Source organism: Agrobacterium pusense (genome assembly GCF_900102105.1).
In the GTDB taxonomy this organism is placed as follows: domain Bacteria; phylum Pseudomonadota; class Alphaproteobacteria; order Rhizobiales; family Rhizobiaceae; genus Agrobacterium; species Agrobacterium pusense.
On record NZ_FNBB01000007.1, the window covers coordinates 56895 to 170745 of the forward strand.

At 59.6% G+C, this 113851-nt stretch carries 111 protein-coding genes and 1 pseudogene (2 of these 112 only partly in view); 43 read left to right on the plus strand and 69 right to left on the minus strand.

The window, feature by feature from the left end:
• A protein-coding gene (locus tag BLU28_RS16340; protein WP_004441631.1) for a P-loop NTPase family protein crosses the window boundary here: on the minus strand, window positions 1-377 show its 5' portion. The gene continues 193 nt to the left of window position 1, outside the view; the window shows 377 of its 570 coding nt (coding positions 1-377); its start codon is at window positions 375-377; its stop codon lies beyond the left edge, outside the window.
• Between the two features lie 249 nt (window positions 378-626).
• Between BLU28_RS16340 and BLU28_RS26355 the strand changes: the two genes are divergently transcribed.
• The 3 genes from BLU28_RS26355 to BLU28_RS16355 all read left to right on the plus strand — a co-directional run bounded on the left by BLU28_RS26355 (window position 627) and on the right by BLU28_RS16355 (window position 2682).
• Window positions 627-803 carry a hypothetical protein gene (locus tag BLU28_RS26355; RefSeq protein ID WP_003496171.1) on the plus strand — a complete coding sequence of 59 codons (177 nt, stop codon included), beginning with the start codon at window positions 627-629 and terminating at the stop codon, window positions 801-803.
• Window positions 804-927: 124 nt separating this feature from the next.
• A complete protein-coding gene (locus BLU28_RS16350) occupies window positions 928-1662 on the plus strand; it encodes a helix-turn-helix transcriptional regulator (protein ID WP_077987099.1) in 735 nt (244 codons plus the stop codon).
• Between the two features lie 90 nt (window positions 1663-1752).
• Window positions 1753-2682 carry a DMT family transporter gene (locus tag BLU28_RS16355; protein ID WP_077987121.1) on the plus strand — a complete coding sequence of 310 codons (930 nt, stop codon included), beginning with the start codon at window positions 1753-1755 and terminating at the stop codon, window positions 2680-2682.
• Between the two features lie 204 nt (window positions 2683-2886).
• Here BLU28_RS16355 and lipA read toward each other — a convergent pair whose 3' ends face one another.
• From lipA to BLU28_RS26790, 12 genes are all read right to left on the minus strand, one after another.
• Window positions 2887-3858 carry a lipoyl synthase gene (gene lipA, locus BLU28_RS16360; protein ID WP_004441621.1) on the minus strand — a complete coding sequence of 324 codons (972 nt, stop codon included), beginning with the start codon at window positions 3856-3858 and terminating at the stop codon, window positions 2887-2889.
• 102 nt (window positions 3859-3960) lie between these two features.
• Window positions 3961-4209, minus strand: a complete 249-nt coding sequence (locus tag BLU28_RS16365; protein WP_004441618.1) for a GlsB/YeaQ/YmgE family stress response membrane protein — start codon at window positions 4207-4209, stop codon at window positions 3961-3963.
• A gap of 95 nt (window positions 4210-4304) precedes the next feature.
• A complete protein-coding gene (gene lpdA / locus BLU28_RS16370) occupies window positions 4305-5750 on the minus strand; it encodes a dihydrolipoyl dehydrogenase (protein WP_022556103.1) in 1446 nt (481 codons plus the stop codon).
• A gap of 57 nt (window positions 5751-5807) precedes the next feature.
• Window positions 5808-6452: an SGNH/GDSL hydrolase family protein gene (locus BLU28_RS16375; protein WP_006697549.1), complete on the minus strand. Its 645-nt coding sequence runs from the start codon at window positions 6450-6452 to the stop codon at window positions 5808-5810.
• Window positions 6453-6464: 12 nt separating this feature from the next.
• Window positions 6465-7835: a pyruvate dehydrogenase complex dihydrolipoamide acetyltransferase gene (locus BLU28_RS16380; protein WP_077987098.1), complete on the minus strand. Its 1371-nt coding sequence runs from the start codon at window positions 7833-7835 to the stop codon at window positions 6465-6467.
• 14 nt (window positions 7836-7849) lie between these two features.
• Window positions 7850-9271: a pyruvate dehydrogenase complex E1 component subunit beta gene (locus BLU28_RS16385; protein WP_035208868.1), complete on the minus strand. Its 1422-nt coding sequence runs from the start codon at window positions 9269-9271 to the stop codon at window positions 7850-7852.
• Window positions 9272-9288: 17 nt separating this feature from the next.
• Entirely contained in the window at window positions 9289-10332 is a 1044-nt protein-coding gene (gene pdhA / locus BLU28_RS16390; RefSeq protein ID WP_004441604.1) for a pyruvate dehydrogenase (acetyl-transferring) E1 component subunit alpha, read from the minus strand.
• Window positions 10333-10485: 153 nt separating this feature from the next.
• Window positions 10486-10803, minus strand: coding sequence for an FtsB family cell division protein (locus tag BLU28_RS16395; protein WP_004441601.1), 318 nt, complete (start codon window positions 10801-10803; stop codon window positions 10486-10488).
• 293 nt (window positions 10804-11096) lie between these two features.
• Window positions 11097-12371, minus strand: coding sequence for a phosphopyruvate hydratase (gene eno / locus BLU28_RS16400; protein WP_022556098.1), 1275 nt, complete (start codon window positions 12369-12371; stop codon window positions 11097-11099).
• A 137-nt stretch (window positions 12372-12508) separates the two neighbouring features.
• The gene (gene kdsA, locus BLU28_RS16405; RefSeq protein WP_035208869.1) at window positions 12509-13354 is read right to left on the minus strand and encodes a 3-deoxy-8-phosphooctulonate synthase; all 846 of its coding nucleotides are present in this window, start codon (window positions 13352-13354) and stop codon (window positions 12509-12511) included.
• Window positions 13351-14232 carry a VOC family protein gene (locus BLU28_RS16410; protein ID WP_035208870.1) on the minus strand — a complete coding sequence of 294 codons (882 nt, stop codon included), beginning with the start codon at window positions 14230-14232 and terminating at the stop codon, window positions 13351-13353. Before BLU28_RS16410 ends, kdsA begins: the two co-directional genes overlap by 4 nt.
• Window positions 14233-14403: 171 nt before the next feature.
• Window positions 14404-14532 carry a hypothetical protein gene (locus BLU28_RS26790; RefSeq protein ID WP_267889672.1) on the minus strand — a complete coding sequence of 43 codons (129 nt, stop codon included), beginning with the start codon at window positions 14530-14532 and terminating at the stop codon, window positions 14404-14406.
• Here BLU28_RS26790 and BLU28_RS16415 point away from each other — a divergent pair.
• Both BLU28_RS16415 and BLU28_RS16420 read left to right on the plus strand, forming a co-directional pair.
• A complete protein-coding gene (locus BLU28_RS16415; protein ID WP_035208871.1) occupies window positions 14520-14996 on the plus strand; it encodes an RHS repeat-associated core domain-containing protein in 477 nt (158 codons plus the stop codon). The two genes, BLU28_RS26790 and BLU28_RS16415, sit on opposite strands and share 13 nt — an antisense overlap.
• Before the next feature lie 212 nt (window positions 14997-15208).
• A complete protein-coding gene (locus BLU28_RS16420; RefSeq protein WP_112635286.1) occupies window positions 15209-15610 on the plus strand; it encodes a hypothetical protein in 402 nt (133 codons plus the stop codon).
• 261 nt (window positions 15611-15871) lie between these two features.
• Here BLU28_RS16420 and BLU28_RS16425 read toward each other — a convergent pair whose 3' ends face one another.
• Window positions 15872-16195: a hypothetical protein gene (locus tag BLU28_RS16425; protein ID WP_135856492.1), complete on the minus strand. Its 324-nt coding sequence runs from the start codon at window positions 16193-16195 to the stop codon at window positions 15872-15874.
• On the minus strand, window positions 16161-16805 hold the full coding sequence (locus BLU28_RS16430) for an RHS repeat-associated core domain-containing protein (RefSeq protein WP_210184477.1): 645 nt from the start codon (window positions 16803-16805) through the stop codon (window positions 16161-16163). Before BLU28_RS16430 ends, BLU28_RS16425 begins: the two co-directional genes overlap by 35 nt.
• Before the next feature lie 332 nt (window positions 16806-17137).
• Between BLU28_RS16430 and lexA the strand changes: the two genes are divergently transcribed.
• Window positions 17138-17860: a transcriptional repressor LexA gene (gene lexA / locus BLU28_RS16435; protein ID WP_022556092.1), complete on the plus strand. Its 723-nt coding sequence runs from the start codon at window positions 17138-17140 to the stop codon at window positions 17858-17860.
• Window positions 17861-18112: 252 nt separating this feature from the next.
• Window positions 18113-18790: a glutathione S-transferase family protein gene (locus tag BLU28_RS16440; RefSeq protein ID WP_035208873.1), complete on the plus strand. Its 678-nt coding sequence runs from the start codon at window positions 18113-18115 to the stop codon at window positions 18788-18790.
• Between the two features lie 19 nt (window positions 18791-18809).
• Here BLU28_RS16440 and BLU28_RS16445 read toward each other — a convergent pair whose 3' ends face one another.
• Window positions 18810-21284, minus strand: coding sequence for a ComEC/Rec2 family competence protein (locus BLU28_RS16445; RefSeq protein ID WP_223215379.1), 2475 nt, complete (start codon window positions 21282-21284; stop codon window positions 18810-18812).
• Window positions 21285-21546: 262 nt separating this feature from the next.
• Between BLU28_RS16445 and gltA the strand changes: the two genes are divergently transcribed.
• On the plus strand, window positions 21547-22836 hold the full coding sequence (gene gltA, locus BLU28_RS16450; RefSeq protein ID WP_006697561.1) for a citrate synthase: 1290 nt from the start codon (window positions 21547-21549) through the stop codon (window positions 22834-22836).
• Between the two features lie 123 nt (window positions 22837-22959).
• Here the strand turns inward: gltA and lpxB are convergent, their stop codons facing one another.
• The 14 genes from lpxB to BLU28_RS16520 form a co-directional block, all read right to left on the minus strand.
• On the minus strand, window positions 22960-24141 hold the full coding sequence (gene lpxB / locus BLU28_RS16455) for a lipid-A-disaccharide synthase (protein WP_077987096.1): 1182 nt from the start codon (window positions 24139-24141) through the stop codon (window positions 22960-22962).
• The gene (locus tag BLU28_RS16460) at window positions 24138-25004 is read right to left on the minus strand and encodes an LpxI family protein (RefSeq protein WP_004441575.1); all 867 of its coding nucleotides are present in this window, start codon (window positions 25002-25004) and stop codon (window positions 24138-24140) included. Before BLU28_RS16460 ends, lpxB begins: the two co-directional genes overlap by 4 nt.
• Before the next feature lie 3 nt (window positions 25005-25007).
• Entirely contained in the window at window positions 25008-25823 is an 816-nt protein-coding gene (gene lpxA / locus BLU28_RS16465) for an acyl-ACP--UDP-N-acetylglucosamine O-acyltransferase (protein ID WP_006697564.1), read from the minus strand.
• Window positions 25820-26287 carry a 3-hydroxyacyl-ACP dehydratase FabZ gene (fabZ, locus tag BLU28_RS16470; RefSeq protein WP_004441570.1) on the minus strand — a complete coding sequence of 156 codons (468 nt, stop codon included), beginning with the start codon at window positions 26285-26287 and terminating at the stop codon, window positions 25820-25822. The genes lpxA and fabZ overlap by 4 nt, the downstream gene beginning before the upstream one ends.
• The gene (gene lpxD / locus BLU28_RS16475) at window positions 26280-27347 is read right to left on the minus strand and encodes a UDP-3-O-(3-hydroxymyristoyl)glucosamine N-acyltransferase (RefSeq protein ID WP_006697565.1); all 1068 of its coding nucleotides are present in this window, start codon (window positions 27345-27347) and stop codon (window positions 26280-26282) included. The genes fabZ and lpxD overlap by 8 nt, the downstream gene beginning before the upstream one ends.
• A gap of 49 nt (window positions 27348-27396) precedes the next feature.
• Entirely contained in the window at window positions 27397-29721 is a 2325-nt protein-coding gene (gene bamA / locus BLU28_RS16480; protein ID WP_077987095.1) for an outer membrane protein assembly factor BamA, read from the minus strand.
• A gap of 199 nt (window positions 29722-29920) precedes the next feature.
• Window positions 29921-31042: an RIP metalloprotease RseP gene (gene rseP / locus BLU28_RS16485; protein WP_162702013.1), complete on the minus strand. Its 1122-nt coding sequence runs from the start codon at window positions 31040-31042 to the stop codon at window positions 29921-29923.
• Window positions 31043-31091: 49 nt separating this feature from the next.
• Window positions 31092-31925, minus strand: a complete 834-nt coding sequence (locus tag BLU28_RS16490; RefSeq protein ID WP_004441563.1) for a phosphatidate cytidylyltransferase — start codon at window positions 31923-31925, stop codon at window positions 31092-31094.
• Window positions 31925-32668 (minus strand): isoprenyl transferase, encoded by a 744-nt coding sequence (locus BLU28_RS16495; protein ID WP_004441561.1) that lies wholly within the window; start codon window positions 32666-32668, stop codon window positions 31925-31927. The genes BLU28_RS16490 and BLU28_RS16495 overlap by 1 nt, the downstream gene beginning before the upstream one ends.
• Before the next feature lie 62 nt (window positions 32669-32730).
• Window positions 32731-33288, minus strand: coding sequence for a ribosome recycling factor (frr, locus tag BLU28_RS16500; RefSeq protein WP_004441558.1), 558 nt, complete (start codon window positions 33286-33288; stop codon window positions 32731-32733).
• A 61-nt stretch (window positions 33289-33349) separates the two neighbouring features.
• Window positions 33350-34072, minus strand: a complete 723-nt coding sequence (gene pyrH / locus BLU28_RS16505) for a UMP kinase (RefSeq protein WP_003502561.1) — start codon at window positions 34070-34072, stop codon at window positions 33350-33352.
• A gap of 97 nt (window positions 34073-34169) precedes the next feature.
• Window positions 34170-35096 (minus strand): translation elongation factor Ts, encoded by a 927-nt coding sequence (tsf, locus tag BLU28_RS16510; RefSeq protein WP_004441554.1) that lies wholly within the window; start codon window positions 35094-35096, stop codon window positions 34170-34172.
• Window positions 35097-35453: 357 nt separating this feature from the next.
• Window positions 35454-36221, minus strand: coding sequence for a 30S ribosomal protein S2 (rpsB, locus tag BLU28_RS16515; protein ID WP_003502558.1), 768 nt, complete (start codon window positions 36219-36221; stop codon window positions 35454-35456).
• A 192-nt stretch (window positions 36222-36413) separates the two neighbouring features.
• Window positions 36414-37256: a cell envelope integrity EipB family protein gene (locus tag BLU28_RS16520; RefSeq protein WP_004441545.1), complete on the minus strand. Its 843-nt coding sequence runs from the start codon at window positions 37254-37256 to the stop codon at window positions 36414-36416.
• A gap of 116 nt (window positions 37257-37372) precedes the next feature.
• Between BLU28_RS16520 and BLU28_RS16525 the strand changes: the two genes are divergently transcribed.
• Genes BLU28_RS16525 through BLU28_RS16540 form a run of 4 tightly spaced genes read left to right on the plus strand, consistent with a single transcriptional unit; the run spans window position 37373 to window position 40224 of the window.
• A complete protein-coding gene (locus BLU28_RS16525; RefSeq protein WP_004441543.1) occupies window positions 37373-37843 on the plus strand; it encodes a RidA family protein in 471 nt (156 codons plus the stop codon).
• Window positions 37840-38580, plus strand: coding sequence for a glycerophosphodiester phosphodiesterase (locus BLU28_RS16530; protein ID WP_045534114.1), 741 nt, complete (start codon window positions 37840-37842; stop codon window positions 38578-38580). The genes BLU28_RS16525 and BLU28_RS16530 overlap by 4 nt, the downstream gene beginning before the upstream one ends.
• Window positions 38577-39770 carry a GNAT family N-acetyltransferase gene (locus tag BLU28_RS16535; RefSeq protein WP_077987094.1) on the plus strand — a complete coding sequence of 398 codons (1194 nt, stop codon included), beginning with the start codon at window positions 38577-38579 and terminating at the stop codon, window positions 39768-39770. Before BLU28_RS16530 ends, BLU28_RS16535 begins: the two co-directional genes overlap by 4 nt.
• Before the next feature lie 22 nt (window positions 39771-39792).
• On the plus strand, window positions 39793-40224 hold the full coding sequence (locus tag BLU28_RS16540; protein ID WP_077987093.1) for an HIT family protein: 432 nt from the start codon (window positions 39793-39795) through the stop codon (window positions 40222-40224).
• A gap of 176 nt (window positions 40225-40400) precedes the next feature.
• On the opposite strand, the pseudogene BLU28_RS16545 reads toward BLU28_RS16540, so the two are convergent.
• Window positions 40401-41243 (minus strand): annotated as a pseudogene (locus BLU28_RS16545) (urea carboxylase-associated family protein).
• Between the two features lie 118 nt (window positions 41244-41361).
• On the opposite strand from BLU28_RS16545, the gene BLU28_RS16550 reads away from it, so the two are divergent.
• Entirely contained in the window at window positions 41362-42240 is an 879-nt protein-coding gene (locus BLU28_RS16550; protein ID WP_077987092.1) for a LysR family transcriptional regulator, read from the plus strand.
• Here BLU28_RS16550 and BLU28_RS16555 read toward each other — a convergent pair.
• The 6 genes from BLU28_RS16555 to cckA all read right to left on the minus strand — a co-directional run bounded on the left by BLU28_RS16555 (window position 42224) and on the right by cckA (window position 50242).
• Complete coding sequence (locus tag BLU28_RS16555; protein ID WP_077987091.1) at window positions 42224-43174, minus strand: phosphatase PAP2 family protein; 951 nt, start codon at window positions 43172-43174, stop codon at window positions 42224-42226. The two genes, BLU28_RS16550 and BLU28_RS16555, sit on opposite strands and share 17 nt — an antisense overlap.
• A 55-nt stretch (window positions 43175-43229) precedes the next feature.
• Entirely contained in the window at window positions 43230-43574 is a 345-nt protein-coding gene (locus BLU28_RS16560; protein ID WP_167497135.1) for an AzlD domain-containing protein, read from the minus strand.
• Entirely contained in the window at window positions 43571-44329 is a 759-nt protein-coding gene (locus BLU28_RS16565) for an AzlC family ABC transporter permease (protein WP_077987090.1), read from the minus strand. The genes BLU28_RS16560 and BLU28_RS16565 overlap by 4 nt, the downstream gene beginning before the upstream one ends.
• Before the next feature lie 165 nt (window positions 44330-44494).
• On the minus strand, window positions 44495-47002 hold the full coding sequence (clpA, locus tag BLU28_RS16570; RefSeq protein ID WP_004441518.1) for an ATP-dependent Clp protease ATP-binding subunit ClpA: 2508 nt from the start codon (window positions 47000-47002) through the stop codon (window positions 44495-44497).
• Window positions 47003-47012: 10 nt separating this feature from the next.
• Window positions 47013-47369 (minus strand): ATP-dependent Clp protease adapter ClpS, encoded by a 357-nt coding sequence (gene clpS / locus BLU28_RS16575; RefSeq protein WP_003502541.1) that lies wholly within the window; start codon window positions 47367-47369, stop codon window positions 47013-47015.
• Window positions 47370-47653: 284 nt separating this feature from the next.
• A complete protein-coding gene (cckA, locus tag BLU28_RS16580; RefSeq protein ID WP_077987089.1) occupies window positions 47654-50242 on the minus strand; it encodes a cell cycle histidine kinase CckA in 2589 nt (862 codons plus the stop codon).
• Window positions 50243-50901: 659 nt separating this feature from the next.
• Here cckA and BLU28_RS16590 point away from each other — a divergent pair.
• A complete protein-coding gene (locus BLU28_RS16590; RefSeq protein ID WP_168247125.1) occupies window positions 50902-52149 on the plus strand; it encodes a flagellar biosynthetic protein FliO in 1248 nt (415 codons plus the stop codon).
• A gap of 103 nt (window positions 52150-52252) precedes the next feature.
• Here the strand turns inward: BLU28_RS16590 and dksA are convergent, their stop codons facing one another.
• Window positions 52253-52672, minus strand: a complete 420-nt coding sequence (gene dksA, locus BLU28_RS16595; protein WP_004441503.1) for an RNA polymerase-binding protein DksA — start codon at window positions 52670-52672, stop codon at window positions 52253-52255.
• 302 nt (window positions 52673-52974) lie between these two features.
• On the opposite strand from dksA, the gene BLU28_RS16600 reads away from it, so the two are divergent.
• The 4 genes from BLU28_RS16600 to BLU28_RS16615 all read left to right on the plus strand — a co-directional run bounded on the left by BLU28_RS16600 (window position 52975) and on the right by BLU28_RS16615 (window position 56823).
• On the plus strand, window positions 52975-53451 hold the full coding sequence (locus BLU28_RS16600; protein WP_044458792.1) for a SixA phosphatase family protein: 477 nt from the start codon (window positions 52975-52977) through the stop codon (window positions 53449-53451).
• A gap of 127 nt (window positions 53452-53578) precedes the next feature.
• Window positions 53579-55057: a YcjX family GTP-binding protein gene (locus BLU28_RS16605; protein ID WP_004441498.1), complete on the plus strand. Its 1479-nt coding sequence runs from the start codon at window positions 53579-53581 to the stop codon at window positions 55055-55057.
• A complete protein-coding gene (locus BLU28_RS16610) occupies window positions 55054-56133 on the plus strand; it encodes a YcjF family protein (protein ID WP_004441496.1) in 1080 nt (359 codons plus the stop codon). Before BLU28_RS16605 ends, BLU28_RS16610 begins: the two co-directional genes overlap by 4 nt.
• Window positions 56134-56262: 129 nt before the next feature.
• Window positions 56263-56823 carry a hypothetical protein gene (locus BLU28_RS16615; RefSeq protein WP_004441493.1) on the plus strand — a complete coding sequence of 187 codons (561 nt, stop codon included), beginning with the start codon at window positions 56263-56265 and terminating at the stop codon, window positions 56821-56823.
• 13 nt (window positions 56824-56836) lie between these two features.
• On the opposite strand, the gene folK is transcribed toward BLU28_RS16615, so the two are convergent.
• The 3 genes from folK to folP all read right to left on the minus strand — a co-directional run bounded on the left by folK (window position 56837) and on the right by folP (window position 58586).
• The gene (gene folK, locus BLU28_RS16620) at window positions 56837-57352 is read right to left on the minus strand and encodes a 2-amino-4-hydroxy-6-hydroxymethyldihydropteridine diphosphokinase (protein WP_004441490.1); all 516 of its coding nucleotides are present in this window, start codon (window positions 57350-57352) and stop codon (window positions 56837-56839) included.
• Window positions 57353-57356: 4 nt separating this feature from the next.
• On the minus strand, window positions 57357-57722 hold the full coding sequence (gene folB, locus BLU28_RS16625; RefSeq protein ID WP_003502532.1) for a dihydroneopterin aldolase: 366 nt from the start codon (window positions 57720-57722) through the stop codon (window positions 57357-57359).
• Between the two features lie 78 nt (window positions 57723-57800).
• On the minus strand, window positions 57801-58586 hold the full coding sequence (gene folP / locus BLU28_RS16630) for a dihydropteroate synthase (protein ID WP_077987087.1): 786 nt from the start codon (window positions 58584-58586) through the stop codon (window positions 57801-57803).
• Between the two features lie 178 nt (window positions 58587-58764).
• On the opposite strand from folP, the gene BLU28_RS16635 reads away from it, so the two are divergent.
• Window positions 58765-59391: a DUF922 domain-containing Zn-dependent protease gene (locus BLU28_RS16635; protein WP_004441483.1), complete on the plus strand. Its 627-nt coding sequence runs from the start codon at window positions 58765-58767 to the stop codon at window positions 59389-59391.
• A 302-nt stretch (window positions 59392-59693) separates the two neighbouring features.
• Here BLU28_RS16635 and BLU28_RS16640 read toward each other — a convergent pair whose 3' ends face one another.
• Window positions 59694-60014, minus strand: a complete 321-nt coding sequence (locus BLU28_RS16640) for a 2Fe-2S iron-sulfur cluster-binding protein (protein ID WP_006697584.1) — start codon at window positions 60012-60014, stop codon at window positions 59694-59696.
• 131 nt (window positions 60015-60145) lie between these two features.
• Complete coding sequence (locus BLU28_RS16645; protein ID WP_035211905.1) at window positions 60146-60514, minus strand: Hpt domain-containing protein; 369 nt, start codon at window positions 60512-60514, stop codon at window positions 60146-60148.
• Window positions 60515-60991: 477 nt separating this feature from the next.
• On the opposite strand from BLU28_RS16645, the gene BLU28_RS16650 reads away from it, so the two are divergent.
• The gene (locus BLU28_RS16650; protein WP_077987086.1) at window positions 60992-67357 is read left to right on the plus strand and encodes an apolipoprotein A-IV repeat region-like domain-containing protein; all 6366 of its coding nucleotides are present in this window, start codon (window positions 60992-60994) and stop codon (window positions 67355-67357) included.
• A 110-nt stretch (window positions 67358-67467) separates the two neighbouring features.
• Here BLU28_RS16650 and BLU28_RS16655 read toward each other — a convergent pair whose 3' ends face one another.
• On the minus strand, window positions 67468-68385 hold the full coding sequence (locus BLU28_RS16655; RefSeq protein ID WP_006698029.1) for a PhzF family phenazine biosynthesis protein: 918 nt from the start codon (window positions 68383-68385) through the stop codon (window positions 67468-67470).
• Window positions 68386-68692: 307 nt separating this feature from the next.
• Here BLU28_RS16655 and BLU28_RS16660 point away from each other — a divergent pair, with 307 nt between their 5' ends.
• Window positions 68693-69466, plus strand: a complete 774-nt coding sequence (locus tag BLU28_RS16660) for an NAD kinase (RefSeq protein ID WP_004441471.1) — start codon at window positions 68693-68695, stop codon at window positions 69464-69466.
• A 20-nt stretch (window positions 69467-69486) separates the two neighbouring features.
• Window positions 69487-69987 (plus strand): hypothetical protein, encoded by a 501-nt coding sequence (locus tag BLU28_RS16665; protein WP_035211860.1) that lies wholly within the window; start codon window positions 69487-69489, stop codon window positions 69985-69987.
• 25 nt (window positions 69988-70012) lie between these two features.
• On the opposite strand, the gene BLU28_RS16670 is transcribed toward BLU28_RS16665, so the two are convergent.
• From BLU28_RS16670 to BLU28_RS16690, 4 genes are all read right to left on the minus strand, one after another.
• Entirely contained in the window at window positions 70013-70495 is a 483-nt protein-coding gene (locus BLU28_RS16670; RefSeq protein ID WP_006698028.1) for a cysteine hydrolase family protein, read from the minus strand.
• A 75-nt stretch (window positions 70496-70570) separates the two neighbouring features.
• Window positions 70571-71702 (minus strand): peptide chain release factor 2 gene (gene prfB / locus BLU28_RS16675; protein ID WP_004441463.1). Its coding sequence is split into 2 segments (ribosomal slippage): window positions 70571-71632 and window positions 71634-71702, totalling 1131 coding nucleotides; the frame shifts between segments, so codons are not numbered across the junction.
• Window positions 71703-71800: 98 nt separating this feature from the next.
• Window positions 71801-74248, minus strand: coding sequence for a penicillin-binding protein 1A (locus tag BLU28_RS16685; protein ID WP_004441461.1), 2448 nt, complete (start codon window positions 74246-74248; stop codon window positions 71801-71803).
• 325 nt (window positions 74249-74573) lie between these two features.
• Window positions 74574-75833, minus strand: a complete 1260-nt coding sequence (locus BLU28_RS16690) for an N-acetylmuramoyl-L-alanine amidase (protein WP_035211863.1) — start codon at window positions 75831-75833, stop codon at window positions 74574-74576.
• 645 nt (window positions 75834-76478) lie between these two features.
• Between BLU28_RS16690 and BLU28_RS16700 the strand changes: the two genes are divergently transcribed.
• Window positions 76479-79373, plus strand: a complete 2895-nt coding sequence (locus tag BLU28_RS16700; RefSeq protein ID WP_077987084.1) for an Rne/Rng family ribonuclease — start codon at window positions 76479-76481, stop codon at window positions 79371-79373.
• Between the two features lie 228 nt (window positions 79374-79601).
• Here the strand turns inward: BLU28_RS16700 and BLU28_RS16705 are convergent, their stop codons facing one another.
• The 3 genes from BLU28_RS16705 to BLU28_RS16715 form a co-directional block, all read right to left on the minus strand.
• On the minus strand, window positions 79602-80306 hold the full coding sequence (locus BLU28_RS16705; protein WP_077987083.1) for an SDR family oxidoreductase: 705 nt from the start codon (window positions 80304-80306) through the stop codon (window positions 79602-79604).
• 144 nt (window positions 80307-80450) lie between these two features.
• Window positions 80451-80813 carry an antibiotic biosynthesis monooxygenase family protein gene (locus tag BLU28_RS16710; RefSeq protein WP_077987082.1) on the minus strand — a complete coding sequence of 121 codons (363 nt, stop codon included), beginning with the start codon at window positions 80811-80813 and terminating at the stop codon, window positions 80451-80453.
• Entirely contained in the window at window positions 80810-81136 is a 327-nt protein-coding gene (locus tag BLU28_RS16715; protein WP_004441442.1) for an NIPSNAP family protein, read from the minus strand. Before BLU28_RS16715 ends, BLU28_RS16710 begins: the two co-directional genes overlap by 4 nt.
• Window positions 81137-81210: 74 nt before the next feature.
• Between BLU28_RS16715 and BLU28_RS16720 the strand changes: the two genes are divergently transcribed.
• Entirely contained in the window at window positions 81211-81894 is a 684-nt protein-coding gene (locus tag BLU28_RS16720) for an ArsR/SmtB family transcription factor (protein ID WP_042935937.1), read from the plus strand.
• 23 nt (window positions 81895-81917) lie between these two features.
• On the opposite strand, the gene BLU28_RS16725 is transcribed toward BLU28_RS16720, so the two are convergent.
• Window positions 81918-83075 (minus strand): pyridoxal phosphate-dependent aminotransferase, encoded by a 1158-nt coding sequence (locus BLU28_RS16725; RefSeq protein WP_006698022.1) that lies wholly within the window; start codon window positions 83073-83075, stop codon window positions 81918-81920.
• A 173-nt stretch (window positions 83076-83248) separates the two neighbouring features.
• Between BLU28_RS16725 and BLU28_RS16730 the strand changes: the two genes are divergently transcribed.
• The 5 genes from BLU28_RS16730 to aat all read left to right on the plus strand — a co-directional run bounded on the left by BLU28_RS16730 (window position 83249) and on the right by aat (window position 87073).
• Window positions 83249-84016, plus strand: a complete 768-nt coding sequence (locus tag BLU28_RS16730; RefSeq protein WP_037089103.1) for a DsbA family protein — start codon at window positions 83249-83251, stop codon at window positions 84014-84016.
• 125 nt (window positions 84017-84141) lie between these two features.
• The gene (gene aroQ, locus BLU28_RS16735; RefSeq protein WP_004441429.1) at window positions 84142-84579 is read left to right on the plus strand and encodes a type II 3-dehydroquinate dehydratase; all 438 of its coding nucleotides are present in this window, start codon (window positions 84142-84144) and stop codon (window positions 84577-84579) included.
• A 25-nt stretch (window positions 84580-84604) separates the two neighbouring features.
• Complete coding sequence (gene accB, locus BLU28_RS16740) at window positions 84605-85093, plus strand: acetyl-CoA carboxylase biotin carboxyl carrier protein (RefSeq protein ID WP_004441427.1); 489 nt, start codon at window positions 84605-84607, stop codon at window positions 85091-85093.
• 12 nt (window positions 85094-85105) lie between these two features.
• The gene (gene accC / locus BLU28_RS16745; RefSeq protein ID WP_077987081.1) at window positions 85106-86452 is read left to right on the plus strand and encodes an acetyl-CoA carboxylase biotin carboxylase subunit; all 1347 of its coding nucleotides are present in this window, start codon (window positions 85106-85108) and stop codon (window positions 86450-86452) included.
• A gap of 6 nt (window positions 86453-86458) precedes the next feature.
• Window positions 86459-87073, plus strand: a complete 615-nt coding sequence (aat, locus tag BLU28_RS16750) for a leucyl/phenylalanyl-tRNA--protein transferase (RefSeq protein WP_077987080.1) — start codon at window positions 86459-86461, stop codon at window positions 87071-87073.
• 13 nt (window positions 87074-87086) lie between these two features.
• Here aat and BLU28_RS16755 read toward each other — a convergent pair whose 3' ends face one another.
• The 5 genes from BLU28_RS16755 to gatB form a co-directional block, all read right to left on the minus strand.
• On the minus strand, window positions 87087-87524 hold the full coding sequence (locus BLU28_RS16755; protein WP_004441417.1) for a DUF2155 domain-containing protein: 438 nt from the start codon (window positions 87522-87524) through the stop codon (window positions 87087-87089).
• Between the two features lie 130 nt (window positions 87525-87654).
• Window positions 87655-88053, minus strand: coding sequence for an NADH:ubiquinone oxidoreductase subunit NDUFA12 (locus BLU28_RS16760; protein WP_004441414.1), 399 nt, complete (start codon window positions 88051-88053; stop codon window positions 87655-87657).
• A gap of 109 nt (window positions 88054-88162) precedes the next feature.
• Entirely contained in the window at window positions 88163-88636 is a 474-nt protein-coding gene (locus BLU28_RS16765) for a GNAT family N-acetyltransferase (protein WP_077987079.1), read from the minus strand.
• Window positions 88633-89130 (minus strand): GNAT family N-acetyltransferase, encoded by a 498-nt coding sequence (locus BLU28_RS16770; RefSeq protein WP_060942349.1) that lies wholly within the window; start codon window positions 89128-89130, stop codon window positions 88633-88635. The genes BLU28_RS16765 and BLU28_RS16770 overlap by 4 nt, the downstream gene beginning before the upstream one ends.
• Before the next feature lie 218 nt (window positions 89131-89348).
• Entirely contained in the window at window positions 89349-90854 is a 1506-nt protein-coding gene (gatB, locus tag BLU28_RS16775) for an Asp-tRNA(Asn)/Glu-tRNA(Gln) amidotransferase subunit GatB (RefSeq protein WP_077987078.1), read from the minus strand.
• A 151-nt stretch (window positions 90855-91005) separates the two neighbouring features.
• Here gatB and BLU28_RS16780 point away from each other — a divergent pair, with 151 nt between their 5' ends.
• Window positions 91006-91338 carry a DUF1294 domain-containing protein gene (locus BLU28_RS16780; RefSeq protein ID WP_034496217.1) on the plus strand — a complete coding sequence of 111 codons (333 nt, stop codon included), beginning with the start codon at window positions 91006-91008 and terminating at the stop codon, window positions 91336-91338.
• On the opposite strand, the gene BLU28_RS16785 is transcribed toward BLU28_RS16780, so the two are convergent.
• Window positions 91320-91829, minus strand: coding sequence for a GNAT family N-acetyltransferase (locus BLU28_RS16785; RefSeq protein WP_035207864.1), 510 nt, complete (start codon window positions 91827-91829; stop codon window positions 91320-91322). The genes BLU28_RS16780 and BLU28_RS16785 overlap by 19 nt on opposite strands.
• Before the next feature lie 273 nt (window positions 91830-92102).
• On the opposite strand from BLU28_RS16785, the gene BLU28_RS16790 reads away from it, so the two are divergent.
• Window positions 92103-92360: a YjhX family toxin gene (locus BLU28_RS16790; RefSeq protein ID WP_035207863.1), complete on the plus strand. Its 258-nt coding sequence runs from the start codon at window positions 92103-92105 to the stop codon at window positions 92358-92360.
• A 65-nt stretch (window positions 92361-92425) separates the two neighbouring features.
• On the opposite strand, the gene BLU28_RS16795 is transcribed toward BLU28_RS16790, so the two are convergent.
• The 4 genes from BLU28_RS16795 to BLU28_RS16810 all read right to left on the minus strand — a co-directional run bounded on the left by BLU28_RS16795 (window position 92426) and on the right by BLU28_RS16810 (window position 95563).
• Window positions 92426-92890 (minus strand): GNAT family N-acetyltransferase, encoded by a 465-nt coding sequence (locus BLU28_RS16795; protein WP_035207862.1) that lies wholly within the window; start codon window positions 92888-92890, stop codon window positions 92426-92428.
• Window positions 92891-92910: 20 nt separating this feature from the next.
• Window positions 92911-94392, minus strand: coding sequence for an Asp-tRNA(Asn)/Glu-tRNA(Gln) amidotransferase subunit GatA (gene gatA, locus BLU28_RS16800; protein ID WP_004441402.1), 1482 nt, complete (start codon window positions 94390-94392; stop codon window positions 92911-92913).
• A gap of 54 nt (window positions 94393-94446) precedes the next feature.
• Window positions 94447-94734, minus strand: coding sequence for an Asp-tRNA(Asn)/Glu-tRNA(Gln) amidotransferase subunit GatC (gene gatC, locus BLU28_RS16805; protein WP_004441400.1), 288 nt, complete (start codon window positions 94732-94734; stop codon window positions 94447-94449).
• A gap of 124 nt (window positions 94735-94858) precedes the next feature.
• Window positions 94859-95563, minus strand: a complete 705-nt coding sequence (locus tag BLU28_RS16810; protein ID WP_077987077.1) for a metal-dependent hydrolase — start codon at window positions 95561-95563, stop codon at window positions 94859-94861.
• 84 nt (window positions 95564-95647) lie between these two features.
• On the opposite strand from BLU28_RS16810, the gene BLU28_RS16815 reads away from it, so the two are divergent.
• Together BLU28_RS16815 and ruvX are read left to right on the plus strand one after the other, a co-directional pair.
• On the plus strand, window positions 95648-95950 hold the full coding sequence (locus BLU28_RS16815) for an alkylphosphonate utilization protein (RefSeq protein WP_006698012.1): 303 nt from the start codon (window positions 95648-95650) through the stop codon (window positions 95948-95950).
• Between the two features lie 14 nt (window positions 95951-95964).
• Window positions 95965-96444 (plus strand): Holliday junction resolvase RuvX, encoded by a 480-nt coding sequence (gene ruvX / locus BLU28_RS16820; protein ID WP_006698011.1) that lies wholly within the window; start codon window positions 95965-95967, stop codon window positions 96442-96444.
• Here ruvX and BLU28_RS16825 read toward each other — a convergent pair.
• The 5 genes from BLU28_RS16825 to BLU28_RS16840 all read right to left on the minus strand — a co-directional run bounded on the left by BLU28_RS16825 (window position 96396) and on the right by BLU28_RS16840 (window position 100317).
• Window positions 96396-96713 carry a DUF6105 family protein gene (locus tag BLU28_RS16825; protein WP_004441389.1) on the minus strand — a complete coding sequence of 106 codons (318 nt, stop codon included), beginning with the start codon at window positions 96711-96713 and terminating at the stop codon, window positions 96396-96398. The two genes, ruvX and BLU28_RS16825, sit on opposite strands and share 49 nt — an antisense overlap.
• On the minus strand, window positions 96710-96871 hold the full coding sequence (locus BLU28_RS26360) for a hypothetical protein (RefSeq protein ID WP_004441388.1): 162 nt from the start codon (window positions 96869-96871) through the stop codon (window positions 96710-96712). The genes BLU28_RS16825 and BLU28_RS26360 overlap by 4 nt, the downstream gene beginning before the upstream one ends.
• 250 nt (window positions 96872-97121) lie before the next feature.
• A complete protein-coding gene (locus BLU28_RS16830; protein ID WP_077987076.1) occupies window positions 97122-97766 on the minus strand; it encodes a TetR/AcrR family transcriptional regulator in 645 nt (214 codons plus the stop codon).
• A 149-nt stretch (window positions 97767-97915) separates the two neighbouring features.
• The gene (locus tag BLU28_RS16835) at window positions 97916-98527 is read right to left on the minus strand and encodes a GNAT family N-acetyltransferase (protein WP_004441384.1); all 612 of its coding nucleotides are present in this window, start codon (window positions 98525-98527) and stop codon (window positions 97916-97918) included.
• Window positions 98528-98664: 137 nt separating this feature from the next.
• Entirely contained in the window at window positions 98665-100317 is a 1653-nt protein-coding gene (locus tag BLU28_RS16840) for an acyl-CoA dehydrogenase family protein (RefSeq protein ID WP_004441382.1), read from the minus strand.
• A 129-nt stretch (window positions 100318-100446) separates the two neighbouring features.
• On the opposite strand from BLU28_RS16840, the gene BLU28_RS16845 reads away from it, so the two are divergent.
• Genes BLU28_RS16845 through dprA form a run of 4 tightly spaced genes read left to right on the plus strand, consistent with a single transcriptional unit; the run spans window position 100447 to window position 104504 of the window.
• Window positions 100447-101388 carry an aspartate carbamoyltransferase catalytic subunit gene (locus tag BLU28_RS16845; RefSeq protein ID WP_003502441.1) on the plus strand — a complete coding sequence of 314 codons (942 nt, stop codon included), beginning with the start codon at window positions 100447-100449 and terminating at the stop codon, window positions 101386-101388.
• A complete protein-coding gene (locus BLU28_RS16850; protein ID WP_004441379.1) occupies window positions 101385-102677 on the plus strand; it encodes a dihydroorotase in 1293 nt (430 codons plus the stop codon). The genes BLU28_RS16845 and BLU28_RS16850 overlap by 4 nt, the downstream gene beginning before the upstream one ends.
• 45 nt (window positions 102678-102722) lie before the next feature.
• Window positions 102723-103340, plus strand: coding sequence for a glycerol-3-phosphate 1-O-acyltransferase PlsY (plsY, locus tag BLU28_RS16855; protein WP_004441376.1), 618 nt, complete (start codon window positions 102723-102725; stop codon window positions 103338-103340).
• A gap of 21 nt (window positions 103341-103361) precedes the next feature.
• A complete protein-coding gene (gene dprA, locus BLU28_RS16860; RefSeq protein ID WP_060942348.1) occupies window positions 103362-104504 on the plus strand; it encodes a DNA-processing protein DprA in 1143 nt (380 codons plus the stop codon).
• Here dprA and BLU28_RS16865 read toward each other — a convergent pair.
• Window positions 104457-104690 carry a hypothetical protein gene (locus tag BLU28_RS16865; protein WP_077987075.1) on the minus strand — a complete coding sequence of 78 codons (234 nt, stop codon included), beginning with the start codon at window positions 104688-104690 and terminating at the stop codon, window positions 104457-104459. The genes dprA and BLU28_RS16865 overlap by 48 nt on opposite strands.
• 260 nt (window positions 104691-104950) lie before the next feature.
• Between BLU28_RS16865 and topA the strand changes: the two genes are divergently transcribed.
• From topA to rpmG, 6 genes are all read left to right on the plus strand, one after another.
• Entirely contained in the window at window positions 104951-107635 is a 2685-nt protein-coding gene (gene topA, locus BLU28_RS16870; RefSeq protein ID WP_034495748.1) for a type I DNA topoisomerase, read from the plus strand.
• The gene (gene rnr, locus BLU28_RS16875; RefSeq protein WP_077987074.1) at window positions 107632-109986 is read left to right on the plus strand and encodes a ribonuclease R; all 2355 of its coding nucleotides are present in this window, start codon (window positions 107632-107634) and stop codon (window positions 109984-109986) included. Before topA ends, rnr begins: the two co-directional genes overlap by 4 nt.
• Before the next feature lie 42 nt (window positions 109987-110028).
• The gene (locus tag BLU28_RS16880; RefSeq protein WP_004441365.1) at window positions 110029-110472 is read left to right on the plus strand and encodes a DUF983 domain-containing protein; all 444 of its coding nucleotides are present in this window, start codon (window positions 110029-110031) and stop codon (window positions 110470-110472) included.
• Window positions 110473-110490: 18 nt separating this feature from the next.
• On the plus strand, window positions 110491-111159 hold the full coding sequence (locus BLU28_RS16885; protein WP_077987073.1) for an NUDIX hydrolase: 669 nt from the start codon (window positions 110491-110493) through the stop codon (window positions 111157-111159).
• A gap of 17 nt (window positions 111160-111176) precedes the next feature.
• Complete coding sequence (locus BLU28_RS16890) at window positions 111177-112343, plus strand: MFS transporter (protein ID WP_006698003.1); 1167 nt, start codon at window positions 111177-111179, stop codon at window positions 112341-112343.
• An 89-nt stretch (window positions 112344-112432) separates the two neighbouring features.
• Window positions 112433-112600, plus strand: coding sequence for a 50S ribosomal protein L33 (rpmG, locus tag BLU28_RS16895; RefSeq protein ID WP_003496403.1), 168 nt, complete (start codon window positions 112433-112435; stop codon window positions 112598-112600).
• A gap of 889 nt (window positions 112601-113489) precedes the next feature.
• Here rpmG and BLU28_RS16900 read toward each other — a convergent pair.
• Window positions 113490-113851 carry the 3' end of a PleD family two-component system response regulator gene (locus BLU28_RS16900; RefSeq protein WP_004441356.1) on the minus strand. 1009 nt of this gene lie beyond the right edge of the window, so the window shows 362 of its 1371 coding nt (coding positions 1010-1371); its start codon lies off the right edge, out of view; the stop codon is at window positions 113490-113492.

Below are 113851 nucleotides of genomic sequence, written 5' to 3' on the forward strand. Positions count from 1 at the left end.
CGCGCCTTGCCGTAGCCTTTCACGATTCGGCTGGTGGCACCCCAGAGACAGAGCCAGCGCGGCATGCGAACCCAGATCACGATATCGGTTCTCGGCAGACGCAGATCAAACGACGAGGGATTGCTGCCATCCATCAACCACCGCTCGCCCGCAACGAAGTCCGCGATCCTTTCACGCTGTTCCGCACGCGGGCGCAGTTGCCAGCCCGGCAGCCAGAAAATTTCCCGGTCCATCGAGATATATTCCAGTCCAAAGCGCCGCACGAGCTTGCGCGAGAGCGTGGACTTGCCGCCGCCGGAACAGCCGACGATCATGATGCGTTGCGCGCCAGCGATGATGGCGGCCGCATCATCCGCCTTTTCGAGGTAGTTCGGCATATTCTGAGCCCCATTCGAGCGCTGCGCGTCCCTCTACCGTCTGGCGATCGCTTTCAATCGATATCCGGGCGGCGCATGGCAGTTACGGAAAATTGACTATTGCAACCCCTTGCGGGGGATTGCTATTTATTTGCGACTAATATTACACCCATTGGATGCAACGGCGCTGGAAGCTCCCTATTTCGCCCAGCCTATTCATCCTTGGGTTCAGACCCGATACATAACCGCTTTGAGCCACTGAGTGAGCCGATGGACGATTTTTCCAACATCATCAACCTTCTCGAATCCGCCAAACAGCTTGCATCGATGAACGGCATGCCTGTGCTCGCCTATCTGATCGACGTCGCCAAATGCGAGGCGAGAGAAAACAAGCCGGTTCTGCGCAAGCGCAAGCGCGGCGAATCGACCGCCAAGGAAGACTGTTAATTGCCGGCGTCTGGCCGACCGATAAAGCCGGCTGGCCCAATCTTCAAGACAATGTCATAATCACCAATGAAACCGGCCGCTTTTCCAGGCGGCCGTTTCTTTGCCCAATGGAAACGACAGCGTCATGACAGCCGCATCAGCCGACATCAGAACCTACAGACAGGAAAGACCGAAGGAGCGACACGCATTCGTTCAGATCGTTCTGCCGTTCTCGGGTTGCCTGCGTATCGATGTGGCAGGACGGCAAGATGAGTTGTCCATCGGGCGCGGCGTCTTTATCCACCGCGATCTTCCGCATACCCAGGAAGCCACGGCCATCAATCATTCGCTGGTGGTGGATATCGATGAATGCGTGATCCCCGAACAGACACTTGAAAAATTCGCTCACGCGCCCTTCCTCGATATTGGGCCTGAGACACGTCAATTGATAGCCTATATGCGCAGCCTGGTTCGAACGGATGGACGCCGCGACGATATTGCCGCCATTTGGGCGCCGCTGCTGGTTGACAGTCTTGCCAACAACAAGCGCGATATGCGCCAGCGCATGCGAAAGCTGAGCGAAGTCGTGAGGGCCGAGCCCTTCTTTCCGTGGACGATCGAGATGCTGGCCTCTTGCGTGACGCTCAGCGACAGCCGCCTGCATGCGCTGTTTCTCGAAGAATTTGGTCTTCCCCCGCATCGGTGGCTTTCCGGGTTGCGCATGGAGAAGGTGTGCGTCCTGCTCAGCAACTCCGTCATGCCGATTTGCGAAATCGCGCTCAGGGCCGGTTTTTCCGACCAGACGGCACTGACACGGGCCATGCGCCTTGCGGTGGGAGAGACCCCCGCCGCGTATCGCCGCCGCCACGGCATTCATTAGAACCGCTCACATTCGTCAGGAGTTTTTGTCAAGACAGCCGCAACCGCCTGTGGCACATCGCTGACAAATGTGAATGCGGATGTGATGGACATGAACAGGACTGGTCTCGGTGTTTTTTACGGCATAATGGCGGGTGCGCTCTGGGGCGGGATATTTCTCGCTCCGAAACTCGTGCCGGATTTTTCCGCCCTGCAGCTTTCCACGGCGCGCTACCTGACCTATGGGCTGATTTCGCTGGTCATCATCGGGCCACGCCTCAAACAAGTGTCGGCGCGGTTTGGCGCGCGCGAATGGTTAGCGCTTGGCTGGCTGAGCGTGATCGGCAACATCGCCTACTATGTTTTCATCTCGACCGCGGTGAAATTGAGCGGCGTCGCCTTCACCTCAATCATCATCGGCTTCCTGCCTGTTGCCGTTACCATCATCGGCAGTCGCGACCACGGCGCCGTATCGCTGAAGCGGCTGTGGCCGTCGCTTGCCTTCGGCGCGATAGGCATTCTCGGCATCTCATGGCAGTCGCTGACGGAAAACGATGCGGGTCTGGATATTTCTCGTGTCATCGGCCTTGCCTGCGCGCTCGGGGCGCTGGCTTCATGGACGGCTTTCGCCGTAGGCAATGCCCGCTGGCTGTCGCGCCTTCACGATGTGAGCGCCGATGACTGGAACATGATGACGGGTGTAGTGACCGGCGGGCTTGCGCTGGCGCTCGCCATCCCCGCCTTCGCACTGGGTGGAGAAAGCCACAGCACGGGCGACTGGCTGTATTTCGCCGCCATCGCCGCCGGGCTCGGCTTCACCGCGTCCATCCTCGGCAATGCCTTCTGGAACCGTATGAGCCGCATGCTGCCGCTTACCATGGTTGGGCAGATGATCCTGTTTGAAACGCTGTTTGCGCTGCTTTACGGCTTTCTCTGGGAAGGGCGTGGCCCGACGCTGGTCGAGGTCCTGGCGATCTGCTCGGTCGTGCTGAGCGTCGTGCTCTGCATGCGGGCGCACAGGCCTGAAAAGGTTGCGGCGTGATCGGCCTGAAGGCCAAAAACAGACGATTGCATTGATCCACGGCGCCGCGTCTCACGCACCGTCATCCTCGGGAATATCCCAAGGATCTAGTCACCCATCGTCATTTCCATAGGTTGCAGATGCTCGGGGCAGGCCCGAGCATGACGATGGTGATAACATGAAGACTTCAAATCTCAATGCCGTATTGACGAACCTTTGCGTCGCTTATTCCGCAGCCGCCAGCAGCTTCTTTTCGCGTGCCGCACGCAGGCGTTCGAAATCGTCACCGGCATGGTGGGAAGAACGGGTCAGCGGGCTCGACGAAACCATCAGGAAGCCCTTGGTGTAAGCCACCGTCTCGTAGGACTTGAATTCCTCCGGCGTCACGAAGGCCTCGACCTTGTGGTGCTTGCGGGTGGGCTGCAGGTACTGGCCGATGGTCAGGAAGTCGACGTCAGCGCTGCGCAGATCGTCCATCAGCTGCAGCACTTCATTGCGCTCTTCACCGAGGCCAACCATGATGCCCGACTTGGTGAACATGGTGGGATCGAGTTCCTTCACCCGCTGCAGAAGGCGCACCGAGTGGAAATAGCGCGCACCCGGGCGGACCGTGAGGTAGTTGCCCGGAACCGTTTCCAGATTATGATTGAAAACGTCGGGCTTTGCGGCAACGACACGTTCCAGCGCGCCGGGCTTCTTCAGGAAGTCGGGCGTGAGGATTTCGATCGTGGTCGTCGGAGAGGCTGCGCGGATCGCCCAGATCACCTTTTCGAAATGTTCAGCGCCGCCATCGGCGAGATCGTCACGGTCGACGGAGGTAATGACGACGTGGGAAAGTCCCATCTGCTTGACGGCCTTGGCGACATTTTCCGGCTCATTCATGTCGAGCGGATTGGGCTTGCCGGTCGCGACGTTGCAGAAGGCGCAGGCACGGGTGCATATTTCACCCATGATCATGAAGGTCGCGTGCTTCTTGTCCCAGCATTCGCCGATATTCGGACAGCCGGCTTCCTCGCACACGGTCACCAGCTTGTGGCTGCGCACCAGTTCGCGCGTCTCGTGGTAACCCTTGGAGGTCGGCGCCTTGACGCGGATCCATTCGGGCTTGCGCATCACCTCGGTATCAGGCTTGTGCGCCTTTTCCGGGTGGCGGATACGCTTTTCGTCAGACGACGTCCTGTCGAGAATAGTGACCATAAAAACCTGCTTCCATCGCCCTTGGCGATCCAGACATCTTTGGTGCGATGCTTTAGAACAATTCCAGAAAAAGCGTAAGCCCCTTCCGGTCACGACGCCTTGTCAGCGCCGCACGAGCTTAGCCACGAACAGCAACAGGCTTGCGCCGATGAAGGCGGTAACGAAATAACCGAGCCTGCTATCCTGCACGAAAACATCGAAGGTTCGCAGCACCGCAACAGCGACCACCGAACCGACAATGCCAAGGACAATGTTCATGAAAATGCCGAAACGCATGTCCATGAGCTTGCCCGCAAGCCAGCCGGCGAGACCGCCGATGATGATTGCTGCAATCCAACCTACACTTTCCATTCCCACGCTCCCTGAAATAACAGCCCGCCTTAAGGCTGTATCGAGACATATGGGACACCCGGCATGGTTAGACAATGCCGGGCATCACGCGGCACTTATGCGTTAAGCACACGTCCATAGGCATCGAGCACGCTTTCCTTCATCGATTCCGAAATGGTCGGATGCGGGAAGATCGTGTGCATCAAATCTTCTTCTGTCGTCTCCAGATTCATAGCAACGACGAAGCCCTGGATGAGTTCGGTCACTTCCGCCCCGACCATATGCGCGCCGAGCAGCTCGCCGGTCTTCTTGTCGAAGATGGTCTTGACCATGCCCTGATCTTCACCCAGCGCGACAGCCTTGCCGTTCGCCGCAAAGGAGAAGCGGCCGACGCGGATATCGCGGCCCTGTTCCTTGGCCTTGGCTTCGGTGAGACCGACAGAAGCGACCTGCGGGTTGCAATAGGTGCAGCCGGGAATCTTCAGTTTGTCCATCGGGTGAACATTCGGCAGACCGGCGATCTTTTCGACGCAGATGACAGCCTCGTGCTCCGCCTTGTGGGCCAGCAGCGGCGGACCCGCGACATCGCCGATGGCGTAGATGCCGGGAACGTTGGTCTTGCCGTAGCCGTCGATGACGATAAAGCCGCGATCGGTCTTCACGCCGGCAGCTTCGAGGCCGATGCCTTCGATATTGGCAACGACCCCAACGGCAGAGATCATGCGATCAGCCGTGATCTTTTCGGAAGAACCGTCCTTCTTCTCCAGCGTCGCGGTGACGGAGTTTGCGCCCTTTTCCACCTTGGAAACCTTGGTTTCCAGATGGATCTTCATGCCCTGCTTTTCGAGCTGCTTCTTGGCGAAGGTGGAGATTTCCGCGTCTTCGACAGGCATGACCTGGCTCATGATTTCGACAACGGTCACGTCCACACCCATGGTGCGGTAGAAGCTGGCGAATTCGATGCCAATCGCGCCGGAGCCCATGACGAGCAGCGACTTCGGCATTTCTTCTGGCTTCATTGCCTCGAAATAGGTCCAGATCAGCTTGCCATCGGGCTCAATGCCGGGCAGCGCGCGCGGGCGGGCGCCCGTGGCGACGATGATGTGCTTGGCTGTATAAGTACCCTCGCCCAGCGTGTTCTTCGGAACCGGACCCTGCGGCTGCACCACCGGCTTGGTGGACTTGCCGACCACGATTTCGCCCGGCTTGGTGATCTTGGCTTCACCCCAGATGATATCGACCTTGTTCTTCTTGAACAGGAAACCGACGCCATTGTTCATGCGCGCCGCAATGCCGCGCGAGCGCGCCACGATTGCCTTGACGTCAGGCTTGATCGAGCCTTCCAGCGTCAGGCCGTAATCCTTGGCGTGGGTGGCGGTGTGCATGACATCGGCTGTGCGCAGCAGCGCCTTGGTGGGAATGCAGCCCCAGTTGGAGCAGATGCCGGCCAGATGCTCACGCTCCACGACGGCAACCTTCATGCCGAGCTGGGCTGCGCGGATCGCGGCAATGTAACCGCCCGGTCCCGAACCGATGATGATGACGTCATATGATTGAGCCATTGGAAATCCTGCCTTGTCCTATCGGGTCGCGAGCAGCGCCACGACCGGGAATTGTTCTTAAAGTCCGAGCATCATGCGGACGACGGGCTCCAGCCCCCGCCCGATGGCCCGCGTATTTTCAGCATCGAGATGAACGCCATCCACCGGCGTCGTTCGGGCGACGGAACCCGCATCGAAAAAGCCGCAATCAAGCTCGTCGGCCAGATCCCGATAAACGGACGCCAGCATCGCCGATTCATCGATCGCATCGCGAAAGATCGCGCCCATGAACGGATTGGCCGTTTCACACAGCTGTGGCGGTGCGACGATCAGCACGTCAGGCGCTTCCCAGTCCGGCACCTGCCAGATGTGGTTGCGCGTGAGCTTCACCAGCCGTTCGACACCCTTCATGGCAACGATCGCCGATCCGTGGATTGACGGCTTCAGGTCGTTGGTGCCGAGCATTATAATCACCAGATCCAGCGGCGCATGGCTGTGCAACAACGTCGGAAGAACCCGCGCGCCGTTGCGATCGCAATCGGCGGTGTTGTCGTCATAGGCGGTGGTGCGACCACCCAGACCTTCGTGAATCACATGCACGTCAGGACCGAGCGCCTTCTGTAAGACGCTCGGCCAAAGATCGTCATGGCTGTGCCGGCCACCCGTTTCCGCATTTGATCCCCAGGTTAGGGAATCGCCAAAGCAGAGGACCGACTTCACCATCTCACTCTCCGATCAAACCAGCATGCCCATCGGGTTCTCGATGTAGCGCTTGAAGGCACCGATCAGTTCGGCTCCGAGCGCGCCATCGACGCAACGGTGGTCGGTGGAGAGCGTGACCGTCATGACGTTGGCGATCTTGATCTCGCCATTCTTGACGACAGCGCGTTCTTCACCCGCGCCGACCGCCAGGATGGTGGCATGTGGCGGGTTGATGACGGCGGAGAAGCTCTTGACGCCCATCATGCCCATGTTGGACACGGCGGTCGTGCCACCCTGATATTCCTCGGGCTTCAGCTTGCGCTCTTTCGCGCGCTTGCCGTAGTCCTTCATCTCGTTGGAGATGGTGGAGAGCGACTTCTGCTCGGCCTTGCGGATGATCGGCGTTATCAGGCCACCCGGAATGGAAACGGCGACGCCGACATCCGAATGCTTATGCTTGACCATGGCGCTTTCCGTCCAGGAGACGTTGGCGTCAGGCACGTCACGAAGCGCCAGCGCCAGCGCCTTGATGACCATGTCGTTGACCGACAGCTTGTAGGCCGGCTTGCCGTCCTTTTCAGGGGCAGCGGCGTTGAGCTGGGCGCGCAGCGCCAGAAGCGTATCCAGTTCGCAATCGACCGAAACGTAGAAATGCGGAACGGTCTGCTTGGATTCGACCAGACGCTTGGCAATGACCTTTCGCATGCCGTCATGCGGCACGAGCTCATAGGAGCCTTCTTCGAACAGCTTGAGAACGGCATCGTCCGACTGGCCCTTGGCGAGAGCCGGAGCCGGTGTGCCTGCGGATGCAGCAGCGGCGGGAGCAGCCTTTGCACCGCCGGAAGCCGCAGCTTTTTCGACGTCGGTCTTGACGATACGGCCATGCGGGCCGGAACCGGAAACGGCCGAAAGGTCGAGACCGGCTTCCTTGGCGAGACGACGTGCCAACGGCGAAGCGAAGATGCGCTCGCCGGACTTGGAAACCGGCGCTGGCGTGGACGAGGCAGCGGGCTGGTCGGCAACCGGCTTTTCAGCCTTTGCCGGGGCAGCCTCTTCCTTCGGCGCTTCCGCCTTGACGGCGTCCTGCTTGGTGGCCTCCGTCTTTGCCTCAGCCTTGGCGGGAGCGGCATCGCCGCCCTTTGCCGCCTCGGCCACATCCTCGCCATCGGCGGCGAGGATTGCGATGAGGGCGTTGACCTTTACGGCTTCCGTGCCGGCCGGAACGACAAGCTTGGCGACGGTGCCTTCGTCGACGGCTTCCACTTCCATGGTCGCCTTATCGGTCTCGATCTCGGCGATCACGTCACCGGGTGCGACCTTGTCGCCTTCCTTGACCAGCCACTTGGCCAGATTGCCCTCTTCCATCGTCGGAGAAAGGGCAGGCATGGTGATGTTGATAGGCATCGAAACGCCTCCCCTTACTTGTAGCAGACGGTTTTGACGGCCTGGACGACTTCATCGACATTCGGAAGCGCCAGCTTCTCCAGATTGGCCGCGTAAGGCATCGGAACGTCCTTGCCGGCAATCGTCAGGATCGGCGCGTCGAGATAATCGAAAGCAGCGCGCTGGACCTGGTTGGAGATGAAGTCACCGACCGATGACTGCGGGAAGCCTTCTTCGACAGTGACGAGACGGCCTGTCTTTTTCACCGATTCGATAACGGTCGGCAGGTCCATCGGGCGGATGGTGCGCAGGTCGATCAGTTCGACGTCGATGCCGAGCTTTTCGAGTTCCGCAACAGCCTTCACCGCATAGGTCATGCCGATGCCGAAGGAAACGATGGTAGCGTCCTTGCCCTTGCGATGAATGCGCGCCTTGCCGATCGGCAGCACGAAATCATCGAGCTTCGGCACTTCGAAGCTCTGGCCGTAGAGAATTTCGTTCTCGAGGAAGATGACGGGGTTCGGATCACGGATGGCGGCCTTCAAAAGACCCTTCGCATCGGCAGCCGTATAGGGCATGACAACCTTGAGGCCCGGAATATGGCTGTACCATGCGGCGTAACATTGCGAGTGCTGGGCCGCAACGCGGGCAGCAGCACCCGAAGGACCACGGAACACCATCGGCGCGCCCATCTGGCCGCCCGACATGTACAGGGTCTTCGCTGCCGAGTTGACGATCTGGTCGATCGCCTGCATGGCGAAGTTGAAGGTCATGAATTCGACGATCGGCTTCAGGCCGGTCATGGCTGCGCCGACGCCGATGCCGGCAAAGCCGTGTTCGGTGATCGGGGTGTCGATGACGCGGCGCTCGCCGAATTCCTGCAGCAGGCCCTGGGTAATCTTGTAGGCGCCCTGATATTCGGCGACTTCTTCACCCATGATGAAGACTTTTTCATCGGCGCGCATTTCTTCGGCCATGGCGTCACGCAGCGCTTCACGCACCGTCGTCATCACCATTTCGGTGCCTTCCGGAATGTCCGGGTCAGCGGCAACGTCGATCTTGGGCGCTGCCGGAACCTTCGCGGCTTCCTTGGAAGCGCTCGGCTCTTCGGTCGCTTCGCGGGTTTTGCCGCCAGCGGCATCAGAACCGGAATTGGCAGCTTCGGCCTTCGGCTCTTCCTTCTTGGCAGAGGAAGAGATGTCGTCGGCGCTTTCGCCTTCCTGGATGAGCACGGCGATTGGGGTGTTGACCTTGACGCCTTCGGTGCCTGCATCGATCAGCAGCTTGCCGATGACGCCTTCATCCACGGCTTCCACTTCCATGGTCGCCTTGTCGGTTTCGATTTCCGCGATCACGTCGCCGGAGGTGACCTTGTCGCCTTCCTTTTTAAGCCATTTGGAAAGCGTGCCTTCCTCCATGGTCGGGGAAAGGGCGGGCATAAGAATTTCTACAGGCATGGGTTTCCCTTTCCCGATCAGAGCAGAATGTCGGTGTAGAGCTCGGACGCATCCGGCTCGGGGTCGTTCTGGGCGAAGTCGGCGCTGTCGGCAACGATATCACGGACATCCTTGTCGATGGCCTTGAGTTCGTCTTCGCTGGCCCAGCCCTGCTCCAGAAGGCGTGCTTTCACCTGCTCGATCGGATCGTGTTCCGAACGCATCTTCTGCACTTCGTCCTTGGAACGGTATTTCGCCGGGTCGGACATGGAGTGACCGCGGTAACGGTAGGTCAGCATTTCCAGAATGATCGGACCCTTGCCGGAACGGCAATGTTCCAGCGCCTGATCGGCTGCTGCCTTGACGGCGCGCACATCCATGCCATCCACCTGAATGCCTGGAATGCCGAAGGACTGGCCACGCAGCGAATAGTTCGACTGGGCGGTGGCGCGGGCGGTCGAGGTGCCCATGGCATAACGGTTGTTTTCGACGATATAGATGATCGGCAACTTCCAGAGAGCGGCCATGTTGAAGCTCTCATAGACCTGGCCCTGGTTCGCCGCGCCGTCACCGAAGTAGGTCACGGAGACGTTGTCGTTACCGCGATAGCGGTTGGCGAATGCGAGGCCGGTGCCGAGCGACACCTGGGCACCGACGATGCCGTGACCACCATAAAAATGCTTCTCTTTCGAGAACATGTGCATGGAGCCGCCCTTGCCTTTAGACAGACCGCCCTTGCGGCCGGTCAGTTCGGCCATGACGCCACGGGCGCTCATGCCGCAGGCGAGCATGTGACCATGGTCGCGATAGGCGGTGATGACCTGGTCGCCCTCTTTCTGAGCCATCTGCATGCCAACGACGACAGCTTCCTGGCCGATATAGAGGTGACAGAAACCACCGATGAAGCCCATGCCATAGAGCTGGCCGGCCTTTTCTTCAAAACGGCGGATCAGAAGCATTTCACGATAGGCGTGAAGCTCTTCTTCCTTCGAGAAGTCGGGGCTGTTCTTGCCGGTGAATTCGGTTGCGGACTTTGCCGTTGTCTTGCGGCCGGATACGGTCGCTGATTTTCGCGGCGCCATTCATCCCTCCCTGAGTTGCCGTTTGAATGGATAGAGTGGCGCGTACCATATGCAAGAAAGCGCCATGCAGCAATGCTTTAAACGCATGGCACATATTCACGCTAAGATGCTGTGAATAAATCAAAAATGTTGAATTAACTTAATTTCGGTTAATCAGAAATATGTGTTCATGATGACAATTTCGTCCGTTCGGGACATGTTCAGCTGGTACCGGGAAATCTCGTCGATCATGTCCCGTTCAAGCGAACCGTCACTCAACAGTTCCACCTGACGCTCCAGCGCCACGCGCGCCTGTGTCAGCTTTGCAAGCTCCGCCGTCCGGGTAATACGCTGCCGTTCCAGCCGCTCCGTTGCCTGAAGGCCGAAATCGCCATGGATCGAATGATAACCGAAGTAGGAAAGAAAAGCGATGGTAATGGCTGGAACGATCAGCCGACCGAATCGTCTCTTTTTATGATGCCTGGTCCACATGCCGGAGAGATGCCTCAAAACGCGTAACGTGAGTCTGAGACTAGAGCGGATTGTTTAACTATCCGTTGACCTTAAATTCCAATCGGCAATTGGGCATGAAAAAGCCCGCCGGAGGGCGGGCTGGATTGGCGGGAGACCTGCCCTCCCCACCGTCATCCTCGCCCTTGAGGCGAGGATCCAAAAACGTATCGTGGTGGATCCTCGGGTCAAGCCCGAGGATGACATCTCATATGTAGATGCGTTTTTCACCACCTCTGCCCGCAAGACAGCGGGCCCAGAAACCCGAACGCAAATTAACCGCGCAGGATTGAACGGCCGGCGTAAGCAGCCTGAGGGCCGAGCATTTCCTCGATACGGATCAGCTGGTTGTACTTTGCGAGCCGGTCGGAACGGGCAAGCGAGCCGGTCTTGATCTGACCGCAGTTCGTGGCAACTGCGAGATCGGCGATAGTCGAATCTTCGGTCTCGCCCGAACGGTGCGACATGACGGCGGTGTAGCCGGCCTTGTGGGCGGTTTCGACCGCGTCCAGCGTCTCGGAAAGCGAACCGATCTGGTTGACCTTGACGAGGATGGAGTTGGCGACGCCCATCTTGATGCCGTCGCGAAGACGCGCTGAGTTGGTGACGAAGAGATCGTCGCCGACCAGCTGGCACTTATTGCCGATGAGATCGGTCAATGTCTTCCAGCCGTCCCAGTCGTCTTCAGCCATCCCGTCTTCGATGGAAATGATCGGGTACTTGGCAACGAGGTCAGCAAGGTATTCAGCCATGGCGCCCGATTCCAGCGTGCGGCCTTCGCCCTCGAGAACGTATTTGCCGTTCTTGAAGAATTCGGTCGATGCACAGTCGAGGCCGACATACATGTCTTCGCCCGGACGGTAACCGGCCTTTTCGATCGACTTCATGATGAAATCGAGCGCGGCAGGCGCGCTTTCAAGACCGGGAGCGAAACCGCCTTCATCGCCGACATTGGTGTTGTGGCCCTGCGCAGAGAGCTCTTTTTTCAGCGTGTGGAACACTTCCGAACCCATGCGCACGGCTTCGCGGATGTTTTCTGCGCCAACCGGCAGGATCATGAATTCCTGGAAGTCGATCGGGTTGTCGGCGTGGGCCCCGCCGTTGATGATGTTCATCATCGGAACCGGCAGCAGATGCGCGTTCGGGCCGCCGACATAACGGTAGAGCGGCAGGCCGGAGGCTTCGGCAGCAGCCTTGGCGATGGCGAGCGACACGCCGAGAATGGCGTTGGCGCCAATGCGCGACTTGTTCGGCGTGCCGTCCAGCGCGATCATCATCTGGTCGATCTGGATCTGGTTTTCAGCATCGAAGCCGCCGATGGCGTCGAAGATTTCGGTGTTGACGGCTTCAACGGCCTTTTCCACGCCCTTGCCGAGATAACGCTTGCCGCCATCACGCAGCTCAACCGCCTCATGCGCGCCGGTGGAGGCGCCCGAAGGAACGGCGGCACGGCCCATGGAGCCGTCTTCGAGGTACACATCGACTTCAACGGTCGGGTTGCCGCGGCTGTCGAGGATTTCGCGCGCGATGATATCGGTAATGGCAGTCATGGTCTCTCCCTTGGGAATGGAACAGATATTTTCCGTCGCCTGTCTTAGACGATGGCGAAGAAATTACAATGACGGCAGGCCGTAGAAAGGGAACCACCGCCATTTAAAATCGATTGGCACGGCACCGTGCCCGCCGCTCAGGCTTTCGCGATGGCGTCGAAGGCCAGCAGCTTTTCGAGCAGTTTCGGCATATCCTTCAGGTGAACCATGTTCGGGCCGTCAGAAGGCGCATTGTCCGGGTCCTCATGGGTCTCGATGAAGAGGCCTGCGACACCAACGGCGACAGCTGCGCGAGACAGCGTTTCGACAAATTCCCGCTGACCGCCGGTGGAACCGCCCTGCCCGCCCGGCTGCTGCACCGAGTGGGTGGCGTCGAAGACAACAGGTGCGCCGAGGGATGCCATGATCGGTAGAGAACGCATGTCGGAGATCAGCGTATTGTAGCCGAAGGACGCGCCGCGTTCGCACAGCAGCACATTGGGGTTGCCGCTTTCATTCAGTTTGGCGAGCACGTTCTTCATGTCCCATGGCGCCAGGAACTGGCCTTTCTTGACATTGATGACACGGCCGGTTTTTGCGGCGGCAATGAGAAGATCGGTCTGACGGCTGAGGAAGGCCGGGATCTGCAGCACATCCACCACTTCGGAAACGATGGCGCACTGTTCTTCGGTGTGAATGTCGGTCAGGACCGGAAAGCCGAATTCCTTCTTGAGATCGGCAAATATCTGCATGGCACTGTCGAGACCGATGCCACGCTTGCCGGAAAGCGAGGTGCGGTTCGCCTTGTCGAAGGATGATTTGTAAACGAGGCCGATTCCGAGCCCGTCACAAAGCTCCTTCAAGACACCCGCAATCATGAAGGCGTGCTCCCGGCTTTCCATCTGGCAGGGGCCGGCGATCAGTGAAAAACGCTCGCTATTGCAAAAGGAAACCTTGCTGGCTCCCTGGCCGGCGGTGACTTTGAGATTGTTCGTGACGCTCATCTTTTTTCCTCGAAGGCGAAATCGACGCCCTGTCCGGGTGCTGCGGGCACCACCAGACGGCCGCCCGCTTCTGCGCTGGACACGCCATTAGCAGCAAGTACCGTCGCTGTCACGGCAAGATCGTCAACGGAAAAGACGACGCCCATGCCGCGCAGGCCCTCACCGTTTTTTCCCGTGGCCTTCGGGTCGACGCCAGAAAGGGCGGGTCTTTCACTCAGCCTCACCCTTGCATTGCCGGTTTCGAAAACGACATCACCATTCGGAGACACGACGCCGTTGCAGCCGAAAACCGTTTCTATCAAGTGGGCGTCACTCCGCGTACCGGAACACAGCACGATCTCGCGAAGGCCCAGAACTCCGTTCTGGTGACGTTCCAGTGCAGCGCGGTCCCCCGGCAGTGCCTGCAGGCGTTGACAACTGAAGAGGAAGAAATCCGCAGCCGATCCGCTTGCCGCGAAAGCAAGCCGGAACGCCGCCTCGCCTGACGATCCGTCGGGCATTTGCATGGGCCGCGAAAATTCGAAGACCTCGCCGGCCGATACGCCAGACGCCACGAATCTCCGGTGATCGGCACGAGCGTCAGCGGTGGAGGCCACAAGGGCAGAAAAACCTTCCTGTCCGTACGATCGCCGGAATGCCTGGTCCCTGCCGGTAAAAACATCGCCTCTCTCGACCGACGCGATATAGCTAACCCGGTCAGCAACTGTCAGAGGCTCCAGATAGGTGCCATCCCTGAAGAAGACGCAGGCATTCTCCGTGCCGAACGGATGGAGAGCCTGTGGCGCGACCGTAAAGCCAAGGACCTTGAGCCGCGCGGCCGCTACCGCAAGGTCCCGAACGGGCAGAACGAGATGATCGACGCGATGCCTGTCAGCCATAAATCTTGCCTCTTTGACGCGCCCGGCGCAGATGCCGGGTATTGAAGCTGACAAAAGCACGAAGAGCGCCGGGAATGCAAATGACGGGCCTGCGCGTCTATGCCGGTATCGGCAGTGGGCTGAGGTTGCCGGGTTTCACCAGTCCTCCGGCTTCATCTGAATGCGAACGGTTTACCAGTTTTCATCCGCCTGCGGATTGTTGGCGAGATCGGCCGCGACCGTTTTTGGATGGCCAGTGACTTCAGGTGTGTAGCGCCGGTTAAAGGCGGAAAACGCAAGGTCGGCTGTTGGACTGTGCATCTGACCGATATCAGGCGTTTGTATTTTCGCGCGCCACCCCACTTCACTATATTTACGACTTCAGCGGCAACATCATCGCGGAATATGACGGCAACGGCGCGCTGGGACGGGAGTGTATCTGGCTTGACGAGAGACCTTTGGCAGTGATTGCAGATGCCGGTACGGAAGCGGCTACAATCTGCCAGGTTCATACCGATCATCTCGAACGTCCCATTATGATGACTGACAGCGCAAGAAAGGTAGTCTGGCGCGCGACCTACCTGCCTTATGGGGAGGCATACACAATCCTGGGATCGGCCACGCTCGACCAACGCTTTCCGGGGCAATGGTTTCAACTGGAATCCGGTTTGCACTACAATTGGCATCGCCACTACGATCCGACGACAGGCCGCTATCTCCAGGCCGATCCTCTTGGGATGCCCGATGGACCAAATAGGTGGACCTATGTAACTAATTCACCTTAGATGGGCGTAGATCCGGACGGGCGCTAAAAAAATCGAAACGGGGGACCGATCCTATATTGCCCCGGTGTCAATGGCTATGAATGTGGAGCACGAGATCGTCCTCCGGATATAAATCCAGAATATCCGAATGCCTGCTATCAATGCCTCTGCCGAATCGTAGAATGGCCACCTTCCGGATTAGCACCAACAATCCCTAATTGATTGAAATTAAAATGAAAGAGATCATTGGTCATGAATTGAGACTAATGCGAGAGGGGAAAAAACCCCTCTCAATGTTCTACTATATTGAGTCGGTAGGCGATAAGGACCTAATCCCCATCGATAACTTCCAGCCATACGTTGATGAGGGATCGATCCTAATGGAAGAATTTACACTTCTAAATCCCAAGCACCCTCGCTTTAGCGTGACTTACATTTTCTACAGTCTTCCCGAGGAAGCTTGGCGCATTCCCGCTTTAAAGACAGCCTTGGTTGCCCAACAGGACAATATTCAACGCCCTGATGAGGGAATTGATCGAATTATAGGATTGCTACTTGGCTACTCTAAAGAAGAAATTGATAAGTGGGTGAGAAAAGGACTGAATTCCGCGACGTCACCAAACCATAATCTTTGAACATAATTCGCTCAACCAGCTATTTCCGGTTAATAGATCCAACTAGAGCCCGATTTGCACTACAATTGACGTCGCCATTACGACCCGAAGGCGGGCCGCCATCTTCAGGCCGAATCTTTTAAGATGCGCGGGCAGGAATCCCCCCGAGCACATCATATTCGTAGGTATCCGTTCGGGAGACAAGCCTATCCAAGGCGTTGTAAGTAAGGGGGGGCAATGATTCCTGATCTTGGGAACAGGTCGACCTTCGGTCAGGGTTGCTTATGTAAGATCACTAAATTGCTTATAAATCCTAGCAGGAACCGGCAAAATATCATCCACTTTCAATACGCCAATATCATAATCCATTCCATATTCTTCACTTATTTTCATTACATTTAGGTAAGAATATATAAACGCGTTAACAATTGAACTGATGCCATCAAGGCCTTCGATACTGCGCTCTTTGGTAATACCTCTGAACCTCACGCGCGCACGACAAACGTAAAAATCGCCATTGTTCATTGGGCAACTAATTTCAACCTCAATCCTATCAGTTGACCCTATAACATCAAGAAATTTCGTGAAATGTCTTTCCTGTTTCATTTAATTTCCCATGCTTCATGGTTGCGATTGTCTTACACATCATTAAATCGGAATCTAACTGGACATCACACAGTTCGGCCGGATCATCTGCAGGTCCGCCTTTAGGAGGTTCGTTTGGCGGAGTCGATCGCGCCAAAACACCACAACCACTTACGCCGACAATCTGCATATTCGGTTGCATCGCTGTATTCAGCGCATCGGCAAGGGTGTAGAAGGTGCATGCTATAGCTGCACCAATCGTACTCAATGCATTCTTGTCGGCGGATGCCAGATATCGCGCGGTGCCACTGGCTGTGGATAGCATGCGTTGTGTAGCAATCGTACCACCCATCAGTGCAACTGGCACAGCGAGTGTACTCGCATATTGTCCTGCTGCCGCCATTCCACTCGGATCGGTCCAATTGGCGGGCGAGTTCCAGACATAGCGGTAGACTTTAAAGTCACCGGCTTCGAACCAGATCGGATCTTCCTGAAGGAAGCGCCCGGTCGAGGGATCGTAGGCGCGTGAACGATAGTGGAATAGCCCCGTCTCAGGGTCGCACTCCCGCCCGGCGAGACCGACAAGAAAAGCTTGGGTTGCTATCGGTGTTCCAATAAGGTTCCTAATCACGACATCGCAGAGCATTCAATCGTAAGACGGGCCTCAATATATTCTGAGTAATCGGCTACTTAGCTGCTGCGCGAGAACGACGCATTATGGAGGTTTGCCAATACAGCGACTAGCGACGCCTAATTTTCGGAAAAAAAGCCAATAAAAACAACGAAATCTTATGATTTTCATTCCAGCTTATCTACCGGGGTTCTTGGCGTGCCATTCCCGTTTTGTTTTCTCGCCCCAAGTTCACGAAATTTTAGGGGATTGCGGAACACATATGGAACATATAGTGTTCGTTCTGTATTTGTTTCGCGACTTCAACGACGATTCTCAAGGGTGTTTTCCTCATGCTCACGCGCAAACAGCAGGAATTGCTTCTCTTCATTCATGAAAGAATGAAAGAGTCCGGCGTGCCGCCCTCCTTCGATGAAATGAAGGACGCACTCGATCTTGCCTCCAAATCCGGCATCCACCGGCTGATCACTGCCCTGGAAGAGCGCGGGTTCATTCGCCGGCTACCTAACAGGGCGCGAGCGCTTGAAGTGATCAAGCTGCCGGAGGCCTATGTGCCCGGCTCGAGGCCGCAACGGGGCTTCTCGCCGAGCGTTATTGAAGGCAGCCTCGGCAAGCCCAAGATGCCCGAGCCCGCCCCTGCTCCCAAGACGCCTGCGAACGATATAGCAGGCGCGGCAACCGTGCCCGTCATGGGCCGGATCGCTGCCGGTGTGCCGATCTCAGCCATTCAGAACAATACGCATGACGTGGCGGTTCCGGTGGACATGCTTGGCTCGGGCGAACATTACGCGCTCGAGGTCAAGGGCGATTCGATGATCGAGGCCGGCATCTTCGATGGCGATACCGTCATCATTCGCAATGGTAACACCGCCAATCCCGGCGATATCATCGTGGCGCTGGTGGATGACGAGGAAGCGACGCTGAAGCGCTTCCGTCGCAAAGGCGCCTCGATCGCACTTGAAGCCGCAAACCCTGCCTATGAGACCCGCATTTTCGGACCTGATCGGGTTAAAATCCAGGGCAAGCTGGTAGGGCTGATCCGCCGGTATCATTGATGCTGCTGCCGGTCCGGATAAGGCCGGAGCGGTCTATGAGCGATAAACCAGGCCTTCAAGATGAACGGCGCGTCATTCCACTCGAGTGATGCGCCTTTTCTTTTTAATGGCGGCGAAGGCGGCTTTGCCAGAGGACGTCGGCAGGGATGGCGCCCCACCCATCAATTGGCGTTATGGGAGCGATGGATTCTTTGCGATATTCCGGGCCGGGCCGCTGGTATAAAAACCCGCTTCACAGTCAGGAGACCCGCAATGTACGATCTTTATATCGCCAACAAGAATTACTCCTCCTGGTCGCTGAGGCCATGGGTCCTGATGCGCACGCTCGGTATCGCCTTCGAGGAGAAACTCGTCCCGTTTGGTGAAGGCGTGTCATTCTCCACCTTTTCCCCAACTGGCAAGGTGCCTTGCCTCGTCGATGATGGCGTGACGATTTGGGAGTCACTCTCGATCGCCGAATATCTTGCCGAACGTCATCAAGGGGTATGGGCAAGCGACAAGCATGCGAGAGCCTGGTCGCGGTCGGCAGCAAGCGAAATGCATGCGGGATTTTCGTCCCTTCGCAATCTCTACCCCATGTCCGTTGGCGTTCGTGTCAGACCGAACGTCAGCGATGCCGGGCTTGCGGCGGATATAAAGCGTGTCGATGCGTTGTGGAGCGAGGGCCTGTCGAATTTCGGCGGTCCCTATCTCGCCGGTCAGAAGTTCACGGCGGTGGATGCCTTCTACTGCCCTGTGGCATTCCGTTTCCAGACGTATGGCGCAGACCTTTCTCCTGCGGCAAAAGCCTATTGTGAGCGACTGCTCGCTCTGCCGTCCATGCGCGAATGGTATGAGGCGGGACTGAAGGAGACCTGGCGTGACGCGGCACATGAAGAGGAGATCGTCGGAATTGGCGAATTGACGATGGATCTACGCGCAAAGGCCTGACGATCCTCGCTGGTGGCGATCATTGCGACGCCGCCACCAGACGGGTGATCGTTTCAGGCAATTCCCGGTCGAAACGTCCGGTTTTCCAGTCATAATATCGATGTTCACTCCACGGGCGGTTTGCGCCCGCGGTCGACGCCCGTAGCCGACCGACAACGCCGGGCTGATCGCTCCTCGCGAAGTCTATCTCCACGGAACCGATGCGCCGCAATATGTCGCGGTTGAGGAGTAACGCGCCCGAGCGACACTGTGCAAACGACGTTCTGCGGGAAACAATGACGATGTCGGCAATGTCACATGCTTTTCCGGCGAGGCGGCCGTCTTCCAGTACGATGATCCATTCGCCGCTTTCCGCACGCGCCACGCACCAGCGACCTGACTTGCATGTAAAAATTCCAGGCGCTGCATCCTTCAACGCAGCCGCCATGTCTCGTCCCACAGCCTTTATTTCGTCCCGCGTGAGCTTTGATTTCCTGGTGAGTGCGATGCCGGACGCGGTTGGAACGTCTTTTCTGAGGATAACGGGCGCGAGCGGTTTCTCCGGAAGCAGCAGCGCCCTCTGCCACTGGTCATAGATGAAGCCATGCGGCCGGGTTTTTGTGGCGTAAACCTTGTTCTCGTCCAGAAGCGCGACCAGAGAACCGTCTTCATGAACGAGGAGATCGGGCAGATCGCGCTGAGATGTCGCTGCCGAGAGGCCGAAGGCAAGCAGCAGAGGCGGAATGCCCAAAAGCGCAAGGCGGCTGCGCAGCAGGGTCAGCAGCAGGAAGCCAGCCGAGGCGATGCCGATGAACCAGCCATGCGGACGTCCGGTCGCAGCGCTGCCACCCCAGGAGGCGACTTCGTCCGCGACCTCTATGACCAGCGCCATGCCATGGCCCATGACCTTCAGGAATGGCGCGTCGAGCCCGAACGGCATGAGCAGCATGGCAATCAGACCGAAGGGCATGACGATCAGCGACATGAGCGGGGTGGCGGCGAGATTGGCAAAAAGTCCATAGGTGGTGACACGCTGGAAATGTTCGGCAGAATAGATTGCTGTCGAAAGCCCACCGATCAGCGACGTTGTGATAACGCCGCCGATCACGGCACCTGCAGTTTGCGCCACCGTCATCCAAACCGGTTTTCGCCCCCTAAAAAGACGCTCGCGGTCAATGCGCCAGCGGCTCCAGGCCGCATAGGCAGAAACAAGCGCGATCGTTGCGGCAAAAGACATCTGAAAGCTTGGCCCCATCACTTCGGACGGGGACAGCGCCAATATCACGAGGGCGGAGAGCGCAACATTTCTCAGGCTGAGCGAGGGCTGATCGAAGAGCACCGCAATCAGCATCACCGACATCATCAGCCAGGCCCGCTCGGCGGAAACTGCGAAACCGGAAATCAGATAGTAGCAAAGTGTCATCAGGAGCGCTGCGAAGGCGGATATCTTCTTGACCGGCCATCGCTGGGCAAAGGCTGGGAACAGGCTGAATGCAAGCCTCATGCCGACAAAGAAGATGCCTGATGCCAAGGCCATGTTGAGCCCGGATATGGCAACGATATGAGCCAACCCCGAGACCCGCAGCGCCTCCATGGTTTCCGGCGATATGGCTTGTCTCTCGTCGGTGACGATGGATGCAGCGAAGGCACCCGCATCGCCGCCGATCGTCGTGCGAATGCGCTCGGCGATGGCGGCACGCAGGCGATAAAGCCACATGTCGGCCTTCTCCAGCCAACCCTCGGCCCCAATGTCCGCCGTCGCCACCGCCTGGGGCGGCTGGTAAAAAAAGCCTGTCGCACCGATGCCCCGGAAATAGGATAAAAAGGCAAAGTCGTTCAATCCCGGCAAAGCCGGTCCGGACGGTGGAGAGAGCCGTGCCTTGCCGCGTATGGTCGCGCCGATCGGCATGGCGTCGCCGCGACCGCGCGCAAGGAGCGACACCCTCCCCGGCAGACGCGTTAGTGACGGCGCTTCAGTGGAGTGGAGCTGCACCAGATACCGCCAGTCGCCCCGCGCATCCACCTCCCGGCGCACCACCTTGCCGGTGAGCGTGGTGGTGACCGGCGTGTCCAGAAGGATGGTCGCCGCACGGCGGGTTTCCAGTTCCGCAAAAAGCATGCCGAGCAACAAGAGGGCGACAAGGCTGCACGCCCTTCCCACCGTATCAAGGCGGTATCGGTTGAGAAGCGCCAGTGGGGCCGCGACTAAAAATGCGACGATCAGAAGGGGCAAGGAAGGCGCGGTGTCGAGAGAAAACCAGAGGATCGCTCCGCAACCGATGGCAACGGGTACGAAAAGAAAATCGTGCCCGAATGCGCGTTCTTCCGTCAGCCAGACGGCAACTTTTCGAGAAACGGAAACGCCGGGTTCGGGCCTGTCGACCAGAGGCGGCAGAACAGGGATCGCGACGGCGACGGTCCGCTGCAGCGGAAACAGGATATCCACCGTGCCGGGGGCGTTTCCCTGCATCGTTTCGGCATATCCGAAATGCTGTTTTTCCCCTTGACCAAGCATTCTGCGCCGCGCCCCTGCCGCACTGTAAACAGGTTTGCAGAGGGACGCCCGAGATTGCAATGCTTTCCTTTAACCGCGCGTTGACCGAGATTGAATTGCTTCGATCGACGAGGCCAAAAGCAACGCATTTGCGTTTGCCGCAATGCACAATTTGACCTTTGGATAGCTTGGCATCTGCGACAGGATCATATAGCTAATCGGTAGACGCTTAACCGCGGGGCGTGTCTCAACGCCCCCACCCGCATGTTTTCGGAGGATCAGTATGACGGAAAAAAGCGCTACAGTGACACTTGGCGACAAACAGGTCGAACTCCCTGTCAGGGAAGGCACGATCGGGCCGAGCGTCGTCGATATCGGCACGCTGTACAAACACACGGGCTCCTTCACTTACGACCCGGGTTTCACGTCGACGGCCTCCTGCGAATCCAAGATCACCTATATCGACGGTGACGAAGGTGTTCTCCTGCACCGTGGCTTCCCCATCGAACAGCTCGCCGAACAGGGCGACTTCCTGGAAACCTGCTATCTGCTGCTTTACGGCGAACTACCGACGGCGGCACAGAAGAAAGATTTCGATACCCGCGTCACGCGCCACACCATGGTGCACGAGCAGATGAGCCGCTTCTTTACCGGCTACCGCCGCGACGCGCATCCGATGGCCGTCATGTGCGGCACGGTCGGCGCTCTCTCGGCCTTTTACCACGACTCGACCGACATCACCGATCCGCATCAGCGCATGGTCGCATCGCTTCGCATGATCGCCAAGATGCCGACGATCGCCGCGATGGCCTACAAGTACCATATCGGCCAGCCCTTCGTTTACCCGAAGAACGATCTGGATTACGCCTCCAACTTCCTGCACATGTGCTTTGCCGTGCCGTGCGAGGAATACAAGGTCGATCCGGTTCTGGCCCGCGCCATGGACCGTATCTTCATTCTGCATGCCGATCACGAACAGAATGCCTCCACCTCCACGGTGCGTCTTGCCGGTTCGTCTGGCGCCAACCCGTTCGCCTGTATTGCGGCCGGCATTGCCTGCCTCTGGGGTCCGGCACACGGCGGCGCCAACGAAGCGGCGCTCAACATGCTCAATGAAATCGGCTCGGTTGACCGCATTCCGGAATACATCGCCCGCGCCAAGGACAAGAACGACCCGTTCCGCCTGATGGGCTTTGGTCACCGCGTCTACAAGAACTACGACCCGCGCGCCAAGATCATGCAGAAGACGATGTATGAAGTGCTGGAAGCCACTGGCAATTCCGACGATCCGATCATGCAGGTCGCGCTGGAACTGGAAAAGATCGCCCTTTCCGACCCGTATTTTGTCGAAAAGAAGCTTTACCCGAATGTCGACTTCTATTCGGGCATCACGCTGAAGGCGCTCGGCTTCCCCACGACCATGTTTACCGTCCTCTTCGCTCTCGCCCGCACCGTTGGCTGGATCGCACAGTGGAACGAAATGATCGAAGATCCGCAACAGCGCATCGGCCGTCCGCGCCAGCTTTACACGGGTGCCGGCAAACGCGACTACGTTCCGGTTTCCAAGCGTTAATCGGCAAACCACGTCACATCAAAGGCCGGCGAGTTTTACTCGCCGGCCTTTTTGCTTGCCATTGTGGATTGGGATACACGCGGTGGGACCGGCGGCAACACAGGCCCTGACACAGATGGGGCTTCAACCTCGCTGTCTGCGGGCGTTCACGACCTCGAGGAGAATAGCCGCGCCGGTTTCGCCGGGCGGGACATCCGTGCGCAGACGTTGCTGCACCAGAGCATAACCTTCGAGCATGGCCTTCCGCTCAATTGTATCGGATGACAGGCGTTCCGCCCAACGCAGCATCGACCCGGCCCTGACCACCTCGTTGAAATACTCCGGGACGACAGCATAATCGGCAATGAGGTTGGGTAGCGCACCCGTCCAGGTCTTCACCCGCTTGCTCAGCATGGTGAAAATCCAGTCGGTCTTGTAGACAGATATGGTCGGCACGCCGGCAAGAGCCAACTCAAGAATGACCGTGCCTGACGCTGCGATAGCCGCATCGGCTTCCGCAAAGGAGTTCCACTTGAAAGCAGGATCGATGCCGATTTCGGGTCTGATTTCCTGCGGCCAAGACGCCGCCAGTTCGCGGATGCGATGTTCCTGACGTGGAACGGTGGGCAGCAGGAACCGCGTCGGACCATTCCGTTCCACAAAAGCCTTCGCCGCGTGCTGGAACGGCTCCATCAGCCTGGTGGTCTCGGTGGAACGCGACCCGGGCAGAAGAAGAATCGTCTTCGGCCGCCCCTCCGCTGGAAGTGGCCGTTCTGCCCGCTTCCGACGCACCGCGAGGACGTCCGGATCGACGCTGAGGCGATGGCCGACGAATGTGGTCGGCGGGCCTCCGAGACTGCGCATCGCCTCCGGCTCAAATGGCAGGAGAGCCAGGACATGGTCCACATAGGATAACATCGCCGTTGCGCGATGTTCTTTCCAGGCCCAGACGCTCGGGCACACATAATTGACGACCGGGAGATGCGGCAGTTCCTTGCGGACTTTTTTCGCCACTCGATGGGTGAAATCCGGGCTGTCGATGATCAAAAGGACATCCGGTTTTTCCCGTATCACCGCCTCAGCCGCCCGGTTGATCAGGCCGATCAGTTTGGGCAGTTTCTTGAGGACCTGCGTGAACCCCATGATCGAGAGTTCGGAATAATCGAAAAGAGAAGTGAGCCCCTGCCCCTCGAGCGCCTCGCCGCCGACGCCGACAAGTTCGATCGAACCGGGATATCGGGCCTTGAGGGCCCGGATCAGATCCGCGCCGAGAAGATCGCCCGACACTTCGCCGGCGATGACCGCCACCTTCAATCTCTCCGTCATTCCATCATGTCTCCGCGAAGTGACGTATCGATGCCACAGACGAATATGCCCGCCTGATCGGCAGCTTTCAACATCGCGTCACGATCAAGCACCAGTGCGCGTCCGGCTTCGACGGCAATGCCCGCAAGCCCGGCCTTTTGGGCATTTTCGACAGTTTCGATCCCGATTGTCGGCAGATCGGCGCGTACATCCTGCTGCGGTTTGCAGAGCTTGACCAGCACGCCCCGGCGGCGGGGCGAGATGCGTCCCTCCGCGCGCAATGCCGCGACGCGCAGTAACATTGCGTCCGTGCCTTCAACGCCCTCGAGCGCCACGATGCGGCCGCCGACGGAGACCGCACCCTGCCCGACATCAAGTTTGCCGAGCGCAAGCGCCGCCTCAGCTGCCCTGCTTATGTCCTTCAAGTCGTCTTCGGCCGGTTTTTGCGTGCCGAAAGCGCCTGTCGTGGCCAAGAGGCCTGGAGCGATCTCATGCGCGCCGATGACTTTCGCACCGAGCGTGCCGATGATCTTTATGACCATCTGCAGAACGGCGTCATCGCCGCCCGACAATAGCGTTTTGACGATGGATGGAAGTTTTAGCAGGATAGCGACGGTGGGGCGGATTTCACGCCATTCCGGCCGCCGCGCCACGGCCCCGGAAAGCACGACACGATCCACCCGGTTGTCACGCAGCAGCCGGCCAAGCCCGGCGACGTCTCCGACGGAGATGACGGCGTTGTCGAAACCGCTCCAGTCGAAGCGGGAATCATCGCGCAGCCGCACGATGAAAGGATCTTCTCCCATCTCACGGGCGGCGTTCGCCACGTAAAGTGGCAACTGGCCGCTGCCGGCCACAATGGCGAGACGCCCGCCGCCTGTCACGGCTCACTTGCCCCGGTTGGGCGAAGAGATCGCGCGGTCGCTGTCCACTCCAATGAAATCGATGATTTCTAGCGCCTGCGGGCAATCCAGATATTCGCTGCGGTCGATCGCTGCCGCATTGCCGCGGATAGTGCCTTCCGCCTCGAAGATCTGCTTGAAGACGCGCCGGACCTTGTGGATATCTGCGCGCTCAATGCCGGCACGCGTCATGCCAACGACATTAAGGCCGCCGAGAATGCCGGGATTGCCATTCAGCATGCCATAGGGAATGACATCGTAATTGACCGCGGACAGCCCGCCGATGAAGGCCTGACGGCCAATGCGGGTGAACTGGTGAACAGCACAGCCGCCGCCCAGAATGGCGCGGTCCTCGATCGTCACATGGCCGGCCAGCATCACATTGTTGGACAGGATGATGTGGTCGCCAAGGCGGCAATCATGCGCCACATGTGAGTTGGCAAGGAACAGATTGTCGTTACCGACGATCGTCTTGCCGCTGCCATCAGAGCTGCCGGCGTTCATGGTGACGCCTTCGCGCATGATGCAGCGCTCGCCAATTTCGAGCGTGGTTTCAGAACCGTCGTGGCGAACCGCCTGCGGCGTGCCGCCGATGACCGCCATGGGGTGGACGACCGATCCACGGCCGATGACCGTCAGGCCGGATACAACGGCATGATTGTGCAGCCGGACATCATCATGCAGCGTGACTTTCGCGCCGACGTAGCTCAGCGCACCGATGACGACGTTTTCACCGATCACCGCGCCATCTTCGATCACGGCGGTGGGGTGAATTCTGGCCGAGGCGGCAATCGTGCTCATTGCTGGTCCTCGGGGATCATCATGGCGCCGACATCAGCCTCCGCCACCAGCGCACCATCCACCTTTGCCTCGCAATGGAATTTGAAGACATTGCCGCGCTGGCGCTGCTTGACGACGTGGATTTCCAGACGATCGCCGGGGATCACGGGTTTGCGGAAACGGGCGTTGTCGATTGTCATGAAGTAGACCAGATGGCCGCCCTCACCTTGACTGCGGGCGCATATTGCACCTGCCGTCTGGGCCATGGCTTCGACGATCAGAACACCCGGCATGATCGGCCGGTCCGGGAAGTGGCCGGTGAAATGCGGTTCGTTGACCGTCACGTTCTTGATGCCGGTCGCCGAATTGTTACCGTCAATATCGATGATCTTGTCGATCAGCAAGAATGGGTAACGATGCGGCAGAAGCTTCATGACTTCCAGAATGTCAGCCGCGCCGAGCGTCGTCTTCGTTTCTTCAGTCATTGTTTTTCTCTCCTGTTTTTTTATCACGCCCTTCAGCGCGTGCCAGAATTTCGGCCATGTCGCGCAGGAAATATTTCATCGGTCGCGCAGGCGTTCCGCCATAACGGGCGCCTGCCGGCACGTCCGCCACGACACCGCTCATGGCAGCGATCTGCACGCCGTCGCCAATGTTGATATGGCCATTGATGCCTGCCGCACCACCAATCATCACACCGTCGCCGATACGGGTGCTGCCCGCAATGCCGACCTTGCTGACGATGCCGCAATGGCGGCCGATGCGAACGTTGTGGCCAATCTGGACCTGATTATCGATCTTGGTGCCTTCACCGATCACCGTGTCATCCATGGTGCCGCGATCGATCGTGGTGTTCGCGCCGATCTCGACATTGTCCTGGATAATGACACGGCCAATCTGGACGATCTTCAGCATGCCGCGTGGACCGGGGGCATAACCGAAACCGTCTTGCCCGATGCGCGCACCATTGTGGATAATCACATTATTACCGATGAGCGCGGCAAGAACGCTTGCGCCGCCTGCAATGGTGCAATCGCGTCCGATCTGTACATCCTGCCCGATGATGACACCGGGCCCGATCCGCGTACCAGCACCGATATGGGCGCCGGCGCCGATCACTGCGAGCGCCTCGACAATGACGCCCGCTTCCAGCTTCGCGGAAGGATCGACATGCGCAGCATGAGAAATTTCGCTTTCCATCCGCGCGATCGGACCGGGACGCATCGCCGAGGGGTGCAGCAAGGCACCAACCTGGGCAAACAGCGTGTGTGGATTTTTCGATATCAGCGCGGGGATGTCGGACGGAAGCATGTCCACAAGGGCAGCGTCACAAATGACGGCGGCGGCTTCGCAGGTCTGCAGCTCATCGCGGTTCTTGCGCGAAAGGATATAGCAGAGCTGATCGGGTTTTGCCCGATAGACCGGAGAAACGGACCTGACAATCCGCTCTCCCGCCGCCTCATCAGACAGTTCCGCCCCAAAGCGGTCTGCGATGTCTTTCAATCGCAGTCCCTCGTGGGGCGGAAAAAACGCGTTGTATTCCATTAGCCGGAAACTCCAGAACGTTCAAAGTTGCAGTTCTGGACTGCCGATATCAGAAAGTGTTGGACATGCCAAACCGGAAACGCTGTTCCTCGTCGTAGTCTTCCTTGGCGATCGGAACCGCGTAGTCTACACGGATCGGACCGAAGGGCGACGCCCACATCACGCCAATACCGGCGGATGCGCGGATGGAATTGTCATCCTTGACGGTCTGAGACGTGGAAACCTTGTTACCATACATCGTGCCAGCATCGACGAAACCAGCAAGACGCAGACCGAAATCCTCGGGAACGCCAGGCATCGGAGCCGTGACTTCAGCAGACGCGGCAAAATAGGTCGTGCCGCCGATGGAGTCGGAACCGATGCGCGGACCGATACCATCGTTCTTAAAGCCGCGAACCTGACGTCCGCCGAACTTGAACTGATCGAATACCAGCAGATTGTCGCCCGTCGGCATCACGTGACCGGCCTGACCGGTGAGCGAGCCGATGACGTCGTACTCATCCGACAGGGTGTAGTAGAAACGCGCCTTGGCATAGATCTTGTAATATTCGGAATCGCCACCCAGACCGGCAAATTCGTTTGTCAAAGCAGCCTGCCAGCCTTCACGCGGCATGTTGCGGTCGTCGAGCGTATTGTAGTTCAGCGTGTTGGAGATGATGGACTGCGTCCAATCGCCACCGCGGATCAAATCCTGATAAGGTTCGGCGAGATTGTTGAGGTTAGTCCAGTCACCCTCACCGTCGTAGTTGATCTGCTTGTAGGTATACTTGAACGTCGTCGAGAGATCCTCGGTGATAGGCGCGGTCACGCGCAGCGAGAAGCCCTGCTCGTCGTAGTCGTAATAATCTTCGCTGCGGCTCTGGCTCTTGAACAGGTCGAAACCTGCAGCAAGGCGGTAGCCGAGGAAATAAGGCTCGGTAAAGGAGAGCGTGTAGCTACGCGCATCGTCTTCACCCGCACCGGCAGCGAGACGGATATACTGACCGCGGCCGAGGAAGTTCTTTTCTTCGATGGAGGCTTCGAGCAGAACACCGTCGTTCTGCGAATAACCGGCGCCGATACCGAATGAACCGGTCGACTGATCTTCAACGTCAACCACGATCACGACGCGGTCAGGCGCGCTGCCGCCGGCGGTCGAGATATTGACCTTCGAGAAGTAACCCAGCGCTTCCAGACGACGCTTGGCAGCGGTGATAACCGTCTGGTTGAACGCATCGCCTTCGGAAATATCGAATTCGCGACGAATGACATAGTCACGCGTGCGGGTGTTGCCACGGATTTCGATACGCTCGACGTAAGCGCGCTCGCCCTGATCAACGATGTAGGTCACGCCAATGGTGTTGCCGGACATGTCGCGGTCGCCGCGCGGCGTTACACGGGCGAAAGGATAACCTTCACCGGCGACGCGCTTGGAAATCGCCTCCATGCTCTGCTGAACTTCCTTGGCGCTGTAGCTTGCGCCCTGGCGGGTCTCAACGAGGCCCTGAAGCTCCGAACCCTCAACACCCGGAACGGTCGATTCGACCGCGACGTTGCCGAAGTTGTAACGCTGACCTTCATCGACCGTGATGGTGATGTTGTATTCGTTTTTGGACTCATCAAGCACAGCCTCGGAACCAACGACCCGGAAGTCGGCGTAACCGCGGTTGTAATAGAACTGGCGCAGCGCCTCTTCGTCGGCGCGCAGCTTGTCCTCGTTGTAGACGTCCTTACGCGTCAGGAATGACAGCATGTTGGACTTCTTGGTATTGATGACAGCAGCCAGACGACCATCGCTGTAGGATTTGTTGCCCACGAAGTCGATTCGGCCGATCTTGGTACGCTCACCTTCATTGATGACGAAAGCGATGTTCACGCGACCCTGACCGACGGAAACCGTCTGGGTGGTAACTTCGACATCGCTGCGGCCGATAGCGGCATAGGCTTCCTTGATGCGGGCAATATCCGCCGTCACGATGGCCTGATTGAACGGGCCGAGCGACTGCGTCTGCACGATGCCGGCGAGCTTGTCGTCCTTGATCTTGCGGTTGCCGTTGAAGACCACCTGGTTAACGAGCTGGTTCTCGTTGACGGTCACGACAAGCGTGCTGCCCGAAACGCGCATGGAAACATTCGAGAAGTAACCGGTGGCGTAAAGACGCTTCACCGATTCATCGATGTCCGAATTGGAAAAGTTCTTGCCGGGCGCAATGGTGATGTTGGAACGAACCGAATCCGCACCCGATCTTTCGGCGCCGCGAACGTCGATTCTGCTGATGACGGCTGCCTGTGCAACGCCAGCAGAGGCAAGCACACCAAGGCCCGCAACCGAAGAAACACCGGCAGACAGAGCAACCGCCGACACAGCGTTCAAAAATCTTGAACCAGCCTTCATTTCAATTCTTACCTTTTTACGTTGTCCCTCAGCGGGCGGAACCCGACTCCGGCCATGTGCGTCGTTTTACCTGCTTTTCCCCTACAAGCAAGCGCGAACGTTAAATTCTGTTTACTTCGTGCTCCAGAGTGGCTCATTCGCCACTTTGGCATAAAAACAAGGTAAACAACCGACTAACAAAACCGTTAAAACACAATCCTCAGCCAATCAAGCTGCTGATATCATTCCATGTTGCAAAAACCATAAGACCCAAAATCATCGCCATGCCGATGCGGAAGGCAACCTCCTGCGCGCCCGCTCCCAGCGGCCTGCCGCGGATGGCCTCGATGGCGTAGAACACGAGATGTCCGCCGTCCAGAACCGGGACGGGCATCAGATTGAGGAGCCCGATCGATACCGACAAAACGGCTGCAAGTTGAATCACGGCGGAAATGCCAAGCGTCGCCATCTGGCCGGAAGCCTGCGCGACCCGCACCGGGCCGCCGAGCTGATCTGCATTCATGCGGCCGGTAACGAGATTGCCGATATAATTGAATGTACCGGTGATGACGTGGCCTGTCTCGCGCACACCTTCCAGAAGCGCCTGCGACGGTGAATATTCGATGTGACGGAAATTACCGCTGGTCTGGTCGGTGACAATGCCGATAATACCCATTTCCAACTTGTTGCCGAACTGGTCGGTGGTTTCTGTCCGGGTCGGCACCATCGGCAGCTTGAGCTCCTCGCCTGCCCGCTCGACGGTGACCGTGATAGGCGTGCCGGGCCGGATGCCGACATAACGGCGGACATCTTCGAAGGTCACCACTTTTTCGCCATCAATCGCCACCAGACGGTCGCCGGGGCGTACGCCCGCAGCGGCGGCCGCACTGTTTTCACGCACCTCTGCAACAACGGGATCGGCGATCATCCGGCCGTAAATGCCGAAGAGTACTGCGAAGATGAGAATCGCGAGGATGAAGTTTGCGATCGGGCCCGCAGCGACGGTCGCCGCCCTTTTCCACAGTTTTGCACCGGAAAGCGTCTGCGCCCTCTCCTCCAGCGTCATATGGGACAGGCCCGAGCTGTCCGGCTTGCTCGCTGCGTCTTCATCGCCGAAGAATTTCACGTAGCCGCCCAGTGGTATGGCTGAGATCTTCCATCTCGTCCCGCGCTTGTCGGTGAAACCGAGCAGCTCGGGGCCGAAGCCGACGGAGAATGCCGTGGAACGGATGCCGCACCAGCGACCGACGAGATAATGCCCCATCTCGTGGACAAAAACGAGAAGGGAAAGCACCAGGATGAAGGGCACGATATAGCCGGTCAAAAAGCCGGTCGCCGCCATTACTGTGTTCATGACAATCTGCCCTTCATGTCGTGACCTTTCGTGCCGCTTAGAAACCCGGCAGCAGACCGCCGCCCGACCCGGGCACATCGCCGGTTGCCGCCGCGTGCACGAAAGCTATGAGGAATACCGTAAAGCAGGCGAAAACAAGACCGTCAACACGGTCCATGAAGCCGCCATGGCCAGGAATGAGATGGCTTGAATCCTTGACCTGGAAACGCCGTTTCACGAAGGATTCGAAGAGATCGCCGATCTGGCTGAACACGGAAAGAAGGAGTGCAAGCCCCAGCACCAGAAAGCTGATGCGTCCGTGATAGGCCATGGAGACTGCCGCGCCGCCGATCACGGCCGCCGCCGCCCCGCCAATCGCGCCGGACCACGTCTTGCCGGGCGAAATAGAAGGCGCCAGCTTCGGCCCGCCGATGGCGCGACCGACAAAATAGGCAAGAATATCCGTTGACCAGACAACGGCGAAAATGAACAGGATGGATACAAAGCCCGTCAGTTCGTCACCGCGGATGGCCGCCAGTGATATACCGCTGAGACCCGCATAAAAAATGCCGCCCACCAGCCACCAGTTTTTGCCGCGCAATACCGGAAACAGCGCCGCTGTCAGCGTGAAGCCTGACAAAAGCGGCAGGTCGAGCGAGGATTCGCCGAAAATCGTGTTGCCGGCAATGACGGCGACGGAAAACCAACCCCAGGCGTTGCCGGTCGGATTGCTTTCCGACATCCGGGTAATCGTCGACCACTCATAATAGATGAGAATCGCCAGAAGGCCCGCAACGATGCGGAACAGAATGCCGCCATACCAGGTTGCGGCCAGAATGACCGCGGCCATGACGATCGCGGAAACAATCCGCAGTCTGAGTTCTCGGCTCATCAGGCGCCTGCCACGGCAACCTGCTCGGTGAGTGCACCGAAGCGGCGGTCACGCGTTGCATATTGCTCGATTGCGGAGAAGAAGAGCTGCCGGTCGAAGTCCGGCCAATATTCCGGAATGAACAGGAACTCGGAATAGGCCGCCTGCCAGAGCAGGAAGTTCGACAGGCGTTCCTCGCCGCTGGTGCGGATGATCAGGTCAGGATCAGGAATGCCCGAGGTGTCGAGCCGGGCCGAAATCATCTCGGGGGTGATGGAAGCGGCGTCTAGCCTGCCTGCGGCAACATCAAGGGCGATTGACGCCGTCGCGCGAGCGATCTCGTCACGGCTGCCGTAGTTGAAGGCGATCACCAGCGTCAGCTTGGTGTTGTCGGCCGTCATCTGCTCAGCCTCTTCCAGAAGCGAGCGAATATCGTTCTTCAGCCCCTGCCGGTCACCGATGATCCGCACGCGGACGTTCTCGCGGTGCAGTTCGGCAAGGTCGCGGCGGATGAAAGCCTTCAAAAGCCCCATCAGGTCGCTTACCTCGGATTCGGGCCTGCGCCAGTTTTCCGACGAGAAGGCGAAGAGGGTGAGATAGCGTATGCCGCAGTCACCGGCCGCGCGCACGGTCTCGCGCACGGCCTCCACACCGCGGCGATGCCCCATCACGCGCGGGAGGCCGCGCTGCTTTGCCCAGCGGCCGTTGCCATCCATGATGATGGCGACGTGCTCGGGTATGGAGGAACGTGTCGTCGTCGGCATATCGATCCAGTAACAGGGCAGCGCGGAATTAAACGGAAAAGACAGGTCTATCGCAGGCGATATCAGACCTGCATGATTTCCTTTTCCTTCTCGGCAAGCAAGCGGTCAATTTCCGAAATCGTGTCGTCGGTCATTTTCTGCACCTTTTCCGACTGGCCACGGCTTTCGTCCTGACCGATGTCGCCATCCTTTTCGGCTTTTTTCAGACCGTCCATGCCATCACGACGGACATGGCGAATCGCCACCTTGGATTTTTCGGCATAGTCATGGGCGACCTTGACGAGCGACTTGCGGCGCTCTTCATTGAGTTCAGGCAACGGAATTCTGAGGTTCTGGCCGTCAACGATCGGGTTGAGGCCGAGGTTGGATTCGCGGATGGCGCGGTCGACAGCGTTGACCATCGACTTGTCCCAGATGTTGACGCCGAGCATGCGCGGCTCGGGAACGGTGATGTTGGCCACCTGGTTGAGCGGCACACGCGAACCGTAGGCGTCGACGGTCACTGGGTCCAGAATGTTGGCCGACGCGCGGCCGGTGCGCAGCGACGCGATATCGCTCTTGAACGCATTGATGGCGCCATCCATACGGCGCTTGATATCGTTGAGGTCAACACCACTCATCTTGATACTCCATCTTGTCGGCCAGCGGCCGTATTCGCCCCAGGGGCGGCATCGTTTTGGATTATTTGTCGTGCACGATGGTCTTGCGGCCGCCGCCGGTCAATATCTGTGCAAAACCACCCTTCTCATGGATCGAGAAAACAATGATCGGGATGTGGTTTTCGCGGGCAAGGGCGACAGCGGCGATATCCATGACCGCGAGCCCCTTGCCGAGCACTTCGCTATGGGTCAGCTCGTCAAAGCGGGTTGCCGTCGGGTCCTTCTTTGGGTCAGCGGAATAGATGCCGTCCACCTGGGTTCCCTTGAAGATCGCCTCTGCGCCCATTTCGGCGGCGCGCAGTGCAGCAGCGGAATCGGTGGTAAAGAACGGGTTGCCCGTACCGCCGGCGAAAATCACCACGCGGCCCTGGGCCAGATGATGAAGGGCGGCACGCTGGGAGAAGCTCTCACAGATCTCGGGCATGGCGATTGCCGAAAGAACGACAGTGTCGATGCTGAGCTTGCGGAGCGAGGTGGCAAGGGCCAGCGCGTTGATGACGGTTGCCAGCATGCCCATATGGTCGCCGGTGACGCGGTCGCCGCCCTTGGATGCCACGGCCACGCCGCGAAAGATATTGCCGCCGCCGACGACAACGCCGACTTCAACGCCCATCGCCCTTGCCTCGGCGATATCGGAGGCAATGCGGTCGGCCACCGCCACATCGATACCGAAACCCTGATCACCCATGAGGGCTTCGCCGGAAGCCTTGAGAAGAACGCGTTTGTAGATCGGCTTGGAAGACATCATGACTCCTCGGAAATGTAACCGAAACGCGGATACACGAAGGGCACCGCGTTGTCACGCGATGCCCTCCCGTTTTCCCAAGATTGGGTAAATATAATCAGCCCTTGGCGACGGCTGCGACTTCAGCTGCGAAATCGCTTTCTTCCTTTTCGACGCCTTCGCCGAGCAGCAGGCGAACCATGCCGGTAACTTCGATGGAAGCGCCAGCTTCCTTCTCGGCTTCCTTGACGGCAGCGCCGACGGTCAGGTCGGGGTTGATGACGAAAGCCTGCGACAGAAGGGCGACTTCTTCGAAGAACTTGCGCATGCGGCCATCAACCATCTTTTCGATGATGGCTTCCGGCTTGCCGGATTCGCGGGCCTGTTCGATAAAGACGTTGCGCTCGCGCTCAGCAACGGCAGCGTCGACTTCTTCAGCACGGATGGCGAGCGGGTTGGTTGCAGCGATGTGCATGGCAACCTGGCGGCCGATGGAGTTGAGAACTGCCTTGTCGCCTTCCGACTTCAGCGCAACGAGAACGCCGAGCTTGCCGATGCCGTCGCCGGCAGCGTTGTGGATGTAGGTCGCGACAACGCCGTGCGGCACTTCCAGCGCAGCGGAACGACGCAGCGTCATGTTCTCGCCGATCGTTGCGATCGCGTCCTTGATGCTGTCGGAAACGGACTTGCCGGTTGCCGGATAGGTGGCAGCGGAAACAGCGTCAACGGTGCCATCGGTGGAGAGAGCAACCTGGGCGATGCCGCGGATGAGATCCTGGAAAGCGTCGTTACGGGCAACGAAGTCGGTTTCCGAGTTCAGCTCGACAACGACAGCCTTGTGACCCATGGTGGCAACGCCGACCAGACCTTCGGCAGCCGTGCGGCCGGACTTCTTGTCGGCCTTCGCGATGCCCTTGGCGCGCAGCCAGTCGATCGCCGCTTCCATGTCGCCATTGGTTTCAGCAAGAGCCTTCTTGCAGTCCATCATGCCTGCGCCAGACTTTTCGCGCAGTTCCTTCACCATTGCGGCTGTGATTTCGGTCATTGTGTGCCTCTTATCGGTTCGATCGGTCAGCCGGCGGAATTTGCCGTGCCGAAGTTCTGGGTGATGACTGTACCCGGCCGCACACCCTTTGAAACCCTGAGGTTCCGACAAGGGGCATGCGCATTCCCAAGTGCTGCGGCGTCGCCAAACATCGAAATGATGGGTGCCGCTCTAGTGTGACAGCGTTATGAAGACTGCCTGCCGTTCCAACCACCTCGGACGCCTGTGGTTTCCAGAAACCGTGGCGGAGCGGTTAGAAACGAACAAGGCCGTCAACCCATTGAAGGTCTTTGACGGCCTTGTCATATCCTGGTCGAGGAGACGGCGATACGGGATCGCCGCCAGACAGGGCCTATATCAGGCGCCAGCCTCGTCTTCGAGAGCGGGCTCGATCGGAGCTTCTTCAGAAGCGCCGATGTCGCGGCCGGAAGCGCCCTGCTGACGGGCAATACCGTCGATGGCAGCGCGTGCGATCAGGTCGCAGTAAAGCGAGATGGCGCGCGACGCGTCGTCGTTACCCGGGATCGGGTAGTCGATGTGATCCGGATCGCAGTTGCTGTCGATGATCGCAACGACCGGAATGCCAAGACGCTTGGCTTCTTCGATCGCGATCTTTTCCTTGTTGGTGTCGATGATGAACATCAGGTCCGGAACGCCGCCCATATCGCGGATACCGCCGAGAGCCTTTTCAAGCTTTTCGCGTTCGCGCTCAAGGTTCAGACGTTCCTTCTTGGAGTAGCCGGAGCCTTCCGAGTTCAGGATCTCGTCAACCTTGCGCAGGCGCTGGATCGAGTTCGAGATGGTCTTCCAGTTGGTCATCATGCCGCCGAGCCAGCGGGAGTTGACGTAGTACTGGGCCGAACGCTTTGCGCTGTCGGCGATGATTTCGGACGCCTGGCGCTTGGTGCCAACGAACAGAACGCGGCCGCCACGGGCAACGGTGTCGGACACGACCTGAAGGGCGCGCGACAGCATCGGAACGGTCTGAGCCAGGTCGATGATGTGGATGTTGTTACGGTCGCCGAAGATGTACGGCTTCATCTTCGGGTTCCAGCGGTGCGTCTGGTGGCCGAAGTGAACACCAGCTTCCAGAAGCTGGCGCATAGAAAAATCGGGCAATGCCATGCCTTGTTACTCCTTTTCCGGTTTAACCCCCGCGAAGCGAACAGCGCCGATTTTCATCGACACCACCGGGCGGAACGGACCGGATTTCTCCCGGAACATCCCAAGCTTCGCGTGTGGAATGGTGAGCCGCATACAGTCGCCCGCTTAAAAATGCAAGCGTTTATGCGAAAAAACCGCGCAAATGGCCCCGTTTCAGCGCACGGGCTTGTTTTCGCAGGTTTCGGGCTTGAGAATATCAAGCTTCGCAAGCTTTCCCGTCAGAACGAAATCACCGTAATCCATGGTGAGATCGCGGGTGATTCCGTTTTCATAAAGCTTGAACGACATGCGGTAGATCGGCAAAGCGTCGGTGCCGGTCTTGTCGTTGTAATAGGCGATGGTCACCGGCCAGAAGGCGGCCTTGGCGAAATCGCCCGCCTTGCCGGCATCCGCGTCCCCGTCCTTCGGTGTCTGCGCCTTGCCGACCAGCGTCGAGGTGATCAGGCTTTCATCACCATCATCCGACCCATCGAAAATACGGGATTCGAAAATGCGCTTTCCCTGCTTCGCGTGCTCGATGACCTGAAACATGTGTTGTGTCGGGAACTCACTTGCGACCAGACTGACCTGGCGGGCATCCGGACGGGTCAGGTCGACCTTCACGCCATCGCTGCTATCGGTTGCCGCCCCCTGCACTTCCTTGTCCAGCTTGTCATCGGTGTAGGACTTGGTCTCGAAGGTGAATTTCTTGGCGGCAATGTCTTCGAACGTCGTCGTCTGCTGATCCGTCATCCGCACGGCATCGCCCGTGTTGATCTGCGTTACGAAACGGAAATCGGTCTTGTAACCCTGGCAGGCGGAGCCGGTGAACTCATAGACCATGCGACCAGTCATGCCTTCGATGCCGGAGCGATCGGACGCATCCTTGAGTTCGAGGTCGTAGACGGCGCGATGTGCAATGAGATCGGGAACCGCGACGGGCAAGGCGCTGGCGGCGTTCGACAGGCCGGTCATAAGCCCTGTTGCGGCAACGAAACCAAGCGTCCTGACAAACATGCAATATCTCCTGTTGGACTCACCGCTCATATTGTACAAGCAACCGCCCGGCTTTTGGATCAACATCTTCTGAATGCCGGATTCTTGAAGGATTTACAACAAAACCGGAGACGAAAATGTCGGACGTCATCGAAGGCCGCCTCAAGGAACTAGGCTTTACGCTTCCTGTTGCGGCAGCACCAGCCGCAAACTACGTTCCGTTCACCATCAGCGGCAATCTGCTTTATGTATCGGGTCAACTGCCGATGGAATCGGGCAAGATTGCGGTGACGGGCCTCGTTGGCCGCGATGTCGACGTGGCAGGCGCCCAGCGCGCAGCCGAACTTTGCGCCGTGAACATCCTCGCACAGGTCAAGGCCGCCTTGAATGGCGATCTGTCGAAAGTCCGCCGCGTCATCAAGCTGAACGGCTTTGTGGCTTCCGTTCCCGAGTTCGTTGAGCAACATCTCGTCATCAACGGTGCATCGAACCTCATCGCCAATGTTCTCGGCGAAGCCGGCAAACATGCCCGCGCCGCCGTCGGCATGGCCGCCCTGCCCTTCAATGCATCGGTCGAAATCGACGCCATCGTGGAAATCGACGTATGACACTGAAACTTTCCTGGCTGACGGCCCAGCCCGTCGCCCATCGCGGTTATCATGATCTCAACAAGGCGGTCTGGGAAAACACGCTCTCCGCCTTTTCCCGCGCCGTCGAGGCCGGTTTTGCGATCGAATGCGACGTTCAGCTGGCGGCCGACAGTGTGCCGGTGGTTTTCCATGATCACGATCTGGAAAGGCTGACCGGCATCAAGGGCGATGTGCGTGAACGCACCTCGGCGGAGCTGGCAATGCTTTCCGTCGGCCAAACCAAGGATCGCGTTCCGAGCCTCAAGCAGCTTCTGGCTCTCGTGGCCGGCAAGGTGCCGCTGGTTATTGAGCTGAAGGGCCGCGAGGGCGAAGGCGTCGATGACGGCTTTGCCGAAGCGGTGCTGGAAGACCTCGAGGGCTATAACGGCCACGTGGCGCTGATGAGCTTCGACCACCATCTGCTGAAGGACCTGAAGGCTGCGGGCTCGCCCTGGCCTCTTGGGCTGACGGCCGAAGGCGACAAGCCGGAGGACTTCTTCAGACATGACGAAGCCATGCAGTTGGGGCTCGATTTCATCTCCTATCATTGGGGTCACCTGCCCAACAGCTTCATCGAAGCGCAAAGAAAACTCGGGCTTCCGGTGATTACTTGGACGGTCAGGGATGAAAATGCGCGCGAGACGACCTATAAATATGCGGACCAGATGACATTCGAAGGTTTCGACCCGAGAGAGAACCCGTCCACCACGGCATGACAGAAGATTATTCCATCAGCATTGCGCAGTCCTTCGCGGACATCGATCCGGAGAGCTGGAAACGGCTTTCCGGAACATCGCGCGATGCATCAGGAAAATCTTACAACCCGTTCATATCGCATGAATTCCTGTCTTCTATGGAAGACTCTGGCTCGGCGACCGCCAAGACTGGCTGGCTGGGGCACCACCTGCTGCTGGAAAACGCTGCAGGCACCCTCATTGGCGCCGTTCCTGCCTACCTGAAAAACCACAGCAAGGGCGAATACGTCTTCGATCACGGCTGGGCAGATGCCTTCGAGCGGGCTGGCGGGCATTATTATCCGAAATTGCAATGCTCGGTGCCCTTTACCCCGGCGACGGGCCCGCGGCTGCTGGTTGCCAACGGCGAAGATGTCGGACGATTCAAGACGCTACTTGCTTCCGGTCTCGCACAAGTGACCGAGAAGATCGGCGTTTCCTCGGCTCACGTCACGTTTCTGCAAGAGGATGACCTATCCGCTCTTCTGCCAGGCGATTTCCTGCATCGTACGGACCAGCAATTCCATTTCATCAATGACGGTTATCGCGATCACAACGATTTCCTCGATGCGCTGTCATCACGCAAGCGCAAGGGGCTCAAGAAGGAACGCCGATCAGCGCTGGAACACGGCATCGAGATCGACTGGCTGACGGGTTCCGACCTGACGGAGGACATCTGGGACCAGTTTTTCGCCTTCTACATGGATACCGGCAGCCGTAAATGGGGCCGGCCCTATCTGACCCGGGAATTTTATTCGCTGATCGGCGAGCGAATGGCCGATGACGTGCTGCTGGTCATGGCGAAACGCGAGGGGCGCTATATTGCCGGTGCGATCAACTTTATCGGCTCGGACGCGCTTTACGGCCGCCACTGGGGCTGCATCGAGGATCATCCTTTTCTGCATTTCGAGGTCTGCTACCATCAGGCGATCGATTTTGCGCTGTCCAAGGGTTTGAAACGAGTGGAAGCCGGTGCGCAGGGCGAACACAAGCTGGCGCGCGGCTACGTGCCGGTCACCACCCATTCGGCGCATTTCATCGTCCACCCGGGCCTGCGCCGCGCCATTGCCGATTATCTTCAGCGGGAGCGCGAAGAGGTCGAGCATATCGGCGATTACCTTGATGAACACACGCCTTTCCGCAAGGGCGAAAGACAGGAACCGGACGCATAGTCCGACATACGGAGAGAGCAGAATGACGGCCAGCGCCTATGACGACAACAATATCTTCGCAAAAATCCTGCGCGGCGAAATTCCGAGCCATAAGCTTTACGAGGACGAGCATACTCTGGCCTTCATGGATGTGATGCCCCAGGCCCCGGGCCATCTCCTCGTCGTTCCCAAGACCGGCTCCCGCAACCTGCTCGACGCCGATCCCGAAGTGCTGGCGAAAACCATTCCGGTGGTGCAAAAACTCGCAGTCGCGGCAAAAGAAGCCTTCGATGCGGACGGCGTTTTCATCGCCCAGTTCAACGAACCGGCCGCTGGCCAGACCGTTTTCCACCTGCACTTCCACGTTATTCCACGCAAGGAAGGCGAGCCGCTGAAGTCGCACTCGGGCGTGATGGCCGATGGTGACGTGCTGAAGGCCCATGCGGAGAAGATAAAGGCGGCGTTGGCTTCTTGAGGCGTGCCAAGACGCCCAGGCGTTGGGCAGTACCTCGGCATCCGCATCCCGTCACCCCGGACTGGATCCGGGGTCCAGTGCGATCAAGTCTTTGATCGCAAAAGACTCCTCACGGCGCAGAAGCGCCGTGGCTGGATGCCGGATCTGGTCCGGCATGACGACAGTGATGTTTGCCATCACTCCACAGGGCGATAGGCATTCCTTTCCGGCCACGGCCAGCCCTCAAGCACCGCCGTATCAGGCCGGAATATCTCCACCTTCAGCGGGTAACAGGCAGCCGCGTCGCTTGAATGGGCCGAGCCGCAATCGCCACCCGGGCAGGCGGAGAGCGCGCCAATGAGATCGATTTCCGCAAAGAGTTCCAGATAGTCACCTGGCCGCACGGGGCTCGCCTTCATGAAATATTGGTGCGTGTCGCGGGTAAAACCCGTGCACATGAAGACATTCAGCACATCATGCACATGCGGTTCCGCTTGCCGGAACGACAGCCCCCTGGCGGAGGCCAGCGCATTGGTCAGGTTGGAATGGCAGCAATGGTGGTAGTCACCGCCGCTGAGCAGCTTGTTGGTATAGGGATCACAACGGGTGCCGATCACGTCATGCACGCCGCCGCCATCCTCATCCCAGCCATACCATGACAGCGTATCATGGGTGATGGTCGCCATAGGCCGCAGGGACGGCAGGTTGCTTCACAACCGGTTGCCGACAGAAACATGGGTGGCATGCAGCGCGCGGGTCTTGCCGCTGAAAAACCGTTCATTCAGATCATGCGCATTCCAGAGGTTCAAATCCCCCACCTGCGGGCCTTCGATACTGACGATGCGGAAAAAATGGCCCTTCGGAACATTGAAGGTTCGGCCGTCACGCGGCGGCACGATAACCTCATCGATCTTTTCCATGCTCCCGCGTGCTTTTTCCAAAAGCGCAAGGTCGGGAGTCTCAAGTGTGCCGTTCGGGTAAACGACGACAGGCGAAATGGCGCGGCGCGCGGCGGCGTCTTCGGGTTCGGCAACAGGCATTCGGGGCATGAAATCCTCTGAGCGATGAAATGTAAGGGCGAAATTGCGGTACGAATGCCCGGCTGACAAGATGGGTTCTTCTTGCGCTCAGACCAAGTTTTACTTACCCTTGTTTCTCATGATGTTGCCTCCGCTTGCCACTCTCCGCGCCTTCGAGGCGGCCGCCAGGAAAGGCAGTTTTGCCCTGGCCGCCCTTGAACTCGGCATGACGGCGACCGCCGTCAGCCAGCATATACGCAATCTCGAGGCATGGCTTGGTGTTGCACTCTTCGAACGGCATGCCAGGGGCGTGACGCTGACGCCAGCCGGGAAGGATTTCGGCGGCACGGTTTCCTCAAGCCTCAGGCAGATCGCTTCCGGCGCAGAACGCATTCGCGGCCGTCGCGATCGCATCACGGTCCGTCTCGCCAGCCTGCCTTCAGTCATTGCGCATTTTCTGACGCCGCGGCTTCCGCGTTTCCGGGCGATGCATCCCGATATTCAAGTGTCCATCAGCTATCTCGGCGCCAGGCAGGCCGTGCCGGCCGATCTCATCATAGAGCATGGCGTGTCTGCCGGGCCAAATGCCGTGGCGCTTTTCAGCGCCGAGACACGCCCCACCTGCGCTCCCGGTTACGCCGCCCAATTCGGTCCATTCAGCGCGGTTGCCAGCCTGTTGCAGGCGGAATTGCTGCATGACGATAGCGAAATGGCCTGGCGGGCCTGGTTTGCCGCCGCCGGCACGGTCCCGCCGCATAGCACCGGCCCGATTTTCGCGGATTTCAATCTTCTCGTAACAGCGCTGAAGGCCGGCCAGGGCGTCGGTCTCTGTCCGACAGAACTTCTGCGCGACGAGATTGCGAAAGGCGAACTGACCGTTCTCTTCGAGCGCGCCGCCGACAAGGACAAATATTACTGGCTGGTGGAAACGGCGGAAATGAGTACATCGGCTAGGCTTCTGGTGAACTGGCTGTTGGCAGAAGCACGCGAAGCCGGGGCGACTATTTCGCCACCATGACCTGACCGGCCGCCTCGGCCGTCCTTTCCATGCGCTCTTTTGCCGACAACCATTGGAGCAACCGGCCCGAGAAGGCGCAGATGATGGCAAAAGCGACGAGACCGCCAAAAACATCCGAGAGGTGATGCCCGCCCTGCACGAGCACGGCCGGCAGCATCAACAGGTTAAGCGGCAGTATGACGAGCATCGCCCACCAGTGCCTTGGTGCGAACCAGACAGACATTGCCGCCATGAAGATGTGGAACGACGGAAAACCGATAAGTCCCAGGACGCTTTTAGGGGAAAGGTAGCCAACTCCCTGCGTCGCAAGACGGTTCAGTTCCTGCCCATACTCATTGCCCACCGCCAGAGGAATTGCCTGGGAGACCCATTGGGGCAGCTCCATATAGGCAGATGGTCCGAATGTCGGGAAAAATATCCAGAAAACAATGCTCGCAAAAGCGCCCAGCACCCCGGTAACGAGGAAATGATGCAGCACCCGGTTCTTGCCCGTAAAGCCCAGAGTGAGGACAATCAATAGAAGCTGGGGAAGTGATGTCGCATAAACGAAGAACAGGATTGTCCCGATCCACGGATGCGTTGCCGCCCAGATGACAATGTCCTTCCAACTATAGCCAAATGCCGCGTCCACAGCGAAGAGCGCATTATCGATCGTCGGGAACGCAATTGGCAGGAACATATAGTTGAAGATGGAGGCCGCGAGCGTGAAGAGGATAAAAAGCCCTCCCGACATGAGGGCGGCGGCGATACGGTCATCGCGCCCGCTTCTGCGATAGAATTGACCGAGAAGAAAGACGCCGGCACCCGCGAATACACACAGGAAGTACCCGGCATAATCCACGCTGATGCCCCTTGCTGCAATCAAGGCTGCATCAACGACAAATAATAAAGCGATAAAGCCAACGACGAAACGTTCCGCTGCAAATAATCGCATGGCGCTGGATCCCTGTTTTGATCGCGCAGTCTAAACAGGGAATTTTAATACCAGGTTAGAAACCCAGCGCGAAAAGTCCGCCTGCCAGGAGCACGATCGGCACCGCGACGCCGACGATGACGCGTTGGCCGGCGGCCAGAAAGGCAATAAAGCCGAGTGCAGCCGCGCCGATGCGCAGCCATAGGGGCGTGGTTTCCAGCGTTCCGGTCGGAAACACGATCAGCTTGGCGGTGACCGCCATGACGAGTGACGTGGCAACCGCCCTCACCCAATAAAGCGCCTCGGAATCCTCTTTCAACCGGTTACCGGCGAGAACACCGAGCCAGCGCCAGAGATCGGTCGCCAGCCAGCCTGCGATTGCGATGAAGAGATAGGGTGCCCACCAATGGTCGTTCATCATGGTTCACTCTCCGGTGAGGCCGGTTTCATCCTGCGGCGGAATATGAGGCGATCGATTGCATAAGCCACCGTGCCTCCACCGATACCGGCATAAAGGATGTCGAATTCGGGCGCGAGGACCGCAAAGGCCGGACCGGCGATGACGCCGATGACAAAGGCGACCTTGACGACGGAGTGGCGCGCGGAAGCCCAGATGGACGCGATGAAATAAACCGGCGTCAGGAAGAACAGGACACCAGCAACCAGCGGCGGAAACGCGGCGACGACACCGTAACACAGGCCAACGATGATGGCATTGACGACGGTGAGCGTGATGCCAAACCCGGCAAACCAGGCAGCGCGGGCCTCCCGCGGCACCTTTGAAAGGTTCTGTGTTGCAAAGACCCACGCCGTAATCGCAACGAAATGCGAAAGGAACAGTAAAATCCAGGTCGGCGTCTTCGCGCCGCGCATTTCGGGAACGATGGAGGCCACCATCGGCATCATACGGACCGATGACAATGTCACCGCCAGAAAACAGGCGGCAAGATTGGCGCCGCCGACCATGGAGCCGATCAGGATCATCTTGGCGGGCAATGCCCAGATGAACAGCGTCATGAACACGGCTTCACCGCGGGCTACGCCCGATTCCAGTGCAAAAGCGCTGAAACCGACGAAGGACGTCATGAGAATAAGGGAGGGCAACGAGAAAATGCCCTGCATCCCCCTGAAAAACCAGCCGCGCAATGGGATGGTGTCGCTATCGGCATTTTGCATTGCGAACCCACTCGTGCATGTCGTCTGAAATGCCGTGGCATCGCGGCAACGTCATACAGACGGAGAAATGAAGACTTGCCGCCGATTCCATTAAAGAGCGGCACGCTTCATGCATAAAAATGCCGGGCTTTCGCCCGGCATCTGTTTATCGATCAAAGACCGCGGTCACTTCTTCTTCGGTACCTTCGGTACGGCGTTGGCCTTGCGCCGCGGCTTTTCGGCATCGTCGGACTTGTCAGCTTCGGCGACGAGGACATCCGCCTCTTCCTTCGCTTTAGCAGCCTTGGAAGATGTTTTCGCCTTTGCCTTGCCCGGGGACTTCGCCGCCTTGAGTTCGGCTTCCGGCTGCGGCTTGACGGGTGCGGTCTCCGGCAGAACCTCGAGTATGAGGCCATCGGCACCGTCATCCTTCTTGCCGACGGTGACGCTGACGACGCCGCCCTTCTTCAGCTTGCCAAAGAGAATTTCATTGGCGAGCGGCTTCTTGATGTTCTCCTGAATCACACGAGACAGAGGCCGAGCGCCCATCTTCTCGTCGTAACCCTTCTCCGCCAGCCAGGAGATCGCATCTTCATGCAGATCGAAGGTGACGTTGCGCTCGGAGAGCTGGGTTTCCAGCTGCATGACGAACTTCTGCACGACCTTGTGGATAACGGCGGTCGGCAGCGGCGAGAACGGAATGATCGCATCCAGACGGTTGCGGAACTCCGGCGTGAACAGGCGGTTGATCGCCTCTTCATCTTCACCAGTGCGGCGCGAAGAACCGAAACCGATGGCGGATTTCGCCATTTCGGACGCACCCGCATTCGTCGTCATGATAAGGATGACGTTGCGGAAGTCGATCTTCTTGCCGTTATGGTCGGTCAACGAGCCGTGGTCCATCACCTGCAACAGGATGTTGTAGATGTCAGGATGCGCCTTTTCGATTTCGTCCAGCAGCACCACGGAATGCGGATGCTGATCGACGCCATCGGTCAGGAGACCACCCTGATCGAAGCCGACATAGCCGGGAGGCGCACCAAGCAGGCGCGACACGGTATGACGTTCCATGTACTCCGACATGTCGAAGCGCAGCATCTCGACGCCGAGCGAGGCGGCAAGCTGCTTGGCCACTTCCGTCTTGCCCACGCCTGTCGGGCCCGAGAAGACATAGGAGCCAATCGGCTTGTTCGGTTCGCGCAGACCGGCACGGGCCAGCTTGATGGCCGTGGCAAGCGCCTCGATGGCGATGTCCTGACCATAAACGACGGAGCGCAGTTCCTTTTCGAGGTTGGCGAGAACCATCTCGTCATCCTTGGACACCGTCTTCGCGGGAATACGAGCCATCGTCGCGATGGTGGCCTCGATTTCCCGTTCGGTGATCAGCTTGCGACGCTTGGAAACGGGCAGCAGCATCTGCGCTGCACCGGTTTCGTCAATCACGTCGATCGCCTTGTCCGGCAACTTGCGGTCCGAGATATAGCGGGCCGACAGTTCAACGGCAGCCTTGATCGCCTCATTGGAATATCTGAGGTGATGGTAATCCTCGAAATAGGGCTTCAGGCCCTTCATGATCGCGATGGCGTCATCAATCGACGGCTCATTGACATCGATTTTCTGGAAACGACGCACGAGCGCACGATCCTTCTCGAAGAACTGGCGATATTCCTTGTAGGTGGTCGAACCGATGCAGCGGATTGCACCCGACGAAAGCGCAGGCTTCAGCAGGTTAGACGCATCCATCGCGCCGCCGGAGGTCGCGCCCGCACCGATGACGGTGTGGATTTCATCGATGAACAGGACCGCGCCCGGGTACTCTTCGAGTTCCTTGACGACCTGCTTCAGACGCTCTTCGAAATCACCGCGATAACGGGTGCCCGCCAGCAGCGTGCCCATGTCGAGCGAAAAGATCGTGTCATTGGCGAGCGCCTCCGGCACTTTGCCTTCCACGATCCGCTTGGCAAGCCCTTCGGCAATCGCCGTCTTGCCGACGCCCGGATCGCCCACATAAAGCGGGTTGTTCTTGGAGCGGCGGCAGAGGATCTGGATGGTGCGGTTGACCTCGTCGTGACGGCCGATCAACGGGTCGATCTTACCGTTTTTCGCCTTTTCATTGAGGTTGACGCAGTAGGCCTTCAAAGCATCCTGCTGCTTCTTGGCGGACGATCCGTCCTCCTCGGGATTGCTGCGGTTCGGCTTGTTTTCGCTTTCCGGTTCGTCAGCGCCACGCGGCGTGCGCGTCTGGGACGTGCCGGGGCGCTTGCCGATACCGTGAGAGATGTAGTTGACCGCATCGTAACGGGTCATTTCCTGTTCCTGCAGGAAATAGGCAGCATGGCTCTCGCGCTCGGCGAAAATCGCCACAAGCACGTTTGCGCCGGTCACTTCCTCGCGGCCGGATGACTGAACATGGATCACGGCGCGCTGAATGACGCGCTGGAAGCCGGATGTGGGTTTGGAATCCTCGTCGTAACCGGTGACGAGGTTGGTCAATTCATTGTCGACGTAATCGCTGACAGTCTTGCGAAGGGCATCGAGATCGACGTTGCAGGCGCCCATGACGGCTGCGGCATCCGCGTCGTCGATCAGCGCCAGAAGGAGATGTTCGAGCGTCGCATATTCGTGGTGACGCTCATTTGCAAAGGTCAGTGCCTGGTGCAGCGCCTTCTCGAGACTCGGGGAAAAAGTTGGCACGTTGCGATCCTCATTTCTTTTCCATGACGCACTGCAGCGGATGCTGGTGCTGTCGGGCGAAATCCATGACCTGGCTTACTTTCGTCTCTGCGACCTCATATGTAAACACCCCGCATTCGCCTACGCCGTGCTGGTGCACGTGCAGCATGATGCGGGTTGCCGCTTCACGATCTTTCTGGAAAAACCGTTCCAGAATGTGAATGACGAATTCCATGGGAGTGTAGTCGTCATTCAGTAAAAGAACACGGTACAAATTCGGTCTTTTCGTCTTCGGCTTAACGCGGGTGATAACAGACGTTCCACGGTTGGTACCGCCCCCGTCTTCCCCTTCGCCCTCGCCCTGCATGTAGATCGGCTTAGCGATCATCTTTCATCATTCTCCAAACTGTTCTCAAACCGACAGCTGATTGCCAGGAGGGAGAACTTCGCCTCTCCATATTTAGGTCGTTAAGAAGCGATTTTAAGCCCCTTGCGCGACGGTGCAATCACTATTGCGTTTGCGAAGAGGCAAACCTCGCGAAAAGTGCGGGATATGAGAGGTAACCGAAGTCCGAGAAGACATACCTCGCCCGCACGGGCGCGCCTTCGCGCCAAATGCGGACGGCTGCGACAGGCGACGGCACCGCCGAATTCGGTTCGACGGCGCCGGTCTCACTCCTTGTCGTCGAGCATTTCGCGCACGGCGATGGCAAGCTGCTTCAACGAGAAGGGTTTGGGCAGGAAACCGAACTTGGCATCAGCCGGCAGGTTTTTCGCGAAGGCGTCCTCGGCATAACCTGAAACGAAGATGAATTTCAGGTCTGGATAGGATTTGCGCAGCTCTCTCAGCAGCGACGGGCCGTCCATCTCAGGCATCACGACGTCGGAAACGACGATATCGACCTTGCCTTCCAGTTCCTCCATCACCTCCAGCGCCTCTGTGCCGGAGCCTGCCTCGTGCACGGTGTAGCCGCGCGTTTCCAGCATGCGCTTGCCGCCACGCCGCACCGCCTCTTCGTCCTCCACCAGCAGCACGACGGCGGATTTGCCTGTCAGGTCCAGCGGCTCCTCCTTCACCGGCTCGGCCGCGGCGACCGGCGCAAGCGCCGCCTCGCCTAGCTGCTGTCCAGTGCCGGGAACCGCCTCCACCATGTGGCGCGGCAGGTAGATGCGGAAGGCCGTTCCCTTACCCACTTCCGATTCGGGATAAATATAGCCGCCGGACTGTTTGACGATGCCGTAGACCATCGACAGCCCGAGGCCCGTGCCCTTGCCCACTTCCTTGGTGGTGAAGAACGGTTCGAAAATCTTGTCCATGATCTCCGGCGGGATGCCCGTGCCGTTATCGGCAACTTCCACCATCACCATGTCCTCGGCCGGGAATTCGGGACGGCCGAGCGCGGCGATCTCTTCTGCGTCGACGTTGCGTGTCCTGATAGTGATCTTGCCGCCATCGGGCATGGCGTCGCGTGCATTGACGCAGAGATTGATGAGCACCTGCTCGAACTGCGACAGGTCTGTTTTCACCGGCCACAGGTCCCGGCCATAATCGACCTCCAGCTTGACATTGGTGCCGGAAATCAGCCTGTCCACCAGCATGCGCAGATCGCCGATCACATCCGTCAGGTTGAGGATTGCCGGGCGCATGGTCTGCTTGCGCGAGAATGCCAGAAGCTGGCGCACCAGTACGGCGGCGCGGTTGGCGTTTCGCTTGATCTCCATCAGATCGGCGAAGCTCGGATCGGCCGGACGCGCCTGCAAGAGCAGATGGTCGGACGACAGCAGGATGGCGGTCAACACGTTGTTGAAATCGTGGGCGATGCCGCCTGCGAGCGTGCCCACCGCGTTCATCTTCTGCGTCTGCGCCATCTGGGTTTCGAGCGCCTTCTGCTCGGTCACCTCTATCGCATAGACGATTGCCACCTCTTCCGGCGCCTCGTCGTCCTGGTCGATGACGGCATTGACGTAGAAACGGAAATGCCTCGTCTCGTCGCTCGGATGGCGGGAATCGAAGGGCGCGATATCGCCCTGACGGTCCTTGGCCTCGGCGAGCGCCTGTTCAAGGCGCGGCTTTTCATTGTCGTGAAGGACTGTCTCGAGTGCCACGCCGCGATCAATATCGTCGCGCCCGACAACGCCGGAGAACAGCTTGAGGAAAGGCGCATTGATGCGCAGGATGCGTCCATCGCCGTCAAGCGAGGCAATCGCCATCGGCGTATTGTTGAAAAAGCGCGTGAAGCGCATGGCGGAGGAAGATTCGGTATCCTCCTGCCCCTTGGGCCGCATCAGGACGATGGTACGGCTCTCACCCGGCGCGCCGTCCTTTGCGGTGACCTGGTGGACGAGGCGGGCCGGCATGCTCTGGCCGTTCACCCGGCGCATGTCGAGATCGAGGATTTCGGTGCGCTTTGCTGAACCCTGGGGCTGGACGGATTCGATCAGCGCCATGCCCTCGCCGGCGACGATGTCCGAGACCGTCATCGAGCCTGGCGAAAACTGTGCGAGATCGATGCCGAGCCATTCCGACAGAGTGGCGTTCAGATAAACGATCTCACCCTTGCGACCGGCGGAAAAGAAACCGGCCGGCGCGTGGTCGAGGTAATCGATGGCATTCTGCAATTCGCGGAAAAAGCGCTCCTGATCTTCGCGCTCTGGCGTGATATCGGCAATCTGGAAGACATGCAGCCCCTCGCCGCCCGAATCCTTCAGCACCCTGCCCTTCAGCCTGTACCAGTGTGGCCCCGCATTGGAATCCTCGCCCAGCGGTTTCAGCAGGCGAAATTCTTCGTAGCCGTCGCGGCCTTCGCGCAGCATGTTGATGAGACGGTAAAGAGCCTCCGTCGCTTCCCGGCTGCGCGACAGCAATGTTTCAAGACTCTGGATATCGCTCGCCTTGGTGGTGCCGCTCATCCTGCAATAGGTGGCGTTGGCATAAACCATATGCCCCTTGGCATCTGTTATCAGCGTACCATCGGGGTGGGCAGAGAGAAACCGGCGTGCAAGCCCATCCGATTGCGATTGCGGCATCACCTCAATGAAACCGATGATCGACGACACCAGAAAGAAAATGCCCATCATGGCCAGCACACCAAGAATGCCGAGCACGATTTCGTTTTCGAGAGAATCCTTGAAATAGACAAAGGCGGCGGCAGCGGCGATCAGCACCAGCGCCAGCAGCAGAATGCGCAACACCGTGCCGGAACGGGCACGCCTGTCCACCAGCGGAAGGTCGTTGTCGCTTGTCTCGCGCACCCGTGTCATCTTGGCCTCGCAGTCGTGCAGGTCGTCATTCGAACAGTCCCGCACTCCAGACGGAATCGGGCAGCAGAATTTCTTGTAGCAACTCGCTCGACCCTCAAAAAGCTCCGCAGCGACACAAAGGCTTAAAACGCACAGCGAAAACGGCTTCAAAGCCGCATATCAGCCTCAAAAGACTAATGGCGCGTGCAGGTGAGTTCCCTCACCTGGCATTGGATCCGCGGTGCGGAGCACTCAATCCTGCCGTCACTGATGGTGCAGACCGAACATCCATCGGTAAAGTCCACACACGATGGGTTGTCCCGAACGAACTCATCCATCGTGAAAACCTTGCCTGGGGCCTTATCATCCGCCGCTGCCGAACAGGAAATCAACAGGGCGGCAGTGCAGCGCCTCAGTACGGGTCCGACGAGACGGGATCGAAACATGGCAAGCGCTCCCTTCTATTGGACGAATTGCAACTTTCGCTCTCGCCCAGCATTGAAGGACGAGATGTGGCGCTTTGGTGGCGCCGTTGCCATCGATAAGGCGATGCCCTTGCTGAAATGAATAAACCTTGTGTTGCGCCTAAAAAAATCGTCTTTTCGTGCTTGATGTTCACATTATAAGAACCACGGCAATATTAATTGCCCAAGAAATTAAAAAGCCAAAAATCTGAAGGGATGATCTCCATGATGGAAGATTTTATCGGCACCTATGGAAACCGTCTCATCGTCGCCGTCGTCGGTGTGGGTGTGGCCCTCCTCGTTCTGGCGATTGCTCTGTGGATCCTGCGCAGACGAAGCGGTTCGGCGCCCTTTATCCGCGGCGGCCGCAACCGGCAGCCACGTTTGCAGGTGCTTGACGCCACAGCCGTCGATGCGCGCCGTCGCCTCGTGCTGGTGCGGCGCGACAATGTCGAGCATCTGGTCATGATCGGCGGCCCAACCGATATCGTCATCGAGAGCGGCATAGGCGCGATCCCGATCGTCAGGGATGTGCAGGAGCCGGAACTCAAGGCGCTCCCGCGTCAGGAAAGCGAGCCGAAAAGGACCGAGCCTTCCATCTCACCGGAACGCCGCGCCGTGCTGCCGCAGCAGCAACCGTCTCAAGCCCCTGCGCCCGCTCCGATGGCGGAGGAGCCGGTGAAGCAGCCACAACGGCCGGAACCGCCCGCTCAAGCCCAACGTCCCGCGCCGACAGCAGCGGCAGCACCACCGTCGCCGCGCCCGGCAACGCCACCGCCGCCTGCGTCCCCGCCTCCGACGGCGCGTGAATCCGCCGCGCCGGCAAGACCTGCACCTTCCGAGCGGGAGGCGGCCCGTCCTGCCCCGCCGCCAATACCGGTGACCGTAGCCGCCGCCGGCGCGACCGTTCTGCCCGTCGCCGCCGCGTCACTCCCCATCGCCCCGGAGCGGCCGGAGTTTAAGCGGGCCGAACCCTCGGCACCCGCCCCCGCACCGGTTGCGCCGCCGATCCCGGCCCAGGGACCTATAGAGGCAAAGACGGCAGAGGGCGGGCCTGCGGACGTTGCGCCGCCCGTTTTCGCTGCGCGCGAGCCGGTGATCAATCAATCCATCGCAGCCGATTTTCTCGACGCTGCGCGGGAGCGGGTTCTTCCCGGTATGAGCCCGGCGGCGAGCGCACCGTCTGTCCCGTTCCCACCCAAGCCTGAGAATCCGGCTGTCGCCGCCAATGACACCGAGCCGAAATTTTCAGACGAGCTGGCCAGCGATTTCGAGAGCTTCCTCGAAGCCGAGATCGCCAAAAGCAAGGAAGCCGATAGTGACCCGGCCACTTTCCCCGTAGCGGAAAAGCAGGCAAAACCGCAGCCGGCCACGCCACCAGTCACCGGCGCATCACCGGATGGTGACGTCCAGAAGGAAATGGCACGCATCTTCGGTGAGCTTTCGGTGACCCGCGACCGCTGAAGGGACGAATTTACCCAGCAGAGGCTATTGCATAAAAAAGGGCACGGAAGCGTTTCCGTGCCCTTGTTCTTTTATAGCGTCACCGGTCTGACGCGGCTTAGCCTTATTCGTCGCGGTAGACTTTTTCGCGACGCTCGTGGCGCTCCTGCGCTTCGATGGAGAGGGTCGCAATCGGGCGCGCGTCCAGACGCTTGAGGCCGATGGGCTCGCCTGTTTCCTCGCAATAACCGTAAGTGCCGTCTTCGATCCGCTGAAGGGCTGCATCGATCTTCGATATCAGCTTGCGCTGACGGTCGCGGGCGCGAAGCTCGATCGCCCGGTCTGTTTCGGAAGAGGCCCGATCCGCAAGATCGGGATGGTTGGCGCTTTCTTCGGCGAGATGTCCGAGCGTCTCGCGCGCTTCTCTCAGGATATCGTTTTTCCAGGCTATGAGCTTCGCGCGAAAGTAGGCGCGCTGGCTGGCATTCATGAACTCATCGTCTTCCGAGAGCACATATTTGCTAAGATCGATCTTCTCACTCAACGCGATTCTCCTCGAAGAACATCTCAATGCGGCGGTGTATACTCCAATGATAGTGGCCGGTTCAAGTCTACAGATCAGTTTTCGGGCATTTTTAAAACTGACACAAAAATCATCTAAATGACTAATTTTTATTCTTTATTCGTATTGAAGCGATCTCTTCTTCAATCACTTCAATGCGACTTACCAACAGGAAAGAGGACTTGCGGTCCTGCAACCCAATCCTGTAGCATTCCGCCCGTGCCCTGACATTCGAACGCCGGTCCCCGCCCTTGACAGCATCTTCCCCGAGCCGAGTTTATCTTCTGCGCCACGCCAAGGCCGCCTGGGCGGCGCCGGGAGAACGGGATTTCGACCGGGGATTGAACGAGGCCGGCTTTGCCGAGGCGGAGGTCATTGCCGACCTCGCCGCCGACCGCCGCTACCGGCCCGAAGTCCTCCTGTCTTCCACGGCCGTTCGCTGCCGGCAGACAACGGAGGCCTGGCAAAGGGCCTTCAATGAAGGCATAGACATCTTCTATGTCGATGAGATGTATAATGCGCGCAGCGAAACCTATCTCTCCCTTGTCGCCGCTCAGACGGAGGCGCAGTCAGTGATGCTGGTGGGCCATAACCCCACCATGGAGGCAACGCTGGAAGCGATGATAGGCGAGGACCTGCTGCATGCAGCCCTGCCCTCGGGTTTTCCGACATCGGGCCTCGCGGTTCTGGATCACGACGGCGGTGCCAGCAACGGCAGAGACCGCTGGCGGCTGATCGATTTCCTCGCACCGGGCAAATAATCGCTTCGGCGCGCGATGAATTGCGGAAAGAAGGCGCGCTGAAAATCCGCTGGCGCGCTTCTTTTTTGGGCAACCGTATCTTCCTATATTGCAGCCGTGACCGTTTAACGCAGCCGGGAAATTGCCATTGCCGCCTTCTCTTACGTCCCTGACAGACAGTGCGCTCATTGCGTTCGATAATCTGGCCGACCGCGCGAGTAACCTCACTCACCCCACATTGCGGCTTGGTGTCACCGGCCTTTCGCGGGCGGGCAAGACGGTTTTCATCTCTTCGCTGGTCCACAATCTTCTCAACGGCGGGCGGCTGCCGCTGTTTGAGGCCATGCGCTCCGGACGCGTTTCTAACGTGCGGCTGGAGCCGCAGCCGGACGACGCCATTCCCCGTTTCCAATATGAAGATCACATCCAGGCACTGGTGCGCGACCGGCTTTGGCCGGATTCGACGCGGGCGATCTCAGAACTCAGGATCACGCTGGATTACCAGAGCGCCAGCGGCTGGGGCCGCTGGTTCTCGGCCGGCAAGCTCTCTATCGATATCGTCGATTACCCCGGCGAATGGCTGCTCGACCTGCCGCTTCTGTCGCAGGATTACAGGCAATTCAGCGATACCACAGTCTCGCTGGCCGGAAGCGGGGTCCGCGCCGAGCTGGCACAGGAATGGCTGGCCATCGCCTCTTCGCTCGATATCAACGCGCCCGCCGACGAAATGACGGCCCGACGCTTGGCTGAAAGCTTCGCGGCCTATCTCAAGGCCTGCAAGTCCGACGAGAGATCGCTGTCCACCCTGCCGCCCGGCCGCTTCCTGATGCCCGGCGATCTGGAAGGGTCGCCCGCGCTGACCTTTGCGCCGCTTCCCGGCCTGACGGACGAAAAAGCGCCGAAAGGCTCCCTGCGCGCCATGATGGAGCGGCGCTACGACGCCTACAAGTCGATCGTCGTCAAACCTTTCTTCCGCGAGCATTTCGCCCGCCTCGACCGGCAGATCGTCCTGATCGACACGCTGCAGGCCGTCAATCGCGGTCCGGAAGCCGTTCAGGATCTGGAGCGGGCGCTGGGCGATGTTCTCGCCTGTTTCCGCCCCGGCACCAACAGCCTGCTGTCGTCGCTGATCGGCCGTCGCATCGACAAGGTGCTGATTGCGGCTACGAAGGCCGATCATCTGCATCACGAAAGCCATGACCGGCTGGAGCGCCTGACCCGGCGTCTGGTCGACCGCGCCATCACCACCATCGGAATGAATGGCGCCGGTATCGAAGTCATGGCGCTGGCTTCGGTTCGCGCCACGAGAGAGGCAAGCGTTCGACAGGATGGCCACGAACTGCCCGTCATCGTGGGCACGCCGATGACCGGCGAAACCATCAATGGCGAGACATTTGACGGCAATCGCAAGACAGCGATCTTTCCGGGCGACCTGCCTGACGATCCGGAGCCATTGTTCCGCAGCATAGACCGGGATGGCGACAAGGCGACACTACCTGATGTCAATGTCGTGCGTTTTCGACCGCCCAACATTGACGAGCCGGGCAGCGGCGGCATTCGGCTTTCCGTTCCACATATCAGGCTCGACCGCGCCATGCAGTTCCTGTTCGGAGACAAGCTCGCATGAAAGCTCCCACACAAAACGATCCGCAGACGCGCCGCCCCGCCGCTTTCACGCTCGAGACGGAAGAGACGGCACGACCGTCCGCCACGCAGAAGCGAGCGCCGCGCAGTTTCGATGCGGAGATATCTTTGACGCCAGATGAAGACGATCCGTTTCTGGCACCTGAGGACATAGACGCTGCCGCTCTGCCCGTGGCGATACCGAAGAAAAGCCGCTTCTCCTTCGGCAAGCTGGCGCTGGGTGCTTTGGGTGTCCTGTTCTCGCTTGCCTTCGGGCTCTGGGCGGATCAGCTCATCCGCAATCTGTTTTCCCGCTCCGACTGGCTGGGCTACACGGCAACGATCGCCCTCATCGTGGCGCTTTTTGCGGTTCTCGCCCTCGTCGGCCGCGAAGTCTTCGGCATCATGCGGCTCAATGCCGTACAATCTCTCAAGGCGGATGCCGAGACGGCAAGCCTTGACAAGAGCCCGAAACCCGCCCGCGCCATCGTCACCCGCCTGAATGCCGTCCTTTCCCATCGGGCGGAAACGGCCAAGGGGCGCGCGGCGCTGAAGGAAACGGAAAGCGATGTCATCGACGGCCCGCATCTGATCGAGCTTGCCGAACGTGAACTGCTGGTGCCGCTCGACCGACAGGCGCGGGCGCTGATTCTCAATTCCTCGAAACGAGTCTCGGTTGTCACTGCCGTCAGTCCACGCGCCGTCGTCGATCTCGCTTATGTGCTGTTCGAAGTGACGCGGCTGGTGCGCGCCATGGCAGAGCTTTACGGCGGCCGTCCCGGCACGCTCGGCATGCTGAAACTCCTGCGCGATGTTGTCGCCCATCTCGCCGTCACGGGCTCGATCGCCGTCGGTGACGGGCTCGCTCAACAGGTTCTCGGACACGGCCTTGCTTCGAAACTCTCCGCACGTCTCGGCGAAGGCGTCATCAACGGCCTGATGACGGCGCGAATCGGCATTGCCGCAATGGATCTTTGCCGCCCGCTGCCGTTCAGGGCTGTGAAACGGCCGGGAATCGGCGATTTCATGTCCGACCTCACGCCCGATTTAAGCAGTGGAAAAAGCGGCGAGAAAGCCTGATTGCTCGACTTTGAGCGGTTCAAAAGGTTACGGATGACGCCGCAAATGAGAGTGAAATAAACCAAGCATTAACCATTCCGCCGGTAGATTGCAGCCTATCGAACAGGCTTCTTCGCCGGGGAAAGTATCATGTATTCGCGCTTCTTTTCGCTTGTGGGCGGACTTGCCGCCATATTGTCCGTCAGCGGCGGTTTCGGCATGTCTGACGTGCATGCCGCATCACGCGATCGCGACGACGTGTTTTTCCGCTCCGTTGCCGGCGTCTGGAAGGGTCCGGGCGAAATCGTCGCCGGCAAATACAAGGGCACGAAATTCACCTGCGACCTGACGGGCGAACCGCTTGACGACAAGCAGACCGGCATAAAGCTCGGCGGCACCTGCCGCGTCGGCGTCTTCAGCCAGCCCATGTCCGCCGTCATCAGCCAGAAGGGCAACAGCTACGAAGGCAGGTTCCTTGATGGCGCGGCCGGCAAGGGTCTGGACATCACCTCCGGACAGGTCAGCGGCGACAAGGTCGTCGTCGGCATCAACCGCGCCAAACTCAACGGTGCAATGGTTGCCCGCGTCTCCAACGACAATTCGATGAACATCACCATCTCGGTGAAGGTCGCCGATCAGATGATACCGGTCATCGGCGTCACGCTGGCGCGCGATATCGACCAGCTGGCTGTCGGCTCGATCAAGCCGTAAAGACTACAGTTTTTCAGCCATTGCCAGGCGGGAGTGTCCACCACTCCCGCTTTTCGTTTGCGCTGACAATGCCGCTCTTGTCCGCCTGCTGAAGCCATTCCCGGACGGACTTTCCCCTGACCTGGAGATCAGGCGCTATATCAGCAAGCGGCATCAGCACGAAAGCGCGCTCCGTCATGCGTGGATGCGGCACTTCAATGCTTTCCGTAACGATAGACTGGTTCCCGAAGGTCAGCACATCGATATCGATGGTGCGCGGGCCCCAGCGTTCCGTCCGTACCCGTTTCATGCCTTTTTCGATATCGAGGCACAGTTCCAGCAGCGCGGGCGCCGGAAGCGCGGTCTCGACCAAAGCGCAGCAATTGAAAAAATCGGCCTGATCGGTCTTGCCCCATGGAGGTGTGCGGTAAAGGTTGGAGACGGCCATCAGGCGGCAATCGCCATGCGCATCGAGTTCGCGCAGTGCCCTGGCCATGGCGGCGGCCGCGTCGCCGATATTGCCGCCGAGACCCAGGGCAGCGACGGTCATCGTTTCAGGCTCGGTGTTCAACGCTCACCTGTGCATAATCCAGAATACCTGGAACCGGCGCCGAGGGCTTGCGCACCGTGATGCGCAGCCAGACGATTTGCGGATAACGGGCACGCAGCGCCTTGGCGATGTCGTTCGCAAGCGCCTCTATGAGATACCGGCGCTGGCCGACGACGATCTTTTCGATGACCGCGAAAGCCACGCCATAATCGACGGTGTTCTCAATATCGTCGGTTTCCAGCGCGTCGCCCGCCTCGACCTCCATCTCGGCATCGACGAAAAAGCGCTGCCCCAACACCTCTTCCTGTTCAAGAAGACCATGACGGGCAAAGAAGGAACAGTTTTTCAGGATGATGGTATAGCGGCTCATCGCATCGCCTCCATGGCAGGACTGTTTCGCCGGAAAGCCGCACCCTCCTCGGGACATGACATTCCGGCACTCATTGATCTAGGCATCGGCCTTTGCCGACGCTTTGGCAAGAACCGCATCGGCGATTGCCAATGCATCACGCGTCGCGGCGACATTGTGCACACGAAAAATCGAAGCGCCGGCAAGCCTCAGGATCGCCGTCGTCGCAGCCGTTCCGATATCGCGTTCATCGGCCGCATCCCGGCCCGTCAGCGACCCGATAAAACGCTTGCGCGACGTGCCGGCAAGAACCGGCAGGCCAAAGGCGGCAAGCTCGCTGAAACGGGCCATCAGCTCAACATTTTCCCGCTCATCCTTGGCAAAACCAAAACCGGGATCCAGCACGACGGCATCGCGGGCAACACCCGCGTCCTCGGCGATCTCGAGCGAATGATTGAGGAATTCGAACTGATCGGCGATGACATCGGCGAGCTTCTGCCGGTCACGGCCGGTATGCATGATGCAGACGCCCGCGCGGGTAGCGCCGACCACGCCCGCCATTTCGGCGTCTTTCTGCAAACCGAAAACGTCATTGACGATATGCGCCCCTGCCGCGATGGCGAGCCGAGCCGTCGAAGCGCGATAGGTATCGACGGAAATCAATACATCCGTCTCGCGGCGCAATTTCTCGATGACGGGCAGCACCCGATCCTGCTCCTCGGCTTCCGTTACCGCGCCAGCCCCGGGCCTGGTGGACTCGCCGCCGATATCGATGATGTCGGCTCCTTCTTCCACGCAGGTCAGCGCATGGGAAAAAGCCGCATCGACGGCGAGATAACGGCCGCCATCCGAAAAGGAATCGGGCGTTGCGTTGACGATGGCCATAATACGGCCACGCCCATCAAGTTTCAGGGAGCGGCCATGGGCCGCTTGCCACGCGTTGCTGCCGGCTGTTATCACGTAACACGTGCCTTTCGGAATAACGGAGTGTTATGCCAATTCTTATAAGTTCCGCTCCGCCTATGCAGCAAACGTTTTTCAAGTTCAACCGGAAGGCCGGGTCATGACCAAATCATCACGTGCTCTTTGCGCCGCTTTGGCGGTCGCAGTCGCACTTTCCATCCCCGGACCGGCTTTTTCCGAAACCATCGTCCGCAAGACCTATTCCTATTTTTCGATCAGCGGCAAAACCGCCGCCGACCTCGACCAGCAGCTTTCCAGGCACGGCCCGCTGACCCGCAATACCGGCGCGCGCCATCCGGGCGCGACCGAAATCAAATTCGGTGGCGAACTCACCTATGTTGAGAAAAACGGCCTTTGCAGCGTCGGAACCGCCAAAGTGGTGCTGAATACCCGGATTCTCCTGCCGCAATGGAAAAACCGCCGCCGCACCACGGCGGAACTGGCCTTCATCTGGGATACGCTGCTTGCCGATATCAAGCGCCACGAGGAACGGCACGCCGAAATCGCCCGCACTCACGCCCGTTCGCTCGAAAGGCAGTTGACCGCGCTTCGCCCCCAGAAAAACTGTGAAACGCTGCAGGAAATGGTTGGCAAGATCACCCAGACGGTGATGGACGAGCACGACAGGGACCAGATGCGGTTCGACGTGGTGGAATCGCGAAATTTCGATGCCCGCATGACACGGCTCCTGAAAAACCGGCTCGAACAGGGACAGAGCCGCCGCTGAGAGATCCGCGCCTTTCTTCCGACAAAGCTGAATGATTGGCCGACATGACGTAACGTGATGTCCGATCTCACCCGTGACTTCTGGTGATGGTGCGTCCGGTGAGACTCATTGTACGTTCTACGTACGGTTTCGGACCATCCTGTCTCAAAAGCTTTGATGGTCGCAGCCGCCTCCGGTTCTCCCGGTGCGCACTTGAGGGCTCGCAGGTGTTTCCTCCCTCGCCTGCATGCTGCGTACCCGCCTCGCCCCGCTCCCCGCTACCTTGGTGAGCGGGGCTTTTTCTGCCGCAAAGCCGTTTCGTCTCAGCCCTGGCGCTCAGGAACGTGAACGACGAGACCGTCAAGGTCGTCGCTCATCTTGATCTGACAGGAAAGACGCGAAGTCGGCCGCACGTCGAAAGCGAAATCCAGCATGTCTTCTTCCATCGGCTCCGGCCCGCCAACGCGCTCCGACCAGGCGTCGTCGACATAGACATGACAGGTGGCGCAGGCGCAGGCACCGCCACATTCCGCGTCGATGCCGGGGATGGAGTTGCGCACGGCATTCTCCATCACGGTGGAACCGTTGCTCACGTCGAGTTCATGGGGCGTGCCGTCAAAGGCAACGATCGTCAGTTTTGTCATGCCGAAATCCAGAATGTGATCTAAGAACTGTTCTAAACACATAGAAAGGCCGGTTCGCCTTGGCAACCCGCTTGGAGGGCGCCCAGGGCCTCAACCGGCCTTGCGAAACCGCAATTTTGATGAATTACGCCTCAGCGGCAAAGTTTCAGGATGAAATTTTCCGCCTCGACAATGGCGGCCGCAAGCTTTGCAATCGCGACGCTGTCATTGCCACCAGCCTCCACGGCGGCGGCAGCCACAGAAACATCAAAGGCGCCGACAGCCTGTGCTGCGCCCTTCAAACGGTGCGCTGTCGCCTTCACGCCCGTGTCGCCGGCGCCCGCCATTTCGTGCAGCGCGGCGCGCGCATTGCGGCTGAACAGTTGCAGCACCTCGATCTCAAGATTCTTGTCGCCCATCGTCTGACGGGCCAGATGATCGAAATCGATAGGCTTTTTTCCAGTGACCGGCGCGCCGCCGCAATTATCGGGCGCTTCGAAAGCGATACTGACTGCTGCCATGTCTCAAATTCCTGTCTTGCCGTTTCCTGTTTCGTGTCACATCTGTGTCGTATTCAGGCATCCTAACCCGTGCTATCGGCTTAAATTACGGCGTGACGCGGCTGAAAATCTTCTGCTATGGTTAATTTATGTTAAACTTATGCGAAACAAGGCGTTCAGCGTGAAACTCAGGTTTAAAAACTGTTAAAAAGCCGACACTTCGCCACCACCGCAAATCCGCATTAATTGTTTCGAACACCTAAATGTGTCACTACGGTACTGCTGTTGCTGCGAGGCCTAAGCACAAGCTTTGTTATTGCGGCACAGTGTTGTAATTTCGCCCGAAAGCTGGATCACCAGCATTCGGGATTTGGTAAGTGGCGGGATTGTTCTCTCTTGGAGGGATATGTTCCGCTGGCATGATGGCGGCAGTCCGCCTGCATAGGCAGGCGGTCCAACGGCATGAAGCCGGGCGTATGTGTAACGAGGCGTAACCGCATGGCGAATAACAAGATCAGCGACTCTGTCGACGAGACTGCTTTCCAGGCATTGGAAGATGCCCTGCAGCTTGGCGCTTTCGAAGAAAAGCCGGAGACGCGGAAGACTGCAGCGCCGAAGCAGCCGGAGGCCAGAGTGAAGGAAGCCAGCAGACCGACCCCTGCTCCCGAAGTCGCGCGCACGCCTGTCGAACCGGCGCCGAAATCGCCCAATCTCGAAGCGGCCAATGACGGGTCCAAGCGCAGCCCGGCCATGATCCTTAAATCGCTGGAAGGCGGGTCCATCGGCGGCGCGCTTCGCAACGCCACGATCATGTCGGTCATATGGGCGCTCGGCGGCCTTGGCATCGCGCATCTTCTTTACGGCAATGCGCTCTGGAATATCGGTTCGCTTTCCGACCTCGCCGCGATCCCCGGCCTGATGGCGATCGTCGTCGGCATTCTGGTGCCGGTCATGTTATTCTTCGCCTTCGCCATCATGATGGCGCGTGCCCGCGATCTGCGCAACGCCGCCCGCTCCATGGCGGAAGTCGCGCTTCGTCTTGCCGAACCCGAAACCGTTGCCTCTGACCGCATCATGTCCGTTGGCCAGGCGGTTCGCCGTGAAGTCTCGGCCATGAATGACGGTATCGAGCGCACCATTGCGCGTGCGACCGAACTCGAAACCCTCGTCCATTCCGAAGTCAATGCGCTTGAGCGCAGCTATGCGGACAATGAGCTGCGCGTGCGCAGCCTCGTGCAGGAACTGACCGCCGAACGCGACGCAATCGTCAACCATGCCGAGCGCATCCGCTCCTCCATCGTCGGCGCGCAGGAACAGATCAAGGAAGAACTCTCCATCGTCGGCGAAGAGCTTTCGATGCGGATCGCCACGACCGGCGAGGCCTTTGCGTCGATGATCGACACACGTTCGGCGGCTCTCCTGGAAAAATCGCGCGCTTCGACGGAAGCGATGGGCAGCCTGATCGCTGCCAAGACCGAGAACCTGCTTCAGGCGCTGAACTCCTCCGGCACGACGATTTCCAACGAATTCGACATGCGGCTGCATAATCTCACCTCGACGCTGGACGAACGCGGTGAAGTGCTGCTCGAACGTTTCGCGATCCATGCCTCGACGCTCGACAGCGGCGTGGAAAGCCTCAACAGCGCGCTTGAGGAACGCACCCGCCAGCTCAACGAGACGCTTTCCAGCCGCACGCTCGAGCTCAACCGCAATATCGAACGCGGCCAGCAGATCATCGGCGGTTCGCTGGATACCGTGCTCGACAAGCTCTCCACGACGCTCGAGGAAAAAGGCCTCTCCTTCCGCCAGAGCCTGCAGAGCACGGCCGACGACGCCATCATGGATCTCGATCTCCGCTCCGGCCTCTATGAGGAACGGATGCAGGCGACGGTGGGTCAGGTCAACTCGGCCTTCGATGAACACGTGGCGCAATTCGCCAGCGCCTTCGACCAGCGCGCCGGCAGCCTCGATAGCAAGCTGATGGAAAGCCTTGCCCGGATCAACGAAACCGTGGCGGGCGGTTCTGAAGCGCTAGACACCATGTTGAGCGCCGGTCTGGAACGCATCGGCACCACCATGACCGATCAGTCGCTGGCGCTCGCCACCGCGCTCGGCACGGGTCAGGAAATGCTGGAAAGCGCGCTTGAGGCCCGGACTCAGGCCTTCAGCGACGCGATCGGCCAGCGCACCGCCGAAATCACAGACGTCTTCGCCAATTCGCACGAGAAGATCGACGCCGTGCTGTCGGAACGCAGCAACGCCCTGTTCGGCGCGCTTTCGGCCAGCCAGAACCGTTTCGACGAAGCGCTCGCCAGCCGTTCCATGGCGATTACCGGCTCCGTCTCCGGCACGGCAGAACGCCTCGCTGCCATGCTCGACGAACGTGCAGCTGCGATCAACAACGTCGTCGCCGACGTGGAACGTCGCCTTGCCGAAACGCTCGAAACGCGGGCCGCAGCCATTACCGGCGCAGTCTCCGGCATCGAGGACCGCATCTCCGACACGCTGGAAAGCCGCACGGCTGCCCTGCACGACGTCGTCTCCGGAGCCGAGAGCCGTATCGCCGAAACGCTTGATGGCCGCACGGCTGCGCTTTCCAGCACCATTTCCGGCGTCGAGGAACGCATCGCCGACACCATGGACAGCCGCACGCTGTCGCTCGACATGACCTTCGCCAATGTGGAGGAACGGCTTTCCGAGACGCTCGACAACCGCACCTCCGCCCTCACCGGCATCGTAGCGAGCGCCGAAGAGAAAATTGCCGGCGCGCTGGACAGCCGTACAGCCGCGCTCGGCGATGTGGTGGCGGGCGCCGAAACCCGGATTGCAGAAACGCTGGACGGCCGCACCGCAGCCCTCAACGCCGTGGTTTCGGGTGCGGAAGAACGCATCACGGATGCACTCGACAGCCGCACGATGGCGCTGGATATGGCCTTCTCCGGAGTCGAGGAAAAAATCACCGAAACGCTTGATACACGCACCGCAGCCCTCGGCGAGTTGGTGGCCAGCGCCGAAACCCGCATCGCCGGCGCGCTCGACAGCCGGACGGATTCCCTGAAGTCAGTCGTTTCCGGCGCGGAAGAGCGCATCACCGACGTCCTCGACAGCCGCACGATGGCGCTCGACATGAGCTTCTCGGGCGTAGAGGAAAAGATCGCGGATATTCTCGACGGCCGCACCGCCGCCCTGCACAGCGCCGTTTCCGGCGTGGAAGACCGCATTGCCAGCGCGCTTGACACCCGCACGGCGGCTCTTTCCGGTATCGTATCGGGTGCGGAAGAACGCATCGCCGATGCGCTCGACAGCCGCACCATGGCGCTCGACATGACCATTTCGGGTGTCGAAGAACGGATCGCCGAAGCCATGGACGCCAGGGCGTCATCGCTTTCGCTTGCGGCGGCCGGCGTCGGCCAACGCCTGGAAGCCACTGCTTTCACGCTTGAAAATGCGCTTGCCAGCGGCCATGAGCGGCTCGAATCCATGCTCGGCTCGCAGGCCGAGCGTATTGCCGGATCGCTGGAACGCAACAGCGGTCTGATCGAGCAGAGCGTTTCGGGCGCAGCCAACCGCATTGAAAGCGTCGTTGAAGACGGCAGCACCCGGTTTGCGCAGACCGTGGAAGAAGGCGTCTCGCGCCTCGAAAGCAATCTTTCACAATCGCACGAGGACATCCGCAGCACGCTTGAGCAGCGTCAGGCAGAAATTGCAGCCACGCTCAGCTCCGCCACGACCCAGATGGGCGACATGCTCTCCGAGCAGGCGATGATGATCGGCACCACGGTCGCCTCCAGCGCCAGCATGCTTGAACTGTCGCTCGAAACCCAGCAGGAAACGCTGCAGAAGGCGATTGACGGTAGTGCGGCAACGCTGGAAGAGCGTCTTCGCAACAGCGCCGGTGATATCGCCGTCAAGATCGGCGAAGCCGCACGCGAAATCGGCGGCGCGACGGACGCCCTCTCCTCGAAAATCGAGACCTCTATCGGCAACGTCACCACCCGTCTCGACGAAACCGGCACCCGCATCGAGACCTCTCTCGATACGCTTCAGGCACGCGTCGGCGGCGATCTCGCCAATGTGAACACGTCGATTGAGGATGCCGGCCGCCGCTTCGCCGAGGCGCTGGAAGACAAGACAGCCGTCTTTGCGCGCACCAGCGATGAGGCCGCCGAGCGGATCACCGGCATCCTGGACGAGCAGACGACCCGCGTTGCCGACACCTTCGAAAGCCGCACCAGCCGCCTGGCCGAAACCTTCGATACCGGCACGGCCCGCATCGATGAGCGCCTCGGCACGATGGACCGCGCACTGACGATCGGTCTCGAAAACGTCAATCGCACCATCGAAGGCAAGGCCACCGATCTTGCTGTCAGCCTGCGTGGCGCGGTTACCTCTGCCACGCAAAGCATCGGCGACGAAGCTGCCCGTTCCTCCGCCCTGCTCGCGAAGTCCGGCGCGGAGTTCGCCGAACAGGTGCAGGCACAGAACGAGGCCTTTACCAAGGCCATCGAGGAACGCTCGGGTGAAATCGTCAACCGTATTTCGGATGCACAGACGCGCCTCTCCGGCCAGGCTGCCGCCGTGGCGCAGACCTTCTCCGAGGCGGGCAACATCATCGTCAACAAGGTTGCCGAGGCTGAAGCCGTTGTCCGCTCACAGGTTGGTGTCATTTCCGAGACTTTGACGGGTGTTGAATCCGCCCTCGATGCGCGCGGCGAATCGATCCGTTCGGCACTGGACAACCGCACCCGCGAACTCAACTCGATGCTGGCCAGCCGCTCCGCGGAGCTGTCGCGTCTTATCGAGGAAAAGGCAAAGCCTGTCGTCGACGAATATGCCACCATCGGCCGCGAAGCCGCCGAAAAGATCGTGTCCGCCGCCCAGCAGAGCGCCGAGCTTCTGTCGCAGAGCAATAGCGGCATGGTCGGCATGGTGGAGCAGGCAATCAGCGATTATGCCGCCGCCGGAACGGATGCGGCAAGCAAGCTGGTCGCAGCCACTCGCCAGAGCACCGACATGTTGTCGGAAACCCATACTGCAATGGCGGACGCCGTCGAACAGGGTATCGACAAATATGCCCGCGCCGGCAGCGAAGCAGCCAACAAGCTGGTTGCCGCCACTCGTCAGAGCACGGATATGCTGTCGCAGACCCATAACAGCATGGCCGAAATCGTCGAACAGTCGGCAACCAACTTCAATTCGGCCGTTGAGCGCGCCGCTCAGGGCTTCGGTGCAGCGGATGAAGCGCTGAATGCGTCTGCAGCCCGTTTCTCGGAGTCCGCGTCGCAGGCCGCCGACATGGTGTCCAGTTCCAGCCGTCTGCTGGAAGGAAAGATCGACCGTCTGTCGAATATTTCCGGCCAGACGCTGGCACAGGTCGCTGGCATCGTCAGCCGCTTCGAAGAACATTCGAAGGTGCTGAGCCAGGCATCCGAGCTGCTGAATGCCGCCCAGTCGAGCCTCGTCGGCACGCTGGAAGAACGCCAGGATGCGTTGCGCAGCCTGTCTGTCGGCCTCGTCAAGCGTTCCGAGGAAATCGAAAGCGCGATGCGCAATGTCATTGGTGTGGTGGAAACCACACTTAACGAGGCTGAAGAGCGTTCGCAGAACGTCGCCGGCAACCTGCGTGAAAATCTGCAGGCTTCCTTCTCCGATATCGGCCGCTCGCTTGATGAAACCGAACAGCGCGCCCGTTCGGCGGCACAGACCATGCGGGGCGCCCTGCTCGCCGCCGGTCAGGATGCCAGCCGCTCGATCGAGAGCACGCTTTCCGACGCGCAGAAATATTCCGACGAGCTGGTGAACCGCCTGCGCGGCGGTGTCGAATCCTCTCTTTCGGAAGTCGACAACCTTCTCGGCAGTGCTTCCGAAAAATCCAATGCGGCCGCAGCCAACCTCAAGGAAACGCTGCGCCAGGCTGTCGAGGAAGCGGTGAGCCGCTTCGCCGGCGCGACCGATGAAATCCGTCGCTCAAGCCACGATATCCGCCGCGAACTTGACGCGACCCGCGCCGAACTGAAGCGTGGTGCCTTCGACCTGCCGGAAGAAGCCAAGGAAAGTGCGGCCGCAATGCGCCGCGCCGTATCCGAGCAGATCAAGGCGCTGCAGGATATTTCCCAGCTCGTCGGCCGCTCGACGCAGCAGATGGAAGTGTCCGAGCCGGTTGCCCGCGCCATCGCCGCAACCCAGCCGGCCGTCGAGCGCCGCGTAGAGCCGCGCCCGCAGCCCGCAGCCCCGGCGACGGTTCAACAGCAGCGCCCGGCGCAGCAGCAGCCAGCACCTGCCCTGCGCGGCACGTTGCCGCTCGAAAATCGCCAGGTCGAAAACCGGCAAGTCGAGAATCGTCAGGCACCCGCTCCGGCGCAGCCAGTCGCACCAAGCCAGGCGGGACGTCGCGAAGAAGGCGGCGGCTGGATCAGCGATCTGTTGCGCGGCGCCTCCCAGGAGACGCCCGCAGCCTCCGTACCGCGCGCCAGCACCGAGCAACAGCCGACCCGCGCAGCCGACACCCGTAATCCCCGTCACATGGTGGAATCGCTGAACTCGCTCTCCGTCGACATCGCCCGCGCCATCGATCACGATGCGTCGGTGGAACTGTGGCGCCGTTACCAGCGTGGCGAACGCGACGTCTTTACCCGTCGTCTCTACACGCTGAAAGGCCAGACGACCTTCGACGAGATCAAGCGCAAATATGAGCGTGAAGCGGAGTTCCGCACCGCCGTTGACCGCTATATCAACGATTTCGAAAAGCTGCTTGCCGATGTGGCCCGGACCGACCGCGACCGGACCGTGACGCAATCCTACCTCACCTCCGATACCGGCAAGGTCTATACGATGCTTGCCCATGCGGCGGGTCGGTTTAATTGATCTGAACGGCACTGAAAGAAAAACCCCGGTGAAGACCGGGGTTTTTCTTTTGTGCGAGCCAGTTGCTTCGCCATCCTTTCACGCTACGTATTTGACCAGTATGGCCTGCATCAAATCTCGAACGTGCCTGATGCAACCCGCACCGCGTGGCCGCCGATGCGGGCACGGCCGATTTCGCCGTCCTTGATGTCCATGCGCAGGTGGATGTGAGACGGTCTTTCCATCTCCACCCCCTGCTCGATCAAAAGCGGATAATGTCCGTCAGTCAGCCCGTCGAAATGGTGGATGGCGCCCGAAAGCGCGGCGGCGGCCGAGCCGGTTGCGGGGTCTTCGGCAATGCCCATATCCGGGGAGAACATACGGGCATGGAACTTTGCGGCGTGATTGACACCGCCGCGACAGTAAATATAGGCCGCCGTCAGCAGCCCCTCAACCAGCGGTGCGGTGCGCAGCCACAGACCGGCGTCGAAATCCATATCACGCACTGCGGCGATATTATGCATAGGCACCAGCAGGAAAGGCACGCCGGCCGTCCAGATCGATGGCACATGATTTTCAAAACCGAGATGGCCTTCGCTGACACCCAGCGCATCGGCCAGGGCGGCATGATCGAGGGGCAGGTCCACCCTTGAAGATCTGCGCGGCAGATCGAATTCCGCAAAGCTGACGGCGCCGGCGCGCATTTTCACCGCGCAGCGCACGGGCCCCACCTTCTCCTCGAGTACGCAGACCATATCGATGTCGTCGTCGCCATCCCCGCGATTGCGCTCGGCAATCGCTACTGCGGCGCCGACGGTCGGATGTCCGGCGAAAGGCAATTCACCCGAGGGTGTGAATATGCGCAGGGAAGCCGCGTGCGCAGGGTTGCTGGAGCGATTGATGAAAACGGTCTCGGAGAGATTCATCTCCCGGGCGATGGCCTGCATCGTCCCCTGATCGAGGTCATCGGCATCATACATCACCGCCAGCGGGTTTCCCGCCATTTTCGTCTCGGTAAACACATCATAGATATTGTAGTGCAGCGCCACACCCGTCTCCTGCCATTCGACACCTCGTCTGCCTTGCGCAAACTGCATCAGGCCGCCTTACACCGCAACCCTTGTTGCGACAGGAAATCAAGAAGCTGTGGAACGGCGCGATTCAATGGCATGGCCGGGAGAACGTCTCCCTGCCCGAAAGGCCTTGTCGCCGGCGGCCGTCTTCATGTACCAAGGATGCGTCTTGCGGCTTGCGACCGGAGGTCTTGAACGACTTTCGAAGATTGCGAACCGCTTCAACAGGTTACATTGCAGTCGCAGGCCGGGTCCCGGTCTTCGCCGTTGTCGAGGGAAGCGGATGTCGCATTCTACCTATTCACTATCCTTCGTAGCCTCCGCGACTGCGGAGGCGCAGGCGGCGCTGGAAGAGCTGAAAAGCGCTTATGGCAATACTCCGTTTGACGAAGCGGACGTCATCGTGGCTCTCGGCGGTGACGGATTCATGCTGCAGATTCTCAACGAGACGATGAATTCCGGCAAGCGTGTCTACGGCATGAACCGGGGCTCGGTCGGCTTCCTGATGAACGATTACCGGGTGGAAGGCCTCATCGAACGCATTGCGGTGGCAAGCGGCAACGATTTCCACCCCCTGCGCATGACGACGACGGATTCCGACGGCGACGAGTTTACGGCGCTCGCCATGAACGAAGTCAGCCTGTTCCGCCAATCGCATCAGGCTGCCAAGCTTCGGGTCGAGGTGGACGGCAAGGTTCGACTGGAAGAGCTGATCTGCGACGGCATGATGGTGGCGACGCCAGCAGGGTCTACGGCGTATAATTTTTCCGCCCATGGACCGATTCTGCCGCTGGAATCGCCGCTGCTTGCGCTGACGCCGGTCAGCGCTTTCCGTCCGCGGCGCTGGCGCGGCGCGCTTTTGCCGAATAAGGTCACGGTCGACATTCATGTTCTCGAACGCGACAAGCGCCCGGTGAACGCGGTGGCCGACCACACCGAGGTGAAATCCGTTCGTCATGTACGGATCGCACAATCGCAGGACAGGACGGCCAGAATTCTCTCGGATCCGGACCGTTCGTGGTCGGACCGGGTCCTCGCCGAACAGTTCAACAACTGAAGCCAACGATCGACAATGCCATGCAACTGACAAGAACCATCATCGCAGCCTGCCTTTTCGCCGCCGCCGTGCTTCCGGCGCGGGCGCAGACGGAAGCGATTGACGCGCTGCCGGTTTCGGCGATCTTTGTCACCAGCAGCGGCATGTGGGAAGATCGCAATCTTGAGCCGGTGAAGGGGCCTGACGGGCAGCTGCGGCCCCCACCTGCCTCACCAACGCGCGGCTATTACAAGGTCATCGCGATACGTCAGGGCGATGGTACGGCGAAAATTTATCTGCAGCGCATCGCCTTCACCGCCGAGGGGCCGAATCTCCTCGAAAATATCGAGCTCGAGGAATTCAGTCAGATGAAGTCCTATGTCACGGATATTCGTCCCGAAAGCTCGAATGGAGCGCCCGCCTCGCCCGGCCTTTTCGTGACGGTTTATCTCAAGACCGATCCGATGAGCAAGGAAGCGGAAAGCTGGACGATCCTGATCGACGAGCTGGGTGAGATGAAGGTCGAGAAGGCTTCGAACTAGCCCGTGATTGGCCGGTGGGCCTTCGTCATGCGATAGTCTGGGTGTTCAACTCATGAGGGCCATCCAGAACTGCACCGAAATGATGCTTCCACAAGCGCGCGCCCAGTTCGCCGCTGCGGTCGAGACTCGAGCCGACCGTTAGCCACGGCAGAAGCGTGGGATGAAGTCCCGCATCGAAGAGCGCAAAACCGGCAGCCAGAACGCAGGTATCGGCCTGGATGCCGCAGACCAGCACGCGGTCTAGCTTCAGCGACAGAAGATAGTCGATGGCCTCCCGTGGCGGCGCATAGCCATGTTTGATGAAGATGCGATCGGCAACCACCAGCGACTCATCGTCCCTGCCCGGCTTCCAGCCCAGTTGCCGTTCAAATGGCGTCACGCTTTCGTCATGGCGTTCGACAGTGGCGAGGCTGGGCATGGTCTGCGCGAGACTGGATATCTCGGCAACCAGCGTTGCCGGAGGATTGAAGCTCGGCTGGACGTCGACGATATAGAGCGCCTGATTCATGCATCTCCTCCAATGAAAAACCCCTCGCAATGGGTTCGCGAGGGGTGATCTTTTTCGATCGACGCGCCTGGGGCCTCAGTCGATATCCGCCACGTCCACATCCGCACCGCCGCTGATGCGGTGGGCAAGAGCGGCTTCCATGAATTCGTTCAGGTCGCCATCCAGCACGTTGCCGGGCGCCGTGCTTTCCACGCCGGTACGCAGATCCTTCACCAGCTGGTAAGGCTGCAGGACGTAGGAGCGAATCTGGTGGCCCCAGCCTATATCGGTCTTGGATGCCGCCTGCGCATTGGCCGCTTCTTCCCGCTTCTGCAGCTCCACCTCATAAAGGCGGGCGCGCAGCATGTCCCACGCCTTGGCGCGGTTCTTGTGCTGGGAGCGTTCCTGCTGGCAGGCGACGGCAATACCGGTCGGAATGTGCGTGATGCGCACGGCCGAGTCCGTGGTGTTGACGTGCTGACCACCCGCACCGGACGAACGATAGGTATCGATGCGGCAATCGCTTTCATTGATATCGATCTGGATCGAATCGTCGACGACGGGGTAAACCCAGACGGAAGAGAACGACGTGTGGCGACGCGCGTTGCTGTCATACGGCGAAATGCGGACGAGGCGATGCACGCCCGATTCCGTCTTCAGCCAGCCAAAGGCATTATGTCCCTTGACGAGGATCGTCGCGGACTTGATGCCGGCTTCTTCGCCATCGTGGACTTCCAGAACCTCGACCTTGAAACCTTCACGGTCGGCCCAGCGGGTATACATGCGCAGCAGCATGTTCGCCCAGTCCTGGCTTTCGGTGCCGCCAGCGCCGGAGTGCACTTCGAGATAGGTATCATTGCCGTCGGCCTCGCCTGAGAGCATGGCTTCCACCTGACGGCGGTTTGCCTCGCTCTTCAACGCCTTCAGCGCGTCTTCGGCGTCCTTGACGATTTCATCATCGCCCTCCATCTCGCCGAGTTCGATCAGCTCGATATTGTCCCGGAGCTGCTGCTCCAGCGCCTTGACGCCATTGATGCTGTCATCGAGCTGCTGGCGCTCGCGCATCAACTTCTGCGCCTCTGCTGCATCGTTCCAGAGGGTCGGATCCTCTGCCTTGTTGTTCAACCAGTCCAGTCGTCTTATCGCCTGGTCCCAGTCAAAGATGCCTCCTCAGCAGGCTTATGGCCTGCTTGATTTCGTCGACTACGTTCACGATTTCATTGCGCATTTCGCTGGTTCTTCACCTTCATTGAAACTCGTTGCTCAAATAAATGCGGGGGGCGCGGATGTAAAGACCCGCGCCCCCGCCAAACGTCATGGCTGATGTCAATAAAGGCCGCCGCCACCGCCGGTGATGGCCTGCTGCGCCTGAGGCGAGGTCTTCAGAATATCTTCCTGCGACATGTAGCCTTCAGCACCGATGACCGAGAAGCTATCGGCCGGGCCTGTGCCGGGCTTAAAGGCTTCCATGATCGTGTCCGGTTCGCCTTCCGCTGCCGCCATACCGGTCTTGCGGTTGACGGCAACGAAGTTCATGCCTGCAGGCACGATGAACTTGCTCGGCTGGAGATGCTTGGCCGCATCGGCGATGAATTCACCGAAAATCGGCGCAGAAAGCGAGCCGCCGGTACCACCGCGACCGAGCGGTGCGGGCGAGTCGAAACCAATGTACAGGCCGGCAACCATGTCCGGCGTGTAACCGACGAACCAGGCATCCTTTTCATCATTGGTGGTACCCGTCTTGCCGGCAACCGGCAGATCGACCTTGATCTTGCCTGCGGCCGTACCGCGCTGCACGACACCTTCCAGCATGGAGGTGGTCTGATAAGCGGTCATCGGGTCCAGAACCTGTTCGCGGTTGTCGACGATCACAGGCTCATCCTGGTTCTGCCAGCTGGTAGCGTTGCAACCTTCGCAGGCGCGCTCCTCATGGCGGAATATCGTCTTGCCGTAACGGTCCTGAATGCGGTCAATCAGCGTCGGCTTGATCTGCTTGCCACCATTGGCGATGACCGAATAGGCCGAAACCATACGCATCACGGTGGTTTCACCAGAACCGAGCGACATGGAGAGAAGCGGCGGCATCTTGTCGTAGATGCCGAAGCGTTCGGCATATTCCGCCACCAGATTCATGCCCATGTCCTGCGCCAGACGCACGGTCATGAGGTTACGGGACTTTTCGATGCCGAGGCGCAGGGTCGAGGGACCTGCAGAACCGCCGCCGTAATTCTGCGGTTTCCAGACCTGGCCGCCCGACACCACCTCAATGGGCGCATCGAGAATAACCGATGCGGGCGTATAGCCATTGTCGAGCGCCGCTGCATAGATGAACGGCTTGAACGAGGAACCGGGCTGACGCATCGCCTGCGTCGAGCGGTTGAACTCCGATTGCGCATAGGAGAAACCGCCGACCATGGCCAGAACGCGGCCGGTATGCGGGTCCATCACCACCATACCACCCTGCACCTTAGGCGGCTGCCGCAGGCGATATTCATTTCCGGAGCTGGAAAGCGGTTGCGCATAGATGACGTCACCGACTGTCAGGACGCCAACCGGAGACTTGGCGGTGGCTTTCTTGCCTGCCGCGTCACGATAGGCCCAGCGCATGTTCTCCGCAGAGATGTGACCGCGCGTGCGCTTGTCGCCATCTTCCGCATCGGGGTCGGCCTGGATGCCGATATCGACACCATCTGCGGCAACCGCAAGCACGACCGCGACCTTCCATTCCGGAACGTCTCTCAAGCCCTTGACCTTGGCAAGCGCAGCCGTCCAGTCGCCGGCCGTCTCGATCTTTTCGATGGGCCCACGGAAACCGCGACGCTCATCATACTGCACCAGACCATCCTGAAGCGCCTTGCGGGCCTCCATCTGAATCTGGGGATCAAAGGAAGTGCGAACGGAAAGGCCGCCTTCGAGAAGTGCTTCCTCGCCGTATTTCTCGACGATCTGGCGGCGGACTTCTTCGGCAAAGTAGTCGGACGCGAAGATATGCGCGCCACCGCGGCGCAGGTTCACTCCAAGCGGCTGTTTCTTGGCGTCTGCGGCGTCGGAGGCCGTGATATAGCCGTTTTCGGCCATGCGGTCGATCACCCAGTCGCGACGCTCGAGAGCCGCCTTTTCGCGGCGGATGGGATGGTAATTGGCCGGACCTTTCGGCAGCGATGCCAGATAGGCGGTTTCCGCAATGGTCAGTTCCGTCACCGATTTGTTGAAATAGGTGAGCGCCGCACCGGCGATGCCGTAGGAATTCAGGCCGAAGAAGATCTCATTGAGATAAAGCTCAAGAATCTTGTCCTTGGAATAGGTCTGCTCGATGCGGAAGGAAAGAATGGCTTCCTTGAGCTTGCGGTCGATGGTCTGGTCGTTTGTCAGCAGGAAGTTCTTCGCGACCTGCTGGGTGATGGTGGATGCGCCTACCGGACGGCGGCCGGAGCCGAAATTCTGGATATTGACGAGAATGGCACGGCCGAGGCCCCATACATCGACGCCGGGGTGATTGTAAAAATTCTTGTCTTCCGCGGACAGGAAGGCCGCCTTCACCCGGTCGGGAATCGCCTGGATCGGCAGGAACAGGCGCTTCTCATGGGCATATTCCGCCATAAGCGCCCCGTTGCCCGCATGCACGCGGGTCGTGACCGGCGGTTCATAGGTGCTCAGAACTGCGTAATCCGGCAGGTCCTTCGTCACGCCGTGCAAATAAATCGCACCGGCGGCGGCGGCGCACAGGAAGAGCACGCTGGCCAAGCCGAAAAAATATCCAATCAGTCTGATCATACCAAGCTACCGATAATTCGAATCGTAACCATCCACGCCCGAGGAAACGGGCGCATCTTTGCATATCGCGTGCCGTTTTGCACACCATACCTTCGATGACAAGCCGGATACGGCAGCATTCGCTGATATGTTACCGGGCCACCAGCCCGCAACTCCGCGCCAACGCTTTGCGGACCGCCACCGAATCCGAGTTCCGAGTAACGCGGCGAATGTGAGTAAAATAGGGCTCGGCCCCGTTATTCATCCGCAAGGTCCCGAATTGAACAGCATTTTTAGCGATCAATGGCAACGCGGCAACAGCTCGGCCGACACGGCGCATTTCCCTTCAGCCACCGTTCGCCAGAGCCTTCGAACGGTACCGCCCGACGGCTGTTGCCAGCGTATCGGCCACCTTCTTGCGCCACTCCGCATCGAGAAGCAGCTTCTCGTCGTCAGGATTGGAAAGGAAACCAAGCTCGAGAAGCACCGATGGCACGTCATGGGCGCGCAACACCATGAAACCGGCGTAACGATGTGGATTGTTGATGAGGCCAACCTGCCCCTCGAAGGAAGAAACGATGTTTTCGGCGAGTGTCACCGAGAACGCCTGGGTTTCCCGGCGCGTGAAATCGAGGAGAATATCGGCGACTTCCGGCGGCTCGCTGGAAACGGCGACACCGGCGATCTGGTCGGACTTGTTTTCACGCTCCGCCAATTCCTGCGCCATACGGTCCGACGCGCGATCGGACAAAGTATAGACGGTCGCGCCGCGTATGCCCTTCTGTTTCAGTGTATCGGCATGCAGGGAGATGAAAAGATTGGCGTTGTTCTGCCGCGCGATCGTCACGCGTTCGGACAAGGCAAGAAATGTATCGGAATCGCGCGTCAGGAAGGCCTTTATGCCGGGCTCGCGGTTCAGGCGCTCCGCGAGCTCCTTCGCGAACATCAAGGTGATGACCTTTTCCTCGGTGCCTGTCGTGCCACCTGAGGCGCCGGCATCGATGCCTCCATGACCGGCGTCGACCGCGATGACGAATTCCGCCGGGCGGGAAGTCTTGTCCGCGGGAGAAATCGCGGCGGTGGTAACGGGCGCTGGCGCCTGCCACTGCTGCTCCTTCACAAGTTCGGCGAACTTGCCTTTGGTGGTGATCTCCGTATCGAGGACGAAACGGAAGGATTGCCCGTCATCGGCCTTCTTCGTTTCAGCGACCGCCACTCGCACCGGCTTCTTCGCCGTCAGCACGATACGGGCGCTGTTTTCCCCCATTCCGCCGAAGCGAATATCGGAAAAAAGGCCGGTCGGCCTGAGATCGGATGCGGGAAAGCTGAAATTCACCGCCGGGAAGTCCACGACGATGCGGGCGGGAGAATCGAGATAGTGAACATCGAACTCCGGCTCCTCGGCAAAATCGAGAACGATGCGCGTGCGCGCCTCATCACCGATGATGCGGGCCTGATGCGCGACAAGCGGCTCCGTGGCCTGGACGGCCGGCACGACGGAAACCGAGGCGACGGCAGACACTGTCACGACAGCCGCAAGCCGCGCGATTCGCGCGCCAATCCACCCTGCCCCACCTGATTTCGTTGCGCTGCGCGTGAAATTCATGGTCTTCAAGAAATTCCGTATTTCAGTCATTTTCGATAACCGGCGCGGTAAAACACCCGGAACGGTGCCGTTTCAACCACGCCGGACGACAATTTGCGCGTTTGCGCCTCACCATCGCAGGCCTTGGTGAACCAATTGTTAACCCGGAAATTCCACCAACAATATGGCATATTTAGCCAGCCTATTGCTATTATGACAGAGAAAACATACAACATGGATGAGGGTTAAAAGTGTTGACGGGATAGATGCCCGCCGGCTGCCAATCGAAAAAGACGCTGGCGCTGCAAATCGGGCAATCATCTGCCGTCGTTACATTTATCCTGAAACTCGATCAATTCCGGCCGTGGCCGGAGACCTACCCGGTGGCGCTGCCACCGCCGCTCTGAGGAGAGCAAATTCATCGGACCCCAAGGGGTCTATATATTATTGTCGTTCCGCCTGGCCAATGATGTCGCAGCAGTTTTCACATGAACCGGATACCAGGAGCAGGCCAAGCGCCTCGCCGTCGGTCCGGATGCTGCCAGTTTACAGACGCCCGGCAGGAGACTTCATTTCCGGCACATCCTTGCACTCATATGAAAGGCTCGTCCGTGTGGCGGGCCTGTTCTCGTATAAAACAAGGCTGCGCCGAGGAGCACAGCTTACATGGCAGACAAAATGCTTATCGACGCCTCCCACGAAGAGGAGACACGCGTAGTCGTTGTCCGTGGGAACCGGATCGAAGAATTCGATTTTGAATCGGAACACAAAAAACAGATCCGCGGCAATATTTACCTTGCCAAGGTCACCCGCGTTGAGCCCTCCCTCCAGGCGGCCTTCGTGGATTACGGTGGAAACCGTCACGGCTTTCTCGCTTTCGCGGAAATCCATCCGGATTATTACCAGATCCCGCTCGCTGATCGTCAGGCCCTGCTGAAAGCGGAAGCCGAGGATCATCGCCGCAGCGACGATTTCGAATCGGCCGATGCGCCTGAGCCCGCCGCCCCGATGATCGACCTTTCGCAGGTGGATCAGCCGGATGTCGGCATTGTTTCCGCAAGCGAAACCACTGAGACCGTTGTGACGGAAGAAGCTGCACCCGTCGTGGAAGCGGTTTCCGAAGAAGCAGCCGTCGAAGTCGTCGCGGAAGAAGCGCCGGCTGAGGAAGAAAAGCCGAAGAAGCGCGTTCGCCGCCCCCGCGCCAAGAAGAAGACAGCCGAAGAAATCGCAGCCGAGGCGGCAGACGCGTCTTCCGAAGACGACGGCAGCACCGGCGGTGAAATGGCCGCGATGGTCGATACCGACACGATTTCCGAGGAAGTCGAAGGTCTTCGCCGCGGCAATGACGATGATGACGACGACGATGACGATCACCACGAAAAGGAAGTGATCGAATCCGTCGGCGCCGAAGACGCCATGGAAGAAGTTCCGGATCGCGTTGCCCGCAAGCCGCGCAAACAATACCGCATCCAGGAAGTCATCAAGCGCCGCCAGATCCTTCTCGTGCAGGTGGCCAAGGAAGAGCGCGGCAACAAAGGTGCTGCACTCACCACCTATCTGTCGCTGGCCGGCCGTTACTCCGTGCTGATGCCGAATACGGCGCGTGGCGGCGGTATTTCCCGCAAGATCACCCAGCCGACCGACCGCAAGCGCCTGAAAGAAATCGCGCGCGATCTGGAAGTGCCGCAGGGTATGGGCGTCATTCTGCGCACCGCAGGCGCCAACCGCACCCGCGTCGAAATCAAGCGCGACTTCGAATATCTGATGCGTCTTTGGGAAAACGTCCGCACGCTGACGCTGAATTCCACGGCTCCCTGCCTCGTTTACGAGGAAGGCTCGCTGATCAAGCGTTCGATCCGCGATCTCTATAACAAGGATATCAGCGAGATCATCGTTTCCGGCGAAGAAGGCTATCGTGAAGCGAAAGACTTCATGAAGATGCTGATGCCGAGCCACGCCAAGGTTGTTCAGCCTTACCGCGACATTCACCCGATCTTCTCGCGCTCCGGCATCGAAGCGCAGCTCGACCGCATGCTGCAGCCCCAGGTGACGCTGAAGTCCGGTGGCTACCTCATCATCAACCAGACCGAAGCGCTGGTTTCCATCGACGTCAACTCCGGCCGTTCGACACGCGAGCATTCCATCGAGGAAACCGCGCTGACGACCAACCTGGAAGCTGCGGAAGAAGTGGCACGCCAGCTGCGTCTGCGCGACCTTGCCGGTCTTGTCGTCATCGACTTCATCGACATGGAAGAAAAGCGCAACAACCGCGCCGTCGAGAAGAAGCTCAAGGACTGCCTTAAGAACGACCGCGCCCGCATCCAGGTTGGCCGCATCTCGCATTTCGGTCTTCTGGAAATGTCGCGCCAGCGCATTCGCGCTTCGGTGCTGGAATCGACCACGCAGGTCTGCCAGCATTGCGGCGGCACGGGTCACGTGCGTTCGGAATCCTCCATCGCGCTGCATGTGCTGCGTGGTGTCGAGGAATATCTGCTGCGCAACACCACCCACAACATCACCGTGCGTTGCACGCCGGAAACGGCGCTCTATCTGCTCAACCACAAGCGCGGCACGATTGTCGATTATGAAGGCCGCTTCGGGGTGTCGATCATCATTGCCGCCGACTCCGGCGTCGGCGCCCAGCATTTCGCCATCGATCGCGGTGAAGCCGTCGAAAATCCCGTGAAGATCGAAAGCCTCATCCAGATGCTGCCGAACTTCGTGGAAGAAGAAGACGATTTTGTCGCCGAGGTGGAAGAGGACGAAGACGAGGAAGAAATCGTCAAGACCGAAAGCGCCCAGCCCCGTCAGCAGCAGCAGGGCGACAATGGCGAAGAAGGCAAGCGCAAGCGCAAGCGCCGTCGCCGCCGTCGTGGCAAGGGCGGTCAGAACGACCAGAACGGCTCGCTTGAGGCCGGTTCCGGCAACGACGCTGACGGCGACGATGCCGAGGGTGATGACGACGGGATCGACACCGATGACAATGGGGTTGAGACCGAAAACGGCACTGCGGAAGCTGTAACCTCCGAAGAGGAAAGCAAGCGCAAGCGCCGCCGCCGCGGGAAGCGAGGCGGTCGCCGCAATCGTGCAGAGGACGAAGCTCTCGACGCTTCCGGCGCTGAGGACGAAGGCGAAAGCGAAAGCGACGACGCGCCTGTAACTGAGGCACCGGTAACCGAAGAGGCGACCGCAGCCGAAGTGGTGGAAGGTGTCGTTGCCGACGTCGTGGAAGAGGAAGCGCCGAAGAAGCCGCGCCGTACCCGCAAGGCAAAGGCCAAGACGGAAACCGAAGAAGCGCCGAAGGCCGAAGCCGTTGAAACGGTGGAGCCGGTGATCGTTGAGGAAACTGTCGTGGATGTCGCTGTTGAAGAAGCAGGCGAAGCGTCGGCCGATGTCGCTCCGCAGGCGGAAGCACCGGCGAGCGAAGAAAAGGTCCGCGCGAACCGGGGCAGCAATGTTTCGACTTCGGAGCCGGTGGTTACATCGTCGTCTCCCAATCCCGATGGCGACGAGCCGAAGCCGCGCAAGGGCGGTTGGTGGCAGCGCCGCGGCTTCTTCTGAGAGAAGCTACATTTTGGATAAAAGACGCCCGCAACGATGTTGCGGGCGTTTTCTTTTATGGATGCAAAGAACGGGCCCTTTTAGGGCCACTAACATTTTCTCATCCCATGCTTGTCACAGGAACGCAGTCAACGCACGCTCGCGGCGGGAGCGCCCTTTCAGCCCAAGTGCCTGGGCTGGCTGGATCCCTTTAACAGGCACGGGATGAGGAGTGGGAGAGGCCAACCGTCAGACAGACCGCGTGAGACCACCATCCACGCGGATATTCTGGCCGGTAATATATCCTGCCCCCTCAGATGCGAGAAATGCCACTGTGGCGGCGATCTCTTCGCTCTTGCCGTAACGTTGCATCGGAACGCTTTCGCGGCGTTCTTCCGTCGCCGGCAGGCTGTCGATCCAGCCGGGAAGGACATTGTTCATGCGGACATTATCGGCTGCGTAGGTATCGGCAAAAATCTTGGTGTAGGAGGCAAGGCCGGCGCGGAACACGGCGGATGTGGGGAACATACTGCTCGGTTCGAAAGCCCAGGCAGTCGAGATGTTGACGATCGCGCCCGCCCTCTGCCTTACCATGACCGGGGCGATGATGCGCGTCGGGCGAATGACGTTCATGAGGTAGACATCGAGCCCGGTATGCCATTGTTCGTCGGTAATATCGAGGATGGCGGCGCGCGGGCCATGGCCGGCGCTGTTCACCAGCACGTCGATACGGCCGTATCTCTCAAGCGCCAGATCCGTCAGCCGTTGCAGGTCTTCATTGGACTGGTTGGAACCGGTAACGCCGATGCCGCCCAACTCTTTCGCCAGCGCCTCTCCCTTGCCAGAAGACGACAGGATAGCGAGCTTGTAACCATCCGCGGCCAGGCGTTTCGAAACGGCAGCTCCCATGCCGCTGCCGCCTGCCGTCACCACCGCCACTTTTTCTGCCGACATCGCTTTTCTCCCATTCCAGGTCTGACGGACAGCCCGTATGGCGGTCCTTCTTCAGCTTAAACTGTCTCATCTTTAACGGGTTTCCAAGACGAGTTCGAACCAGAAAGGCTTGTCGAGGCATGCAGAAAAATTGATGCTGATGCGTCAGCCCGGGCCGACACCCGTTGGGTGAGCAGACCGGCTATCCGCCGGTGCTTCCTCCCTCTCCTGCAAACCATAGTCACGCATCACATGCGCGATACGCAACCTGTAATCGGAGAAGACGCCAGTCCGGCCGAGCGACTGGGCGGCGCGATGAGGCAGGGTGTTGCGCCACGCCTCAACCGCCTCCTCATCCCGGAAGAACGACAAGGAGAGCAACTTGTCCGGATTGCCGATGCTCTGAAACCGCTCGACGGAGAGGAAACCGTCGATGGTTTCAAGTTCTGCCCGCAGGCCGGCGGCTATATCCAGATAATGTTGCTTCTCGCCTGCGGCTGGCCACACCTCAAAAATAACGGCGATCATCGTCCGGCTCCCGCGTGGGGGGCGGATGCGAGGCGCAGAAACAGTCGGTCCTCGCGACGGATGAATTGTTCGCGGCGCGCGAATTCGTAATTTTCCTGCCCGGCCGGATCGGCGGCGAGCCGCGCCCTATAGGCTTCGTACGCGGCGAGGTTTTCGATGTTGTAGACACCGTAGGCAATGGTGCTCGATCCCTCCTTCGGCGCGTAATAACCGATCAGATCAGCCCCGCAACGCGGGATCGCCTCTCCCCAGTTGCGGGCATAGCGTTCGAAGGCATCGACCTTGAAAGGATCGATCTCGTAGCGGATGAAACAGGTCAGCATCGTTTGTCTCCTCATGTTCTGCCTCTCCCTTCTACGCCATTGCCATGCCTCGATGCTTCGGTTACCATCGAAGCATGAAAGACGGACCCGTGATTGCCAATGTTGCCGCCCTTATCGGCGATCCTGCCCGCGCCAACATCTTGACGGCGCTGATGGACGGGCGCGCGCTGACAGCGAGCGAGCTCGCGGAAGCCGCGGGTGTGACCCTGCAAACTGCCAGCGGTCACCTGTCAAAGCTCTCGGACGCACAATTGCTGAAAGCGGAAAAACAGGGTCGACATCGATATTTCCGCCTCTCCGATGAGGATGTGGCGCAGGTTCTGGAAGCGTTGATGGGGCTTGCCCAACGCACTGGCGCGGTACGTGTGCGCACCGGGCCGAAGGACAAGGCGCTTCGTGAGGCGCGCATCTGCTACGATCATCTGGCCGGGGAAAGCGGCGTGGCACTGCTTGCCGCCATTACCGCAAAGGGTCTCCTGACGTTAGGTGATGATCCTGCCTTAACGGAGAGCGGACGCGACTTCTTCTCGAACTTCGGCATAGACCTTTCGCCGCTCGAAAAGGCCCGCCGCCCGGTCTGCCTGCATTGCCTGGACTGGAGCGAACGCCGGCATCACCTCGGCGGCGGGCTTGGCGCATCGCTTCTTGAAGCGATGCAGCAGCGCGACTGGTTGCGGCGCGGAAACGGCCGTGTGCTGACCTTTACTGCCAAGGGTGAAAAGGCGTTCAACAGCACCTTTGGCTGCACGCCCGCCTGATCTCCCCAGCGTATGATACCCGGTTATTTCAGCCAGCCGGCTATACGCCCAACGGCCTCGGCAATGTCAGACACGGAACCCGCATAAGAAATCCGCAGCGCCCTGTGGCCTTCCTCCGGGTCGAAATCCATGCCTGGTGTCGCTGCCACGTCGATTTCTGCCAGCATACGCTTTGCGAAATCCATGCTGTCATTGGAAAAACGGCTGGTATCGACATAGGCATAAAACGCGCCATCCATGGGGGATGCCAGCGGCAGGCCTATTTCCGGCAGTCGCGCCATCAGGAAATCGCGATTGGTGCGATAGCTCTCCCGATAGACATCCAGTTCCTCGGCCGCCGAAAAGGCTGCGGTCGCCGCAAGCTGCGACAGTTCAGGCGGGGAAATATAAAGGCTCTGGGCCAGACACTCGACCGGACGGACGAGGTTTTCCGGCAAGACCATCCAACCGATGCGCCAGCCCGTCATGCAATAATATTTGGAGAAGGAATTGATGACCACCGCATTGTCGGTGATTTCGAGTGCGCTCGTCTCTTCGCCGACGAAGGTAAGGCCGTGGTAAATCTCATCGGAAATGAAGGCCATGTCGCGGCTTTCGCAATAGGTCGCAAGCCGCTTCAGCGCCTCGCGGCCTGTGACGGTGCCGGTCGGATTGGCCGGGCTTGCCAGCAGAACGCCCTTCAGCTTGCAGCCCGCTTTCGTTTCCGCACGCTCCAGACTTGCCGGCGTCAGCGTGTAGCCGGTTTCAGCCGTGACCGGCACTTCCACGACGTTGAGGCCGAGAGCCTTCAGGATATTGCGATAGGCCGGATAACCGGGCCTCGCGATCGCGACATGATCGCCCGCGTCGAAAAGGCTGAGAAAGGCAAGATTGAAGGCCGCTGACGAGCCCGTTGTCACGGCGATACGAGCCGGATCGATCGCGACCTGGTGACGCAACCGGTAATGGCCGGCAATCGCCTCCCGCAGTTCGCGCAGGCCGAGCGCATCGGTATAACCGATCCGCCCATGTTTCAGCGCCTCTTGAGCCGCTGCCAGCGACGCCTTCGGTGCGGGATGGGAGGGCTGGCCGACCGCCATGGAAATGACGGGGCGGCCCGCCTGCCTGCGCCTGTTTGCCTCCGCCAGAATATCCATGGCGTGAAAGGGTTCGACTGCGCTCCGCTTCGACATCGTAATCAAGGGCATGCTCTTTCCTGAACCGTATTTCAGAGACTTGCCGCAGAATCACAATCTTCACAATCATGCGACCATAATGCGGACAAGTATTTTTGCCGTATGGCATTTGGCTTAAAGTAAGGTAATTGCCTTCATAAGATTTCAAGAGGCTCCGGCCGCACAGAATGAGGACCGATATGGCGCATTTTCTCCGTTCCACCCTTCTTGCCAGCGTGACGGCCCTTTCAGCGGTATTCGCCTCCCTGCCCGCGCATGCGCTCGATGAGCAGCAGAAGAAGGAAATGGGCGAGTTCATCAAGCAGTATCTGATCGAGAACCCGGAGATCATGCTTGAGGTTCAGGATGCGCTTGAGCGCAAGCAATATGCGGCGCGCAACGCCAAGGCGGCAGAGGCGGTCGCCGACAACAAAAAGGCGATCTTCGAATCGAAATTCGATCTGGCACTCGGCAATCCCGATGGCGACGTCACACTCGTTGAGTTCTTCGATTACAACTGCGGTTATTGCAAACGCGCCATGGGAGACATGGACAACATCCTGAAGAGCGACAAGAAAATACGCGTCGTGCTCAAGGAATTCCCGATCCTCGGACCGGAATCGGTTGCCGCCCACCGCGTCTCCAATGCCGTAAAGTTGCTGGCGCCTGCCAAATATCCGGAGTTCCAGCGCACGCTCCTCGGCGCTCGCGGACGGGCGAATGAGGACAGCGCGATGGAAGTCGCGACCTCGCTCGGCCTCAAGGAAGCCGATATCCGCAAGTCGATGGCGGAAAACCCCAATGATGCGCAGGTGCAGGAAACCTACAAGCTGGCAAACAGCCTCGGCATCACGGGAACGCCGTCTTATATCGTCGGCGACGAGGCGGTTTTCGGCGCCGTCGGTGCCGACCCGTTGAAGGAGAAAATCGCCAATATGCGCAGCTGCGGTAAAGCTACCTGCTCCTGATTGCTAAAAAAGCAAGTGCATTCCCTGTGAGATGCCGGCCTGACGGCCGGTTTACGGCTTGCAGGGGCTTTTCCTTGGCGGCTGCGCAGTCTATAGGTGTCGCTGATTTTCGTATGGAAACGTGAATGAGCAACATCATCATCGTCATCAACGGCCCCAATCTCAACATGCTGGGAAAAAGGGAACCGGGTATCTATGGTGGCAAGACGCTGAAGGACATCGAGAATGATTGTCTTCAAGCCGGTGCCGATCTCGGTTTCGCAGTGGAATTCCGCCAGTCCAACCACGAAGGCGTGCTCGTGGACTGGTTGCATGAGGCGGGAGAAAGGGCGGCGGGTGTCGTCATCAATCCCGGCGCTTACAGCCACACCTCTATCGCGTTGCACGACGCCATTCGCGCGATTTCCACGCCCGTCGTGGAAGTGCACATTTCCAACATCCACGCCCGGGAAGAGTTCCGCCACAAATCGATGGTCTCACCGGCAGCGAAGGGCATGGTCTGTGGTTTCGGACCATATGGATACGTCATGGCGCTTCACGCGCTGAAAAACATCACGGCATAAAAAGAAACAAAGAATAGGGTTTGTCATGTCTGAAAAGAAACAGGGTATCGACAAGGAACTGATCCGCGAACTCGCGAATATCCTCAACGATACCGACCTTTCGGAAATCGAAGTGGAGCAGGATGACCTGCGCATCCGCGTTTCGCGCGCCGCTCCCGCAGCCACGGTTTATGCCGCAGCACCGCCCGCTTATGCACCGGCTCCCGCAGCAGCGCCCGCCGCGCCGGCAATCGCGGCCCCTGCTGCACCGGCAGCAGCCGCTGCACCGGCACGCAACCCGGCAAACACCGTGTCTTCGCCCATGGTTGGCACAGTCTATCTCTCGCCAGCCCCTGGCGCCCGCCCCTTCATCGAAGTCGGCGCAACCGTCAAGGAAGGCCAGACACTTCTCATCGTCGAGGCCATGAAGACCATGAACCAGATCCCGGCTCCGAAGTCCGGCAAGGTCGTGGAAATCATCGTCAACGACGCACAGCCCGTGGAGTATGGCGAAGCCCTCGTGGTCATCGAATAAAGGCGGTTCAGCATGGTTTCGAAGATCCTCATAGCCAACCGCGGCGAAATTGCGCTGCGCGTCCTGCGCGCCGCCAAGGAGCTTGGCATTCCCACCGTCGCCGTGCATTCCACGGCGGACGCGGACGCCATGCATGTGCGCCTCGCCGACGAAAGCGTATGCATCGGCCCACCACCTTCGCGTGACAGCTACCTCAACATCCACCAGATCGTTGCGGCCTGCGAAATCACCGGTGCGGACGCCGTTCACCCCGGCTACGGCTTCCTGTCGGAAAACGCCAAATTTGCCGATATCCTTGACGCGCACGGCATCACCTTCATCGGGCCGACCGCCGAGCATATCCGCATCATGGGCGACAAGATCACCGCCAAGCAGACGGCGCAGGAACTTGGCATTCCCGTGGTTCCCGGCTCCGATGGCGAAGTGAAGCCTGAGAACGCGCTGGAAATCGCACGCACGATCGGCTTTCCGGTCCTCATCAAGGCAACCGCCGGCGGCGGTGGTCGCGGCATGAAGGTGGCGAAGACCGAGGCCGATCTGGAAGAGGCGGTTGCGACTGCCCGCTCCGAAGCGGCAGCAGCATTCGGCAACGACGCCGTCTACATGGAAAAGTACCTCGGCAAGCCACGCCATATCGAAGTGCAGGTGTTCGGCGACGGTGAAGGCAATGCCATTCATCTCGGAGAGCGCGATTGCTCGTTGCAGCGTCGCCACCAGAAGGTGCTGGAAGAAGCCAACTCTCCGGCTCTGACGGTTGAACAGCGCATGAAGATCGGCGAGATTTGCGCGAGCGCCATGCGCAAGCTGAAATATCGCGGTGCCGGCACCATCGAGTTCCTTTACGAAAACGGCGAGTTCTATTTCATCGAAATGAACACGCGTCTGCAGGTGGAGCATCCGGTCACGGAAGCGATTACCGGCATGGATCTCGTGCAGGAACAGATCCGCGTCGCGTCGGGTCAGGGCCTCTCGGTCACGCAGGCCGATATCGAATTCCATGGCCACGCCATCGAATGCCGTATCAATGCCGAAGACCCGCGCACCTTCGTTCCCTCGCCTGGCACGCTGACCTATTTCCACACGCCGGGCGGCCTTGGTGTGCGCGTCGATTCGGGCGCCTATCAGGGCTACAAGATCCCACCCTATTACGACAGCATGATCGGTAAGCTCATCGTTCACGGACGCGACCGTGACGAATGCATTCGCCGCCTGCGTCGGGCGCTCGACGAATTCGTCGTCGACGGCATCAAGACCACGCTGCCGCTTTTCCAGGATCTTCTTCAGAATGATGATATCCTGAAGGGCGATTATGATATTCACTGGCTGGAAAAATATCTGGCCGGTGACGCGTCTCACTAAGACGATATGGCTGGGCGGCGCAGCAGAAATAACGACATAACGGTCGATATCCTGCTGCGCGCCTATTCCGCCGGCCTGTTTCCGATGGCCGATTCGGCTGACGATCCCGAGCTTTTCTGGGTCGAGCCGGAGGTGCGCGGTATCATCCCGCTCAATTCTTTCCACATTTCCAAAAGCCTCGCCAAAGCGATGCGCAAGAAGTCATTCGACATACGCTTCAACACCGCTTTCGAGGCTGTCATGGCGGGCTGCGCCGCAGAGGCGCCGGACAGGCCAAGTACCTGGATCAACGCCACCATTCGCAGGCTTTATAGCGAACTGCATCAGATCGGCCATGCCCATAGCGTCGAGGCCTGGGAAGGCAAGGAGCTTGTCGGCGGCCTCTACGGCGTTTCGCTGGGAGCGGCATTCTTCGGTGAAAGCATGTTCTCCCGTCGCACCAATGCATCGAAGATTTGCCTCGTGCATCTGGTGGAGAGATTAAAAGCAGGCGGCTTCGTGCTGCTCGACACTCAATTCACGACGGAGCATTTGAAAACGTTCGGCGCCATCGATGTGCCGAAGCTTGAATATGCGAAAATGCTCGACGTCGCCGTCAATCGGCCGAGTCTGCAATTCTAGTCGTTACCTTGGGTTATTTGCTTGCCGTAGAGGGAGCAGGCACTTCCGAGTCCTGTTTGCAACCCGTCAGCCATACGTCATAGATCGGGTGTTCCACGGCGTTGAGGCCGGGGCTGTCGGCGAACATCCAGCCGGTGAAGATGCGACGGATTTTACGGTCGAGGGTGATTTCATCCACTTCGACAAATGCGTCGATCTTCTGCGCTTCCGTCTGGTCGCGCGAATAACAGACCTTCGGCGTGACCTGAAGCGCGCCGAACTGCACCGTCTCATCGATATAGACATCGAAGGACGTGATGCGGCCCGTGATCTTGTCGATGCCGGAAAAGACTGCAACACGGTTTTCAAGCCGGGCGGCGGAGACGGGCGAGATGAGGAAGGCAGCAGAAACCGCCGCGAACAGCGTCACCGTCAGCGCACGCAAAGAACGGTCCCGCGTGATTTTCCTCATACGATGTGTCTCCAAAATTTGCCTGTGTCGGGACGCCGACCGGATCAACGCCTAAGGGCGGAATGTGGCAAAAACCGGTGAGGCCGGATGCATGCGCGGCGTTTTGCACAACACCGCGCATCGCGATAGCTCAGTTGCCGGGTGTCCAGGCGTCGTAGTCGCCGGTCACACGCGGGCGCTCCCCGGCCACAGCCAGCGAGCCCTGAGGGCGATAGGCCTTGGACGAGCCTGTGAGGTTTGGCTGATGCGGCTTCTGCCACTCGCGCGCAACGTAGCTTTCCTGGCTCGGCGGAACGTCGGTGCGATAGTGCATCCAGCCATGCCAGCCGGGCGGAATGGCAGAGGCCTCAGCGTAGCCGTTATAGATCACCCAGCGGCGCGGCATGCCCCAGGAGGTGGTGCCGCCTTCGTAATAGGTGTTACCCAACTCGTCCTGCCCCACCTTCTTGCCGAAACGCCAGGTGTGAAACCGCGTTCCGATCGTCTGGCCGTTCCACCAGGTGAAGATTTGCGTCAGGAGAGTCTTCATTCTACGTTCCTCAGGCTTGAATGCGCCGCAGCGATTTTCCGTGCACGGCACAAGACATGCTTATGCCGCCCCTCACGCCAATTGTCCAGCATTTCAAGATATATCAGTGCTATTTCAGCTTCATCCTGAAGCCAAGATGCCGCTTCTCGAAACCCAGCCGTTCGTAGAAGCGGTGCGCGTCCAGCCGGGCCATGTTGGAGGTGAGCTGCGCGGCTTTCAGGCCCTGACGGCGGGCTTCATCAAGACAATAGTTGATCATCATCGCGCCGATGCCGCGACCGCGCATGTCGGCCCGTGTCTGCACCGCTTCGATGACCATAGACCTGGCCCCTCGCCCGACGAGCTTGGTCAGGATCGCCGTCTGAAAGGTGCCGACCACCTCGCCATCCAGTTCGGCGACGTAAAGCGTTTCGCTCGGCGACGCCTCGATTGCCCGGAAGGCGGCAAGATAATCGGGCTGTGCCGATTCGTCCGCCGTATCGCCGTGGCCGCCGATCTCGTCAGCGGCAAAAATGGCGGCGAGCGCCGGCAGATCGTCTTCACGGGCCGTTCGAATTATCAGATTTTCCAGGGTCGCGTTCATCGGGTCAGGCTCTTTTCCATCACGATGCCGGGCAGCCCCTCGATACCCGCCATGCGCTCGATTCGGTCCACCTCGACAAATCCGACGCCTTCATAGAAGTTGATTGCGACAGTATTTTTGGGCTCAACCTCAAGCCGCATGATTTCCGCGTCGGGAAAGCAGGTTTCTAGCTCTGCGAAGAGATCGCGGCCGACGCCCCGCCGCTGAAGATCGGGCGCCACGTAGAGCTGATGCAGCAGCGCCGTCTTCGCCATCTTGGTCGACATGGAGCCGTAAGCCATGCCGCCGATCCGCTTGCCGTCATCGGCGACAAGGAACTCGCCGCCCTTCTTTTCGACGCGGTCTTTCATGGCCTGCGGCGAATGCCAGGCTGCGATCAGCTGGTTGACCTTATCCGCGCCGTAGATAGCGTCATAGGTCGCGTGCCATGTCGTCGCGAGCAGCGCCCGGACTGGCTCGATGTCACGCAGGCTGGCTGTGCGGATGAAAAACATGATCTGGCTCCGTCTTGAAACAGAAATGCCGGGCGTTGATCCCGGCAGAAGTGATGTCAGTCGCCCTTACTGGACGTCATCCTCTGGTTTGCCCCGAGGATCTAAACGCGGTGAACCTTGTGTGGCTCGTTAGATCCTCGGGGCAAGCCCGAGGATGTCGAAGGAGAGGTCTACAGTCTCCCTCAACCTTTTCTGAGGGCCGCTCCGACTCACAGTTCCTATTCGTCTTCGATTCCGAGCTTCGCTTTCACCAGCGCCTGCACCGTCTGCGGGTTAGCCTTGCCGCCCGTCGCCTTCATCACCTGGCCGACGAACCAGCCGGCGAGCGTCGGCTTCGCCTTGACCTTCTCGACCTGATCCGGGTTGGCGGCGATGATCTCGTCAACGGCCTTTTCGATGGCGCCGGTGTCGGTCACCTGCTTCATGCCGCGGGCTTCAACGATCTCGGCCGGATTACCGCCCTCGTTCCAGACGATTTCAAACAGATCCTTGGCGATCTTGCCGGAGATGGTCTCGGCCTTGATGAGATCGATGATGCCGCCGAGCTGTTCTGGCGACACCGGCGTCGTCTCGATGTCCTTGCCGGACTTGTTCAGCGCGCCGAGCAGGTCGTTGATGACCCAGTTGGCGGCAGCCTTTGGATCGCGTCCGGCGGCGACGGCTTCGTAATAATCGGCAATCGCCTTTTCTGAGACCAGAATCGAGGCGTCATAGACCGACAGGCCGAGATCGGCGACGAAACGGGCCTTTTTGTCATCAGGCAGTTCCGGCAGATCGACCTTCAGCGCCTCGACGAAGGCATCATCGAATTCGAGCGGCAGCAGGTCCGGATCGGGGAAATAGCGATAGTCATGCGCGTCTTCCTTGGAGCGCATGGAGCGCGTCTCGCCCTTGCCGGGATCGAACAGGCGGGTTTCCTGATCGATGACGCCGCCATCTTCCAGAATGGCGATCTGGCGACGCGCCTCATATTCAATCGCCTGACCGACGAAGCGGATGGAGTTGACGTTCTTGATCTCGCAGCGCGTGCCGAAGCCTTCGCCCGGACGGCGCACGGAGACGTTGACGTCGGCGCGCATGGAGCCTTCGTCCATGTTGCCGTCGCAGGTGCCAAGGTAACGCACGATGGAGCGCAGCTTGGTGAGATAGGCCTTCGCCTCATCCGACGAACGCATGTCCGGCTTGGAGACGATTTCCATCAGCGCCACGCCCGAACGGTTCAGGTCCACGAAGGACATGGTCGGGTGCTGGTCGTGCATCGACTTGCCGGCGTCCTGCTCCAGATGCAGGCGCTCGATGCCAATCTCGATATCCTCGAAATTGCCCTGACGGTCGGGACCAAGCGAAATGGTGATGGTGCCTTCGCCTACGATCGGATCCTTGAACTGCGAAATCTGATAGCCCTGCGGCAAATCGGGATAGAAGTAGTTCTTGCGGTCGAAGATCGAGCGATTGTTGATCTTGGCCTTGAGGCCGAGACCGGTGCGCACCGCCTGCTTCACGCATTCCTCGTTGATAACAGGCAGCATGCCGGGCATGGCCGCATCCACCAGCGACACGTTGGAATTCGGCGCATTGCCGAAGGTGGTGGAGGCGCCGGAGAACAGCTTGGAATTGGAGAGAACCTGCGCATGCACCTCCATGCCGATCACGATTTCCCAATCGCCGGTGGCGCCGGGAATGAAGCGTTTCGGGTCGGGGGTGCGCACGTCTACAAGGGTCATCTGAAGCTCACGATATACGGGTTCTTTGGCCTTGGTGGGTAGAACAAATGAAGCGCTGGCGCAAGACATCTTGCACCCCGTCGCGCGACGGCCGGAATTTTCGAAGACATCGGATACGCGTTTTTTACCCTTATAGGTTTCAATTCACGCCATGCAAACGATCGCTCTCTGCTTTCTGGCTTATATCGCCTTCAATCTCTTCGTCTTTCTTGTCTATTGGTGGGACAAGGAAGCGGCGAGGAATGGCGGATGGCGTATCCGGGAAAGCACGCTGCTTTTGCTCGCGCTCGTGGGTGGCAGTGCGGGCGCGATCTCGGCGCAAAGGTTGCTGCGGCACAAAACCCGCAAGGAACCGTTTCGCAGCAAGCTGATATCGATCGTCATCTTGCAGGCGGGCCTCGTCGCATCGCTCCTCATCACGCCGGACTGGCCGATGCGGCTGATGGCCACTCTACAAACCCTGTTTCAGAACGCCGGCCCGTAAAGACCACTCTCGACCTCAGCCAGTTGCTTCTGCAGGCCCACCGATTGCACCTCGCGGTCCAGCTTCGGCGCATAGGAAACCGAGAGCCAGCGAATGCTATAGCCATGGTAGCGGAAAAAGGCGACGGCCGGTTCATTCTGGGCATGGGTTTCAAGCCGTATGGTCTCGAAGCCCTTTTCCTCTATCAGTCGTTCGATGTCGCCCAGCAGGCGGCTGCCGACGCCCCTCCGCTGAAACTCCGGATCGATCCAGAAGTCGGAAATCGCCTCGTTAAAATACTCCCGCGCGGCCCAACCCGCCACCGAGCCGCCCAGTTCCGCGACGCGGATGGCAAGCCAGGACGAGCGGGTGAAATTGGAAAAGGCGCTCGCCGCATTGTCGTAAAGCGTCGGTGTGATGCCGAGAGCCGCGGTTGCCTGCCGCCACGCCCTGAGGCCGATGGCCGCCAGAACCTCCGCTTCCTGCTCATACGCGTTGCGAATGACGATCAAGCCGCGCCCTCCTTGGCCGTTTGAAGTAAACCATTGCGGGTGCGATTCGACCAGCGTGGTTTTCCCGCTCCCTGCGGGACTTGACCGCGCCGGTTTGGCCCATTACCCAAAAGGAGCAAGAACGGAGTTTTTATGTTCGCTCAATCGGAGTCCCGGTAAAGGCCCTGCCCGCAAGTTTCTTGCGCGCCGGGCCAAATGAAACCGAGCCGGATGCCCTAACGGCACCCGGGTTTGCTTTCACGCGTCTAGAAGACGCCGACCGGACTTCCAACAATGGACATTTCCCGCACCGAACAGCGCATTCTTCACCTGCTCGCCCAGGGCGGCAGAATTGAACTCGTTCGAGACGACGCCCGCAAAATTGAAAAACTTTCGCTCTTCACGCGCGAAGGATGGATTTTCAGCGGCCTCGATCTCCTCACCTTCCGCAAGCTGAAACGGAAGCGAGCCATCGCCTCCTCCGGTGGCAAGCCCTACCGCATTACCACGCGCGGGCTGGAACTTGTGAGGGGTGAGCTGGACAACCGATAAACTGACCGGGCGGCGGGAATGCCGTCGCCCGGCATTTCGCGACGCGGCAGCGGCGGTGTAACAAGTTAAGAGAGCATTTGCTCCAGCTTCACCTTCTCAAGTTCGACTTTCATGATGTCGGACCATTCCATGCCGCGCCAGACGATCTGAAAGCCACAACGCTCATAGAGACCGATGGCAGTGCGATTTCTGGCATGAGTGTCGATGGTGGCAAGCGGCAGGCCCGCAGCCCGCATCCTGTCGAGAAAGTGGAGGATCAGCGCTTTGCCAATCCCCTTGCCCTGCCAGTTCGGGTCCACCCACAGATCGGAAATATGATGAGGCTTGGCATCGCAAGCGCCCCAACCGACGACAACACCGTCGATTTCGGCCACGACGACATCACCGGTCGGAGACTTGGCGAAGCTTTCGAATTCGCCCCTCACCCGCTCGATGACATGGGAATCGAGATAGGCGGCGTCGAAGGCTTCACCGGCACGCCATGCGGCAAAACCGACAAAGCCGACCGCATCGCGATCGGCTTCGTTCATCTGTCTAAGCTTGAAACTGCTTACCACCACTTGGCAGGCGTGAACTTGCCGGCTGCCTGCTCGATGGCGTGGGCCGTCTTGAACAGCGTTTCTTCTTCGAACGGCTTGCCGATGAGCTGCAGGCCAAGCGGCAGGCCCTTGCCATCAAGACCAGCAGGCACCGAGAGGCCGGGAAGACCGGCCATGTTGACGGTGATGGTGAAGACGTCCTGCAGGTACATCTTGACGGGATCGGAGGCGAGCTCCTCATCACCGACCGCGAAGGCGGAAGACGGCGTGATCGGCGCCAGAATGGCGTCCACACCCTCGTGGAAGACGTTTTCGAAGTCGCGCTTGATGAGCGTGCGGACCTTCTGCGCCTTGAGATAATAGGCGTCGTAATAACCGGCCGAAAGTACATAGGTGCCGACCATGATGCGACGCTGCACTTCCTTACCGAAACCGGCGGCGCGGCTTTTTTCGTACATGTCGGCAATGTCCTTGCCGTCGACGCGCAGGCCGTAGCGGACGCCGTCATAACGGGCAAGGTTGGACGAGGCCTCTGCCGGTGCGACGATGTAATAGGCGGGAAGCGCATATTTGGTGTGCGGCAGCGAGATGTCGACCACCTCTGCACCGGCGTCGCGCAGCCATTCGACGCCCTTGGCCCAGAGCTTTTCGATTTCGTCAGGCATACCGTCAACGCGGTATTCCCGGGGGATACCGATCTTCAGGCCCTTGAGCGATTGACCGATGGCCTTTTCGTAATCCGGCACAGGAAGGTCAACCGAGGTCGTGTCCTTGGCGTCGACGCTTGCCATGGTCTTCAGCAGGATGGCCGCGTCGCGCACGTCGCGGGCAATCGGGCCAGCCTGATCGAGCGACGAGGCGTAAGCGACGATGCCGAAGCGCGAGCAGCGGCCGTAAGTGGGCTTGATGCCGACGGTGCCGGTGAAAGCCGCCGGCTGGCGGATGGAACCGCCGGTATCGGTTGCGGTGGCGCCGGCGCAAAGATGCGCGGCAACGGCTGCGGCCGAACCGCCCGAGGAGCCGCCAGGCACCAGCTTCTGCTCGGAACCATTGGCGCGCCACGGGTTGATGGCCGGGCCGTACCAGGAGCTCTCATTGGACGAGCCCATGGCGAATTCGTCCATGTTGAGCTTGCCGAGCATGACGGCGCCCTGATCCCAGAGGTTCTGGGTGACGGTGGATTCGTATTTCGGCTTGAAGCCATCGAGGATGTGCGAGCAGGCCTGGGTATGAATGTCACGCGTTGCGAAAAGGTCCTTCACGCCGAGCGGAATACCTTCCAGCTCACCCGCGGAACCGGCAGCAATACGGCCGTCGGAGGCTTTCGCCATCTCACGCGCCTTTTCGGGCGTCGTCGCCACATAGGCGTTCAGCGCACCGTTGGCGGTGTCGATGGCGGAGAGATAGGCGTCGGTGAGCTCAAGGGCGGAAAATTCTTTCGCCTTCAGCTTCTCGCGGGCTTCGGCAATGGTCAGGCTCGTCAGGTCGGTCATGGTCGGCAACGGCTTTCGAAAATCTCGGAAAAATCGGGCGGCAAGATGGATCGATTACTCGACCACTTTCGGCACCATGAAGAAATTGCGATCGGTCGCGGGCGCGTTGGCGACGATGTCGTCCGCCTTGTCGCCATCGGTCACCTCGTCGGCGCGCTTCTTCATCGCCACCGGCGTCACCGACGTCATCGGCTCGACGCCATCCACATTCACTTCCGAAAGCTGCTCCACGAAACCGAGTATGCCATTCAGCTGGCCGAGCATGTTCTGTGCTTCGTCTTCAGTGACAGCGATACGGGCAAGGCGCGCAACACGCTTTACGGTGGCGAGATCGACGGACATGGTTTTACTCCGATGGGATATTTCCCATTCGCTATAATGACCATGTCCGTCCTTCGCAACGGTAGAAAGCATGTCGCGGCTAACTCGGCGGCGGTTTTGCGCTCACGACATGCGGCGTTGACGCTTAGAAGGACAGGACGTCGCCCGCCCTGGGTGTATGGACGCGCGCTTCGGCGCCTTCCATGCCGGCCACGAATTTCTCCGGCGTCTGGTCGATTATCGGGAAGGAGCCGTAATGGCAGGGAAGCACGTGCTGGAACTTGAAGAAGCGCTGGCAGGCAAGCGCCGCCACAGCTCCGCCCATGGTAAAGCGGTCACCGATCGGCACGAGACCGATATCAGGCTGATGCAGTTCATTGATGAGCTTCATGTCGGAGAAGATATCCGTATCGCCCATATGGTAGACGGCCGGACCGTCCTCGAAATGCAGCATCAGGCCGTTGGCATTGCCGAGCGAATGGGAAACGCCGTCCTCGGTGATCTGGGCGGAGGAATGCAGCGCATTGGTGAAGGTAACCGAGAAACCGTCAAAATGAACGGTGCCGCCGGTATTGCCCATATCGACCTTCGCAACACCCTTGGCGGAAAGCCACGCGGCTAGATCGGCATTCGCCAGCACGGTCGCACCCGTCTCGCGGGCAAGCTGCACGGTATCTCCGACATGGTCGCCATGGCCGTGGGTCAGCAGAATATGGGTGACGCCTTCGGTTGCAGACTTGCCATCCTGCCCTGCAAAACCGGGGTTGCCGGTGAAAAACGGATCGATGAGAATCTTCGCGCTGCCGTTTTCCAGACGGAAGGCGGAATGGCCGAGCCAGGTGATTTTCATGGGAAGTTCTCCTTTGTATTGCCGGTATAATATGACATAGGACGGCCGGAACAACCGCACTACCTGTATTTAAGAGGGGCGACAATGGCCGCTGACAATGACGATTATGTGTACGACGAAGCGACCGGCGAATGGCGCCCTGCTTCCGAACTGGCCGCAGAAGCGGCACGCGCGAAGGAAGTGCACGATGCAGCAGGCAATGTGCTCGCCGATGGCGATTCCGTGACCTTGATCAAGGATCTGAAGGTCAAGGGCACCAGCACCGTCATCAAGCAGGGCACGGTCATCAAATCGATCCGACTGACCGATAATCCGGAAGAAATCGATTGCAGGCATGATGCGGTGAAGGGTCTGGTGCTGCGCACCGAATTCGTCCGCAAGCGATAAGGACAGCACGCGACATGGCAACACTCACCATCGAGGAACTGGCGGCAACGCTTCAGCCCGCGCAGGCAATTGCCGGCCTCGACCTTGGTACGAAAACCATCGGGCTCGCCATGTCGGATCTGTCGCGGCGTTTTGCGACACCGCGCCCCGTTATCAAGCGCGTGAAATTCACGCTGGATGCGGAAGTGCTGCTGGCCTTCGCTGAAAAGGAAAAGGTCGCCGCCTTCATTATCGGCCTGCCGATGAACATGGACGGCTCCGCCGGGCCCCGCGTGCAGGCAACCCGCGCCTTCGTGCGCACCATGGGCGAAAAAACCGCACTGCCCTTCGTTTACTGGGATGAGCGGCTTTCGACCGTTGCGGCAGAGCGCGCGCTTCTCGAAATGGATGTGTCTCGCGCCAAGCGGGCCGAACGCATCGATTCGGCGGCGGCGAGTTTCATTCTTCAGGGTGCGCTGGACAGGCTTTCCGCACTCACCCGCGCGGCCGACTGACGGCCCTGCCACCAGGCGTAAATCTGCCTGCGCTTGCGGAAACCGAGAATCGCAAAAACGATCAGGCTGTCGACCGCAATGGCACGCGCTACCAGCGGCGGCAGGCTTTCCGGCGGAAGTCCGAGAATATTCCCGTATATCTCGAAGACGAGATCGTGGGTCTGACGTGTGAGCATGTAGAAGCCGAAGCTCATGTCGTAATAGGAAAGCCAGTACCAGCTGCCCAGCAGCGCGACAGGACCGGCCCAGAGGATCAGAAACCACTTCATGCCGCCTGCCCCCGCACAAACAGTGTATCGGGGATGCCAGCAAGCACCGCCCAGCGCGCCACGGCCATCAGGCATAGGTTCAGCGCCGGCACGTCGATATCCAACGGCAGCATAGCAAAAAACGTCATCATGACGCCCAAAGCTGTCCAGCGGCTCACTTGCGGCTCCCTTATGCGCAGTCATTGCGCATGGTTAACATTTCGTTAATCCACACTGGACCGGCCGCGATGGAGAGGCAAATGAAAGCTGTGATTATGGTTAACGACGGGCGGCCGGCATGTGGAAAACAACGTGACCGGCTGAACGGACGGACGCGCCGAGCGGTTGCCGGCCCGGTAAGAACATGGCTGATTTTTCTTTAATGCCCAGCTTCCAGCGCGGCTGCCTGGGCCCGTGTCTGAGACCGGTTCAGCCGTAAACGCCCCGCACCAGCCTTTTTACGGCAGTGGCGATCTTGTCCCAGTCCCGATCCGATTTGAGCGCAACACCGGCAAACTGGCCGCTGGTGGCGGCGGAAATCACGAGGTGCTGGATGGCGGCGAACAGCACGGCATTGACGGCGGCGGTATCAACACCCTTCGGCGCTGCCAGCGAACCGCGCATGCGCTCCAGCCATTTGCCAAGCGACTTGGCACGGGCTTCCGCCAGCTGGCGCACCTGCGGCGAGCCGTCGGAAACTTCCCAGGCGATGATCTTGCAGACAAGAGGATCGCTGCGCAGCGCATCCATGAAGTAGAGCGCCAGCTTCTCCATCAGATCACCATAGGTCAAAAGGAACATGCCGCCGGTATCTTCCGGAATGCGATCCTTCACCCAAGACCCGAGATCCTCACCGATCGCCTCAATCAGACCATCGAGGCCGCCGAAATAACGGTAGATCAGCTGCTTGTCGCAGCCGGCACGGCGAGCAACGGCATTGATCCCGAAGCCCTGAAATCCCTCTTCGGAAAGCAGCGACCGCGCCGCATTAAAAATCGCCTTCTCGGTCTGAGCGCGATCCTTGATGCGCTTTTCCGGTCTGTCGGCTGAAATCGCCTCTGCGGTCGCCAGCATGATTCCCTACCCGTTTTCTGAAAGGCCTGACTACACGGGTTAACAAAGCATGAAGGCAAGGACAATGTGATGGGAAGATTGGACGGAAGGTTCCTGTGGATGAAGCAGCGGGGCCAACAATATCGCCCCGCATCCTCAGCGTGAGCCGCTCACTCCAACCCCATGCCAAACCACACGCTGCCGGGCGTTTCGTGGCTGTCCAGACGCTTGAAACCTCGGGTTTCCCAGAAACGCATTCCGGCCAGGTTGCGTTCGCTGGCGCCGAGATGGATGCCGTAGACGTTGTTCTGTCGGGCCATATCCAGCCAGCGCGACAGGAGCCGGGTGCCGCCGCCCTTACCCTGCGTGCGTGGCAAAAGGTTCATGTGTATGTGGGCGGGGAACGGATCTGTGAGCCAGGCCGGCGTGCGGCGTGGGTGGTGAATGAAATGGGCGCGGCGCTGGTCGGCGTCCCATGTCTGCTGGTCGCCCCCAGGATCGGCATAGATGGCGCGCAGATGCGGCCACCATTCCCGCTCCAGTCGCTCTTCATGCAGGGCCGTATCGAGCGCGCCGACGATGTAACCGCAGACGCCTTCCTCATCCTCGGCAACGAATACAGCATCCGGCCACAGATGCAGATAGGGCACGGAATAGATATGCCCCACCATGCGGCCATCGTTGTAAAGTGGCGTGGCATCCTGCCCGGCGTCGCCGGTGGCGAGGCTTATGGCATAGAGCGCGTCTTCATCCTCGGAACGAGCGGAGCGAAAAGTCAGCATCGGCCGCCATCCTCCATTGCCGCGCCTCGATGTGCGAAGCTATCGTGACAGACAAGAATACGTCCTAGGCCATTGCTGTTTTTCAAATCCGAGACCCCTCCCGCCGGAACTGTAAATCCTTCATCCGCATCCATCGCTCAAGCTGCAGGAGGATAAAGAAGATCGATTATATAAGTCGGATCGAAGCGGGAATCGAGCATGCCGTAAGTATGCCGCCAGCCACCGGCAAGCCGGGTTTCGAGGAAGGCATCGGCAATCTTGCCGGCGCCGAGGCGGCAAAGCTCGGCGGCAGCGGCCGCAAGCGCGAACTGCTCCACCAAAAGGCGAGCCGCACCCTCGTCACGCTCGGCGAGTGCGATTGCGGCGCGCAGGACGTCCGTTGTCTTCTTGCCAGCAGGTCCGAGATCACGCTCCAGCGTCTGGAAGACGAGATCGAACAGGTCCTTGCCGCGCTGAAGAACCCGCAGGACATCCAGCGCCATGACGTTGCCGGAGCCTTCCCAGATGGCATTGACGGGCGCTTCGCGATAGTGGCGGGCAATCGGCCTCTCTTCCACGTAACCATTGCCGCCAAGGCATTCCATGGCTTCGTAGATAAGCGCCGGCGCAATCTTGCAGCACCAGTATTTCACGATCGGCGTCATCACCCGCGCATAGGCGGCCTCGGCCGGATTGTTGCGGGCGGCATCAAAAGCACTCGCCAACCTAAAGGACAAGGCGGTCGCCGCAGCGACGTCCAGCGCCATGTCGGCAAGCACGCGCGTCATGATCGGCTGGGTGACCAGCATCTTGCCGAAAACGGAGCGTCCGCGGGCGTAGTGCACGGCTTCGGCAAGCGAGGCGCGCATCATGCCGGCCGACGCCAGCGCGCAATCGAGCCGCGTCAGCGTCACCATGTCGAGAATGGTGCGGATGCCGCTGCCGGGATCGCCCAGCAGATAACCGAACGCATCGGTGAATTCGACTTCGGCCGACGCATTGGAACGATTGCCGAGCTTGTCCTTCAAACGCTGGAAGTGCAGGCCGTTTTTCGAACCGTCCTCGAGATAACGCGGCACGAGGAAACAGCCCATGCCGTCACCCATCTGGGCCAGCATGACAAAACCATCGCTCATCGGCGCAGACAGGAACCATTTGTGGCCGGACAGGCGATAGATGCCCTCGCCCACCCGCTCGGCGGTGGTGCGGTTGGCGCGCACATCAGTGCCGCCCTGCTTTTCCGTCATGCCCATGCCGATGGTGACGGCAGTTTTCTGCAAGGCCGGCTTCTGTGCAGAATCATATTTGCGCGAGAGGATTTTCGGCGCCCATTCCTTCTGCACACGCGGAGACGCCATGATGGCGGCAACGGAAGCGCTGGTCATGGTCAGCGGGCAGAGATGACCGGCTTCCAGCTGCGAGGTCAGGTAGAACTTCGTCGCGCGGGCCTTGTGCTCGTTACCGCGCGTGTCGGGCGAGTTTTCCCACACGCTGGAATGCAGGCCCGAGGACATGGAACGGCGCATCAGCGCGTGCCATGCCGGGTGGAATTCCACCTGGTCCAGACGCTCGCCCCGGGGGCCGTGTGTGTGCAGCTGTGGCACGCCCTGGTTCGCCATACGCGCCAGTTCTTGCGCCTCATGCGAGGTGACATAGCGGCCGATCTGATCGAACTCGTCCCTCAGATTGCGTGACAGGCCGGAGGTCAGATCGACGATCAGCGGATCGGAACGATAGGCGTTGATACCGGACCAGAGGCTGGGCTGGTTCAGTTCGGCGAGCTGTTCTTCTGTCCGGTTCATGCCTGTCATTCGCATCCTTCTATCGGGATTCGTGCTTTATTGCGTGTATATGCCAAAACCCGGCTTATCGCATGCTTGCCCGCAACGCCACCTGTCTTTATAGACCCGTTGACTATTGCGACCCGGAGGACAATTTCCATGGTCTTTTTTCCCCATCGCCATCTCCTCGGCATCAAGGGGCTTTCCCATCAGGATATTACCCTGCTTCTCGACAAGGCTGATGAGGCGGTGAAAATCAGCCGCCAGCGCGAGAAAAAGACCTCGACGCTTCGGGGCCTGACACAGATCAATCTCTTCTTCGAAGCTTCGACGCGGACGCAATCCTCCTTCGAACTTGCCGGAAAGAGGCTTGGCGCAGATGTGATGAACATGTCGGTCGGCAATTCCTCGGTGAAGAAAGGCGAAACGCTGATTGACACGGCGATGACGCTGAATGCCATGCGCCCGGATGTGCTTGTCGTGCGCCACTCCTCGGCCGGTGCCGCAGCGCTTCTCGCCCAAAAGGTCGCCTGCTCCGTGGTCAATGCCGGCGACGGCCAGCACGAGCACCCGACGCAGGCGCTGCTCGACGCGCTGACCATCCGCCGCGCCAAGGGCGAGCTTTCAGGTATCACCGTAGCGATCTGCGGCGACGTACTGCACTCGCGCGTTGCCCGCTCCAATATCATCCTTCTCAACCAGATGGGCGCGCGGGTTCGTGTCGTCGCCCCGGCCACGCTTCTTCCTTCGGGCATTCGCGACATGAGCGTGGAAGTCTTTCACGACATGAAGGAAGGGTTGAAGAATGCCGATGTGGTGATGATGCTGCGCCTCCAGCGTGAGCGCATGTCCGGCTCCTTCGTTCCTTCAGTGCGCGAATATTTCCATTATTACGGTCTGGATGCCGAAAAGCTGAAGGCGGCCAAGGAAGATGCGCTTGTCATGCATCCCGGCCCGATGAACCGCGGCGTGGAAATCGCCTCCGAAGTGGCCGATGGCCCGCAGAGCGTCATCGAAAGCCAGGTTGAAATGGGGGTCGCCGTGCGCATGGCCGTCATGGAAACCCTGCTTGTCTCGCAAAATCAGGGTGAGCGCGTATGAGTGCCGTTACCGTTCTCAAGAACCTCCGCATCGTCGATCCCTCCCGTAATCTCGACGAGAACGGCAGCATCGTCATCGGCGCCGATGGTACCATTCTTGCTTCAGGAAAAGACGCTCACAATCAGGGTGCGCCCGACGGTGCGACGGTGCGCGACTGCAAGGGTGTCGTGGCCGTTCCGGGTCTGGTGGATGCCCGCGTCTTCGTGGGTGAACCCGGTGCCGAACACCGCGAAACCATCGAATCCGCATCGCGTGCGGCAGCGGCCGGCGGCGTCACCAGCATCATCATGATGCCTGATACGGATCCCGTGATTGATGACATCGCCCTTGTCGAATATGTGAAGAAGACGGCGCGTGACAAGGCAATCGTCAATGTGCATCCGGCAGCCGCCCTGACCAAGGGTCTGCGGGGCGAGGAAATGACCGAATTCGGCATGCTGAAGGAAGCCGGTGCGGTGGCCTTCACCAACGGCCGCAAGGCGCTGTCCGATACGCTGGTGCTGCGCCGCGCCATGACCTATGCCCGTGAACTCGGCGCTGTCATCGCGCTCGAAACCCGCGACAAATATATCGGCGGCGGCGACATGAACGAGGGGCTTTTCGCGAGCTGGCTCGGCCTGTCAGGCGTTCCCAAGGAAGCCGAGATCATTCCGCTGGAGCGTGACCTGCGCATTGCCGGCCTGACGCAGGCGATCTACCACGCCGCCAAGATTTCCGTGCCGGAATCGGCAGAGGCGATCCGGGTTGCGCGGCAGCGGGGCGTGAAGGCCACCTGCGGCATCTCGATCAATCACCTGACGCTCAATGAAAACGATATCGGCGAATATCGCACTTTCTTCAAGCTCTCCCCGCCGCTGCGCGCCGAAGACGACCGCAAGGCAATGGTGGAAGCGCTGAAGGACGGCACCATCGATATCATCGTCTCCTCGCACGACCCGCAGGATGTCGATACCAAGCGGCTGCCGTTTTCGGATGCTGCGAGCGGCGCTGTCGGGCTCGAAACCATGCTGGCGGCGGCGCTGCGCCTCCACCACAGTGGTGAAGTTCCGCTGATGCGGCTTATCGATGCGCTCTCCACCCGCCCGGCCAAGATTTTCGGTCTCGATGCAGGAACGCTGAAAGCGGGTGCCCAGGCCGATATCACCCTGATCGACCTCGACGAACCGTGGCTCGTGGCCAAGGAACAGCTGGTCTCGAAATCCAAGAACACGCCGTTCGAGGATGCCCGGTTCAGCGGTCGCGCCATCGCCACTTATGTGGCTGGCAAAGCCGTTCATTCCTTGGCATAAGATCATCAACAGATCACGCGGCAGGCGGGACAGAGGGGACATTGAATGAGTGCTTTGACTGACTGGCAGACCGCGCCTGCCCTTCTCGCGCTTTCGGCGCTGATCGGCTATCTGTTGGGCTCCATTCCCTTCGGCCTCCTCCTGACCCGCATGGCCGGGCTGGGCGACGTGCGCAAGATCGGTTCCGGCAATATCGGCGCGACCAACGTGCTGCGCACCGGCAACAAGAAGCTCGCAGCCGCGACCCTGTTGCTGGACGCACTCAAGGGCACGGCGGCAGTTCTGGTCGCCAATGCGCTCTGGGGTTATGAGGCCTCCCTCGTAGCCGGTTTCTTCGCCTTTCTCGGCCATCTCTTTCCAGTCTGGCTGGGCTTCAAGGGCGGCAAGGGCGTGGCAACCTATATCGGGGTGCTGCTGGGCGCCGCTCCGCTGATGATGCTGGCCTTCGCGCTGATCTGGCTCGCGACCGCCTTCATCACCCGCTATTCGTCGCTCTCTGCGCTCGTGGCAATGCTGGTCATCCCCGTTGCCCTCTGGGTCCTCGGACCAGAAAAAACAGCGCTGCTCGTGACGCTGCTCAGCGTGATTTCCTGGTGGAAACATCGCGAGAACATTGCCCGGCTGCTGGCGGGCACCGAAAGCAGGATCGGTCAAAAGGGCTGAGGCCGTCCCGGGGGATATGCCATGCCGCATGAGGAAACGACACGGCAGGGCATAGAGCTTTCCGCGCGGCAGCGGGTGGCGTGGCTACGGTTGATCCGCAGCGATAATATCGGTCCCGTCACCTTTCGCGAACTTATCAATCATTTCGGCAGCGCTGAAAAAGCGCTGGATGCGCTGCCCGAACTGTCGCGCCGTGGCGGTTCGTCGCGCAGTCCGCGCATCGCAACACAGGCAGAGGCGGAACGGGAGCTTGAGGCGGCCGAGAATTTCGGCGCGCGTTTCGTCGGCATCGGCGAACCGGATTATCCGCCGGCCCTGCGGCATGTGGACGGCGCGCCGCCGTTGATCGCCATGAAAGGATCGGCGGATACGGCGACGAGAGCCTGCGTCGGCATCGTCGGTTCGCGCAACGCTTCGATCAACGGCGCAAAATTCGCCGCCATGCTTGCGCGCGACTGTGGCCGCGCCGGTTATACGATCGCCTCGGGGCTGGCGCGCGGCATCGATGCGGCGGCCCACAGGGCGAGCCTTTCAACGGGCACCGTGGCAATGCTGGCAGGCGGTCTCGACCGGCCCTACCCGCAGGAAAATTTCGGACTTTTGCAGGAGATATACGATCAGGGCGGCGCGACGATCAGCGAAATGCCTTTCGGCTGGGAGCCGCGCGCCCGGGATTTCCCGCGGCGCAACCGGTTGATCGCGGGCGTGTCACTCGGCGTCGTCATCGTCGAGGCGGCGGAGCGTTCGGGCTCGCTGATCACGGCGCGGCTTGCCGGTGAAGCGGGACGACTGGTGTTCGCCGTGCCCGGCTCGCCGCTCGACTTGCGCTGCGAAGGCACGAACCGGCTGATCAAGGAAGGTGCCATGCTGACTACGGGAGCGGCCGATATTCTTGATGCACTGCGACCATTGATGGAGCCGCAATTGCCCAATGACCGGAAGATCGAGGAACCGCAGCAGGACGCTGAAATGTCACCACCGGGAGACGACGAGCGCAGCATCATCGCCGCTGCTCTCGGTCCCTCGCCTGTGGAGATCGACGACATCATCAGACACACGGGTTTCTCCGCCGCCACCGTTCATCTGGTGCTGCTGGAGCTCGATATTGCCGGGCGTCTAAACCGGCACGCCGGGGGGCGCGTGTCGCTCTTCATCGCGGATTGAGAGTTTGCGCCTTCCGCTCTGGATATCACCGACTTCGACATAGGCCATCTCGATGAGATAGCACAGCATATCGGCACCTTCCCGGTGGGCCACCTGCCGCAGCTCCGCCAGCATCTGGCGGATGTAAGCCAAGTTCTCCCGGGTCCCCTCATTATCGGCATTATTGTTTGTTGCGTTCGGGACCATATATTTATCCTGAGAATGCCGGACTGAAACGAAGAGCGTCAAGTAGATTCAAATGATGTTGCCCATCATAACCAATTTACCAAAGATTGCAATACAACGATAGATTATCCATAGGTTGTAGTCGTCTCAAAGCGAGAAAATCGGGCTTGCCTCTTGACCAGCGGGCATTACCTGTCCATGTCGAATTATAAAGAAGGCCAATTGCGGCAATAGGCTGCAACCGGGGCCACGTTAACGGACCAGTTCCAGAGAAGAACAATATGAATGTCGTCGTCGTAGAATCTCCTGCCAAAGCCAAGACGATCAACAAGTATCTCGGCTCGGGCTATAAGGTTCTTGCATCCTTTGGCCACGTCAGGGACCTTCCTGCCAAGGACGGATCGGTGTTGCCTGACCAGGATTTCGAAATGTCCTGGGAAGTTGACAGCGCCTCCGCCAAGCGCATGAAGGATATTGCCGATGCGGTAAAATCCTCCGACGGCCTCTTTCTGGCAACCGACCCGGATCGCGAAGGGGAAGCCATTTCCTGGCATGTTCTCGATCTTTTGAAGAAGAAGCGGGTTCTCGGCGACAAGCCGGTGAAGCGCGTCGTCTTCAACGCCATCACCAAGAAAGCGGTGCTGGACGCGATGGCGAACCCGCGCGACATCGATGTGCCGCTGGTGGACGCCTATCTCGCCCGCCGAGCGCTCGACTATCTCGTCGGCTTCAACCTCTCTCCGGTTCTGTGGCGCAAGCTGCCGGGTGCGCGTTCGGCCGGCCGGGTGCAGTCCGTGGCGCTGCGTCTCGTCTGCGATCGCGAATCCGAAATCGAGCGTTTCGTTTCCGAAGAATACTGGAACATCAGCGCACTTTTGAAGACACCGCGCGGTGACGAGTTCGAGGCTAGGCTGGTTTCGGCCGATGGCAAGCGATTGCAGAACCGCGCCATCAAGACCGGCGACGATGCGAACCGGCTGAAAGCGCTGCTCGAAGGCGCGACCTACGTGGTGGATAGCGTCGAGGCGAAACCCGTCAAACGCAATCCCAGCCCTCCCTTTACGACCTCGACGCTGCAGCAGGCGGCTTCTTCGCGGATGGGCTTCGGCGCCTCGCGCACCATGCAGGTGGCGCAGAAGCTTTATGAAGGCATCGATATCGGCGGCGAGACCGTCGGTCTGATCACCTATATGCGTACCGACGGCGTGCAGATGGCCCCGGAAGCGATCGATGCTGCGCGTAAGGCTATTGGCGAGCAGTTCGGTGGCCGTTACGTGCCGGAAAAAGCGCGTTTCTACTCTACCAAGGCCAAAAATGCGCAGGAAGCGCACGAGGCGATCCGCCCGACCGATTTCAACCGCACACCGGATCAGGTGAAGCGTTACCTCGATGCCGACCAGCTGCGCCTTTACGAGCTGATCTGGAAACGCGGTATTGCGAGCCAGATGGCGTCAGCCGAAATCGAGCGCACGACGGTTGAGATTCTTGCCAGCAACGGCGGCGAGAAGGCTGGCCTGCGCGCTGTCGGCTCGGTTATCCGCTTCGACGGCTTCATTGCCGCGTATACCGACCAGAAGGAAGATGGCGAGCAAAGCGATGATGGTGACGACGAAGGCCGTCTGCCGCCGATCAATGAGCGCGAGAACCTCGCCAAGCAGAAGATCAATGCCAGCCAGCACTTCACCGAGCCGCCGCCGCGTTATTCGGAAGCGTCCCTGATCAAGAAGATGGAAGAACTCGGCATCGGCCGTCCTTCCACCTATGCGGCGACGCTGAAGACGCTGAGCGACCGCGAATATATCGTCATCGACAAGCGCAAGCTGGTGCCGCATTCGCGTGGCCGGCTGGTGACGGCTTTCCTCGAAAGCTTCTTCACCAAATACGTCGAGTATGATTTCACCGCCGCCCTTGAAGAAAAGCTCGACCGCATTTCCGCCGGCGAACTGGACTGGAAGCAGGTTCTTCGCGATTTCTGGAAGGATTTCTTCGCGCAGATCGAAGATACCAAGGAACTGCGCGTCACCAACGTGCTGGATGCGCTGAACGAGGTTCTGGCGCCGCTGGTGTTCCCGAAGCGCGAGGATGGTTCCGATCCGCGCATCTGTCAGGTTTGCGGCACCGGCAATCTGTCGCTGAAGCTCGGCAAATACGGTGCCTTTGTGGGTTGCTCGAACTACCCTGAGTGCAACTATACCCGCCAGCTGACCTCCGATGGCGCGGAAGCTGAAGCCGCTGCTCTCAACGAGCCGAAGGCGCTGGGCGCTGATCCCATGACCGGCGAGGAGCTGACGCTTCGCTCCGGCCGTTTCGGGCCCTATATCCAGCGCGGTGACGGCAAGGAAGCCAAGCGCTCCTCGCTGCCGAAGGGCTGGAAGCCTGAGGATATCGATCACGAAAAGGCGTTGGCGCTCATCAACCTGCCGCGCGATATCGGCAAGCACCCGGAAACCGGCAAGATGATCTCGGCTGGTCTCGGCCGTTACGGACCTTTCCTGCTGCATGATGGTTCCTATGCGAACTTGGAGAGTATCGAGGACGTGTTCTCGATCGGCCTCAACCGCGCCGTGACCGTGATTGCTGAAAAGCAGAGCAAGGGTCCGGGACGCGGCCGTAGCGGCACGCCCGCTGCTCTCAAGGAGTTGGGCGACCACCCTGATGGCGGCCCGATCACCGTTCGTGACGGGCGCTACGGCGCCTATGTGAACTGGGGCAAAGTCAACGCCACCATTCCCAAGGGGCAGGATCCTGCATCCGTGACGCTGGACGAGGCGCTCGTGTTGATCGCCGAGCGCATTGCCAAGACCGGCACCGGCGGCAAGCCCGCCAAGGCCAAGAAAACAACCGCCAAGAAGGCCGATGGTGACGCCGCTGCAAAGCCGAAGGCGACCAAGGCCAAGGCGGCGACAAAGAGCAAGACGGCCGCCAAGCCGAAGGCAGCGGCCAAACCCAAGAAGGCAGCAGAGTGAGCAAAGCGCCGCGTCAGAGACAGGGTTCCGCCAGCGACGGTTTCGGACGCACCGGGCGCGGCAAGCGGGTGAGCGAAGGTGAAGGCATCATCCACGGCGAGGTGCCTTCGCGTGAAGTGCTGCTGAAATTCATCGCAGACCATCCGCAACAGGCCTCCAAACGCGAAATTGCCAAGGCTTTCGGGCTGAAGGGTGAAAACCGCGTTGTCCTCAAGGCGCTGCTGAAGGAACTTGAAGTCGACGGCATGGTGCACAAGAGCCGCAAGTCGCTGACGCGACCGGGCGGCCTGCCGCCTGTGACGGTTCTCGACATCACGACCCGCGACAAGGACGGCGAACTGATCGGCCGCCCGGCGGAATGGCTTGAGGATTTGGGCGCAGCGCCGGCCGTGCTGATCCGCCAGTCCTCGCAGGACCGTGGCAAGAAGGCCCCGGCCGCCGGTCTCGGCGACCGTATTCTCGCGAAAATCTTCCCTTCGAAGGAAAGCACCGGTCCCGCCTACACCGCCCGCGTCGTCAAGCTGATCGACCGCCGCCAGAATGCACTGCTCGGCGTGTTCAAGGAGACGCCCGGCGGCGGCGGACGGCTGATGCCAATCGATCGCCGCGGCGAGGAAATGGTCATCGATCCCGATGGCGTCGGCGATGCTAAGGATGGCGATCTGATCGAGGTCGAAACCTCGCGCAACAGCGGTCGTTACGGCCTGACGCGTGCTAAGGTTCTTTCGGTCATCGGCTCCGTCGCCTCGGAAAAGGCGATCTCGATGATCGCAATCCACGCCCACGGCATCCCGCATATATTCCCGCAGAATGTTCTTGCCGAAGCGGATGCGGCCAAGGCAGCGACGATGTCCCACCGCGAGGACTGGCGCGACCTGCCACTCATCACGATCGATCCGGCCGATGCCAAGGATCATGACGATGCGGTCTATGCCGAACCGGACACATCGCCCGACAATCCCGATGGTGTCATCGTCACCGTCGCCATTGCAGATGTCTCCTGGTATGTTCGGTCGGGTTCGCCACTGGACCGCGAGGCGCTGAAACGCGGCAACTCCGTTTATTTCCCGGATCGCGTCGTACCGATGCTGCCGGAGCGTATTTCCAACGATCTCTGCTCGCTGAAGGAAGGCGTCGACCGCCCTGCCCTTGCGGTGCGGATGACTTTCTCGAAGGAAGGCCGCAAGGCCGGCCATACCTTCCATCGGATCATGATGAAGAGCGCCGCCAAGCTCTCCTACCAGCAGGCACAGGCGGCGATCGACGGCAAGCCCGACGACAAGACTGGACCGCTGTTGGAGCCGATCCTCAAGCCCCTGTGGCACGCCTATGAGGTGATGAAGCGAGGCCGTGACCGGCGCCAGCCGCTGGAACTCGACATGCCCGAGCGGAAGATCAAGCTGCGCCCTGACGGCACCGTCGACTCCGTGGTCATTCCCGAACGTCTCGATGCGCACAAGCTGATCGAAGAAATGATGATCCAGGCAAATGTCGCCGCCGCCGAGACGCTGGAAAAAAAGAAGCAGCCGCTGGTTTACCGTGTCCACGATGCGCCCACGCTTTCCAAGCAGGAGGTGCTGCGCGAATTTCTCGGCACGATCGGCATTACCATGGCCAAGGGTGCGGCCATGCGCGCCAATTCCTTCAACGGCATTCTGGCACGCGCTCTCGACACGCCGCACCAGATCATGGTCAACGAGATGGTGCTGCGCAGCCAGAGCCAGGCTATTTACAGCCCCGAAAATATCGGCCATTTCGGCCTGAACCTCATGAAATATGCCCATTTCACCTCGCCGATCCGCCGGTATGCCGACCTCATCGTGCATCGCGCGCTGGTGGGTTCTCTGGGGCTAGGCGAAGGCGGCATCACGCCACAGGAAGAAGCGACACTCGACGATATCGCCGCTGAAATCTCGACCTTCGAGCGCCGCGCCATGGCGGCCGAGCGCGACACCGTCAACCGCCTGATCGCCCATCATCTTTCCGAGCGGGTCGGCGAGGAATTCGAGGGCCGGGTCGGCGGTGTCACCAAGGCGGGACTATTTGTCGCGCTTCCGCAGTTTGGCGCTGATGGTTTCGTTCCTATATCTACACTCGGAACGGATTATTTCCTGTATGACGAAGCCCATCAGGCTCTCACGGGGGAAAAGACCGGTCTTGGTTATCAGCTTGGCGACACGGTGCAGGTAAGGCTCGCGGAAGCGGTGCCGCTGGCGGGTGCGCTCAGATTCGATATGCTGAGTCCCGGGCGGAAGATGCCGGTGGGCGTGCGCTCGTTCCACAAGGCCGGACGGCGGACAGCACGGGCTGCCGCCAAGCCCGGAACACGGCCGCCGAGAAGGCGACGATAACAAAGCCGCCTCAGCGGTTGAACGGACGGGAAGGACTTAAGGATGAGTGCACATCAGGGCTCGGAGACAGTTACCTTCGGAGACGATAGCGCCGAGCGGCCCCTTGGCCGGTCCATCATGCGCGGCATGGCCAATCGCTGCCCGGCCTGTGGCAGCGGCCGCCTCTTCCGCGCCTGGCTGAAGCCGGTGGACGCCTGCGCGGCCTGCGGCGAGGAAATGCACCATCATCGATCGGACGACCTGCCACCCTATATCTCCATCGTCATCATCGGCCACATCGCGGTCGGCGGCTTCATGATGACGGACATGGTTCTAAACATTCCCATGTGGGCTCATTTCGCCATCTGGGTACCAATCACAATTCTGGCCGCGCTTCTGACGCTGCAGCCCATCAAGGGCGGCGTCATCGGTCTGCAATGGGCGCTGCGCATGCATGGCTTCGACGGGAAAAAACCGCAGATACAGATAGACGGCTCCTCGCACTGACGCGCGCGGGTCTTGTACATGCCCCGGCATTCCACCAAGGCGGAAGCGGCAAGCGCCCCATTGCGGCCGCGCGATGCCGCCTCCCTCATTCTGTTCGACCGATCCGGCCCGACGACACGGGTGCTGATGGGCCAGCGCAGCAGCGCCCACGTCTTCATGCCCGGCACTTATGTCTTTCCAGGCGGCAAACGCGACCCGCGCGACCATGCGCTGCCCTTTTCCGGCGATCTGCATCCCGCTGTCCTTGACAGCCTGACGGCGTCGGCTTCGCGGCGCCTGAGCGTCGCCGGGGCAAGGGCGCTGGCGCTTGCCGCCGCGCGCGAACTTGTGGAGGAAACCGGGGTCGAGCTCGGGCCGGCTGCTGAAGGTCCGGACCTCTCCTGTTTTCGCTATGTGGCGCGCGCCATAACACCGCCCGGCAATGTCAGGCGTTACGACACGCGATTCTTTTGCTGTTATGCCGACGAATTGCGGCTGGATATCCGGCTAACCCGGGATTCCGAAGAGCTTCACAACGTGCAATGGCTTGACATGACAGACCTTTCCGGTCTGAACATGCCGAAAATCACGCGTACGGTTCTCGAAGATGTCACAAATTTCATGATAGGTGATCCCTCACTGCCCTATGAAAGCCCCGCGCGGCTTTATGTCACGCGCCACGGCCGGTTCATTCGAGACTTTGTATAAAGGCCGTCATGTCACAAATGAAATGCGAAGAAGCGGATGCCATTCACTGGCCCTCACTGATCGCCGCCATTTCCGCCATCAGTGCGGTCGGCGTCGCCATCGGCCTTGGCCTGCCGCTCCTGTCGATCATCCTTGAGAAACGCGGCATCTCCTCCACCATGATCGGGGTGAACTCGGCCATGGCCGGCGTCGCGGCCATGATGGCGGCCCCGGTGACCACCAAGATCGCGCATGATTTTGGCGTGGCCCGCACCATGTTGTTTGCGGTTTTCATCTCCGCGCTGAGCGCGCTCGGCTTTTATTTCGCCGATGCTTTCTGGATGTGGTTTCCCCTGCGAATCGTCTTCCATGGCGCAACCACCACGCTCTTCATCCTCTCCGAATACTGGATCAACATGACGGCGCCGCCGAAGAAGCGCGGTATGGTTCTCGGCATCTACGCCACCGGCCTTGCGGTCGGTTTTGCCGTTGGTCCGCTTCTGTTTTCGGCGGTTGGCAGCGAAGGCATCCTGCCTTTCCTCGTCGGGGCGGCAATCATATTGCTTGCGGCAATTCCCATCTTCATGGCGCGTGGTGAGAGCCCGGAACTGGACGAGCGGCCCAACCACCATTTCGTCCGTTATGTCTGGCTGGTGCCGATGGCATCAGCCGCCGCTTTCGTCTTCGGCTCGGTACAGGCAGGCGGCCTTTCGCTGTTTCCGATCTATGCCACCAGGGAAGGCTTCAACGAATCGCAGGCGGCCCTTCTCCTTACCGTGATGGGCATTGGCAACATGGTCTTCCAGATACCGATCGGCCTGCTTTCGGACAGGATGAAGGACCGGCGGACGATGCTGGGCCTGATGGCCCTTGCCGGCGTCTGCGGCACGCTGGCCCTGCCGTTCCTGGTGGAAAGCTGGATCCTGGTGGCGGCACTGCTGCTGTTCTGGGGCGGCCTCGTTTCCGGCATGTATACGGTCGGCCTTACCCATCTCGGGTCGCGTCTGAAGGGTGCCGACCTGGTGGCCGCAAATGCCGCCTTCATCTTCTGTTACGCCATTGGTACGATCGCGGGGCCGCAGGCCGTGGGCATTTCCATGGACGTCGCCGGAACCGACGGCTTCGCTTGGTCGCTGGCGGTATTTTTCGGGCTCTACGTGGTCCTTTATGCCGTCCGTTTTGTTTTCAGGGCAAAACAGGCTTGACTTTTCAGGCGCGATACGTAGTTTCGCGCCAGATTTAGCCGAGGTGAGAAGCGCCTGCGGCTTCTCTTTTGTTTAAAGGCAGGACGACCATGGCGAAAGCTACAACAATCAAGATCAAGCTGCTGTCGACAGCCGACACCGGTACCTTCTACGTCACCACCAAGAACAGCCGTACGTTCACGGACAAGATGACTAAGACGAAGTACGACCCGGTTGTACGCAAGCACGTCGAATTCAAGGAAACCAAGATCAAGTAATTTCTTGATCGGTGTTCCGGCAAAAGCGCGCCCCCACGGGCGCGTTTTTTGTTTATGCGGATACAGGCCATTCGCTCAGCAGAACGCCCTGTCGACACGGCTTCACGCCTGGCCGGCTGCCCCACCTGATTCTCTCCGCCGCGCCGGCGACAACATATGTTGCAGGTTTGATACCACTGCCCCCCGTCAGCGGCCACAGGCCGTCCGATTGCCCGGCGGGGCAACTGAAAACGCCGACGGCTACCCCTACGATGCGGAACGTGATTGTAAGAGAAAGCGACGGCGTGTCGACTTCACGGCGTTGGGAATGCCGCCGATCTTTTCAAAGCGAGCGATGCTCCAACGCATCAAGCAGGGAATAAGGCGGCCGGCCAACGATGCGTTACGGCACGAGGAACCGAATCGAACATCGTCAGCCGACCGACCCCACGATTCAGGAGATGCGGCGGACCTGAGCATCATGGGGCATTCAAACTACGCAAAACCAGCCCCTGACAAGCGAAACCGCAGCGGCACACGCCGCTCTCATTCCATCATCAAAAGACGGAAGAACCGCCGGAAGAACTGTTACTCTCAACAAGGAGTGTGCGCAGAAGTAAAATAAAAATCAACAAATTCTTAAGCCAGCGACAAGTCACCTGAAAAACATGGTTAAATATACAACGCTGGCACACTATAGTTTTTCACGAGATTGAATTCAATATATTTTTCAACTTGAAATCTAGTTGCCTCGCGCGATTTCGCCTTTTCATTGCATGAAGTTAAAATACAGGCGAAGTCAGGGACTTGGCTCCTAAAGGCCGGGCTTTCCTTTACCGTTTTCTTGAGACGTCCGAAATTATTTTGGACGGCGGTGCAATTCTCCCGCACCGCTACTTCGCAAAGCCGTTCAGGCGGCCGCCGATACGACGCGGTTTCGGCCGGCGTGTTTAGCCTCGTAAAGCGCCCTGTCAGCCTGCCTCAGCAGTTCGTCCGGCGTTCCAAAGGCGCCGCTGCCGGATGCTATGCCGAGCGATGCCGTGATGCTCAGTTCACGATCGATGGAACGGACGTAGAAAGGCTTGTCTTCCACGATCGTCCGCAGGCGTTCGGCAACGCTCGCAGCAAGCTCTATCGGCGTGTCCGGCATGACGACGACAAATTCCTCGCCGCCGTAGCGGCAGGCGAGATCGGCGCCGCGGACCGTGCTGCGGATGCGTGCCGCAAATTCCCGCAGGACTTCGTCACCCACATCATGACCATAGGTATCAT

Bases quoted from the DNA above. Each gene is read 5' to 3' on its own strand.
- BLU28_RS16685 (WP_004441461.1), bottom strand. From the start codon at position 74,248: ATGATCAGACTGATTGGATATTTTTTCGGCTTGGCCAGCGTGCTCTTC.
- BLU28_RS16730 (WP_037089103.1), top strand. From the start codon at position 83,249: ATGGCGCATTTTCTCCGTTCCACCCTTCTTGCCAGCGTGACGGCCCTT.
- BLU28_RS16795 (WP_035207862.1), bottom strand. From the start codon at position 92,890: ATGAACGAAGCCGATCGCGATGCGGTCGGCTTTGTCGGTTTTGCCGCA.
- gatB (WP_077987078.1), bottom strand. From the start codon at position 90,854: ATGACCCTTGTAGACGTGCGCACCCCCGACCCGAAACGCTTCATTCCC.
- pyrH (WP_003502561.1), bottom strand. From the start codon at position 34,072: ATGTCTTCCAAGCCGATCTACAAACGCGTTCTTCTCAAGGCTTCCGGC.
- clpS (WP_003502541.1), bottom strand. From the start codon at position 47,369: ATGATCGCTAAGCCGATCTACATGCAGGGCGAGGGCGAAGGGGAAGAC.
- cckA (WP_077987089.1), bottom strand. From the start codon at position 50,242: ATGACACGGGTGCGCGAGACAAGCGACAACGACCTTCCGCTGGTGGAC.
- BLU28_RS16850 (WP_004441379.1), top strand. From the start codon at position 101,385: ATGAGTGCCGTTACCGTTCTCAAGAACCTCCGCATCGTCGATCCCTCC.
- BLU28_RS16880 (WP_004441365.1), top strand. From the start codon at position 110,029: ATGAGTGCACATCAGGGCTCGGAGACAGTTACCTTCGGAGACGATAGC.
- BLU28_RS16720 (WP_042935937.1), top strand. From the start codon at position 81,211: ATGAAAGACGGACCCGTGATTGCCAATGTTGCCGCCCTTATCGGCGAT.
- BLU28_RS16410 (WP_035208870.1), bottom strand. From the start codon at position 14,232: ATGGCTGACAGGCATCGCGTCGATCATCTCGTTCTGCCCGTTCGGGAC.
- dprA (WP_060942348.1), top strand. From the start codon at position 103,362: ATGCCGCATGAGGAAACGACACGGCAGGGCATAGAGCTTTCCGCGCGG.
- BLU28_RS16710 (WP_077987082.1), bottom strand. From the start codon at position 80,813: ATGATCGCCGTTATTTTTGAGGTGTGGCCAGCCGCAGGCGAGAAGCAA.
- BLU28_RS16425 (WP_135856492.1), bottom strand. From the start codon at position 16,195: ATGAAACAGGAAAGACATTTCACGAAATTTCTTGATGTTATAGGGTCA.
- gltA (WP_006697561.1), top strand. From the start codon at position 21,547: ATGACGGAAAAAAGCGCTACAGTGACACTTGGCGACAAACAGGTCGAA.
- BLU28_RS16665 (WP_035211860.1), top strand. From the start codon at position 69,487: ATGCAACTGACAAGAACCATCATCGCAGCCTGCCTTTTCGCCGCCGCC.
- BLU28_RS16830 (WP_077987076.1), bottom strand. From the start codon at position 97,766: ATGCTGGCGACCGCAGAGGCGATTTCAGCCGACAGACCGGAAAAGCGC.
- gatA (WP_004441402.1), bottom strand. From the start codon at position 94,392: ATGACCGACCTGACGAGCCTGACCATTGCCGAAGCCCGCGAGAAGCTG.
- BLU28_RS16560 (WP_167497135.1), bottom strand. From the start codon at position 43,574: ATGATGAACGACCATTGGTGGGCACCCTATCTCTTCATCGCAATCGCA.
- BLU28_RS16660 (WP_004441471.1), top strand. From the start codon at position 68,693: ATGTCGCATTCTACCTATTCACTATCCTTCGTAGCCTCCGCGACTGCG.
- BLU28_RS16350 (WP_077987099.1), top strand. From the start codon at position 928: ATGACAGCCGCATCAGCCGACATCAGAACCTACAGACAGGAAAGACCG.
- gatC (WP_004441400.1), bottom strand. From the start codon at position 94,734: ATGTCCGTCGATCTCGCCACCGTAAAGCGTGTTGCGCGCCTTGCCCGT.
- folK (WP_004441490.1), bottom strand. From the start codon at position 57,352: ATGACCGTCGCTGCCCTGGGTCTCGGCGGCAATATCGGCGACGCGGCC.
- BLU28_RS16540 (WP_077987093.1), top strand. From the start codon at position 39,793: ATGACGGCCAGCGCCTATGACGACAACAATATCTTCGCAAAAATCCTG.
- BLU28_RS16385 (WP_035208868.1), bottom strand. From the start codon at position 9,271: ATGCCTGTAGAAATTCTTATGCCCGCCCTTTCCCCGACCATGGAGGAA.
- BLU28_RS16705 (WP_077987083.1), bottom strand. From the start codon at position 80,306: ATGTCGGCAGAAAAAGTGGCGGTGGTGACGGCAGGCGGCAGCGGCATG.
- rpsB (WP_003502558.1), bottom strand. From the start codon at position 36,221: ATGGCATTGCCCGATTTTTCTATGCGCCAGCTTCTGGAAGCTGGTGTT.
- BLU28_RS16535 (WP_077987094.1), top strand. From the start codon at position 38,577: ATGACAGAAGATTATTCCATCAGCATTGCGCAGTCCTTCGCGGACATC.
- lexA (WP_022556092.1), top strand. From the start codon at position 17,138: ATGCTCACGCGCAAACAGCAGGAATTGCTTCTCTTCATTCATGAAAGA.
- BLU28_RS16550 (WP_077987092.1), top strand. From the start codon at position 41,362: ATGATGTTGCCTCCGCTTGCCACTCTCCGCGCCTTCGAGGCGGCCGCC.
- folP (WP_077987087.1), bottom strand. From the start codon at position 58,586: ATGGCCATCGTCAACGCAACGCCCGATTCCTTTTCGGATGGCGGCCGT.
- BLU28_RS16355 (WP_077987121.1), top strand. From the start codon at position 1,753: ATGAACAGGACTGGTCTCGGTGTTTTTTACGGCATAATGGCGGGTGCG.
- BLU28_RS16395 (WP_004441601.1), bottom strand. From the start codon at position 10,803: ATGTGGACCAGGCATCATAAAAAGAGACGATTCGGTCGGCTGATCGTT.
- BLU28_RS16495 (WP_004441561.1), bottom strand. From the start codon at position 32,668: ATGCCGACGACGACACGTTCCTCCATACCCGAGCACGTCGCCATCATC.
- BLU28_RS16835 (WP_004441384.1), bottom strand. From the start codon at position 98,527: ATGCTGACTTTTCGCTCCGCTCGTTCCGAGGATGAAGACGCGCTCTAT.
- BLU28_RS16635 (WP_004441483.1), top strand. From the start codon at position 58,765: ATGACCAAATCATCACGTGCTCTTTGCGCCGCTTTGGCGGTCGCAGTC.
- BLU28_RS16555 (WP_077987091.1), bottom strand. From the start codon at position 43,174: ATGCGATTATTTGCAGCGGAACGTTTCGTCGTTGGCTTTATCGCTTTA.
- BLU28_RS16380 (WP_077987098.1), bottom strand. From the start codon at position 7,835: ATGCCTATCAACATCACCATGCCTGCCCTTTCTCCGACGATGGAAGAG.
- ruvX (WP_006698011.1), top strand. From the start codon at position 95,965: ATGGCAACACTCACCATCGAGGAACTGGCGGCAACGCTTCAGCCCGCG.
- frr (WP_004441558.1), bottom strand. From the start codon at position 33,288: ATGAGTGGTGTTGACCTCAACGATATCAAGCGCCGTATGGATGGCGCC.
- BLU28_RS16590 (WP_168247125.1), top strand. From the start codon at position 50,902: ATGATCTCCATGATGGAAGATTTTATCGGCACCTATGGAAACCGTCTC.
- BLU28_RS16565 (WP_077987090.1), bottom strand. From the start codon at position 44,329: ATGCAAAATGCCGATAGCGACACCATCCCATTGCGCGGCTGGTTTTTC.
- BLU28_RS16760 (WP_004441414.1), bottom strand. From the start codon at position 88,053: ATGAAGACTCTCCTGACGCAAATCTTCACCTGGTGGAACGGCCAGACG.
- BLU28_RS16670 (WP_006698028.1), bottom strand. From the start codon at position 70,495: ATGAATCAGGCGCTCTATATCGTCGACGTCCAGCCGAGCTTCAATCCT.
- BLU28_RS16645 (WP_035211905.1), bottom strand. From the start codon at position 60,514: ATGGCAGCAGTCAGTATCGCTTTCGAAGCGCCCGATAATTGCGGCGGC.
- BLU28_RS16375 (WP_006697549.1), bottom strand. From the start codon at position 6,452: ATGGTGAAGTCGGTCCTCTGCTTTGGCGATTCCCTAACCTGGGGATCA.
- BLU28_RS26790 (WP_267889672.1), bottom strand. From the start codon at position 14,532: ATGCACAGTCCAACAGCCGACCTTGCGTTTTCCGCCTTTAACCGGCGC.
- BLU28_RS16865 (WP_077987075.1), bottom strand. From the start codon at position 104,690: ATGGTCCCGAACGCAACAAACAATAATGCCGATAATGAGGGGACCCGG.
- folB (WP_003502532.1), bottom strand. From the start codon at position 57,722: ATGAGCCGCTATACCATCATCCTGAAAAACTGTTCCTTCTTTGCCCGT.
- tsf (WP_004441554.1), bottom strand. From the start codon at position 35,096: ATGACCGAAATCACAGCCGCAATGGTGAAGGAACTGCGCGAAAAGTCT.
- rpmG (WP_003496403.1), top strand. From the start codon at position 112,433: ATGGCGAAAGCTACAACAATCAAGATCAAGCTGCTGTCGACAGCCGAC.
- topA (WP_034495748.1), top strand. From the start codon at position 104,951: ATGAATGTCGTCGTCGTAGAATCTCCTGCCAAAGCCAAGACGATCAAC.
- lpxD (WP_006697565.1), bottom strand. From the start codon at position 27,347: ATGGAATACAACGCGTTTTTTCCGCCCCACGAGGGACTGCGATTGAAA.
- BLU28_RS16825 (WP_004441389.1), bottom strand. From the start codon at position 96,713: ATGAAGTGGTTTCTGATCCTCTGGGCCGGTCCTGTCGCGCTGCTGGGC.
- BLU28_RS16440 (WP_035208873.1), top strand. From the start codon at position 18,113: ATGTACGATCTTTATATCGCCAACAAGAATTACTCCTCCTGGTCGCTG.
- BLU28_RS16770 (WP_060942349.1), bottom strand. From the start codon at position 89,130: ATGTTTTTCATCCGCACAGCCAGCCTGCGTGACATCGAGCCAGTCCGG.
- BLU28_RS16755 (WP_004441417.1), bottom strand. From the start codon at position 87,524: ATGAGGAAAATCACGCGGGACCGTTCTTTGCGTGCGCTGACGGTGACG.
- BLU28_RS16765 (WP_077987079.1), bottom strand. From the start codon at position 88,636: ATGAACGCGACCCTGGAAAATCTGATAATTCGAACGGCCCGTGAAGAC.
- aat (WP_077987080.1), top strand. From the start codon at position 86,459: ATGGCTGGGCGGCGCAGCAGAAATAACGACATAACGGTCGATATCCTG.
- BLU28_RS16780 (WP_034496217.1), top strand. From the start codon at position 91,006: ATGCAAACGATCGCTCTCTGCTTTCTGGCTTATATCGCCTTCAATCTC.
- BLU28_RS16420 (WP_112635286.1), top strand. From the start codon at position 15,209: ATGAAAGAGATCATTGGTCATGAATTGAGACTAATGCGAGAGGGGAAA.
- BLU28_RS16615 (WP_004441493.1), top strand. From the start codon at position 56,263: ATGTATTCGCGCTTCTTTTCGCTTGTGGGCGGACTTGCCGCCATATTG.
- BLU28_RS16490 (WP_004441563.1), bottom strand. From the start codon at position 31,925: ATGAGCCGAGAACTCAGACTGCGGATTGTTTCCGCGATCGTCATGGCC.
- BLU28_RS16790 (WP_035207863.1), top strand. From the start codon at position 92,103: ATGGACATTTCCCGCACCGAACAGCGCATTCTTCACCTGCTCGCCCAG.
- pdhA (WP_004441604.1), bottom strand. From the start codon at position 10,332: ATGGCGCCGCGAAAATCAGCGACCGTATCCGGCCGCAAGACAACGGCA.
- BLU28_RS16530 (WP_045534114.1), top strand. From the start codon at position 37,840: ATGACACTGAAACTTTCCTGGCTGACGGCCCAGCCCGTCGCCCATCGC.
- accC (WP_077987081.1), top strand. From the start codon at position 85,106: ATGGTTTCGAAGATCCTCATAGCCAACCGCGGCGAAATTGCGCTGCGC.
- lipA (WP_004441621.1), bottom strand. From the start codon at position 3,858: ATGGTCACTATTCTCGACAGGACGTCGTCTGACGAAAAGCGTATCCGC.
- bamA (WP_077987095.1), bottom strand. From the start codon at position 29,721: ATGAAGGCTGGTTCAAGATTTTTGAACGCTGTGTCGGCGGTTGCTCTG.
- BLU28_RS16650 (WP_077987086.1), top strand. From the start codon at position 60,992: ATGGCGAATAACAAGATCAGCGACTCTGTCGACGAGACTGCTTTCCAG.
- rseP (WP_162702013.1), bottom strand. From the start codon at position 31,042: ATGGCGGCGACCGGCTTTTTGACCGGCTATATCGTGCCCTTCATCCTG.
- lpxB (WP_077987096.1), bottom strand. From the start codon at position 24,141: ATGACGGAGAGATTGAAGGTGGCGGTCATCGCCGGCGAAGTGTCGGGC.
- BLU28_RS16365 (WP_004441618.1), bottom strand. From the start codon at position 4,209: ATGGAAAGTGTAGGTTGGATTGCAGCAATCATCATCGGCGGTCTCGCC.
- BLU28_RS16700 (WP_077987084.1), top strand. From the start codon at position 76,479: ATGGCAGACAAAATGCTTATCGACGCCTCCCACGAAGAGGAGACACGC.
- BLU28_RS16445 (WP_223215379.1), bottom strand. From the start codon at position 21,284: ATGCTTGGTCAAGGGGAAAAACAGCATTTCGGATATGCCGAAACGATG.
- BLU28_RS16690 (WP_035211863.1), bottom strand. From the start codon at position 75,833: ATGAATTTCACGCGCAGCGCAACGAAATCAGGTGGGGCAGGGTGGATT.
- kdsA (WP_035208869.1), bottom strand. From the start codon at position 13,354: ATGAGCGTCACGAACAATCTCAAAGTCACCGCCGGCCAGGGAGCCAGC.
- BLU28_RS16815 (WP_006698012.1), top strand. From the start codon at position 95,648: ATGGCCGCTGACAATGACGATTATGTGTACGACGAAGCGACCGGCGAA.
- eno (WP_022556098.1), bottom strand. From the start codon at position 12,371: ATGACTGCCATTACCGATATCATCGCGCGCGAAATCCTCGACAGCCGC.
- BLU28_RS16810 (WP_077987077.1), bottom strand. From the start codon at position 95,563: ATGAAAATCACCTGGCTCGGCCATTCCGCCTTCCGTCTGGAAAACGGC.
- BLU28_RS16520 (WP_004441545.1), bottom strand. From the start codon at position 37,256: ATGTTTGTCAGGACGCTTGGTTTCGTTGCCGCAACAGGGCTTATGACC.
- accB (WP_004441427.1), top strand. From the start codon at position 84,605: ATGTCTGAAAAGAAACAGGGTATCGACAAGGAACTGATCCGCGAACTC.
- lpdA (WP_022556103.1), bottom strand. From the start codon at position 5,750: ATGGCTCAATCATATGACGTCATCATCATCGGTTCGGGACCGGGCGGT.
- aroQ (WP_004441429.1), top strand. From the start codon at position 84,142: ATGAGCAACATCATCATCGTCATCAACGGCCCCAATCTCAACATGCTG.
- BLU28_RS16610 (WP_004441496.1), top strand. From the start codon at position 55,054: ATGAAAGCTCCCACACAAAACGATCCGCAGACGCGCCGCCCCGCCGCT.
- BLU28_RS16845 (WP_003502441.1), top strand. From the start codon at position 100,447: ATGGTCTTTTTTCCCCATCGCCATCTCCTCGGCATCAAGGGGCTTTCC.
- fabZ (WP_004441570.1), bottom strand. From the start codon at position 26,287: ATGACTGAAGAAACGAAGACGACGCTCGGCGCGGCTGACATTCTGGAA.
- BLU28_RS16885 (WP_077987073.1), top strand. From the start codon at position 110,491: ATGCCCCGGCATTCCACCAAGGCGGAAGCGGCAAGCGCCCCATTGCGG.
- BLU28_RS16890 (WP_006698003.1), top strand. From the start codon at position 111,177: ATGAAATGCGAAGAAGCGGATGCCATTCACTGGCCCTCACTGATCGCC.
- plsY (WP_004441376.1), top strand. From the start codon at position 102,723: ATGAGTGCTTTGACTGACTGGCAGACCGCGCCTGCCCTTCTCGCGCTT.
- BLU28_RS16715 (WP_004441442.1), bottom strand. From the start codon at position 81,136: ATGCTGACCTGTTTCATCCGCTACGAGATCGATCCTTTCAAGGTCGAT.
- BLU28_RS16640 (WP_006697584.1), bottom strand. From the start codon at position 60,014: ATGACAAAACTGACGATCGTTGCCTTTGACGGCACGCCCCATGAACTC.
- lpxA (WP_006697564.1), bottom strand. From the start codon at position 25,823: ATGAGCACGATTGCCGCCTCGGCCAGAATTCACCCCACCGCCGTGATC.
- BLU28_RS16525 (WP_004441543.1), top strand. From the start codon at position 37,373: ATGTCGGACGTCATCGAAGGCCGCCTCAAGGAACTAGGCTTTACGCTT.
- BLU28_RS16840 (WP_004441382.1), bottom strand. From the start codon at position 100,317: ATGACAGGCATGAACCGGACAGAAGAACAGCTCGCCGAACTGAACCAG.
- BLU28_RS26355 (WP_003496171.1), top strand. From the start codon at position 627: ATGGACGATTTTTCCAACATCATCAACCTTCTCGAATCCGCCAAACAG.